Source organism: Roseovarius sp. SK2 (genome assembly GCF_028807495.1).
Taxonomy (GTDB): domain Bacteria; phylum Pseudomonadota; class Alphaproteobacteria; order Rhodobacterales; family Rhodobacteraceae; genus Roseovarius; species Roseovarius confluentis.
Genome location: NZ_JARAMK010000004.1, coordinates 1 through 111,367, shown reverse-complemented (window position 1 = coordinate 111,367; position 111,367 = coordinate 1). Strand labels below are relative to the sequence as shown.

The following is a 111,367-nucleotide window of genomic DNA, read 5'->3' as shown; positions in this document are numbered from 1 at the left end:
CGGCGGGAGAGGTGGCGGCGAAAGAACCGTCTTCGACCGAGTTCATCGTCAATGCCTCGGGGATCGAGCAGCGCTACGTCATGGACAAGTCAGGCGTTCTGGACCCCGAGATCATGCATCCAAGGCTGCGGGCACGGTCCAATGACGAGCCGGGGGTCATGGCGGAGATGGCGCTGGATGCCTGCGGCAAGGCGCTGGCGCAGGCGGGGCGGGACGCGGGTGAGGTTGACCTGATCATCTGTGCGGCCAGCAACCATGAGCGGCCCTATCCGGCGGTGGCGATCGAAATCCAGCAGTTGCTGGGCGCGAACGGGTTCGCCTTTGACATGAACGTGGCGTGCTCCTCGGCCACGTTCGGCATTCAGGCGGCGGCCGACATGGTGCGTGCGGGCAGCGTGCGCTGTGCGATGGTGGTGAGCCCCGAGATCTGTTCAGGCCACCTGGAGTGGCGCGACCGGGATTGTCATTTCATTTTCGGGGACGTGTGCACGGCGCTGGTGATCGAGCGGGCGGAGGATGCCAAGGGTGCGCATTTCCTGGTGCATTCGACGCGCTGTGCCACGCAGTTTTCCAACAACATTCGCAACAACAACGGCTTTCTGCGGCGCACGCGGGACCCGGAACTGCAAGACCGGCGCGACATGCAGTTCGTGCAGGAGGGCCGGAAAGTGTTCAAGGAAGTGCTGCCGCTGGTCAGTTCGCATATCGCGCAGCACATGGCGGATGAGGGTGTAAACGCGGATCAGCTAAAGCGTTTGTGGCTGCATCAGGCCAACAAGACGATGAATGATTTCATCGGGCGCAAGGTGATGGGGCGGGTGCCCGAGGCGGCCGAGCAGCCGAATATCCTGCAGGATTATGCCAACACGTCGTCGGCAGGGTCGATCATTGCCTTCTCGAAATATTCCGACGACTTGCAGCCGGGCGATACCGGGCTGATCTGTTCGTTCGGGGCAGGCTACTCCGTCGGCTCGGTACTGATGGAGCGCGCCTAGACTTCGGGCGCGTTAGGCCGCGGGATCGCGGGCTGCTCGTCGGGATCGGCCTCGGGCGTCCACTCGGGATCCTGCCGCTTGATCCGCTGCGAGATCATGTAGCTGGTGGGCCAGGCCAGCAGGAAGCCTGCGACGGCGCCGGTCACGATGGTCCAAACGGTATAATAGCCCAGAGAAAACCCGGCGATCACGATGGCGCCGGTGATGAAGCTGCCGCTGAGAAGCGTGAGGTAGAGAGATAGGCGGTCCATGTCGGTCTCCTTTCAATTACGCAAGGGAAACGCAGGAGCGGAGGGCCGGGTTCCTTGAGCGAACCGCTGTGCGCGTCACTCGGCGCAGGTGGAGCCGGGGCCGGAGGCGTAGGACCAGTCGACGGCGCAGCTGGCCATGTCGACGGAAAAGTCGACGGTGTTGATGGCGTAGAGGGAGACCGCGACAATCGCGGCCACGCACAGAAAGAGGCCGAGAACGGTGTATTTCAGCGCCTTAGGCAAAGGGGCTTTCCGTGGGCACGGCATCGCCCGTGACCTCTCGCCAGTGGCGGCGGCAGAGGCTTTCGTAGGTCTCGTTCCCGCCGACCTGGATCTGGGCGCCGTCGGTCACCACGTTTCCCTGCGCGTCGCGGCGGATGACCATGGTGGCCTTCTTGCCGCAATGGCAGATGGTGCGGACCTCGCGCATCTCGTCGGCCAGCGCCAGAAGGGTGGCGGAACCTGGGAAGAGGTGGCCCTGGAAATCGACGCGCAGTCCGTAGCACATGACCGGCACGCCCAGGTCGTCGACCACACGGGCCAGTTGCCAGACCTGCGCCTCGGTCAGGAACTGCGCCTCGTCGACGAAGATGCAGGCCAGCGGACCTGTGGCCAGAACCGCTTCGAGGCGGGCAAACAGATCATCGTCGGCGGTGAAGGTGTCCGCTTCGGCCCCGATGCCGATACGCGAGCCGATGCGCGCGGGTCCGGCGCGATCATCGAGTGCGGCGGTCAGCAGGTGGGTGTTCATGCCACGTTCGCGGTAGTTGTGGCTGGCCTGCAACAGCAGGGTCGACTTGCCGGCGTTCATCGTGGAGTAGTGGAAGTAGAGCTTGGCCATGGGCGGAGTTATCCGCATGACAGGCGTGGGATCAAGCCTGCCGCCGGGCAAGCGACGCCCGGAGTCGTAAGGTTTTCCACTATTGCGGCACCGGGGGGCAACCCGGATGACGGTGCGACCAAGGAAATGCGTGCGATGTCGAAAGCTGGATCATACCTCAAGAAACACACCGAGGCGCTGGTCAAGGATGTGGGCGTTGAGCCTGCGTGCGAGCTGACCGGCAAGTCCAAGGCGACGCTGGGGCGGTATTATTCGGACCACGAAGAACATGCCGACCGGTTCATGCCGGTCGACGCGGTGGCGGCTCTGGAGGCGGCGGCGTCCTATCCGCACGTGACGGCCGCGCTGGCGGAGCTGAACGGCACGCAGTTGAATTTCGACGACCGGCGACAGAATGACGGCGGATCGGGCGGGGTGAACTCGGACGTGATCGCTTTGTCGCAACGGTTCGCCATGCTGATGACAGAGTATCACCAGTCGATCCAGGACGGGGTGATCACGGTGAACGAGGCCAAGCGCCTGCTGAAGGAAACCACAGCGTTGCAGCAGGTTCTGATCGATATGAAGCTGCATCTGGAAGACGGTAATATCTGAGCCGGTCTGTCAACCGGCGCGGGCGGCGGCGTGACCACGGAAGGTTTCGGCGGCGGTGACGCGCTTTGGACCCTCGTCAAGTCGAAACCGAAACCAACGGCCGCCCCGCGCAGCGAACCGGTGTGGATGTCGAAGCACATCGCGTATCTGGTGCTGTAGGGCGGGCCGCGTTATGACAGGGTAAACACGTCGGAAGGGAGCCCCGTCATGACCGATATCACCCGCCATCACACCGCCGCCCGCATGAGCCAGATCGTGATCCACGGCGACACGATCTATCTGGCCGGGCAGGTGGGCAACCGCGGCGACAGCGTGGCCGACCAGACCCGCACCTGCCTTGAAAAGGTCGAGGCGCTTCTGGGCGAGGCCGGGTCGGATGCGACGCGCATGTTGCAATGCACGATCTGGCTGGCCGACATGGCCGATTTCGCCGAGATGAACGACGTGTGGGACAGCTGGGTTCCGGAAGGCCACGCCCCCGCCCGGGCCTGTGGCGAGGCGAAGCTTGCGCATCCTGAGTTGAAGGTGGAACTGCTGGTGACGGCGGCGGTCCGCAAGCGCGACGGCAAGTGACCTGACGGAGTGGCTACGCCACGCAGGTTTGATTGATTGGCGCAGTTTCGAAACGCGCTTCCAAATTGAGGGCCAGCCCCAACACAGGTTTAATTGGGGGCCAGCCCCCCCCCGGATATTCATGGCCAGAGGAAAGGCGTGATGGACGCTGACCGGGGGCTGCGCTATCAGCGGGACAAGTGTTGAAAGAAGGATGTCCGATGTCTGGTCATGGCGCGCCCGTTCCGATGCAATCCAGCCTGTCCTCTGGCTTGAAAGGCGAGGCGCATGTGCCCGGCGACAAGTCGATCTCGCATCGCAGCCTGATCCTTGGGGCGCTCAGCGTGGGCGAGACCGTGGTGACCGGCCTGCTGGAGGGTGAGGACGTGCTGGACACGGCCAAGGCCATGCGGGCGATGGGCGCGGATGTGGAGCGAGACGCGGACGGCGTCTGGCACGTGCACGGGGTGGGGGTCGGCGGCTTTGCCGAACCGGGCCACGTGATCGACTGTGGCAATTCGGGGACCGGCGTGCGGCTGATCATGGGGGCGATGGCGACCTCGCCCATCACCGCGACGTTCACCGGGGATGCCAGTCTGAACGGCCGGCCCATGGCACGGGTGACCGACCCGCTGGCGCTGTTCGGTGCGCGCGCCGTCGGACGCGAGGGCGGGCGGCTGCCGATGACGATTGTGGGCGCGCGGGAGCCGGTGCCGGTGCGCTACGCGGTGCCGGTGCCGTCGGCGCAGGTGAAATCGGCCGTGCTGCTGGCGGGGTTGAACGCGCCGGGGCAGACCGTGGTGATCGAGGCGGAGGCGACGCGCGATCATACCGAGCGGATGCTGGCCGGGTTCGGGGCCGAGATCTCGACCGAGGTCACCGAGGAGGGCCGCGTCATCACACTGACCGGGCAGCCCGAGTTGACGCCTCAGACCATTGTCGTGCCGCGCGACCCGTCGAGCGCGGCTTTCCCGGTCTGTGCGGCGTTGATCACCGAAGGGTCGGACGTGCTGGTGCCCAATATCGGGCTGAACCCGACGCGCGCCGGCCTGTTCACCACGCTGCGCGAGATGGGCGCGGACCTGACCTATGAGAATGAGCGCGAGGAAGGCGGCGAGCCGGTGGCGGACCTGCGGGCGCGCTTTTCGCCTGGCATGCAGGGCATCGAGGTGCCGCCCGAGCGCGCGGCGAGCATGATCGACGAATACCCGGTGTTGTCGGTCGTTGCGGCCTGCGCGACGGGGCGGACGGTGATGCGCGGGGTCAAGGAACTGCGCGTCAAGGAAAGCGACCGGATCGACGCGATGGCCGCGGGGCTGCGCGCCTGTGGCGTGACGGTCGAGGAGGGCGAGGACTGGTGGATCGTCGAAGGCATGGGCGCGGGTGGCGTGCCGGGCGGTGCGACCTGTGCCAGCCACCTGGATCACCGGATCGCCATGTCTTTCCTGGTATTGGGGCTGGCGTCCAAAGCGCCCGTAAGCGTTGATGATGGCGGGCCGATCGCCACGTCCTTTCCGGTATTCGAGACGCTGATGACCGCGCTGGGGGCAAAGATCAGGCGCGTCTGAGCCAGAAGCCGGAGATTATTCGTACGAATAATCTTTGGCGGCGAAAATTCGTATGAATTTTCGGGGTCGCGGGCGTGCCAGATTCTGCCGGTCGCAGGCTTTCGGCGGCGCGGGAAAGCGGTATGGTGCCGCTGGGACGTGCTTTGGCCAAAGGCGATGCAAGATGAACGAAACCGATCCACTGGTGGTATTCACGCCCTCGGGCAAGCGCGGGCGGTTCCCGAAAGGCACGCCGGTGCTGACCGCGGCGCGGCAATTGGGTGTCGACCTCGACTCGGTCTGTGGCGGGCGGGGGATATGCTCCAAGTGCCAGATCACGCCCGGCTATGGCGAGTTTTCCAAGCATGGCGTGACCGTGCATCAGGGCGCGCTGTCGGAGTGGAACGCGGTCGAGGAGCGCTATGATCAGAAGCGCGGGCTGAAGGCGGGGCGGCGGCTGGGCTGCCAGGCGCAGGTGATGGGCGACATCGTGATCGACGTGCCGCCGGAAAGCCAGGTGCACAAGCAGGTGGTGCGCAAGGCGGCCTCGGCCCGCGTGATCCAGATGGACCCGGCGACGCGGCTGTATTTCGTCGAGGTGGATGAGCCGGACATGCACGAGCCCACGGGCGACCTGGAGCGGCTGGAACGGGCGCTGCGCGAACAGTGGGAGATCCCCGAGATCACCGCCGACCTGACTCTGCTGTCGAAGTTGCAGCCGGTGCTGCGCAAGGGCAAGTTCCAGGTGACCGTGGCGCTGCACCAGTCGCATCTGGACAGCGTGCCGCGGGTGATCGAGATCTGGCCGGGCCTGCACGAAAGCGGGCTCTACGGGCTGGCGATCGACCTTGGATCGACCACGGTGGCGGCGCATCTGACCGATCTGGAAAGCGGCGAGGTGAAGGCCAGTTCCGGCATCATGAACCCGCAGATCCGGTTCGGCGAGGACCTGATGAGCCGGGTGAGCTATGCGATGATGAACCCCGGCGGCGACCAGGAGATGACCCGCGCGGTGCGTGAGGCGATCAACACGCTGGCCGAGGAAATCGCCAAGGAAGCCGAGATCGATCCGAGCCTGATCGTGGAGACGGTGTTTGTCTGCAACCCGGTGATGCATCACCTTCTGCTGGGGATCGACCCGGTGGAGTTGGGGCAGGCACCGTTTGCGCTGGCCACGTCGGACAGCATGGCGCTGGAGGCACGGGAACTGGAGTTGAGCGCGATCAATACGCGGGCGCGGGTCTACGTACTGCCCTGCATTGCGGGGCACGTGGGCGCGGATTGTGCCGCCGTGGCGCTGAGCGAGGAGCCGGGGAAATCCGAGGATCTGGCGCTGATCGTGGATGTGGGCACCAATGCCGAGATCCTTTTGGGCGACAAGAGCCGGGTTCTGGCCTGTTCCTCGCCCACCGGCCCGGCCTTTGAAGGGGCGCAGATTTCCAGCGGGCAGCGGGCGGCGCCCGGCGCGATCGAGGCGATCCGGATCGACCCGGAGACAAAAGAGCCGCGGTTCCGCGTGATCGGCTCGGAGATATGGTCGGACGAAGACGGCTTTGCCGAGGAAGTGGGCGCTGGCGGGATCACCGGCATCTGTGGGTCGGGCATCATCGAGGCAGTGGCCGAGCTGCGCATGGCGGGGCTGATGGATGAAAGCGGGCTGATCGGATCCGCCGAGGCGACCGGAACCGCGCGGATGGTGGCCGAGGGGCGGACGCATTCGTATCTCATCCATGACGCCACGGCCGAGGGTGGCCCGCGCATCACCGTGACGCAGGGTGACATAAGGGCGATCCAGCTGGCCAAATCGGCGCTCTATGCCGGGGCGCGGTTGCTTATGGACGAGCGTGGCGTGGACAAGGTGGACCGCGTGGTGCTGGCCGGGGCCTTTGGTGCGCATATCAGCGCCAAGCACGCGATGGTGCTGGGGATGATCCCCGATGTGCCGCTGGACAAGGTGACCAGTGCGGGCAACGCGGCAGGCACGGGCGCACGGATCGCGCTGTGCAACGTGGGCGCGCGGCGCGAGATCGAGCGGGTCGTGCGCGAGATCACCAAGGTCGAGACCGCCATCGAACCCAAGTTCCAGGAGCATTTCGTGGCCGCGAACGCCATTCCGCACAAGACCGACCCGTTCCCGGAACTGGCCAAGGTCGCGCCTTTGCCGAACCCGTCGTTCAATACCGGCGGCGGGGAAGAGGGCGGACGGCGCCGGCGGCGGCGCGGCTGAGCCGACGGCAGACAAGGGATTGCGCGGCGGCGGGTGATTGCGCAGAGTAGGGCCATGGCCCCCGCGCGTCCGCTGCGGCGGCGTGTTTCTCATTTTCCTGCCCGACGTGGCGCAACTGATTGATCTGGCCGATATGACACCGAAATCCCTTTTGCTGCCCCTTTTCCTTGCAACCGCAGCGACGGCCCTGCCCGCGATGGCATGCCCGGGCGCCGAGGCGCTAGAAACCGGCGTGGTGTTCGAGACCCGCGACGGGATGACCGAGACGCACCGGCGCTTTGCCCCGGAACAAATCCTGATCCAGACCGAGTTTCCCGACGGCTCGGGGTCGGTCCTGGAGACGCGGCACGGGCTTTACCTGGCCAGTTCGACACCGATCGAGGACGGGGTCGTGAGGGTCGGACAGAAGGATGTCTTCGCCAGTTACGCCGATCTGGAGGAGTGGGACGAACCCCGTCCCGACGCGGAATGGCGCAACGACAGCAGCGGCGGGGGAACAGCGACATCGGGGCCGATGACGACGATCGAGCTGGGAGCTTGCGCCTATCCGGCCTTCGAGATCGACCTGACCTTCAACGACGACCCGACCTATACCGAGCGCTATCATTACCTGCCGGAAATGGGGGTCGGCCTGTTGGTGGCCAGCACGTTGGACGGGGACGTGGAAACCTATACCTACACAGGGGTGCGGGCGGCCGAATGAGGCGGTGCTGCGCCGAATCCGTCTTGACCGGGGACAACCGGCGTCATACCTAGCGGTCGCGCAGGCGGGTATGATGTAATGGTAGCCTGTCAGCTTCCCAAGCTGAACGCGCGGGTTCGATTCCCGCTACCCGCTCCAAGCCTCATCACCACACGATCAGCGAATGACCGGCGCGCGGATTAGCGCGTATGGGCGTCCGGCCGGGCATCACCGGCTTCAGTGGTGGCAGGTTCGTGGTCGATGGTCAGGAACATGCCCGCGGACATCAGGAACCCCGCCAGCAGGACCACCTCGGCGAAGGGCAGGCCGGACAAGAGCCCCTGGCCCCAGGCGCGGCGCACGAACGGGCGCGAGCGTCGCCTCGGTGCGGGAGGTCCAAGCTGGATTGCGGGTGTATCCGTTGATTGATCGTTACTCATGGTTTTGGCAGCATCACTTTTCATAGGCTCGATGTGGGCTTGAAAGACGCCAGGAATAGGGAGGATTTGCCTTTTTCTTGCCGTACTGGGGTGTTTTGACCCATAAAGCCGGGCGGAATACGGAAACAGAGTGTTCGCGGGCGTATCGTGCGCGCGGCGGGCTGAACAAGGCAGGGCAGAAGATGGGTTTCACGGTTGCGATCGACGGGCCGGCGGCGGCGGGCAAGGGCACGGTCGCGCGTGCGGTGGCCAAGCGGTTCGGGTTCGCGCACCTGGACACAGGGCTGCTGTACCGCGCGACGGGACGGCGGACGCTGGACGGGACCGAGCCGGTGGATGCCGCGCGCGCGTTGACGGCCGAGGACCTTGAAGCGGACGACCTGCGCTCTGCCGAGGTGGGACAGGCCGCCAGCCGGGTGGCCGCGGTGCCCGAAGTGCGCGCCGCGCTGGTGGAGTTTCAGCGCGCCTTCGCGGCCCGGGCGGGCGGCGCGGTCTTGGACGGGCGCGATATCGGGACGGTGATCTGCCCCGACGCCAACGTGAAGCTGTTCGTGACGGCAAGCGACGACGTGCGCGCACAACGGCGGCTGGAAGAACTGGTGAGCAAGGGGGCCGAGACGACCTATGACGAGGTTCTGGCCGACCTGCGCCAGCGCGACGAACGCGACTCGGCGCGGGCCACGGCGCCGCTGAAGCCCGCATCTGACGCGATATTGCTGGACACGACGGCATTGTCGATCGAAGGCGCGGTCGAAGCGGCCTGTGCCGAGGTCGCGCGGGTGCGTGCGGTGCTGTGACGGCGACCATCACCTTTCACCGCGGTGGCGGATGGATGGACAGGTTCCGGGCCTACCGGCTGATCGTGACCGGCGAGGAGATCGGGCACATCAAGGGCAACAGCCAGTTGAGTGTCGAGGTGGCGGCGACCCAGCATACGCTGAGAGCCACGATTGACTGGTGTGCCAGCAACATCCTTTACGTCGACCTGTCGGCGGGCGGCGAGGTGCATGTGGAGGTGTCTAACCCCAACGGGCCGTTCAAAGGCCAAAGCGTGATGCGCCGGACGCCGGGCGCGTACCTGCAGCTGCGGCTGCTGGAGAAGGCCGAAGGGCACGAAACCACTTGATTGTCATGGCCGAGCGGGCTATAGCGCCCCTCGTCGACAAGGCGGAACCGCCGCAGAGCATTGAGAGCGAGCAGGGTCGGGAATACCGGCCCTCTTTGTTTTGCGTATATGAGGCGGCCCGTCTGACCAACGAAACCCTGAAGACCGGCGGAGACAACCGCGCGGCCGGACACAACGAAACGTTAGGATTGAAACGCCACATGGCTCAAAACGCATCGATGGAGGAATTCGAGGCCCTCCTTAATGAAAGCCTCGAAATGGACACGCCCCAAGAGGGATCGGTTGTCAAAGGCAAGGTCATCGCGGTTGAAGCGGGACAAGCCATCATCGACGTCGGCTACAAGATGGAAGGCCGCGTCGAACTCAAGGAATTCGCAAATCCCGGTGAAGCGCCCGAAATCGAAGTGGGCGACGAGGTCGAAGTGTTCCTGCGCTCGGCAGAGAACGCCCGTGGCGAAGCCGTCATTTCCCGTGAAATGGCCCGCCGCGAGGAAGCCTGGGACCGCCTGGAAAAAGCATACGCAGACGACGCGCGCGTCGAAGGCGCGATCTTTGGCCGGGTCAAGGGCGGTTTCACCGTCGATCTGGGCGGCGCCGTGGCGTTCCTGCCCGGTTCTCAGGTCGATGTGCGCCCCGTGCGCGATGCCGGCCCGCTGATGGGTCTCAAGCAGCCCTTCCAGATCCTGAAAATGGACCGCCGCCGCGGCAACATCGTTGTGTCGCGCCGTGCCATCCTGGAAGAGAGCCGCGCCGAGCAGCGTGCGGAAGTCATCGGCAACCTGACCGAAGGCCAGGCCGTGGACGGCGTGGTCAAGAACATCACCGAATACGGGGCCTTCGTGGACCTGGGCGGTGTCGACGGCCTGCTGCACGTGACCGACATGGCATGGCGCCGTGTGAACCACCCCTCCGAGATCCTGAACATCGGCGAGACCGTCAAGGTCCAGGTGATCAAGATCAACAAGGAAACCCACCGCATCAGCCTGGGCATGAAACAGCTGCAGGACGATCCGTGGGATCTGGTGGCTGCCAAGTACCCGCTGGAATCGGTGCATACCGGCCGTGTCACGAACATCACCGACTACGGTGCGTTTGTTGAGCTGGAACCCGGTGTCGAAGGCCTGGTGCACGTCTCGGAAATGTCCTGGACCAAAAAGAACGTGCATCCCGGCAAGATCGTGTCCACCTCCCAGGAGGTCGAGGTCATGGTGCTGGAGATCGACCAGGCCAAGCGCCGCGTGTCGCTGGGCCTCAAGCAGACCATGCGCAACCCGTGGGAAGTGTTCGCGGAAACCCATCCCGAGGGCACCGAGGTCGAGGGCGAGGTCAAGAACATCACCGAGTTCGGCCTGTTCATCGGGCTGGAAGGCGACATCGACGGCATGGTCCACCTCAGCGACCTCAGCTGGGACGAACGCGGCGAAGACGCGATCCAGAGCTACAAGAAGGGCGACGTCGTGCAGGCGGTCGTTTCCGAAGTGGACGTGGAGAAAGAGCGTATCTCGCTGTCGATCAAGAACCTGGGCGGCGACAAGTTCGCCGAGGCCGTGGGCGGCGTGAAGCGCGGCTCGATCATCACCGTCGAGGTCACCTCGATCGAGGATGGCGGCATCGAGGTGGAATACGAAGGCATGAAATCCTTCATCCGCCGCTCCGACCTGTCGCGTGACCGTTCCGAACAGCGCCCCGAGCGTTTCTCGGTCGGTGACAAGGTCGACGTGCGCGTGACCAACGTCGACAGCAAGACCCGCCGTCTGGGCCTGTCGATCAAGGCACGCGAGATCGCCGAAGAGAAAGAAGCCGTGCAACAGTATGGCAGCTCGGATTCGGGCGCCTCGCTGGGCGACATCCTTGGCGCCGCGCTGAAAGGCGACGACGACAAGTAAGCCGGCTACGGATTGGAAATTGGAAGGGCCCCGCAAATGCGCGGGGCCTTTTTTCGTCTTGTTCCGGTCTGCCGGCGGGTCCTTGATCCGAGGCGGTTTTCGCGCACCGCGCACCGTATTCGAGCCGATGGCACGCCCGAGCGACAAGAGGCCTCCGGGCGCGCCCGAATCATGGCCATATGCGCCGGACCCTGCCGCCAGGGGGCCACGATGCCGGTCTTTCGGGTAGGCAAAGAACTGCACGCGGCAGCGTCGCGCGCTTTTTCCCGGCGAATTTCCGAGTTTATCCGGTAGGTTGCAGTTCCTAATTGCGCTTTTTCTATCTATAGTCGTTAAAGTCGATACGCTGCGCGAACCAAGAACAACGCCCGGGGGGAACCGATGATAAGGTCGGAATTAATCCAGAAGATCGCCGACGAGAATCCACATTTGTATCAGCGTGACGTCGAGCGCATCGTGAACACGATTTTCAATGAAATCACCAATGCCATGGCCGAAGGCAACCGTGTCGAACTGCGCGGCTTCGGTGCGTTCTCGGTCAAGAAGCGCGATGCCCGGACCGGGCGCAACCCGCGCACCGGCGAGTCGGTGCAGGTCGAGGAAAAACATGTGCCGTTCTTCAAGGCCGGCAAGCTGTTGCGTGAACGGCTGAACGGAAAATCCTGATGCGTTATATCCGTTACCTTTCGATCGCCATCTTCGGACTGGCGCTTATCCTGATCGCGCTGGCCAACCGGCAGTTTGTCGAGGTGCAGATCCTGCCCGAGGAACTGGGCGGCATGGCGGCGCTGAACCCGTCCTACGAGCTTCCGCTGTTCATCGTGATGTTCGGCGGCATTCTTGCGGGTCTGGTAATCGGGTTCATCTGGGAATGGATCCGCGAGGCCAAGGAGCGCGCGGCAGCCGCGCGGCAGGCGCGGGAGATGGCGCGTCTGCGGGCCGAGGTGCGGCGGCTGAAAGGCGAGAAGCACAAGGACCAGGACGAGGTGCTTGCGCTTCTGGACGAGGCCAGCTAACCCGCTGCGTCATGGCGGAGGACATTCGGATCAAGATGTGCGGGCTGACCCGGCCCGAGGATATCCCTGCCGCGGTGGCGGCGGGGGCAGCCTATGTAGGGTTCGTGTTTTTCCCGAAATCGCCGCGATACGTGACGCCCCAGCTCGCGCGCGAGATGGCGCTGGCGGTGCCGCCCGGCGTGGCCAAGGTGGCGCTGGTGGTGGATGCGGACGACACGTTGCTGGACGAGCTGACGGACGTCGTACCGCTGGACATGTTGCAATTGCATGGGCAGGAGAGCCCCGAACGCGTGGCCGAGATCAAGGCCCGCTATGGCCTGCCGGTGATGAAAGCCGTGGGCGTGCGCGAGGCGGGGGATCTGGAGGCGATCGACCGGTACGCGGCGGTGGCGGACCAGATCCTGCTGGATGCCAAGCCGCCGAAGGACGCCACCCGCCCGGGCGGCAATGCCGAGAGCTTTGACTGGAGCCTGATCGCGGGGCGGGAGTGGTCCGTGCCGTGGATGCTGGCCGGGGGGCTGACCGTGGACAACGTGGCCGAGGCGATTCGGGTGACGGGGGCGCGGCAGCTTGATCTTTCGTCGGCGCTGGAAAGCGGGCCGGGGGTCAAGGACCACGGCAAGATGCGCGCCTTCGCCGACGCGGCGCGGGCATGATCCGGTTCCGTGAGGCGGGACAGGCGGATGTCGCTGCCGTGGTGGCGCTTTTGACCGATGACATGCTGGGGCAGGGGCGCGAGGGTGCCGAGCCCGCGCTTTACGAGGCCGCCTTTGCGCGGATGCGAAACGAGGGCAACAACCATCTGATCGTGGGCGAGGACGAAGCGGGCCGGATCGTCGCCACCTACCAGATCACCTTTATCAGCGGGCTGTCGCTGCGCGCCGCGCGGCGGGCGCAGGTGGAAAGCGTGCGCGTGGCGGGCGATAAGCGTGGGCAGGGCGTGGGCGAGGCGATGTTCGAGGACGTCAAGGCGCGGGCGAGGGCCGCGGGCTGCACGTTGGTGCAGCTGACGATGAACGCCACCCGGAACGATGCCAACCGATTTTACGAGCGCATTGGCTTCGTGGCGTCGCATACCGGGTTCAAGCTGGCACTGGATTGACGCTTCGGTTCGCTTTGCCCAAGTTGAAGCAAAGGAGAGACGCATGGACAAGCAGGATCTGGACGATGTTTACGGAGCCAAGACGCCCGAGGAATCGCGGGCGATTTATGACAATTGGTCGACCGGCTATGATGCCGATTGCCTGAGCCAGGGCTTCCGCCTGCCCGGGTTGGGCGCGGCGCTGTTGGGCCGGTATCTGGGCGAGACGGACGCGCCGGTGCTGGACGCGTGTTGTGGCACCGGGCTGGTGGGCGAGACGCTGCGGCTGATGGGATATGGCCGGGTCGTCGGCTGCGACCTGTCTCCGGATATGCTGACGTTTGCCGACAGGACCGGCGCCTACGAGCAACTGGAGGTGGCCGATACCGGCGTCGGGTTGCCCTTTGACGATGATGCCTTTGCAGGGTTCGTCTGCGTCGGGGCGTTCGGGCCGGGCCATGCGCCGCCGGTGACGCTGGAACATCTGGCGCGGGTGACGCGGCCCGGGGGCATTGGCGTGTTCAACCTGCTGGATGCGACGTACGAGGAGCAGGGCTTTCCGCCGGTTCTGGACAAGCTTGCGGCCTCGGGCGCGTGGGACGTGATTTACACCACGCCGTCGTTCCGGCCCTTCCTGCTGGCCGAGCCGGAATTGCTGAGCACTGGTTATGTCGTGCGGGTGAGGTGAACGCTCGAGAATATTCGTACGAATATTCTCGGGGCCGCGTGTCGCACAGGAATGCGCTGGAAAACGGTGGGCCCGTGCCATATTGAGGCGCAAGCAAACAGGGATGATGACCATGAACGATCTCTTCAACTCCTTCATGACCGGCCCGGACGAGAAGGGCCGTTTCGGAGATTTCGGCGGGCGCTTCGTGTCCGAGACGCTGATGCCGCTGATCCTGGAACTGGAAGAGCAGTACGAGAACGCCAAGACCGACCAGAGCTTCTGGGACGAGATGGATTTCCTGTGGAAGCATTACGTCGGCCGGCCGAGCCCGATGTACCATGCCGAAGGTCTGACCGAGCGGCTGGGCGGCGCAAAGATCTACATGAAGCGCGACGAGTTGAACCACACCGGCGCACACAAGATCAACAACGTGCTGGGGCAGATCCTGCTGGCGCGGCGCATGGGCAAGACCCGGATCATCGCAGAGACGGGCGCGGGCCAGCATGGGGTCGCCACCGCCACGGTCTGTGCCAAGTTCGGGCTGAAATGCGTTGTCTACATGGGCGCGCATGACGTGGAACGCCAGCGACCCAACGTGTTCCGCATGAAGCTGCTTGGTGCAGAGGTGATCCCGGTGACCAGCGGTCGCGGCACGCTGAAGGACGCGATGAACGACGCGCTGCGCGACTGGGTGACCAACGTGCGCGACACGTTCTATTGCATCGGCACGGTGGCGGGGCCGCATCCCTATCCGGCGATGGTGCGCGACTTCCAGTCGATCATCGGCAAGGAAGCCAAGGAACAATTGCAGGAGGCCGAGGGCCGTCTGCCCAACACGATCATCGCGGCCATCGGCGGCGGGTCGAACGCGATGGGGCTGTTTTACCCGTTCCTTGACGACAAAGAGGTCAACATCATCGGCGTCGAGGCCGGCGGCAAGGGCGTGAACGAGAAGATGGAACACTGCGCGTCACTGACCGGCGGGCGTCCCGGGGTGCTGCATGGCAACCGGACCTACCTGCTGCAGGACGATGACGGGCAGATCCTGGAGGGATACTCGATTTCGGCGGGCCTCGATTACCCGGGGATCGGGCCAGAGCATTCGTGGCTGCACGAGATCGGGCGCGCAAAATACGTGTCGATCACCGACAAGGAAGCGCTGGAGGCGTTCAAGCTGTGCTGCGAGGCCGAAGGGATCATCCCGGCGCTGGAGCCGTGCCACGCGCTGGCCCACGTGATGAAGATCGCGCCTGACCTGCCGAAGGATCACATCCTGTGCATGAACATGTGCGGACGGGGCGACAAGGACATCTTTACCGTCGCGCGGCACCTGGGCTTCGAGATGGGTGAAGGCGACTAGGGCGCCACACCCCCGGGCAAGGCGTGAGGACGGTCAGTCGTCGTCTTTTTCATCCTCGGTTTCCTGGTCTTTGTCGTCCGAGCTGTCTTCATCGTTGCCGCGATCGCCGTCTGCGGCTTCGTCGCCGTCTGGATCGGCCTCGCCGTCTTCGCGAATCGAGTCGTCGAAAAGAAAACCAGCCGCGTTGAGTTCCAGCTGTTCCGGCGTGGTCCCGGAACTGGAGTCAGCGACAGTGTCGTCGGCCATGGCCGCACTGGAAAGCAGGATAGCGGTAGCGGAGAAAGCAATAATGCGTTGCATGCGGGATTCCTTCGCTTACTGGTACGAACGCGCCGACTGGCGCAGTACATGCGGTAGAGGTAGCGCCGTGAGGATGCAGAGCAAGTCAGCACCAACGGGGCACGCGATTCTGGCGATAGGTTGCCATGGGCGAAACCACATCACACAGGTCCTCTCGACGACGCTTGGCGCCGCGAGATAGAAAACGCGCCGGACGGTGAGGTCCGGCGCGCCGTTCCATCGTCATTCGGATCGCAGATCTTCGTCAGCCTAAACGAGCGAGTAGTAGTAGATCACGACCGGAACGGTGGTTTCGTCGCTGGCGTTTCGCGTTTCACTCGCGCTGGTGTTACTGCTGTCCGAGGCATCGGCGCTGTCGCCGCTGTCCATGTTTTTGCTTTCGGACGTGCCTGCGGTCATGTCGAGCGCCTTGGTCCCGGCACCGCGGTATTCCTGTGGCGACAGCGAGTCGGAGCCGTCGGCATCCATCGCGTCAAAGCGCTTTTGCAGGGCCTTCTCGCTCCAGTCCTTGTCGATTTCGCCTTCATATTCAGCCTGCGTGATGATGCCGTCGCCGTCGCTGTCATACATCTTGAAGCGGTCGACGGCGGTTTTTGCGAATTCCTCGGCATTGTCGGTGTCGGTGGACACGGCCGATTTCATGTCGCTGTCATCGGTGCGCCAAGCCTTGTTGGTCAGGTCCTGGTATTCCTCGACGCTGAGTTCGGTCTTGTCGCCGGCGTCGAGATCAGCCCAGTCGGGTTTGTCGTTGCCCGCCTGCGTCATGGCTTCGCGGTTGTTCTGCTCGGCCTTGCCGATGCAGTTGACCATTTCCTCGCGGTCGACCGACCCATCCTTGTTGAGATCGAGCGCAGCGAATTCGGCGTCGCGCGCGTCCTTGATTTCCTGTTCGCTCATGAAGCCGTCCTTGTTCTGGTCGGCCGGCATGAAGGCGGTTTCGCAGAAGGCGGACATGTCGGTCTCGCCGTCGCTCTGTCGCGCCAGCGCGGGGGCGGCTGTGGCCAGCGCGGCGGAAGTCAGGATCGTTGTTGTCAGGGTTTTCATCGTCATGTCTCCTTTCGTTTTTTCAAACGGTCGGGAGGACGGGTGTGGCGTCACTCCTCCGGTATTGACGTCCCGGAGAAAGAACGTGTCGTTGCGATGCGAGTTCCTGAATTTCTGCCGAATGCCGTGCAGGCTTTCGCAGCATTCGATCACCGTGTGGATCGCAGGCGGACACCTGAAAGCGCATCTGAAGTGGCGCGAGAGGGCCTTACGAAGTCTCGCCGGAGGCGTGCTGTTTCAGCACGTCGATGGGCACGATGTCGAGCGCGCGGGCGTGGGTCGCCTCGAGCCGCACCTTGGGCGCGCAGCCTTCGTCATGGGCTTGCAGGAAGCGGCCGGCGCAGAGGCACCAGTGGTCGCCGGGCTTGAGACCGTCAAAGCCGAATTCGGGGCGCGGCGTGGAGAGATCGTTGCCGACGTATTTCGAATAGGCGAGGAACTCGGCGGTCATCAGGGCGCAGACCGTGTGGCTGCCCTGATCTTCGGAACATGTGTTGCAATGCCCGTCGCGGAAAAAGCCGGTCATCGGCGCGGTGGAGCAGCTTTCGAGCTTGCCGCCCAGCACGTTGACGGAGGTGTCCATTTCGATTGCCATGCGATGCTCCCTGATCCGGTTGGCCACATCCTGCACGCCCGGCGGAAGCGGGGCAAGGGAGGCGGTGTGTCGCGGCGTCAGAGCGCGCCCGCGATGCGGCGGAACATGTCGATGTTGGCATCGTTCACGCCCGGCTCGCGAAAGGCGCGGTCGGCGGCGGTGGTGACGATGACCACGTCGCGCGCCTGGTCGATATAGATATACTGCCCGTAGATGCCGCGCGCCATGAACTGGCCCGGCTCCGAGCCTTCGGGGATCCACCATTGGTAGCCGTAGCCGATCTGGCCCGGCTCGGTCGGGGCGCTTGGTTCCGTGGACGCGGCGATCCAGTCGGCGGGCACCACCTGCTGGCCGCCCAACTGTCCGTTCTGTTCGATCATCAGGCCGAAGCGGGCATAGTCGCGCGTGGTCAGGTTGAGGCCGCCGAGCACGAAGGCGACGCCTTTGCCGTCGGTGATATAGTAGGGCGCGGATTCGAGCCCGAGCGGCGCGATGATCTTTTCCGACAGAAGCGAGGGGATGTCGCGGCCCGTGGCGCCGCGGATGATCATGCCAAGGACATGCGTGTCGATGGAGACGTATTGCCAGCGCTGCCCCGGGGGCGTGTCGCGGGCCTCCAGCCCGGCGGCGAAACCGTCCATCGTGCCGCCCAGAGCAAGCACGCGGCCCATGCGGTTTATGTCGGAATCGTAATCAAGGTAATCCTCGTCGAAGCGCACGCCGCTGGTCATTTGCAGGACATTGCGGATCGTGGCCCCGTCATAGGCGCTGTCTTTCAGCGCGGGCGCGTATTGCGTGACCGGGTCCTCGAGGGAGGCGATCTGGCCCTCGTCCACCACGACGCCCATCAGCGCGGACAGGAAGGACTTGGCCACTGACCAGCTTATGCGGCGATCATCCGGTGCGGTGCCGAGGTGATAGCTTTCGTGGACGACTTCGCCCTGGTGCAGGACCAGCAGCGAGGTGACGGCGCGATCTTCGATCCAATCCTGTGTGCCTTGGGTCAGGGTGATGGGATTCCCCGGGGGCAAGGGCATGACAGGCGCGTCGCCGCGCGGCACGGGCGTGTGCAGGAAGGCGCTGTCCATGTTCGAGAAGTTCTGGACGATATGCTCGGACTCGAAAAGCGTGTTGACCGCCATGAGCCGCGCGATTTCCTCGCGTTTCCAAAGGCCGATACCGATGGCGACGATCGCCAGGACGCCGATTATCCGGAGCGTCCATTTCAGGATGCCGCGCATGTTGAAATCCTCCCTTTGGCGCAGGAAAGCACCCGGTGCGCCGGGCGGCAAGAAGAACGCGGCGTTACCGGAACTTGTCCATCAGCTTTTGCAGCGGGCTGCGGTCTTCGGTGTCGGAGGGATCGGGGGGCGCGTCCGGCTTTGCAGCCGGTTTTGCGTCGGCTTGTGTTTTCGGCGTGGATTTCGAGGAGCGGGCGGGCGCGGTGCGCAGGGAAACGGCGTTGAGAAACTTGTCGTTATGGCCTGCGGCCAGTTCGGGTGCGCCGTCGGAGAGGCCGCGCAGAAGGTCGTCGAGCCAGTCGGCATCGGCCTTGGCGAAATCCTGAAGCACGTAATGCGACACCAGATCCTTGCGGCCCGGGTGGCCGATGCCGAGGCGGACGCGGCCGTAATCCTCGCCGATATGGGCGTGGATCGAGCGCAGGCCGTTGTGGCCCGCGTGGCCGCCGCCCTGTTTGACGCGGCATTTGCCGGGGGCAAGGTCCAACTCGTCGTGGAAGACAATGACGTCCGAAGGCTCCAGCTTGTAAAAACGCATGGCCTCGCCGACCGACTGGCCGGACTTGTTCATGAAGGTTTCGGGCTTTAGCAGCAGGACTTTTTCAGAGCCGAGCTTGCCTTCGGTCAGCTGGCCCTGAAATTTCGACCGCCAGGGCGCGAAGCCGTGATCGGAGGCGATGCGATCGAGCGCCATGAAGCCGATATTGTGGCGGTTCTTCTCATATTTGCCGCCCGGATTTCCCAGGCCCACGAAAAGCAGCATTGCCGATCACCCGTTCTTTGGTGAGGATGGTCTACGCGGCGGGGCGCGTTGAATCAACACGAGAGCGGCAAGGACGGGCAGGGGACATGGGCGAATACGCGGTGAACGGTGTCACGCTGGTGGTGCCCGACGAGATGCTGAACGAGCGGGTCGCGGGCAAGCTGGCAAGCGGCACCTACGAGGCGCACGAGGCCCATGCGGCGCAGATGCGCCTGCGCGAGGGGATGCGCGTGCTGGAGCTGGGCGCGGGTGTGGGGTACATCGCGTCGATCTGTGCGGGCGTGGCCGGCGCTGCGAACGTGGTCACGGTTGAGGCCAACCCGGCAATGCTGCCGGTGATCCGCGACAACCTTGATCGGAACGGGCATCAGGCGACGCGACTTGTCCACGGGGCGGTGACCGGGGATGGCGATGCGGACGAGATCGCGTTCGATCCCAAGAAAGTGTTCTGGGCGGGGCGGATCGCCGACGAGGAGACCGACCCCGACAAGCTGGTGTCGGTGCCGATGCTGCCGTTGGCGGGGTTGCTGAAGGAGTATCGCCCGCATCTGGTGATCATGGACGTGGAAGGCGCCGAGCGGCATCTGTTCGGTGCGCCCTGGCCCGCGCATGTGCGGGCGGTGATGATGGAGTTGCACCCCAACCAGTATCCTGACGCGGTGATCAAGCAGATCGTGGATTGCATGTCGGATTCGAACCTGACCTACGATCCGGGGCCGTCGCGGGGACGGATCCTGTGCTTCCGACGCTTGCGGCACGCATAAAAAAACGCGAGGGCCGGAGCCCTCGCGCTGGTTTTTTCGTAAGTGGGGGAAGAGCTTAGTCTTCGCCGCCTTCCGCCTCTTCGACGCTGTCCGGGCCGGCCTCTTGCTCGGTTGCCGGGACCTCATCGGCTGCGACGTCTTCGTCTTCCTCTTCATCGCTGTCGGATTTCAGCGCCGACGGAGCCGCGATGTTGCAGATCACGAAGTCACGGTCGATGGTGGGTTTCGCGCCTTCGGGCAGTTCGACCTGGCTGATAGTGATCGTGTCGCCGATGTTTTCCATCAGGCTGAGGTCGACAGTGATGCTTTCGGGGATGTCGCCGGCGGTGACGACAAGCTCGATCTCGTTGCGGATCACGGTCAGAACACCGGTTTTCAGTGCCTCGCACTCTTCCTCGTTGATGAACTCGACGGGGATGAAGAGGTTGATCTTGGTGGTGCGGCGCAGGCGCATCAGGTCGAAGTGGGTCGGAAGATCCTTGACCACGTCGCGCTGAACGTCGCGGCAGATCACGCGGACGTCGTCGTGCCCGTCAACCTTGAGGTTGAAGAGGGTGGACTTGAACCGGCCCTGTTTCAGCCGTTTCAACAGGACGTTGAACGGAATGTTGACGGGCAGCGGATCGACGTCGCCCCCGAATACGATCCCCGGAACCATGCCGTCGCGGCGTGCAGCACGAGCGGCGCCCTTGCCCGTCCCCGTGCGTTCCTGGGCGTGAAGATCAGGAATTTCTCCAGCCATGTGTGTTCTCCATATGCAAAGGCGGGGCTCCTCCAAGGCTGTAGCCCCGCGTGAAGCCGTCGCTTTAGAGGAATAAGGGCGGCTTGAAAAGCCCAAATATGCAAGGTTTTGCGGGATTCAGCGGGTCAGGTGCGCACGGTCTGGGCGGGCGGCGTCACACGGCCCCAGGAAACGCCTTCGAGCAGGGACGGGTCGAGCCGGTCGCCGTGCAGGACGCTGACGTCGCCGGTGGCTTCCATCACAACGGCGCGAACCTGATCGGGCTCAAGCGCGTTGGCCTCGCGCAGCTTGGCGCGGATGTCGGCACGGGTGACGCGGGCAAGGCTGAGGTTCTCGTCGAGTATGCGGCCCTCGTGCATCAGGATGATGGGCCGGGTGTCCACAAGATGTTCAACCGCGCGGAACCGCACGCGCAGGGCCGAGATGGCGAAGCGCAGGGCAAAGAGCGCGGCGAGCGCGAGGATGCCCGGCAGGAATCGGTTGGATGTGGTCATCAGCGTGGCGACGACCGAGCCGCTGGCGAGCGTCAGGGCGAAGTCGAAGCTGGACATCTTGGAGAAGGAGCGCAGACCATTGACCCGTGCCAGCAGGATGATGACGGCGACCGCCACGACGGTCTGAAGGACGGTATCGGGCATGTCCGGACTCCTACGTTTGCATGACAGGCGAACGCAGGGGATGGGACGATGTTCCGGGGTTACTGCCAGTCGCCCGAGAAGTTCCGGGGCACCATCAGGATATCACGGTCGACCTGGTTGATGTCGGTGTGCCCACAAAAGGCCATCGAGACATCCAGTTCCTTGTGGATGCACTGGAGCGCCTTGGTGACGCCTTCCTGCCCCATGGCGCCAAGGCCGTAGACATAGGCGCGGCCGATATAGGTGCCTTTCGCCCCGAGGGCGAGCGCCTTGAGCACGTCCTGCCCCGAGCGGATGCCGCTGTCGAGGTGGACTTCGATCTTGTCGCCCACGGCGTCCAAGATCTGGGGCAGGGCGCGGATGGCGGAAAGCGCACCGTCCAGTTGCCGGCCGCCGTGATTGGACACGACGATGGCATCGGCGCCGACATTCAGCGCCTCCTTGGCATCACGCGGGTCGATGATGCCCTTGATGATCAGCGGGCCGTCCCACATCTTGCGGAACTCGCGGATGCGGTCCCAGTTGAGTGCCTCGTCGAACGCCTCGGCCGTCCAGGAACTGAGCGAGGACGGATCGGTCACGCCCTTGGCGTGCCCGACGATATTGCCGAAAAACCGCCGCTTGGTGCCGAGCATACCGAGGCCCCATTGCACCTTGGTCATCATGTCGGCAATGGACTTAACAGTTAGTTTAGGCGGCGCGCTGAGGCCGTTCTTGAGGTCCTTGTGGCGCTGGCCCAGCACTTGCAGATCGACGGTGATGACCGCCGCCGAGCAGTTGGCGGCCTTGGCGCGGTCGAAAAGCCGTTGCATGAAATCATGGTCTTTCAGGGTGTAAACCTGCATCCAGAAAGGCTTTTCCGTGTGGGCCGCCACGTCCTCGATCGAGCAGATCGACATGGTGGACAGCGTGTAGGGCACGCCGAATTTCTCGGCGGCGCGGGCGGCTTTTATCTCGCCATCGGCGTGCTGCATGCCCGTCAGGCCCACGGGGGCAAGCGCCACGGGCATCGAGACGTCCTGGCCGATCATCTGGGTCGCCGTCGAGCGGTTGGACATGTCCACGGCGATGCGCTGGCGCAGGTAGATGTCACTGAAATCGCTAGTGTTCTCGCGGAAGGTCTGTTCCGTCCAGCTGCCCGATTCCGCGTAGTCGTAGAACATCTTGGGCACGCGGCGGCGGTAGATCTTTTTCAGGTCGTCGATATTGGTGATGACGGGCATGGCGGACGTCTCGGACATTGGTCAGGTCTGCTGACCACTAGCCCGGATCGGGTGCGCTTGTCCATGCGGCGGACAGTCCTGCGGGGGAGGGGTTAATGCCGCAAGGGAGGGTGGCAGACGGGGGGTGACATGCGTGCACCCCGCATGCACCGGGCGTGCACCGCCGCGGCGCGGCAATCGTGTTGCGCGAAAGGCTTAACGCGCCGCGCGGGCGGCGTGGATCTCAGGCGGAATGCGCGCCGTCGGCGAGGCCCTTGACGAAGTCGAGCACCTGCGCCGGGCTTTCGCCGTCGGCCAGCTTGCCCACGATGGCCGAGCCCACGACGCAGCCATCGGCGACCGAGGCGATCTCGCGGCTGCTTTCCGGGGTGCGGATGCCGAAGCCGACCACGATGGGCAGGTCGGTCTGCGACTTTATGCGTTTCACCTCGGGGCCGACATCGGCCGCCTCGGCCGCCGCCGCCCCGGTGATGCCGGTGATCGAGACATAGTAGACGAAGCCCGAGGTGTTGGTCAGCACCTTGGGCAGGCGCTTGTCGTCTGTGGTGGGGGTGGCGAGGCGGATGAAGTTCAGCCCGGCCTTCTGCGCGGGGACGCAAAGCTCTTCATCTTCCTCGGGCGGCAGGTCGACCACGATGAGACCGTCGATGCCGGCCTCTTTGGCGTCCTTCAGAAACGTCTCGACCCCGCGATTGTAGATCGGGTTGTAGTAGCCCATCAGCACGATGGGCGTGGTGTCGTCGCCTTTGCGGAACTCGGCGGCCATGTCGAGCGTGCGCTGCAGGGTCATCCCGCCTTCGAGCGCGCGCTGGCCGGCGAGCTGGATCGTCGGGCCATCGGCCATGGGATCGGTGAAGGGCAGGCCCAGTTCGATGATGTCGACACCGGCGCCGGGCAGGCCCTTGACCATCTCGAGCGAGGTGTCGAAATCGGGGTCGCCGGCCATGACGTAGGCCACGAAAGCCTTCTTGCCTGCCTTGCGAAGCTCTTCGAATTTGGCGTCGATGCGTGTCATGTCGCGTTCCCGTCGTGATGTTCCGGCATGGTTTGGCGAATGCGGCGCGGAAATGCAATGGCATGTGCATACGGCAGACGCCGGAAATGAGTATTTGAAGCAAGAAAAAGCAGGGGCGTTGCGCTGGGCGCGGCTTGGGCATAGAAGGCGCCGGAACGAGAGCAAAGAGGTGCATCATGGGCTTCAAGATGGGAATCGTGGGGCTGCCCAACGTGGGCAAGTCGACGCTGTTCAACGCGCTGACCCGGACGGCGGCGGCGCAGGCGGCGAATTTTCCGTTCTGCACGATCGAACCCAATGTGGGCGAGGTGGCGGTGCCCGATGCGCGGCTGGACAAGCTGGCGGCGATCGCGCAGTCGAAATCCATCATCCCGACGCGCATGACCTTTGTCGATATCGCGGGCCTCGTGAAAGGCGCCAGCAAGGGCGAGGGGCTGGGCAACCAGTTCCTGGCCAATATCCGTGAGGTCGATGCGATCGCCCATGTGCTGCGCTGTTTCGAGGATGGAGACGTGACCCACGTCGAGGGCCGCGTGAACCCGGTGGAAGATGCCGAGGTGATCGAGACCGAGCTGATGCTGGCCGACCTGGAAAGCATCGAGAAGCGCCGCGCGGGGCTGGTGCGCAAGCTTAAGGGCAATGACAAGGAGGCGGTGCAGGCCGACCGTCTTCTGGCCGCGGCGCAGGCGATGCTGGACGAGGGCAAGCCCGCGCGGCTGGTCGAGGTGGATGCCGAGGACGCCAAGGCCTGGAAGAACCTGCAGCTGCTGACCTCGAAGCCGATCCTGTATGTCTGCAACGTCGACGAGGCCAACGCGGCGGATGGCAACGATCATTCGGCGGCGGTGGCGCAGATGGCCGAGGCGCAGGGGGCGGCGCACGTGATCATCTCGGCCCAGATCGAGGAGGAGATCAGCCAGCTGGATGCCGAGGAAGCCGAGATGTTCCTCGAGGAGATGGGGCTGGAGGAGGCCGGGTTGGACCGGCTGATCCGGGCAGGCTATGACCTTCTGCACCTCGAGACCTATTTCACCGTGGGCCCCAAGGAAGCGCGCGCCTGGACGATCCGCACCGGCACGGCGGCACCGCAGGCCGCGGGCGTCATCCACGGGGATTTCGAGAAGGGTTTCATCCGGGCCGAGACGATTGCCTACGATGATTTCGTCGGGCTGGGCGGCGAGCAGGCGGCGAAGGAAGCGGGCAAGATGCGGGCCGAGGGCAAGAGCTATGTCGTCAAGGATGGCGACGTGCTGCACTTTCTGTTCAACACCTGAGGCGCCGAACGCGGCGGGGCGCTGTCAGCCGTTCCAGCGCACCTTGCCCGGCTACACGCATCGGCGGAGACGTGGCCGAGTGGTCGAAGGCGCTCCCTTGCCAAGGGGATAAAAGCATCTGAAATAAAATGACTTTTCTTCCTTCGGCGCCAATTTGACAAATCCTTGCCAATTCTGTCGGCCGTTTGCGATTTCGATTTTCCGCTTAAGGGCGGTCATGCTACCGTCGGCTTGACCGCTTTGGCTGCAGGTTTCCGGCCGAGAATGCCGGGTGGTTGGTTTCAGCCCTCAGGCCTGGCTTTCGATCCGTTGGTTTTTGTGCCCTGTGGAAAATGATCAGGTCAAAGGCAGCATGGCCGATCGCAAAATGGGATTCTTGGTAGCGCACTTGATCCAAGGACCGGCAAACCACTGAATTGCAATATGCTTAGGCCCGGTCCCTGGCCACGGGTGCCCGCGAATGGCCGAAGAACCGGACCTGTCTTGCCTGGGTGTGGTCAGTGCGGAAGGCGCTTGAGGAATTGGCCTTGACCCTCGGTGTTCGCGACGAGTTCGCTATCGCGGACGATCGCGTTTCCGCGCAGGAAGGTGTCGTTCACAGCGCCTTTCAGGGTCCAACCGTCATAGATCGTGTAACCCGCCGAAGAGGCTGTCGTTGCGTTGGACGGACTCCATTCCCTGTCGAGGTCTATCAAGGCAATATCCGCATCAAGCCCGATCGAGATCGCGCCCTTTCGGTGCGCAAGGCCCATCGCCCTGGCGGAGTTGGCAGAAGTAAGCTCGGCAATCCGTTCCAGACCGAGGCCGCGTTTGTGGTGGCCCTCGCTCAGTAGAATTGGCAGCATCGTTTCCATACCGGGGCAACCCGGTGATGCCTTCCAGATGCCGCCATCCTTGGACGAGAGCGGGCGGTGGACATGGTCAGTGCCGATCGTGTCGATCTCGCCTCGCGCGAGGGCTTGCCACAGCCGTTCCCGATCGGCGGCCTTGCGGACCGGCGGGTTGATTTTTGCAATCTCACCGCCCTCCCATTCGACGTCGTGAGTCAAGTAATGCGGACAGGTTTCCATCGTCAGTGCCGCACCGGCCCCGCGTTGCAGGAGACCGGCCTCAAGTGCCTTTGCCGAAGAGATATGGACAGCATAGACACGCGAACCTGTCTGTTGGCCAAGATATGCGACACGGCTCACCGCTTCGGCCTCGATGAAGTCGGGACGGCTGTCGTCCCAACTGGCCAGTCCACCAGTGCCCTCGGGGTCAGCCTTCATCGCACGGTCCCTGAGGACCCAGGCAATTTCGATATTCTCGGGATGCGGGTTCACGACCGCCCCCTTGCTCGCCGCAAGTTCACACAGTCGGAACAGGAAGCCATCGTCAATGTCCGGAAGACCCAGTCGGGATCCTTCGCCACCTCGGTTGTTGAGAAAAATCTTGAAACTGGAAACACCGAAATCGGTCACATACGAAGGGACCTCGGTCAATTGATCCTCAGTCGAAATGATGAAATGATACCCGAAATCGATACGTGCGCCTTTTTGCGTGACGTCGATGATGTCCTGCGCGACCCCGCTGTATGGCTTGGTCGACAGCAGGTATGGAATAAATGTCGTGATGCCGCCAAGAGCGGCGGCGGCGGTTTCGGCCGCCGCGTCCGCAGGTTCTTCGGGAGCGGCGATGCTATTGCCGTGGCCGAGGTGCAGATGCGGGTCAATGGCCCCGGGAAAGGCGTGGAGCCCCTTGCCTTCGATCGTTTCAGCCGCCGCGTCCGTGGCGTCGGGCGCCAGTAAGGCGGAAATTTTCCCGCCGCTGGCCGCGATGGAGCATTGCGTGGGCCCTCGTCCCGGCAAAATTGCGGTCACGTTGCGAATCAGCAGATCATACATTTTCGATATCCTTCAGAGTTCCCAGCACCTCGTCAGTGGTGCCGACGTTGGCGTATTTCTCGGACATATCGAACAGGTTGACGGCGTGAGAGACCTGCGAGCGGTCGTAAACAGCGTCATGAGGCACCAGTACGGAGAAGTTGTTGGCAAAGGCATCGACAACGGAGCCTCGGACACACCCCGAAGTGGTGCAGCCCGTGACGACCAAAGTGTCGATGCCGCGCTCGATCAGGTAGCTGGTCAGCGGTGTTCCGAAAAAGGCGGAAGGGTGCTTCTTGGGAAGCAAGACGTCGTTTGGCTGCGGAGCAATCTCTTCCGGGAAATCATAACCTTTGGCCGCGACCTTCATCAGGGCGGGATTCTTTTCGGCCAAGCGTCCCTGGTCGAACTTTTCCTTGGGTGCGACATGCGGATACAGCACAGGCCATTCATTGTCGCGGAAGACTTTCAGAAGCCGCTGGATGTTTGCCATCGCGTCCCAGCCGACCTGTCCGCACGACGTCGCGAATTCCTCGACCGCTTCCCAAAAGGGTTTCGGCTCCGTGCCGATGGTTCGGTACTGAACGTCGATGATGAGCAGGCCCGGCCGTTTTCCCGGGCGCGCCTTGCGTCCGAAGCCCGCGGCCTCATAGCGGCGGATTTCCTCTTCTGGAATAAGTCCTTCCCATGGCACACTCATTTTTGAGCCCCTTCCGATTTAGTTGCATAGAGCGCTTCACGCGCGTCCCATTCCGGCTTCTTCACCGCATCCTGCCGCTGCTTGAAGCCTGCGAGAAGCTTTGAGACTTCTTGGAGTGATCCGTGATCCTTTAGCGAGCCGAGGACTGTCTGCGTCGCCAAGAGTGACGCCTGCAGCGCGGCATTGGCGTAGAGCGTGAAGGCGAACCCCATTTCCGCCAGAGCGGCCTGTCCCGGATCGGGTGTATGACCGCCGAATACGATATTTGCCACCTGAGGCGCTTTGAGCTCGCGTGCAATGCGGCCGAGTTCATCCACATTGCGTGGTGCTTCGACGAACGTCATGTCGGCACCCGCCTCCTGGTACATCTGTGCCCGTTCGATGGCTGCGTCGAGTCCCTCGACGGCGCGGGCATCCGTACGCGCGATGATTTGGAGGTTCTCGTCCTGCCGCGCGTCGAGCGCGGCCTTGATCTTCTCGATCATCTCGGCGGCTGGAATGGTGGCCTTACCTTCGAAATGGCCGCATTTCTTGGGAAAGACCTGATCCTCGATCTGCAGCGCCGAGGCTCCGGCACGTTCCAGTTGGCGTACCGTGCGGTACATGTTCATGGCATTGCCGAACCCAGTGTCGGCATCCACGATCAGCGGCCGGTCCACGGTATCGGCGATGGCGGAAACGGTCTGCACCAGTTCGGTCACTGTTCCGAGGCCGATGTCGGGTAGACCGAGTTGCATATTGGCGACACCGGCGCCGCTTACGTAGATGACCGGGAACCCGGCGTCCTCGATTGCGCGGGCGAACAGCGCGTTGGGTGCCCCGGGTACAACGATGGCGCGCCGTTCCGAGGCGAGCTGTTTGAGGGCCTTGCGTGTAGTCATTGAATTGTCCCTTGCTGTCGGGCACAGAACGACTGGCCCGCAAAATTTTCCCAAACTGTCTACAGAATTACATTACTGTCAACAGTTTTGACAAAATTCTATGGAATGCCGCGTCGTCGTCGCTTAATGTGAGGGCTGTTGGAGCAGGAAAGTCAGGGAGTTGATTTATGTCGGAAGGTAAGCGAGACACAGATAGCGCGACGGGGCAGTCACCGGATGGATTGCTGCCGCGCCTGCTCGAGACGATTTCGTCAGGGCATTTCGCGCCCGGCCAGAGGATTAGCGAGTCGGAGCTCGCGCGTCAGCTCGGTGTCAGCCGCGGACCGATTCGCGAGGCGCTCGGGAGGCTGGAGGGTCGCGTGGTCGAGCGTCGTCCAAACCTCGGTGTGAGGCTGATCGAGATGGATCGGGAGAAGCTGGAAGAGTTGTTCCGCGTGCGCGAGGCCTTGGAGGGTATGGCGGCAAGGCTGGCTGCAGAGAACTCCACAAACACAGATCTTCAGCGACTTACAGGGTTGCTCGAGCAGCATGAGCGGGTGATCCAGGGGGATGCGCAGGGAGGCTATCTTCAGGGAATTGGGGATGAAGATTTTCACGTATCCATCGTGAGTGCGTCGGGCTGCGGAACGCTCAAGCGTATCCTCATGGACGAGGTCTATTTTCAGCTTCGCCTTCATCGCAGGCGATCAGGCACCCAGCCGGGGCGTGCGCGCGCAGCCTTGAGTGAGCACCGCGCCATCGTGGATGCCTTGTATGCACGCAACCCGGAGCGCGCCGAGATCGCCATGCGGGAGCACTTGCGCAGCGCCCGATTCAGTGCGCTCGGGGCGCTGGAAGAGTGACGACAGTTCTAAAATTTAAGCAAGTGCTCCGGTGATTTTGGATAGATTAGAGTGCAAAGATTAATTTTTTGGACCTTTAAGGGAGAAGATTTATCAAAAGTGTTGACAGTTTGTGATTTGCATGTGTGTTTTGTGCACATGTCAGCGCATGGCGCGACCAAGAAACCAGGAGAGGTTAATCATGAATAAGAAATTCGCATTTTTAGCGGCGCTCTTTCTGTCTACACTAATGCCCACGGTAGGATCCGCTCAGGCCCCCGGTGTGACCGAAGACACGATCAAGATCGGGACCTACGGCCCGATTACGGGCCCCTATTTCGCCTTCGGCCGCCTTACGATGAACGGCATGGAGGCCCTGTTTGCTGACGTGAATGAAGCTGGCGGCATCAACGGCCGTCAAATCGAACTGGTGCGCGTCGATGACCAGTGCGACCCGGCTGGGGCCATTTCCGCCGTGCGGCGGTTGATATTCAACGAAGAAGTCTTCGCCATTGTCGGCGGATCGTGCTCCAACGGCGTGCTTGCAGCGAAAGAGGACATTGTCGAGTCTGGGATTCCCTACATCAACTTCGCGGCCGCTTCGAACAAGATTTCGGCGCCGAAAGAAGACAACATCTTCACGTCGATGCTGACCTCGAATCTCGAAAGCGCGCTGCAGGCCCAATACCTGGCTGATGTCGGCGCGACCTCTGTCGCGGTCGTCGCCCAGCATGATGCATGGGGTCGTGACCGTCATGAGACGCTGATCCCTGCTCTTGAGGAGAAGGGTATCGAGGTCGTCGCTGACGAGGAATTGTCGATGGAAAGCAACGACGCAACAGCTCAGGTCCTGCGCATTCAGAGTGCCCAGCCCGATGCGGTCGTGCTCCTCAGCTATCCCAAACCGGCATCGATCTTCCTTCGGGATTCGGCGCGCCTTGGGTTCAGTAGCACATTCATTGGAACCTCGGTGATTCCCGACCCGGTCGCCTTCTACGAGCAAGTTGCAGTGCCTGGCGCCACGGACAACTTCGTAACCATCTCCCCGAGCCGCCATCCGGTAGACAGCGAGGAGGCCGCGGAGTGGCGTGAAAAGCTCGTTTCGGCTTTCCCGGACGACACTCCGCATTCCTATAACCTTTACGGAATTACCGCCGGTGAACTGACCGTGGCCGCGCTGGAGGCCGCCGGCGAAGACCTGACCCGCGAAAGCTTTATCGCGGCGCTCGACCAAGTGAACGCGCTTGAAACAACATTTGGGCCGGGGGCGCTTGACTGCTCCACGCACCAGTGCCTGCAATCAGCAGCCTGGATCAAGCGCAACAGTGATGGCGTCGCTGAGGTCGTAGGTACGTCCGAACTGGACTGACCCGCGGTGCGACCCGAACAATAAGGAAAAGGAACTCCAATGCTGTCCGTCCTACTCACCAGCGGAATCGCAAACGGTCTGCTCTATGGTTTGATCGCGCTCGGCGTAGTCGTGCTGTCAAAGGCAGCCAATGCCGTCAACTTTTCGCAGGGAGACCTTATGGCTGTAGGCGGCTTTGTCTCCTATTCCGTAATAAGCGCGGCGGGTCTTGGCCCCGCCGCTGCAATCGTCGCCGTGCTCGTGGTATCCGTGGTCGCCGGGATTGCGAGCTTCCTAATTCTGCGTCCCTTGATGAAGACCGAGCACGTGATGAGCCTGCTGATCGCTACCATCGGCCTGTCTTTTCTGGTCAAGGGGCTGATCCGCCTGATCTGGGGCGGGCAGGGTGACTATCTCGCCGTGCCACCCCTGGTGCAGGGGCCGCCGCTCATCCTTTTCGGTGGGAATGTGATCATTCCGCTGCAGTATCTCGTGATGATGGCCGGTGCCGCAGTCATCATTCTGTTGTTCGCAGCTTTCTTCCGCTTTACCCGCCTTGGCTTGTTCATGCGGTCCGTTGCGGATAATCCGCGTGCCGCGCAGATAGTCGGTATCCCCACGCAGTTGGTGCTATGTTCCGCAATGGTGCTGAGCATCACGGTGACCGCAATCGCGGGCTTCCTTCTCGCACCGGCCACACTTATCTTCCCGGATATGGGCTTCGCGCTGTTCCTGAAAGGGTTCGCAGCTGCCATCATTGGCGGGATCAACAGCCTGCCGGGCGCAATCGTTGGAGGCATCCTTCTGGGCGTCTGCGAGGTGATGGTGTCCGGTTACGTGTCGTCGAGCGCGCAAGAGCTGTCGGCTTTCGTCCTGATTTTCGTCGCACTCATCTTCTTCCCGCGCGGTATCTTCGGCGCGCGCAAGACGCGGAGCGTATAATGCCGGAAAAAATAATGAAACACGCCAAGGGCTGGCTGAACTCGCCAGTCCTGCCAATCCTGATCGCGGTGCTGGTGGGGGCGTTCGGTCTCACATTGAACCCCTACACGCTGTTCCTGCTGACACGGATCGTCATATTCGTGATGCTCATTGTCGGTCTGAACATCATGCTTGGTTACTCCGGCCAGTTCACCTTCGCCCATGCGGCGCTCTTCGGGGTCGGCGCCTATACCACAGGCCTTCTCCAGGTTCACCTTGGCCTGCCCTTCGTGCCGTCGATCATGCTCGCTGTGGTGCTGGTAACCGCGGCGGGGACGCTGCTGGCTCTACCTGCGCTGCGGATCTCGGGCATTCACTTGGCTATCGCGACACTCGCCGTGGCACAGGCCGTTACCTGGGTGCTCGTCAACTGGACCGACGTCACCTTCGGCGCTGGCGGTTTTCGGGCCCCTTCGCTTCGCATGTTCGGAATGGACAAGACGCAAACCATCTTTGTCGTCTCGCTTGTCCTGACGACGGCCGTGTACCTGCTGGTCCGCCAGCTTTTGACAACCAGTTTCGGCCGCCGGTTCATTGCGATCCGGGATAACCAGGTCGCTGCGGCAGCCAACGGCGTACACGTCACGCGCGTCAAGGCCCAGGCGTTCGCAATCAGCGCGGCTATCGCAGGGCTTTCGGGCGGGCTCTACTCGTCGTTGCTCGGGTTCGTGGCGCCGGAGAGTTTCAATCTCGAACAAATGATCCTGATGAAGATCATGGTGGTGGTCGGCGGCATCGGCACGATGCTTGGTTCTGTCATCGGCCCGATCGTGGTGCTGACGCTTCAGGAATGGCTGCGGGACAGTGAGGGCTGGCTCGAGATAATATTCGGGGGAATGCTTGTGGCTTTCGTGCTTTTCCTGCCGCGCGGGCTTGCACCGCTAATCCTGAACGCGATCACCGGCAAGTTCCGCTCACAGAGTGTCGACGACGCGCCCCAGACGGGTCAGTCGCTCAACGCGGCGCCCAGCGAAAATCGAAAAGACGAGGAGGCGGTCTGACATGCTCGATGTTAAGGATGTATCACTTAGTTTCGCGGGCAATCAGGTGCTCAATGGAGTGGACTTCTCTGTTCAGCGCGGTGAGGTTCTTGGCCTGATCGGCCCGAACGGCGCTGGCAAAACGTCGATCATGAATGTCATAACCGGCATTCACCGGCCCAAGGAAGGTGGGGTCCGGTTCGGAGATACCAGCATTTCCCGCCTGCCGCCCCACCAGATCGCTTCCATGGGCTTGCGGCGGACTTTCCAGACCAGTCTGCTTTGCAATGGTCTGAGTGTTGTCGAGAACGTCATGCTGGGGCTCGAGCCGCAGAATTCTTACAATATATGGTCGGCCTTGGTCGCCGGAAAGACGGCCCGGGCTTGGGAAAACGAGGCGCGCGAACGGTCTATGGAGATGCTGGAGTGGATGGGTATGGCACGGTTCGCGGACCGACCCGGTCAGAGCTTGTCTTTCGGCCAACAGCGTCTGGTCGAAATCTCGCGTGCCATGGTGAGTCATCCGGATGTCCTGCTGCTTGACGAACCCGCCGTCGGCCTTACTGCTCCGCGGGTCGAGGAACTGGCCGAAAAAATAAAAAGCATTCGGGACAATTTCGGCACCTCCATCCTGCTGATTGAGCACGTGATGCAACTGGTGCTCTCCGCCTGCGACAGGGTGGTCGTCATGGCGACCGGTACGGTAATCGCCGACGGCCCACCGGAAGAGGTGACGCGTGATCCGGCAGTCATCGAAAGTTACTTGGGGCGAGGGTACTATGTTGAAAGCTGAATCCATAGAAGTCTGGCGTGGTCAGACTCAAGTTCTCAAAGACCTGAGCCTGGAATTGACATCCGGCGCCATTACCGCGCTTCTGGGCGGCAACGGATCGGGGAAATCCACAACCCTTTACGCTTTGTCGGGGCTTGTACCGCTGAAGTCGGGGCGGATCTGGTCGGGTGACACGCAACTTACGGGCGTTGGCCCGCGCCGCGCCGTTGCTGCCGGCATTGCCCATGTGCCCCAGGGCCGCGAGGTTTTTCCCACCATGAGCGTACGAGACAACCTTTTGGCCGGTGCCGCGACGGTCAAGAGCCGCAAGCTCCGGGCTGAACGGATGGATCGCGTGATGGAGACCTATCCAATGCTGCGCGACAAGCTTCATGTCGCGGCTTCCTCGCTGTCTGGCGGAGAGCAGCAGCAGGTCGCGATTGGCCGCGCCCTGATGACCGATCCCAAAGTGATAATGATGGACGAACCCTCGGCCGGATTGTCGCCTTCCATGGTCGACACTTTGATCGACACGATCCGCCGCCTCGGAGATCAGGGGCTGACCGTTCTGTTGGTCGAACAGAATGTGGGCGTTGCGGTGAATGTGGCGGCCGAGGCCATCGTCCTGCAGGCTGGCAAGATCGCCATGCACCGGCCGGCGGCCGAACTGTTGCGCGATAAATCGGTGCTTGCCGCCTACTTGGGGCACTGAGATGGAGGCGAACTATTCAGGCATGCGTGTCGCGATCAGCGGGGCCGGAGGCGATCTCGGTCAGGCATCGGCGGAAGCGTTTGCCGCGGCCGGGGCTGAACTTGTTCTCGTCGACCGGGATCCGCGTCGCCTCAAGGCGACGGCAGAGAGGTTCGGAGCGGTTCATCACGTGTGCGACCAGTCGGACCGGTCTGCCGTGGCTCGAACCTGTGAGGCCATCGGAGCGGTTGATGTTTTCGTGAACAACGCGGGCATAATGGTGCGGAAAAACCTTCTCGATCACACCGATGACGAGATCGATGCCGTTCTCAACGTCAATCTTCGCGGGTCGATCCTTATGGCGCTTGGCATGGCCCGGCAGATGCGCTCAAACAAGGGCCGCCGCGGGGGAGTTATCTGCAACCTCGCCACGCAGCATGCGTTTGCTGGCGGAGGCGGGCGCGGCATTTACGCCGCCTCGAAAGCTGGCATCGTTCAATTCACGAAAGCGGCCGGAGCAGAACTCGCGCTTGAGGGTATTCGCGTCTTCGCCATCGCGCCGGGGCCGGTTGCCAATGCGATGACCGCACAAGCGCGGGAAAGCGCCAGCTATCGCGATGCCGTGATTTCGCGGATGCCGATCGCGCGGTTCCTTGAAAGCGGGGAAATCGCGGATTTGATCGTACAACTCTCACACCCCGACATGACCGCCGTGGTCGGCACCACGGTGCTTGCTGATGGCGGGGGAATTCTGACCTGACCGAGGAAAGCTGAGCCATGGCACTCGAAAACCGATACCCGAACGTGTTTCAGCCGATCGCAATCGGCGGCGTCGAAATTCGCAATCGGATCTTCCTGCCTGCGCATACGACCAATTTCGCCGAGAACTTCCTGCCGACCGACCGCCATGTAAACTACTTGCGCGAACGGGCGGAAGGCGGTGTCGGGCTGCTGTTCATGGACCCGCTGCGAGTACACCCTACCGCACTTGGCAGGGCCGCCGGGCTCGCCGGGGCTTCGCAGGAAAGCCTACCCAAGCTCCGGGACATCACCGCGATGATCCGGGGTCTCGGGGCCCGCATGTTTACCCAGATCACCCATACCGGGCGTCACAGCGACAATTTCACCGACCGTTTGCCTGCATGGGGGCCGTCACCCACGCCCTGGACCACTTCGGGTGAACTGCCTCACCAAATGACTGAACGCGAAATGGCCGAGGTCAGGGATTGCTACGCCACGACTGCGCTGTTTTCGATCGATGCCGGGTTCGAGGGAATGGAAATCCACTTCGGACACGGCCACCTCCTGCACCAGTTCCTATCTCCCGCCTGCAATTCGCGCTACGACGGTTATGGTGGCAGCTTCGAGAACCGCTGCCGGTATCCCTTCGAGGTGCTCGACCACGTGCTGAAGGCGGTGGACGGCCAAGTGCCTGTTGGTGTTCGAGTCTCCGTCGAGGATCTGATGGCGGGGGGCTGCAGCAACGAAGAGGTGACGCGGATCATCGAGCGCGTTGCGAGAACGCCGGGTGTGGCCTTCATTCATGCCTCTGTCGCGGCATATCATTGGCCAAGTATCGGCCACCACGTGTCCGACATGAGCTATCCGCCCCACCCGTTCTTGGCGCGCACACTGGAGATCGCTCAGTTCACCGGTGATGTTCCTTTGCTTGCGGTCAATCGCTATCGCACATTGTCGCATGCGGAAACGGCCCTTCAGACCGGCGCAATCCATATGGTGGGCATGAACCGTGCACACATGGCGGATCCGTATCTTATCTCCAAGACGGCAGCGGGGGATGAAGCCTCGGTACGGCCTTGTATTTCCTCCAATCATTGTATCGGGCAGATCGCTCTGCATCGTCCCATCTCCTGCATGATGAACCCGCGCGTGGGCAAGGAAGGCCAATGGCACGAAACCATCGAGCCTTCGCGCGACCCCCGGCGTGTCCTTGTCATCGGGGGAGGGCCGGGTGGCATGGAGGCTGCCCGGGTGGCGGCCTCGCGCGGTCACGACACGACACTATGGGAGGCATCGGACAAGCTGGGCGGAAAGCTCCTGCTTGGCGCAAAGGGTCATCGCAGGGGCGACCTGAACGAGATGCGGACTTATCTTTTGAACCAGGTTGAAGCAGCCGGAGTCCACATCGAAACTGGCCGGACTGCCACGGCCAAGGATGTTGCGGCTTTCGGACCGGACCATGTCGTTCTGGCCTCCGGAGCGGTGCCGTCGACCCACCCCCCTGGGCTGGACCGGAGTATCGAGGATGCGATGGAAGACGAAGCCGGGAACTGGACCGGACGCAAGATCTTGATTGTCGATGTCTCGGGTTCCTGGGCCTCGCTATCGGCGGCCGAAACACTTGCCGCACGTGGCGCCGAGGTCATGGTGTCATGCTCGCCAGACAGCCCTTTCTGGGACGTGAATATTTACTCGCGCATGATAGCGATGGAGCGGTTGTCCGAACTGGGCGTCCGCCTGCGTCCAGGGCTTTCTCTGAAGGGGCACGACAACCAGAGCCTTGTCTTTACCAACAAGTTTACCGGGGAAACGGAGACTTATCCTTACGACGAGGCGCTTTTCGCTTCTCGGGGGAAATCCGCCTTCACACTGCAATCCAACATCGAGGCGCTCGAATTGCCGCTCTCGGTGGTGGGCGATGCGCTTGCGCCGCATTCGCTTTTCGAAGCGATGCACGATGCGCAAGCGGCCGCCCGAATGATCTGATCTGAACTTAGGAAGGAGTTAAGATGTCCACTCTCTACACCACCAAGGCAACTGCGTTTAACGGACGTGACGGCCGAGTTACGACTGAAGATGGCGCTGTCGACCTGGCGCTGGTGCGTCCTCCGGAACTTGGAGGCAAGGGCGACGCCGGCACCAACCCTGAACAGCTCTTTGCCTGCGGTTACGCGGCCTGCTTCGGTGCCACTTTGCAAGCGCTCTCCCGACCTCGCAAACTGTCCCCCAGCCGCAATGAGGTGAAGGCCGAAATTGGATTGGTGAAACGAACCGAGGGAGGTTTTGTTCTGTCTGCAAAGCTTCAGGTGATATTGGCCGGCATATCACAGAATGAGGCGGAGGAACTTGTTGAGGAAGCGCATCGGACCTGCCCTTACTCGAACTCGATCCGCCAAACGATCGATGTTGAAATCGAGACCATTGTAGCCTGATTGGCGGGGTTCGTGCGAGATTGTTCAAATGCCTCTGGTATGTTTGGGGTATCCGTCTGGCCGGAACATCCAGTCCTCAAAAAGAATTGATCCGAGCAAGATTTTATCTTTCACTTGTCCCGGTTCGGTGTCCTCGCCGGAATGCATCGGATAGCAGTGGCTGTTCCACATAAAATTCAAAGCATGCCCGGGACATATCTCTCCCGGGCATGCTTTATTTCCGGACGGTGACCAATGCGCCGAATTTTACCGGCTCGCCAACATCTTCGCGGAAGTTCCATCCATGTTGGAGAAGGCGGTTTCGACAGAATACGTGCGCGTGATCGCGTCATCTCGACTTCGGACAATGGTGAAGGAAACCTTGCCTGCACTGCCGGAGAGGTGCGGCAGTCGGACGTAGTCAACAGCTGATAGACCGCCGTCTGCTGATGAAAGTGTTTGGGATGAGGGGAGCGAGTGTTTCATCGCAAGGAACTGGTTCCCTGCGAGCCAGCCCGGAAATTCGCGCCCGCACGAATTGACCGGTCGTCACTTCGTTCAGGCTACCAGAGCCTTACGCCTGCGTAGGAATTTCCGCTTGAGATGGTGGGCACCTAAATTCTTCGATGGCCGTGGAATGTTTGAGGCCGGTCCGATGTCCGTTGACAAATCGTTGCCGAGCGGCGGGGAATTTTATGGCGACGCCGGGAAACATATTCAGCTTCCGGCATGTTTTGTTGGCAATCAAGAATTGGCGTTTTTCGCCTTGTTTCTCGGTTCCTGTCCCTCTAAACGGGTCGGCGGAGACGTGGCCGAGTGGTCGAAGGCGCTCCCCTGCTAAGGGAGTAGGCCCGGAAGGGTCTCGAGGGTTCGAATCCCTTCGTCTCCGCCATTTGCCATAAGCCATTGAAGAGTAAGGGTGTACCCGCATGTGGCACACCCTACCGCGTGGTGCATGTCGTACCACAAGGAGCAATCGGCCAACGTGTCAGGCAGCGAGGCGTCTGGCATGCAGTACCTCTTCAAGCCGAGAGATAAGGGCTACTCGCTCCGTATGCCTACGCCGAGTGTCCTTGTCGGGACCGAGAACCCATGAACCGGGACGCCGTTCGGGATCGAGATTAAGCTCGGACTGGACACGCGCCACCACGCGGAAATGGTTCGGATACGAGATGTTCGTGTTGGTCGGATACGGCAACTCGAGGCGGATGCGCGGCCAGTAAAGGGCAACGCAGTGTGGGCAGAATCATCGACTTGCCTTTTCAGCAAGCTGTTGAGGCGACAATGCTCCAATGCACCTTTAGCGAAGACGGTTTTCTTCACTGAACAGCTCATGCAAGACCCGCTCGTAAAAGCGTTTCTCTGACGGCTGGTGCGCGCCTTGTGACTGCCCGACGCTTGCTTTGCCGGGACGTTCGTCGCAGCTTTGAAGTTCCTCTTCGAGTTGCTGAACTGCCGTCACGGATTTTTCAATTGCGCCTTTGGTTCCCGTCCGAGACAACAGACGCGTCGATACAGGGTTGCTGAGCAGCACCTCTATGCGATCGTCGTCGATGTAGCTACGGATCCGGGCCCCGAATAGTTCTCCGAGGTTCTTTGCTCTCAACAAGTTGGCGGAAGATTTGGTGCTATGGACCAGGATCACGAATATCCCGCTGCCACGATAGGAAAAGACGCATTCAAATTCCTCTGTGGCGCGATGGATGGAATAGGCCATGCTTTGGATCGCTTCACGAAACTTTGTGCTGCCAGCAAGATCGTAGAACAGCCTCGCGTCGTGCAACATCACCGAAACGGCGTAGGATCCGAAGATCTTCGCGCGCGCCAAATGGGACACGTAATTTTCAAACTCGATGTAGCGCAAGAAGGAGTCCACGTCGCCAATCGAAATAGGGTCATCGAAACTGAACTGATGAACCTTGGCGGTCTTGAGCTTCAGCTTACTCAGGGTTTCCGTGCTTTTCTCGGCCGCTCGTCGCGCCTGGACAAGCTCGTGCGCGCATTTGATGCGGCTGCGCAGTTCATGGAAATCGAATGGCTTATTGATGAAATCGGACGCGCCAGCGCGAAATGCGGCGTCAATGTATTCTCGATCCCTCATGGCCGTCAGCATTAACACGGGCGTTTCCGCGTATTCCGGCAAGGCACGCAAATCGGCGAGCAGTTCGATGCCGTCGATGTCGGGCATTTGGATGTCCAGAAGCACGCAATCGAAGGGCACGTCTTCATCCAGGATGATCTCGAATGCGTCCGCGGCAGAGCTTGCGGTCAGAACGTCATAGTCTTCCAGCGTCTCGAGCGCGGTTTTGACCAATTCCAGAATGCTGGGTTCGTCGTCGACGACGAGGACGCGAAATGCTGGCTCTTCATCGGCCATCTTGTGCAGCCGTCGCTGAAAAGCGTCTTTGTCGTGATCTGAGATTGACATGTTCCATGCTCGCTGGGTTGGGATCTGCACGACCACCTTCCTCAATCAATTTGATCAATTTGAGGCATAAACACCAAAAAATATAGACTATTGTGCCAGAATTATGATGCCAGACTGGCCCGTATCTGATGCCGGGTCGGCAATTATGACAAGGCGTGGTGCCCAACGCGCCTATACCGCGGGACCTTTTGCAGAGGATGTGTGTGGCGTATTTGTGGCTGATATTTTAAAGCTTTGATCTTTACGCAGCAAGCTTGGGATCTGGCTTGCGCAACCTCAGGTTTCGTTGCGGCGGATTGCAACGGATGCTTAGCGTTCTGACGCTTGGAAAACCTGACGCCATGCGCTGATGGCCTTGAAAACGCCGGAGTTCGAAAACGCTGCGAAAACCCGGTCGTTGCCGTCCTCTGCAACCAAGACCTGGACGTCCTGCGTGATCGCGAAAGCCGAGCAGGATGGGCACGCCGTATCAATGCGGCAGGCAATTTTTCGACTTTCGGCTTTCGACAAGACGATGTCTCGAAGCGACTGCAGCCGTTTCGTGAGCTCGCCGTCAGACCCATGTGTCAATATCCGACCATTGCTTTCCTGGTAGATCCACCCCAAGCACTGCGAGTGTGACAACTTGAGAAAGGTCTTCAGCCGGTTTTCGAAACCTGGTTGATGGCCGAATTGGCTCATGTGCGTTGCGGTACAGGTCGTGCCTTGTGTCATTATGGCTGGCGCCCGTCCGGCAAGGCGCAAGCGCATCGGGCCGGATCGAAGGAACAAGGCTTTGATCGCCTTTGCGTATTCTCGCGCGACGGCGTCCGCGTCGCGATATCGCTCATTGTCGGGTTCGAACTTATTCTCGCCGATTTTCAATTCGATCAAGCGTCGATTGGAGACCACGATTGTTGCTTCCGTCCCCTTATCGGAACACAGGGCAAACGTGCGCGGCAACACCGTTTCATCGATTTCCTGCGTAAGACGGCTGATCAACCCGGCAAAGTCCCTCGCAGGCATATCTTCGCTTCCGCTTAATGCTTCGCTCGGTGCCATCACACGGTCAAGCATGCCGCGCAGTAGGTGCGCGGTCGCATTGTCATTCATCGTAGACGCGGTTTTCGAATGTCTTTTCACGTCGCCCCCGCCATGTCAGCCAGGATTTTCTGAGCTGACCGAGTGGCAAGCGGAACATCCGACAGGTCATCGCAAATGCAACACACAACATCCGGATTGCCCGCTTGGTATCGCACGAATACCCGGAGTTCATCCGGCATGGCCAGAACCACGAGATCATTGTCGCCTGACATAAGGTCAGACATTTCGAAATTCGCCGATGCCTGGCGCAGCACTTCGTCCAGGTACTCTTGCTTGTACAGGTCGGACGCACTTGTGCGCAGGGCGAGTCCCGTCGAGATGTCGCCGAACGAGGCAAGGGTGCAGCTTGGCACCGTCTGCCTCAGTTCATCGAGGCGCTCCGAAAGGGACATCGAGGGATCCATGGGACGCAGGTCTGCTAGCCGTTTGCCATCCGGGCCTTGACCGGCCTTTCGGTCCGACCGCGCATCTGGGTCAGGACACGCACACGCTTGGGAACAATACTTGCCGTCTGGTCTGCGGCGGCCGGGAAAGCGGCTGCTTCTTTGCCATCGTCATCAGACGGTGTCTCTGCAGCTTTTTCATCGGATGCGAAAGCTTCAGCAGGCATGTCGTCCGAGTGAAGTGACGCCGGTTCGGCAAATGACACCGCGGAGGTCTTCATCAGGTTTTCGACCAGATCATTGATGAAATCCGCGGCCCCGCTGGCGCGCCACTTCGCCTCGTCCTCTCCGGCGGCAATAGCCTCGGTGATTGAGATGGGGAACGTTCCGCGGAACAGCCCCTGCGTTTCCTTGCGCACGCGGGTCATCACGCGATTGAGGTCCCTTTCGGAATGGAACTTGTCGACCTGGGTCACCAGAAGATAGTTCTCTCCGTTGGTGCGTTCCGAAATCTGTTGCCACGTGGCGGCTTCCGATTGCCGCCAGGCTTGCGTCGCTTGCGTGCACCACACGACACTATCAACCTCGTCCATGACAGACATCCAGACATCCGACGACATGCTCGGATCCGAGATCCCGGGCATGTCGATCAGGTCGCAGATTTCCAGCGTATCGCAGGGCTTGTAGAGCCGGATCAGGCGCGTCTCTTCCAGTCTAACCTGTTCGATCTCGTCGATGTCGATACGCGTCTCGACCCCATCGTGCCCCACCGCATAGGCGGCCTCTTCGCCATGGCTGATAAGAACGGGGGGCAGACGCGTCGCCGTGATCTTGATCGGCAGGGGGTTCTCGCCGAGAAAGAGCTTGATCAAGGTGCTCTTGCCGGCGCTGAACTCGCCCATCAGGGCCAGACGGGTTTTGCGGGGCGTCCCGCCAGATGCATCATGGGTCACCGGTGTCTCCTTCGTCATGTCGCGTAGCGCCGGAACGTCTCGAGCGTGTCCTCGAGCTGTCGTTCGCGGTTTTCATTTTCGGATGCGTCGAACAGGCTTTTGGCATTGCCTTGGCGTTCTGCGTCAGAGGTCAGGCTGATCAGGATGCTTCTCTGCTCTTCCAGGAAATGCTCCAACTCTCCGAGCAATTCCGCCTGAATATCAGCGGTTTGCACGTCCTTCATCTGGACCATGAAGTCTTCGGTTTCGGCGCTGATGAGATCGCCGAACTTCTTTGCGAAGGCCTTGTAACCACGCATCCTGCGCCACCAAAGCGACCACCAGCTATCGTTGAAATCCAGCGCGATCGTCTGGCTGAGCGAGACGGGTGCGGGCACCTGGGGGACGTCCGGCACGGCAAGCTGGATGCCTTCCACGGCCGGGCCAAAGCCACGGAACAAGAGCTCCGCGGTCTCGGTCACGGCTTGTTCGTAAATTGCCTTTGCGGATTTGCGTGCCTGGTTGCCCACGGCGGAATAGGCCGATCGCAGCAGCACGCGAAGTCCGGTTGGATCGTATTCCCAGACATGTTCGTCGCCGTAATTTTCAAGGTGGCCAAGCAAGGAGTGTGTTGCGCGTTCAACGAAATTCGCATGGGCACGATCGGCGCGGATCCTGTAATCGTCGAAGATGCGTGACAGCTGCGACTCAAGCGTTGCGACAGTGTCTTCTGCCATGCGCTCGAACGCTGCCAGTATCTGTTCCGAGCTCAGGTCGCTGGCGACGCGCTCACCTTCGACCCGGACCGTCCGGACCGCCTGTTGCGACGTTGCGATCGTGGTTGCGGAGGAGGCAACGCGTTTGAGGAACGGCGCGCCGAGACTGGTTACGATCTGGTCGGACACCGCTTCCATCAGTTGCGGCAGGCCCGACATTTCCCAGATCACGCCCACGGGTGTGTTGCGGGTGAACTTTTCGCCCAGCACAGCCCTGCAGAACGAGACGAGAGCATCTGCACTGGCCTTGTGCATGGACTGCAACTCGCCCGTAAGAACCATGTTTGCCCAGTAGGCGCTTCCGAACACAAGCTGCGCGTCCTCAGGACCGCCATTGAGCTTGAGCGTTGCGCGGATACTGTCCTCGATCTCGGACATCTGGTTCGCCGGATCCGAAAGCTCGTCGATCCGGTTGACGAAAATTATCACGTCGCGCGATTTCAGGTTCGAGATCATGCGCAGAAGCGCCATGTCCACCGACGTCAGGGCTTGCGTGGCCGACAGGACAACGATGCAGACACGGCTGTCGCGCAACGCCTGGATCGTGACCAGCTCGCGGACCATGAATGTATCGTTCACGCCGGGCGTGTCCCGAAGACACATGCGGAACGGAACGCTCTGACAATTCAGAAAGAGCTCGGCAGAACGCGTGATATCGGCAAATCGCCCTTGGTCGTCAGAAATCGCGTCTTGCGCATCCACGTCGAAATCGTCGCCGAGGCAGATGTAGCGTTCGAGCAAGTTCTTGTCGAAATAGCTGTATTCGTGCTCCTGCCCCATGAGCAGCTCGAAATTCCGACCAAGACGCGCCTTCGACATCGCGCGCATCCGCTCGATTTGCTCCTGAATCTTTGCGAGTTCGCTGTCTGCTCCGGCACGGTCTGCCAATTCACCGATGCGCCCGCCCTTGGTGGTCAGTCGTGCCCATTCGTCTTCGGTCATGAAGCGGAACCGGGCGCCTTTCTCGGCGCGTTCTTTTGCCGGGGTCAGATGCAGGGATGTCACCACGGACGTCCACGGGTTGACGTCGGATGGCAAGAGGTCGGACCAACCGGCAATCGCGTTGATCAATGCTGTCTTGCCGGCCTTGACCTGTCCGAGAACGGTCACGCGAGGCTCGAACGTGGCCAGTTCGTTCTTCAGGCGATCAATCGGTTTCCGGCTTTCCTCGCCCACGAGTTCGCCAAGCGCGTCGATGGCGTCTTCAAGTGCCTCGGTGTCCTGGGCGAAATCCGCGAGTTTTTCCATGCCAGCCCGCAGGTTGGACGGGCCTGACGAGGCCCGAATTTCTGTCGCAGTATCAAACTTCGCTTCGATGTTCATAAAGGCACCTGTTGTTCGCGCAGTCGCGGCATGGTCTATGTGTTGTCCTGCTCGGCGCTCGCGCTTGGGTAAAAACTGCCCAAGAATTGTGGTCATAGTTGGACGTGTGTGCGAGAAAACATTGGCTCTCGCTAACTTCCGGCAGCCATTTTTCCCGCCAGTTCCTTGCGCAGTTGAAGCACCAGCGCGACGGCATCGACGGCTGCGTCTTCGCCCCGTTCAAGTTGAAAGAGCATCAGCATTTCCTCGCCATCCTGCAGATCACCCTGCAGCGCATCCGTCGCGGCGTTACCTGTTCCCGATCCCATGAGGTTGCTTACGGAACGGATCGCGTCGCTGCAGCAGTCGATTATTTTCGTGCTGTCAACATCTTCGCTTTCATCGAGCGCATCGAACATCTTGCCCGCGTGGCGCTGCAGCACATCCACGGCCTCGGACAAAAGACCGATCGTTGTTTCATCACGCGCCTCGTCATCACGAGGTGCTTCACTCCGGAGATCCTGCGAAACGTCTGTCTCGGTCTCGCCCACAGGCGTTGGCGTTGCTTTAGGGGCCACGGGACGTTGTTCTGCGTCCGGCGGCATTTTGAGCGCGAGACGATCGAGGAAGACCCGCGCCTGGTCGATGTCGGCGGTCCTGCCGTGTCGGATGTGCCGAGAGACCAGTTGCATCAGGCTCTTGCCCCCACTGGCCGCCCACAACGGGTCATTGACGTGTTCTGCGCCGGTCTGCGCGGTGACGCCCTGAATGGTTGCAACCGGGAACATCCCGAGGAACTCGTTGCTGACGATGGGCTCCAGCCGCGCGATGTTGTCGTTCAACACATCGCGCATCAGCAGCTGATCCGCCTTTGTCAGGGCAAGAACACTGTGATCCTTGATGTGATCCGGAACCGCGGACCAGAGCCTCTGTTCTTCCTGGGTGAAATCCTGACTGCACCAGATAACGAGGTCAGCGCGCGAAATCACGGCTTCAAGCGCGCTCTGACGTTCCTCCTCCGTGCCGTCCAGACCGATTTCAATGTAGTCCTGCTGAATAAGGTTCGGATCGGGCAGTTCCTGGCGGACGCGCAAGGCGTCCGTGGGTATCTCGCACTGCTTCAGGAACCCCCGCACCATCGACACCGAGCCGTCCGCGCGTTCGATCAGGGCCTGTTCTGTGTCGCCGTACGAAAGTTCGAAGACCGGGACCGTTTGATCGTGTCCGACATCGGGATGTGCCGACATCATTTCAAGCAGCTTGGTTTTTCCGCTTCCCGCGAAACCGGTTACGACAACCTGCACCGGCCTGGTCAGGAGCGACAGAAGCCGCGCACCGCACCGCGCATAGGGTGGTGGCAGATTGCCACGGTCAAGCACGCGTCCAAGACGATCAATGACGGGGTCCAACTGCTCGGCGGTGTTCATTTTTTCTCCGATCTGCCTTACCCGGCCGCGGACTTGGATCGCCTTACGCGAGCCAAGATCGTAAGCGTTTCCGTTCTGCCGTTATCGAGGCGTTCGACGGTTTCATGCACGTCCGCAGGTTCTGCGAAGGCACCTTTCTTCAGCACTTTCACGACGCAGATTGCCAGATTGTCCTGTGCGGGATCATCCAGGTTCTTGATCTCTTCGGCCAATACGGCGCTGATCCTTTCGGCAGAGTTCTTGTGCTGGAACCTCAGCAAGCTTTCGATCTGTTCTTCCGAGATGAACTGGAGCCCATCACTCGCCGAGATCAGGATATCATCCTCGAAGAGCGTGAAAGCTACGTCGGGGCAGTCTATCTGATTGATGTCCTTGCCAATCAGAACCGACGTCAGACAGCTTTGGTCAGGGTGCTGCAGCGCGTCCTCGCGGTTCATGAGCCCGGACCCGACAAGATATTCGACCTGCGATGATAGCGCGTGGTTGTCGTTCAGGCGCGTCAGAGTTCCGTTGCGGAAAAGAAACAACGGAGAGTCTCCGACGGACACCCAGTACAAACGATCCTCTATGAAGATGGTCGCGAGCAGCGTTGCCCCCATGCCATGAGCCTCGGGATGGGATCGCGCGTAGAGCCCCACGCATTCATTGGCATTCAAGGCAGCCCCCTTGAGCGCGTCGCATACCCGCGACTCGAGAAGCTCCGGATCGCCGGATTGTAATTTCAGGCCGCTGAAGACCTCGGTGACGACGATCTTGCTGGCAATGTCACCAGCCTTGTGTCCGCCCATGCCATCCGCCAGAACGACAAAGCCGAATGGTTGGCCCGATAGAAAATCCGAAGCGAGTGCATCCTCTTGACGCTCGCGGCGCCCAAGCTCGGTGACCATCGCGGAGTCGTAGGTGAAATCAGCCTTGGTTTGCATAGGCCCGGCCCGCGTCTGTTTCCTGATCCCAGGAAAAGTCCTGGCAGCAGAGAGGCACAAACCGCAGCGACGTTTCGCCGATCATGATCGTGTCACCCGCCGCCAGTTCCTCGGTGCTCAAGACAGGTCTGTCATTCCGGCGAACGATGTTCGCCTTGCCGCCGTGTCCGATGAAAAAGCCTTTGTGCCGGGCGTCGTATGCAATCGAGGCATGGCCTGCGCGGGAAATGCTGTTGTCACCAAAGTCGAGACGCACGGTCTGATCTTCGCCCCGGCCGATCGTGCTGACACCCTGAAACAAGGTGAACGCCGATCCACGCCCGGGCCCGTCGACGACGATGAGCCAGCCGACGGGGAATGACGTGTAGGGCGCCTCACTCGCCTTGTCGTTATCCGACATTGGGTCCGTTTCCGTCTCCATTGCCGTGTTGAACCCGAGTAGCCTTGTCTTGACGCGTCCGTGACGGCTGGCACCGCGACCAACGGCCGGTTGCGGGACCTCGACGGCCGCGCGCGGCTCGGCGGCGAGTTGCGGGGCGGGACCGGCCTGCGCCATTGGCTCGGACGGGCCGGCAGGGCGCATGGACTGTTGTGGCATCCCGGCCCTTTGATGCGGTGCCGCGTCACTGGTCTCCATGGGGCCAGGTTCTTCCGTGAATTGCCCCGCGCCGACACTGGGTTCGGCAGGAAATGACGCTTGAGTTTTCGTACCGTCATTCACGCCGATGACGTCCGACGGGTCCAGATCTTCCTTCAACAACTCATCGAGTTGATCCGACGTGGCCTGCATGAAAGACGCGTCTGCCGTCTCTTCCACCTGAACGGACATCGTCGGATCCGCGTCTGCACCATGGTCCTGTGCGGCCGTTTGGCCGGAACGCGCCTCTGCGGCAGGTGTAGTGACCCCGGAACCGAAAACGTCATCCTCGACGTCCTCATAGGTCTCGAAGGAGTCGTCGTATTCGTCGAGAAAGAGGTTCGGCTCATCGGAGTTGGCGAAGAACTTTGCGACCTCCTCGCTCATGCCTGGATCCGCATCCGTCTCGTCTTGCAGCTGCGCCGGAGTTTCAATCTGGGTGTCGGACCCGGATGCGTCGTAGCCGGTATCAGAGCGGCGACCCAAAACAGCGGCGGAAGCGGCGGAAGACATATCTGGGACGCGCGCCTCGGGTGCAGCTGTGGTTGCCATCGGCATTGCGGAAGTCGAGAGGTCCGCCTGCCGTTTCTCGCCAATGATGTCGCGAATGAATTTCATGTTTTATCCTTTCTTTTATCTACTCACGCCAACCTGCCGTTGCGTTTTTTGGCGAGTCGTCTCAAAGCGCGCAGAAGCCCGCTGCCTGTTTTCCGTCGCGTGTCCGTATCCTCGGGTAAGGCCGATTGAGCGAGTAGCGAATCCTCGCCTGACTCGGCACGAGCCTGCTTGCGGATTTTTTTGCCGTCGTTTTCTTCAAGCCAACCTTCCAGATCTTCGATCGGCTGGCCGAATATATCGACCAGCTGCGAGGCTTCTTCAGTGGCTTCTTCCACCGGTTCCACGTCTTTCTTCGAGGTCTTCGGTTTGACCTTGGTGTTGGTGTCTTGAACCAGCGACGAGATCGTCGAAGCCAGTTCGTGGTCATCTTCCAATGCGTCCTGACAGGGTGCTGCGGCCATCGTGACAGGCCGTGCGGGCGCCTCGGTTGGCTGCAAGCCGGCATTGATGTTGGTGGAGAGGTCCGGCTGTGGCTCGGTAGCCGTGCCTATTTCCAAGCTGTCCAGCCATTCCTTCGCAGACTGAAAGCGATCCTTCTGCGCCACGGAAAGCGCCTTGTCGATCGCGGACAGAAAGCCCCTGTCGAACGCCCAGTTTCCAGTCGCGAGGGGTGTGTAGGGATCCGGCAATTCCGATGTCAGCGCGGCGATCCGCTTTTGACAATCGGGCGGCGCGTTTCCGGTGATCAGGTGATAGAATGTGGCGCCGACAGAGTAGATGTCGCTTGACGGTTTCTGGTCTCCGTCCGTGTAATAGAACTCGTGCGGCGAGTACCCGTCCTTCACGGCCATCATGTGTGACAGGGCCCGGGTTTGTCGTGCTTTCTCTTCGCTTGCGGCGCCGAAATCAATCATGGTCAACTTGTTGCTCGTGTCGACCAACAGGTTGTCCGGTGATATGTCGCGATGCAGCATACCCGTCCCATGCAGGTATTCCAGCGCACTGAGCGTTTCGCGAAGAAGGCTCTCGATAAGCTCGTCGGTCATGCGTTCGGGCTCGATTTCGAGCATCGTCAGAAGGTCCATGCCGTCGACGAAATCCATCGCGATGTAGGCGGTGTTGTTCTCCTGGAAGACCTGATGAATCTTCACGATATTGGGATGTTCGAACTTGGCCATGCGCAGTGCCTCACGCAGGAAGCTGCGAATGACCTTCTGGAACTGTTGCTGAAACTCGGGCTTGTGAGGTCGCACCTCGCCGTTCACACGGCGACAGATCGTGCTGGGAAAACACTCCTTGACCACGACCACCCGATCGAGGCTGTCGCGGGCAAGATAAGTCATTCCGAATCCGCCGCCGATCAGGTGCCGCTCTATCTTGTATTGGCCGTGAAGCAAGGTCTGACCCGGCGAAAGATCATCGGATTCGCAGTGACTCAGATTGGTCGCGTTGCTTTGCACGTCAGGGCTTTCCCGGGGCTTTCGAAGACTTTGAAGAAACTCAAAACACTCGGACAGACCCGCCGAAGTTGAGCGGACATTGTGATGAAAACATGGCGGTAGTCGTCCAAAGACTTGGCATTACGAAGAAATACGTTCGATATTTGGTTCCACATCTCCGCGTAGACCCCAAAGTTTGCGGATGAATGTCCGGTTCATTCGGTCTGTCGATCATTCCGCGCACGCGCAGCGTAGGTCGGCTTCCCGCCCTGACTGTCGGACCGTCGCGAAGGGCCCGAAGCGGCCGTGCGCACGTGTGTGGCGCTGAGCCGCATTGGCTGGCACCTTAAGACATGCGCCGCACGTGCGCGTTTTGGGCGAACCGAGATACGCATGTGTGGGACCTATGCGATTGGGTGTACGGCCCAGAATGTCGCGGAAGGCGACCGTAGATCAAAACTGGCTGGACGTTATATATGCAAGGAGGCCCAAAGTGTCTCTCAACTCTTTGCGTGATATTTGGCCGCCAAGGCACACGCGAAGGCTCTCGGACGGCTCGCCTGACACTGTAAAAGCATCCGACGGCATTATTCCAAGGCCGGTCCCGGCCATGCGTCCTATCACCTCGGCGCGACCGAGGCCCGTGGGCAAGCGTAGCCAGATATTGAACGCGTGTGGAAGGGACTCGTAATTCGAGGCTGAAAGAACCTGCGCCGCGATGGCCTGACGGGCCACGGTTTCTTCCCGGATGAAACGTCGTATCCGGTCGGCGGTGCCGTCGGTGATCCACCGTGTCGCCAGCGCCATCATGAGGGGCGAGGGCATTACCGAGATGAGCTTCAAGTTATGGGCCAGTTCGCGCGACGCGTGACTGTTGGGCGCGACCGTATAGGCCAACCGCAGCCCGGCACCGATGCATTTCGCCAAACCGCCGATATGCCAGACCAGATCGGGCGCGAAACTCGCCAGCGGCGCTGGCGGGTTGGGCGGGATAAAGCCATAGGCGTCATCCTCTATCAGGGGCAGCTTGCAGGAGGTTATGACTTCGGCAATCCGTTCGCGGCGGGCCAGGGAAATCGTCCGCGTTGTCGGATTCTGCAAGGTCGGATTCAGATAGAGCGCCTTCGGAGCGTGCTGCCTGATCGCGGCATCGAGCGCGTCAGTGTCGATCCCCTCCGCGTCTCCGGGCAGGCCGACGAGGCGCAGGCCAAGTCGTCCGGCGATGCTGCGCAGGCCCGGATAGGTAACATCCTCGCACAGGACCGTATCGCCGGGGCGCGCGATGCTCATCAGAATCGCCAGCATCGTCGGATGCGCACCCGGTGTGACGGCGATCCGATCCAGCGACGGCACCAGCCCGCGCAGAGACAACCACGTCGAGGCGGCATCCTTGTCGACCTGTCCGCCGGTTGCGGACTGATAGCGCAGCAGGTCGATCAGGTTTGCCGAGACCGTCTGCAAGCCCTCCTGCATCCGCTCGAGCAAGTCGGCGTCCTGAGGTTCGGGCGGCAGGTTCATGGTCAGGTCCGCGTCGGACTGTCTCCGCAACTCCGGCCGCTCGGCCTCTGCCGGGGCGCGGGCGACAAAGGTGCCGCGTCCGACATGGCTGTTGATCAGGCCCCGTCTGCGCGCCTCGGCATAGCCACGGGACACGGTGGTAAAGTCGATGCCAAGCCGATCCGCCAGCCGCCGCTGCGGCGGCAACCGGTCGCCCAGGCTGAGCGTGCCGTTCGCAACGCCCTCCGCTATGGCATCGGCAAGCTGAATATACCGGGCGGCGCCGTCAGGGCGTAATGTCGGGGTCCAAGATTGCATACAATATCCATACATTGATTCGTTGTGAATTGAAGCCCTTTGTATGGAAAAAAATGCGCCGCGAATTGTAGGTGTGCGGAAGTAGCTTTTTAATTGAGCATCTGCGCCTCAGAACTCAACGTATTGCGCTGCCAGTAGGGCCATTGTGAGCTTTATTGTATGGAAAATTGTATTTCCTATTGATTGCATTCTGTTTCGCTGGGCAGGTTGAGGGCATTCAACGCAACCGGCAAACGGCCAATCGGAGGATACGCATGCCCGCAGTCACAATGGACAAGCACAAGGACGGAGATTTCTTCGTCGACTATGAAGACAAGGTTTTCGAGGATGTTCAGGCGGAGGAAGGCCAGAAGGCGCTGGTCACCTTTCATACCGTCGCCTTCGAGGGTTCGATCGGTCTGGTCAACATCCTCAACGCCATCCGGCTCAACCGGAAAGGCTTCGAGACGTCGATCCTGCTTTATGGGCCCGGCGTGACCTTGGGCATCCAGCGCGGCTTTCCCACCCTTGGGGACGCGGCCTTTCCCGGGCATCAGAATTTCGCCGACAACCTCAAGAAGTTCATGGGCGAGGGCGGCAAGGTCTATGCCTGCCGCTTCGCGCTTCAGGCGCTTTACGGCCACGGCGAGCCGTCGCTGCTGGAGGGAATCATCCCGATCGCACCGCAGGACGTGCTGGACCTGAAGCTGCTCCATGTCCGCGACAATGCCGTGATCGTCGACACCTGGACGGTGTGAACGCCGTCAGCCGGGGCCGACGCTGGTCCCGGCGCAATTCACAAGAGTATCGGAGCCGTCATGCCCCGCCACGTCAAAGCCGCCGCCGTCCAGATCGCCCCTGACCTGACCAGCCGGGAAAAGACACTGGCGCGCGTGCTGGACGCCATTGATGAAGCCGCCGGACACGGGGCCGATCTGGTGGTGTTTCCAGAAACCTTTGTGCCGTTCTATCCCTACTTTTCCTTTGTCCTGCCGCCGGTGCAGCAGGGCAAACCGCACCTGCATCTCTATGAGCAGGCCGTCGCGGTGCCCTCGGATGACACGCGCCGCGTGGCCGAACGCTGTGCGCATCATGGCGTCGTCGTGGTGCTGGGCATAAACGAGCGCGACCACGGCTCGCTGTACAATGCGCAGCTGATCTTCGACGCCAACGGCACCCTTGTGCTCAAGCGGCGCAAGATCACGCCGACCTATCATGAGCGCATGGTCTGGGGGCAGGGCGACGGCTCTGGTCTTCAGGTCGTGGAGACGCGCGCGGGCCGCATCGGCGCGCTCGCCTGTTGGGAACACTACAATCCGCTCGCCCGCTACGCACTGATGACCCAGCACGAGGACATCCATGTCGCCCAGTTCCCCGGCAGCCTTGTCGGCGATATCTTCGCCGATCAGATCGAGGTCACGATGCGGCATCACGCGCTGGAATCCGGCTGTTTCGTGGTGAATGCCACCGGCTGGCTGACCGAGGAGCAGATCGCGTCCGTCACGCCCGATGAAGCCCTGCAAAAGGGCCTGCGCGGTGGATGCATGACCTGCATCATCACGCCCGAAGGCCGCCACGCGGTGCCGCCCCTGACCGAGGGGGAAGGCATCCTATATGCCGATCTCGACATGGCGCTCGTGACCAAACGCAAACGCATGATGGACAGCGTCGGGCACTATGCCCGGCCCGAGCTTTTGTCACTGCGCCACGACCCGACGCCGGTCGCCACACGCCATCTGGCCGCGCCCGAAACGCCATTTGAGCCCATACCGCTGGAGGATTGACCCCATGGCACAGACAGGTTCCCTGATCACCGATCTTCAGACCCGCGGCATGCGGATGGTCGACCCGCATGCCGGCGCCGACAGCCGCCGTGGCGGGGCGGGTCCGACCGATCACAAGGCGGTCACCATCGACGGGATGACCGTCATGATCCCGGTCCATACGCACTCCGCTTTCGATAGCCCCTATGTGGTCGATGCGCCCGACGCCGATGGACAGGCCAGGGTCACCAAGGACGGTGCGTTCTTTGCCGAGGTCAGCTTTCCCAAGCGGGCCAGTTTCCTCGATCTGGAGACGGCCGACGGCATTCCCTACGGTCACATCGCGCAGCTGCATTCCAAGGATGTGCTGGCCACGACCGTGCTGCAGACCTGCATCCGCTATGAAAGCCGCAAGAAGACCTGCAAGTTCTGCGCCATCGGCCAAAGCCTCGCCGCCGGGCGCACCGTCGCGCACAAGACGCCGGCGCAACTGGCCGAGGTGGCAGCCGCCGCCGTCCGGCTGGACGGTGTCAGGCACATGGTCATGACCACCGGCACGCCGGCGGGCAAGGATCGTGGCGCCAAGGTTCTGGCCGAGAGCGCAGAGGCCATCCGCGCCGCCGTCGACCTGCCGCTGCAAGGGCAATGCGAGCCGCCAGACGACGACGCGTGGCACCGCCGGATGAAGGATGCGGGCATCGACAGCCTGGGCATGCATCTGGAGGTCGTCACGCCAGAGCTGCGCGCGGAGATCATGCCGGGCAAGGCGACGGTGCCGCTGGAGAAGTATTTCGACAGTTTCGAAGCCGCTGTGGAGGTGTTCGGCTGGGGGCAGGTTTCGACCTATATCCTTGCGGGGCTGGGCGATACGAGCGAGGCCATTTTGGACATGTCCGAGCGTCTGACGGCAATGGGGGTCTACCCGTTCGTGGTGCCCTTCGTGCCGGTTTCGGGCACGCCGCTTGAAAGCCATCCGTCGCCCACGGCCGAGTTCATGCACAGCGTCCTGCCGCCGCTGGCCCGGATGATCCACGAGAACGGGATGCGGGCGGAGGATATCAAGGCCGGCTGCGGACGCTGCGGCGCGTGCTCGGCCCTGTCGGCCTTCGAAAAGTTTGCACCGCGCGAGAGGGTTCCGGCATGATCATCGAAAAGCCCGAGGTCTTTGTCACACCAGAATTCCTGATCCGTCAGGCCACGTTGCCGTGGGAGATCGGCGGTGCGGCGTCGCTGCGGCATCGCACCTTCGTGACCGAGCAGGGCATTTTCCCGGACCACGACCGCGACGAGGTCGACAAGGTCGCCTTGCCGCTGGTGGCGATCTCGACCATGGCGTCCGAGGCGGACGAGGTCGTGGGCACGGTTCGCATTCACGAGACCGATCCCCGGGTCTGGTGGGGCTCGCGCCTTGCCGTGGCGCCGGGCTATCGCCGGGTTGGGCGCTTGGGCGCAGAACTTATCCGGCTGGCGGTCGGCACGGCGCATGGGCGCGGGTGCAAGCTCTTCCTTGCCTATGTGCAGATGCAGAACGTGCCGTTATTTGAGAAGCTTAACTGGACCTCACTCGGTGAACGAGACCTGCATGGCCACCCGCATATGAAGATGCGCGCGGATCTGGCCGCCTATCCGCCGATCGAGGATCCGGCCCGCGGCTGGATGGCGCTTACGAAACGGCGGGCGGCGTGACGGATCTGGCGACCCTCACCGCCACGCTGGCCGCGCATCCGCACGTGACGGGCAAGCGCGATATCGAAATGGTCTGCCGCGCGCTCTGCCTCGGGCAGGAGAGCCCCGGACGCCCCGGCGACGACGCTGCCGCCCTGCGCGCTGGCGACGGCTGGCAGCTTTTGGCGACCGAAGGTTTCATGAACGAGTTCGTGGCCGACGCGCCGTGGTTCGCGGGCTGGTGCGCGGTCATGGTCAATGCCTCGGATATCGCCGCCATGGGCGGACGCGCTACGGCGCTGACCAATGCGCTTTGGGCGCCTGATGCCGAGGCCGCCGCCGAGATTCTGAAAGGCATGGCCGAGGCAAGCGCCGCCTATGGCATTCCGATCGTCGGCGGACATTCCAACCTGCGCACCGACCGGCCCCAGCTTGCCGCCAGCATGTTCGGCCACGCCAAGGCTCTGATCACCAGCTTTGATGCTGAACCCGGAGACCTGCTGATCGCGGCCATCGACCTGCGCGGCGCATACGCGGGAGAGAGTGACAACTTCCCGGCGTTCCTAGGCGTCGAGCCAGAGCGGCTGCGCGGCGATCTGACCCTGCTGCCTGACCTCGCCGAGGCCGGTCTGGTGCGCGCTGGAAAGGACATCAGCCAGGGCGGCATCGCCGGCACGTCCGTGATGCTGGCCGAATGTTCGGGCGTGGGCATCGAGATCGACATCAACGCAATCCCCAGACCCGCAGACACAGATCTGTCGCGCTGGATGACCACATTTCCCAGCTTCGGCTTTTTGCTCGCGGCCAAGCCGGCCGATGTGCCGACAATCTTGGATCGGTTCGGCGCGCGCGACATCGCCGCCGCCGCCATCGGGCGCATCACCGAAGGCAGCAAGGTCACTCTGCACGATGACACCGAACGTGCGACGCTCTGGGATCACGCCGTAGATCCCTATCTCGGCCTTGCACCAGAAAAGGAGCCCGCTCATGCCTGAAGTCACTTTTCGCATCCGCTGGCCCGATGGCAGGGAAGACACCTGTTATTCCCCGTCCACCACGATCCACGAGCATCTGACAGCCGGAAAGAGCTATCCGCTGTCCGAGTTCCTGAAGCGCAGTGAGACCGGGCTCGAACACGCCGCGCGCCGCGTCGAGGCCAAGTTCGGCTTCCGCTGCTCGTCGGCAGACGCACAGGCCGCCTCGATAAAGGCCCGCGCCGCCGATTTTTCCCCCGAGGAGACCGTCACATGCCTGTCGATAACGTAAGACCTATCCCCCAATCTCGCACACAGATCCCGGTGGTCATCATCGGTGCAGGCCAGGCGGGGCTTTCGGCCTCGTGGTACCTTTGTCGCGATGGCGTCGAGCACGTTGTGCTGGAGCGCAACACCCGCTTTCACGCCTGGAAGAACCAGCGCTGGGACAGCTTCTGCCTTGTCACGCCCAACTGGCAATGTCGTCTGCCGGGATTCCCCTACAAGGGCGACGACCCGGAAGGCTTCATGCTCAAGGACGAAATCGTCGACTATGTCGAAGCCTTCGCCGACAGCTTCGACGCCCCGCTGCAAGAGGGCGTCGCCGTCACCCGCGTCGCACAGACCGACGAGGGACGGTTCGAGGTGGACACCGACGACGGGCTTTGGCTGGCCGAGCATGTGATCGTGGCCTCCGGCGGGTATGATCGACCGATAATGCCACCCTTTGCCGCTGATCTCGACCGATCCATCACGCAATTGCATACACGCGACTATCAGCGCCCCGAGAATATTCCCGAGGGCAAGTGCCTTGTGGTTGGCACCGGTCAGTCGGGTGTGCAACTGATGGAGGATTTGCGCATCGCCGGGCGCGATGTGGCGCTGGCCGTGGGGCCGGCCCCGCGCAGCCCCCGCATGTACCGGGGGCGCGATGCCACGGACTGGCTGCATGAGATGGGTTATTATGAGCGAACTATCGACCAGCAGCCCGACCCAAGGGCGACCGAGGCCAAGACCAACCATTACATGTCCGGCCGCGATGGCGGCCACGAGATCGACCTGCGCCAATTCGCGTTGGATGGATTGCAGCTTTATGGGTCTGTGACAGGCATGGAGGGCACGTCGATCACGTTTGCCTCCAACCTGGAAAAGAACCTCGATGATGCGGACGAAAGCTATGTCGGCATCCGCAAGATGATCGACGCGTATATCGACGAGACCGGGATCGACGCACCCGAAGAACCGCCGTTCGAAAAAGTCTGGCGCCCGGAGACAGAGATCACCCGGATAGATGCCGCGGAGGAGGGCATCACGTCGATCCTGTGGTGTATCGGGTTCCGCCCGGATTATGGCTGGTTGCAGGTCGACTGCTTGGATGACACCGGTCGGCCCATCCATCAGCGCGGGGTCTGTGACCTGGATGGCGTCTATTTTCTCGGGTTGGGTTGGTTGCACACTTGGGGTTCTGGCCGGTTCCTCAGCGTGGGCGAAGACGCGGCTCATGTGGCCAGCTGCATCATCCGCCGACTGAGCGAAGGCTCGAAAGGCCGAAGATTCGGATGACAAGGCTTGTGGCGCCTTGCGGTGTCGGCGTGGACAAGCCCGCCGCAGATACTGACCCTGGGTGCATGGAATACTCAGTAAGAGCCATGAAAGGTCTTCAAGAGATCCTTCGATGGGGCAATGCCCTCGACGCATGAAACCAGCGTTCCCGCCATCATCTCGATCAGCGTGACTCTGCACAGATAGTCCGGTTTCCGCGCGGCCTTGTCACGTTCGCGCACCAATTCTCCTCGCGAGCTGCACACTGGACAGCGTTGGCCCGAGGGCGCGACCGCTACAGAAACTCCGATGACTTCGCCCCGAGCGACTTCATTGTTGGTCAGCTCAGGCGCTCCTTCACCAGGGTGGGGCAGGCTCATGGGGCGAGAGACGTCTTGCTTGCTTTAGTATCTGCCTAAATACTTGGCGTTGACCGTTCCAAAGCGCTTACGCATCGGTCAAAGTCCGATCAATTGCCGTTTGAGACGTTTTTACGCCGCGCTCTGCTGCAGTCTGCGCAGCGCTCGGGTAGCCTGACCCCAGCACCGTCGACGAAGACTTGACCGGCGCTGACCTAAGAGCGGTCGTGGCGAAACGGAAGATCGCCGTCGACGCGCCAAAGACAAAGACCGGGGTTCTAAAAAGGAGCGATACGCCTGAGCACGTGTTCAGGTCGGATAGTCGCCGCCCCAAAGACAGAAATCCACCTGCCCCTATGAGGGGAGCATGTCGGAACGCGTTATTCGTTTTCCGTCTCACCCGTGTAGGGCAAAGGAGCAAGACGATTTATGGACACACTCTTGGAGACCGCGGAGCTGCGAAACGAGCTGGACTTGCCGGAGAAAGATGCCCGACACGTGCTGCATCCCTGGGCGGATTTGCAGGCGCTCGGCAAGCAACAGGCTCTTGTCATGAATTCCGCCAAGGGCGTGCGCGTGCGCGATACCGAAGGCAAGAGCTATCTTGATGCGATCGGTGGCATGTGGTGCATGACGGTGGGCTATGGCTGCGAGGAACTGGCAGATGCCATAGGCGAGCAGGCGCGAAAGATGGCCTATTACACCGCCTTTGGAGACGTATCGAGCGAACCGGCCGCGATGCTGGCAGAGACCTTGGCGGAGCTGTCGCCCGGGGACCTGAACAGGGTGCATTTCACGACCGGCGGATCCACGGCCGTGGAATCGGCTGTGCGGACCGCGCATTACTATTTCTCAGCTCAGGGCAGGCCCGAGAAGCGGCATGTCTTGTCTCGCGTCAACGCCTATCACGGCGGCACCTACCTGACCCAGTCACTGTCGGGCAAGGCGGCGGACAGAACGCATTTCCACTACGAAACGGAATTTGTACACCATCTGTCCAGCCCCGGTCACGACCCGGACCGGGATTCAATAAGTGCCGAAGGTCGCCTGAAGGAACTGCTGGAAGAGATGGAGGCCGAGATCCGGCGGCTCGGGCCGGAAAACGTGGCCTGCTTCGTTGCTGAGCCGATCCTCGCCTCGGGCGGCGTGCTGACGCCGCCTGACGGATACCAGAAGGCCACTTTCGATCTGTGCCGCAAGTACGATATTCTTTACGTTTCAGACGAGGTCGTCACCGGTTTCGGTCGCTTGGGCCATTTCTTCGCGTCCGAGGCGCGGTTTGGAATAATCCCGGACATGATCGTGACGGCAAAAGGCATAACATCGGGATATCAGCCGCTTGGTGCACTGCTTGTGTCTGATCGGATCGCCGAAGCCGTTTCTGATGCCGCCCCGGAAGATAAGCCCGTGTTCTCCAATGGTTTCACCTATTCCGGGCATCCGGTCGCGTGCGCTGCGGCACTGACGAACATCAAAATCATGAAGCGCGACGATATCTGTGGCCACGTTCAGGATGTCGGTCCCTACTTCATAAGTCGGCTGCGAGAGTTGCTTTCGTCGTCCATCGTCTACACCGTGCGCGGCGATCACCTCATGGCTTGCGTAGAATGCTGGACCGGAGAAGAAGCGGGTCCGAATGCGCAGAATATGGCGCTCGCTGCGCGCGTCGATGCCTATTGCCAGGAAGCCGGGCTTCTTGTGCGGCCCTACGAGAACCTCTGCATCCTGTCGCCACCGCTTGTCATTTCGCGCAGCGAAATCGATGAGATCGTCGCCATTCTGGAGAACGCTCTGACGCGCGCAGCCGAAGATCTGGCTGCCGGAAAGATATGAGGTTTCCCTCACCATCAACACTCGTTCGCATTCTTTCATAAACAAAAAAGGACAGACCATGCCCCAACCGACCACTTTTCTCGATTGCCGAGGCCTCTCAAACGCGTTGACCGTTCTGCGGATCAAACAGGCAATGATCGGCAGAGCAGATTGCGGGTTGCCGATTGATGTTCTGGTAGACGGATCCTGCTGCGATGCTGAGCGGGTCTCCGCGAGCCTGACTGGCGAAAGCACCGATGTGCAGCTTTTGTATTGTGCCGAAAGCAATCCTGAAGTGGTGCAGGGTGAGACCAGGAACGGAGGCGTTGCGGCGCATGTCTGAAGCCGCGACCGTCCCGCAATCCGATACCCCGAAGGAAGAAAAGGGTGATGGCGAACCGCCGGAAATTTCAACTGCTTGGTGGACGCGCGAAGATCTTTGCTACCGGACGGGACGCCTGCATCTGGGACGTTCTGACCTGGAAACGGTCGCGGAGAAAGTGGGAACGCCTGCCTATGTCATTCGAGCTCCGAGAGTTCTGGAGAATGCCCAACGACTAACAAAGGCGCTTGATGCGGTCGGCGTGCGGCACAGGCTTTATTACGCGATCAAAGCCAACCGGACACCGCAATTGCTGTCCTACCTTGCCGCGCAACGAGCGATCGGCGCAGATATCTGTTCGCCGGCGGAGCTTCTTCATGCTTTGGCCTGCGGTTTCGAGGAAGAACACATATCTTTCACGGCCACGTCCTTGGCCCCGTCCGATCTGGAAACCATCTCACGATTTGATCGCCTGAACATCAACCTGGACTCGCTCTCGGCGCTGCAAAGCTTCGGAGAACGCTGTCCCGGTCGCGACATTGGGATCAGGATCAATCCGGACCGGGGCATAGGCTACGGTGGCAATGACATGCTGCAATACAGCGGAGTCGAGGCGACCAAGTTCGGCATCTACATAGACCGGCTGCCTGAGGCGATTGACATCGCTCGCAAACACGACCTCCGTATCACGCGCGTGCATTTCCATGCCGGATCCGGATACCTTGACCGCGAGTTGTCGCAATTATCCGAGGTGCTGGCGGCCAGCCGAGAGTTTCTGTCCAGACTGCACGACGTGACAGAGGTCAACATTGGCGGTGGCCTGGGGGTGCCACACAAGTCTGACGACAAGCCGCTTGACCTCGAAAGGTGGGCATCCACGATCGCGGACGCATTCGCCGGGACCGGCCTCACAGTAGCGGTAGAGCCGGGGGACTACCTGGTCAAGGATGCGGGCGTGCTTCTGACACGCGTGACCTATGCCGAACGCCGCCGAGAGGTGGAGTTTCTGGGTCTCGATGCAGGTTTCAACCTCGCTATGGAGCCCGCCTTTTACGGCCTTCCTTGCGAACCGGTCCCGGTCACGCAGCGCAATGCGCCAATGGTCCGTTACACCGTGGTCGGCAACGTCAATGAGGCTTTGGACAAATGGGCAGAGAACCATGCCATGCCTGCACCGGAGCCGGGGGACGTCGTCGCGTTGATCAATGCTGGAGGATATGCCGCTGCAATGCGGTCGGATCACTGTATGCGCGGTACTGCGCAAGAAGTGTTGCTGCTCGACTGACTGCACTTGCACGAGAGCCAAAAGAATACCGCCGATACGAGGGACAGAACAAATGACCGACTTCAAAACGCCCGATAGCGTTTCCGCCACTCGAGAAACGGCCGTGACGCCGCACGCTCCGGGGTTCGCGTTCGATCCGACCGACCCCTGGACCGAAACGTTTCAAAGGGGAATCGAAAAGGCCGGGTTGGCTGGCAAGCGGGTCTACGAGGTGGGCATCGGAACGGGGATCAATGTCGCATTCATGCTTCAGATCTGTGACGCAATTTCCGTGGCGGGCAGCGATCTGGACCCCCGGCTTGCCGATCTCGCGGCGCGCAATGTTCGGGATCTTGCGCCAAAAAAGGCGGACCGGTTCCATGCCGTTCCCGGTGCGGTCAGCCTTATTGACAGCCCGGAGGCCCAAGAGCAGATCGCGAAAACCGATATTGTCGTCGGCTGTCTGCCGCAAGTGGGCACTCCCGACGATTTGCGACTCGAGGCATTTCGCAAGGCCCAGAAGGCAAAACTGGCAGACGGAGCCAACACGCGCGATGAAGATCACATTGCGCATTATTATCCTTGGGGGGAGTTCGATTCCTTTCCCTTCAACTCCGTCGGGCTTGGTCTGAACGAAGCGCTCTTGCGCCGCGTCAAGGCGGCGGCGCCCACGGCCGATGTGATCTTGAATTTCGGGGCGCGGGTCGGATGCTCCGTGTTGTTCGAACTTTTCGAGGCCAATGGCTATGAGCCCGAGAAACTTCATTCTCAGATCGTCTTGCAGCACGCCGGTACGGATATTTCGTTCTTTGTCGCCTTGGAGAATGCTCTGGCGAAGACCGGTCTGGAACGCGAATTCACATGCGAGTTCTACGCCGACCCCGAAGGCAGGACCCGCTTAAGCGCCAGAGAGGTCCAGGCGCGCATCGATGCCGATCCCAAGGTAGAAGTCTATCATGAGGTTTGTGTCATCCGCGGTCGATCCGTTTCGAATTAAGCCAATACTGGGCAGGCATCCGGTGACAGCACCTCCCACCGGCCGAACCTGACACCAGCGACGGCCTTTACGGCGAAATGGCTGATTTGTTCACCCCGAACATGGCCCGTGGACAATTGTTCGAGGGCCGCGTTCCGCCTGGCACACCGCTCCATCCCTTGGGACTGGGTTTTGAATACGACCTCGTACAATGGCGCATGGCTGAACCGACCATGGCCTTCCGCCGTCAGGTGATTGCGCAGGCTTTCGCCCGGGGCATTCTAAGGCCAGGAGACCTACGTTAGGGGCAGGATTGATCGACTTTGTAACCGCCTGATTGATTGATCGAAAACCGGGCGGTGACATATTTGATGTTTGGCAAAAGCGCCAACGTGAACGCGGAAGTGCAATAGCTAAGTGAACAACTGAAGTGGTCGATCTAACAGTGCCGGTACCGAAGTGTGGTTCTTTAGCTTTGATGCGACGGACTTCGGCGTTTGGGCGGTTGGGACGAACACCTCGTGCCGTCTGTTTGTTCTACAGGCTCACCTAACGCCTGAAGCTACGGATATCGTCCGCCGAAAGGGCATAGCCGATCTCGGCCAGTTGGGTGGATCGCGACGCCGTGCCGAACATGCCGGTGACCGTCACGGGCTCGAACATTCCGGAGCTTTCATAAGGTGTGCCGGTGGTCACGAAGACAAGCTGGTTCGCTGGAGGCGGAGGCACGTGGATGCAGGCGCCGACATACGGCACCAATATGAACGCGGTGACGCCGGTACCGTCGTGGTCGAGCGGCACGATAAAGCCTGAAAGTTGAACGATCTTGCCGGTCCAGTCGGTGCGGATGCCCTTCGATGGCGGCTGGCGTGCGGCCATGCTGCTTTCGTCGTGCGGCAGGATGCCTTGCAGGTTGCCGGGCAGAGACGTGTCATTCTCGGGCAGAAGGTCGCGCCATTCCAACGCGATCACCGTGTCGGCCAGCGCCTGTCCGGCAATTCCTGACGCCGCGAGGGACAGAAGCAGCGCCCGACGAGTCGGGCCTTTCACTGCCATTCGTAGACTTCGATCTGTTCGGCGGTCATCTGGTATCCGACATCCGCGATCTGCGTCTTCATGGACTTCGCCGACAGACGCCCCGAAACCCAGACCGGATCCCACAGCGAGTCGCTGGGCCAAGGAGTCTTGGTGGTGACAAAAACCAGCTGGTTGGGCGGCGGCGGGGGCGTGTGGATGCAGGCGCCCACGTAAGGCACGAGCATGAAGCTGGTCACGCCTTGCGCAGTGACGTCGAACGGGATGATGTAGCCGGGCAGCTTGACCGCCTTGCCGTTCAGACGGGTGTTCATCCGCCACGCGTTGCGGTCGTATTCAGGCACCCAGGTGTCATTGGCCTCGTCGATCTTGCCGGGGCCGATGATCTCGCCATAGGGCACGCCCTTGGGGATCAGGTCTTCCCACATGATTTCCCGGAACGGGTTGGCCATGGCCCGGCCCGGAAGCAGGGTTGCCGAGAGCATGGCCAGGACGGCCCGGCGAGAGGGATGCGCGTGTCTCATATCCTGACCATCATGCCATCAGACAGCGACAGGCGGTAGGCCCTGATGGCCGGAAACAGGCTGACAAGCGCCGCCGCGACAATCACACCGGCGAGAGTGGCCAGCTCCCGCCCGGTCGGCGGCGCGATCGGCAGCCAGAGGCCAAAGGCGCTGTCCACCACCGGCTGCGCCAGCGCCAGCCCGGCGTAAAGCAGTGCCAGGCCCAGCAGTGCGCCCAGGGCGGCCATCAGCGCCGCTTCCAACACGAGCAGGCCGAGGATGGTAGACGGGCGCGCGCCCATGGCCCGCCAGATCGCCATTTCCCGACGGCGTTCGTTGAGCGAGGAGAAGATCATTGCCATCATCCCCAAGAGGGCCGTCACCACCACCATCGCCGACACGCCGATCAGCGCGGTCTCGGCCACCCCGACGATCTGCCACAGTTCCTGCAAGGCGACGCCGGGCAGGACCGCCAGCAGCGGCTCTTCGGGATAGGTGTTGATCCAGCGTTGCAGGCCGAAGATCTGCAGCCGCGACTTGACCCCGACCAGCGCGGCCGTGACCGTCGACGGCGACAGGTCCATCTGACGTATCTGCTCGACCGGTGTGCTTTGGCCGGGAATTTGTGCACCGGATTGCCAGTCGACATGGATCGCCTCGATGGCCTCCAGGCTGACGATGACGGTGCGGTCCACCGGGGTGCCGGTGCGGTCGATGATGCCGGCCACGCGAAAGGGCTGATCGTCGTGATGGGTAAAGGACGCGAGCCCGTGTGACACGACGATCGGGCCGCCCACCGCATAGCCCAAAGTTGCCGCGACCTCGGCACCGATGACCGCGTCGTAAAGATCGTCCAAACCGTGGCCATTGCCGATCTCCAAAGACCGGCCACCGCGATACTTGTAGTGCTCGAAAAACGCCTGCGTGGTGCCCATCACCCGGAACTGGCGGTGGCTGTCACCAAGCGATATGGGCACGATCCAGTCCACCTCGGGCCAGTTGGCGATATCCTGGTAGCTTTCCCAGGTCACGTTGTTGGTGGCGTTGCCAATCCGGAACACCGAATACAGCAACAGCTGAACCGGGCCCGAGCGCGCCCCGAGGATCAGGTCGGTGCCCGAGATCGTGTCGGCGAAACTGGCCTTGGCACCCGTGCGCACCTTCTCAACCCCGAGAAACAGCGCGACCGACAGGGCGATGGCCAGCACCGTCATGCCGACGGTCAGGGCGCGCGCCATGAGGGAGCCGAAGGCAAGGCGCAGGATCATGCGGCCAGCCTTTCGACAGAGGCGATGTCAGCGAGGCGTACCACCCGGTCGAACCGCGCGCCCAGCCGTTCGTCATGGCTGACCATCAACAGCGACGATCCGGCCGCCGCGATCTGATCGAACAAAAGGCCCAGAAACGCATCCTGTGTCGCCGCATCCAGCGCCGAGGTCGGCTCGTCCGCGACGATCAGGGGCGGCTGGCCGATCAGGGCGCGGGCCACGGCGACCCGCTGTTGCTGACCGACGGAAAGGCGCCCCGCCTTGGCCTCGACAATATCCGAAGACAGACCAAGCGCCGCGCAAAGCTTTGCCGCATCGCCTGCCTCGGATCGCTTGCGCCGCTCCGGCGCGAACTTCAAAGGCAACAGGATGTTGTCCGACACGCTGGCATAGGGCAGCAGGTTGAACTGCTGGAAGATGATGCCGACCCGCTCGGCCCGGAACCTGTCGCGCGCGCCGGCCCGCAGGCTGGCAAGGTCGGTGCCGGCCAGATCCACCCGGCCTGCATCGGCAGTCACGATCCCGCAGACCAGCGACAGGAGCGTGGACTTCCCAGATCCGCTTTCGCCCAGCAGAAGAACGCTTTCCCCGCGGTCCAGCCGGAACTCCGGCACCGACACCCCGAAGGACGCCCGCCCCGGCCAGCGGAACCGGACGTCTTGCAGGGTCAGGGCCGGGTCCGCCATCGCTACTCGAACGAGACTTCGGCGGCACCGGGAGTCAGTTCCGCCGTGCCCGCGCCGGTCTCGGTCACGTATTGCACCTCGATTTCCTCGGCATTGGCGAACCGCTCGAAGAACGGGAAGCCCACGCTGGTCAGCGCGTCCTCGTCGTCGCAGGCAAAGCCGTAGGTCACGTGGAACGCGCTGTGCCGCACTTCGTCTGCGTGCTCTTCGTGGTCGTGATCATGCCCTTCGCCTTCGGCGTGGTCGTCATCATGCGCGTGGTCATCCCCCTCGTGCATGTGCTCGTCATCATGATCACCGGTGTGCAAGTGGGCCAGAACCTCGGTCAGGCGACATCCCGCGTCTTCGGGCAGCGTCACGATCTCTTCCGGTGTCAGGAATTGCCGGATCGCAGTTGCTACCGCCTCCTTGTCCTCGGCAGAACTCGCCTCGTGCTCGAAGCCGACGATGTCCATGCCCGGCGACAGGATGTTGATCTCGATCGCACCGTGTTCGACCGCGATTTCGACGGTCGAGACGCCGTGCACATGCGCGTCCAACTCGCGTGTGTCCTGCGCCAGTACGGGCGCGGCAAGAGTGGTGGCGGCCAAGGCCAGGTAGATCGGTCTCATGACAGGTCCTTTCAGGTTTCATTGATGAAGTCAGATGCGCGTCGTTGCAACGTCGTCAAAGCGGTATGGTCGTTCAAATCCGCGTGGTTTCTGAAGATTTCAGCGACCGGATCTCGATCTGCACGTCGAGATCAAGCGTGCCACACGCCAGCGCGGGCGGAAACACGGGGCGTTTCATGTATGTCGGTCCTCGCGGCCTCGTGACATCTCTATAGTGCTGACCGGACAGGTCAGCCTGTCGCGGGCCAGCGTGATCCGCTCGGCCCGGTCGAGCCGAGCCAGGATCGCGTCGGGCGCCGCGCCCTCGGCCCGCGCCTTTTGCCAGATGCGGCGGCATGAGGCGGGCGACCACGCCAGCGCCGCTTGTCTCATCCAGTTGCGCAGCGGCGGCGGCAAAGCGTCGAAATCGCGCATCGGGTCGCTGCGACGGCGACGGCGCAGGCTTGTGGCGATGTTGCGGCTCATGACTCGGCGTCCGGATCGGTGACCGGGTCCAGCGCCAGCATCAGGCGGGTTTCGCCGGTGCCCTCTATCGGCGGAGATCGGTGCATTAGATGCGGATCGGGTTGCGCCGGCCAGAGCGTGCCGCGCATGACGAAGGGCGATCCGGTCGGAACCGTATGGATGGTGGCCGGCACATCGTTGCGCGCCACACCGTATTGCGTGCCGGTGCCGCGATAGGTGCAGACCAGCCGGGCCGTGACCCTGTCGATGTGGAACCGGCGGCAGGCATTGGTCGTCACCACGTCCAGCCGCAGCCTCAGCCACTTGGCACGAGTCATCTCACCAAAGGTGGCCGCCAGCGCCGCGATATCGTCGATAAGGATCCGGCGCTCGGGCGCGTCGGGCAGTCCCGTCTCGTCGCAGGCCAGAGTGACGGCCGAGGCAATTTCGCCCGGTCGCACGAGGACGCGGGCTGCGGGAAGCATTTCGGCGGGAAGGGTCTCCAGCCAATGCAGCACGGTTTCGGGAAGCCTGCGCTGGCAGATCACGCCACCGACACCCGGCAGCCTGATCGCGCCCATGTCCTCGGGGCCGTTGACGCTCAGCACGCCCGACCCGGCGCCTTTTGGAACAATCGGATGCAGGGTCATGACGCCCTCCGCCACGCGGGGAACGGATCAGGCAGATCGGGCAGGCTGTCCGGCCCCGGTGCCACGTTCGCGGGCACCAGTGCCGAATCCAGCCGTGCCTTCAGCGCGGGCCAGTCGATACCTGCGCCGATGAACACGATTTCCTGCCGGCGGTCGCCCCATGGCGCTTGCCAGTGCGCCCGCAGGTACTCCTGCGCGCCGGCGTGATCGGGGTGCCGCTCCTTCGGGACCGTGGCCCACCATTGGCCCAGCGGCGTGACCGATGACAGCGCCCCGGCGAGTGAGAACTCCGCCACCCAGTCGGGCCGGGTGGCGATCCAGAAATGCCCCTTGGCCCGAATCACGCCGGGCAAATTGCCATTGAGGATTTCAAGAACCTTTTCGGGGTGGAAGGGCTGCCGCGCGCGATAGACGAAGGAGGCGACGCCGTATTCCTCGGTCTCCGGCACGTGGTCGGCAAAGCCGTAAAGCTCCTTGGCCCACATCGGGTGCTCATGCGCTTTCTCGAAATCGAAAAGTCCGGTGTCGAGGATGGCGTCCGCGGCAACGTCGGAATGATCGGTCTCGATGATCCGGGCGTCGGCGTTCAGGCTGCGGATGATCTTGCGTGCTGCATCGGTGCGCTCGGGCCCTGCGTCGGAGACTTTGTTGAGCACCACGACATCGGCGAACTCGATCTGGTCGGTCAGCAGGTGGACCAGCGTGCGCTCGTCCTCCTCGCCCATCGTCTCGCCACGGTCGCTGAGGAAATCGTGGCTGGAATAGTCGTTCAGCAGGTTTACCGCGTCGACCACCGTGACCATCGTATCGAGGCGCGAGACGTCCGACAGGCTTTCGCCCGCCTCGTCGCGGAAGTCAAAGGTCGCGGCCACGGGCAGCGGCTCTGAAATGCCGGTCGATTCGATCAGCAGATAGTCGAAGCGTCCTTCGCCGGCGAGCCTGCGAACCTCGTCCAGAAGGTCGTCGCGCAGAGTGCAGCAGATGCAACCGTTGGACATCTCGACCAGCGTCTCGTCGGTGTGGCTGAGGTTGGCGCCGCCTTCGCGCACAAGGTCGGCGTCGATGTTCACCTCGGACATGTCGTTGACGATGACCGCAACACGCCGGCCCTCGCGATTGTTGAGGACGCGGTTCAGGAGCGTCGTCTTCCCGGCGCCAAGAAAGCCGGAAAGCACGGTGACGGGGAGGCGGGGGTGTGGATCTGCGTTCATGTAGGCTCCTGTTTGGGATTGGAATCGCTGGTCGGTTGGGAATGCTGTGCTGGCACCCGGACAGACCCAGGCGGCGAAACCCGCGCTCCGGCGACCCGGCCAGCGCCAATCGACCAACTCGTTTCTGGAGTAATATCTAGAATGATACTATATAACATAACAATGTTATCTTATAGCATTTCGGGAAACACAAGGGGTTGAATGCTTGGTCATGGCTCGAATCGTCGTTCAGAGCAAAAAGCGGTCATTCGAAATGTCCCCAGCGAACGACCTCTTTCCGCCCTTCAGAACTCAAAACGCTTTGTCAGGACGAAGCAGACACTGATTGAGAGGCATTTTTGCCGAAACCAGAAACGCTGAAAGGTGATCAGATTTAGGTGCACAGCTTATGATGGCCTGTGCCTTTGAAATGCGTATCGGGGCCCCGTGTTGCGGCCCCGATTGCCTTGTATGGTTCAGAGGAACTTTACCGCTGTTATGAGAAGTTGCCCGATTATCCAGAGAGTGGCGCTTTTGTACGTGGTACGCCAACGAAGCCGATATGGATCCATGGGACGACAGCCGACGTGTTTGGCTACCGCATCAAGGTCCTCAATATGGGCCTGACGCAGAACGCACTTGCGCATTATCCTGCATGCGGCCACTCGAGCCGGGTCGGTTGCCGCAGGATCGAGCTTATCGTGGTAGTGTGACATGCTTGGCGACAAAGTCGGAGCCGAGGCGTGTGCCCGGAACTTCATGAGTTCCATCCACTGTGCGGCAAACCGGATGAGGGTGCGCGCAGTATCGAGCGCGTTTTGCCCATTCACTGACATTTGGTCTAAGTGGCGATCCCGCGAGGACTCGAACCCCGAACCTGCTGATTAGAAGTCAGCTGCTCTATCCAGTTGAGCTACGGGACCGCTTGGCAAAAAGCCTTACCCAAGCGCGCATGCGAATTCAAAGGCGAAATGACGCGAAAGGGTCGTCGGGATACCCCACGCCGGCAAGATATAGCCCCTGAGGCGGGCAGACCGGGCCGCAGGCGGTGCGGTCGCGGGCGTCGAGCGCGGTTTTGACCTGATGCGGTGACCAGGCTCCGGCGCCGACGCGTTCCAAAGTACCGACTATGCTGCGCACTTGGTTGTGCAGGAATGACCGGGCGCGCAGGCGGAACTGGATTTCCGGACCGGAGAGGCCGTCGACCTGCGAAATGACGATGTCGTCCAGTGTTTTCACCGGGCTTTTCGCCTGGCAGATGGTCGAGCGGAAGGTGGTGAAGTCGTGATGCCCCACAAGATGCGCCGCGCCTTCGCGCATGGCCTCGACATCCAGAGGGTTCTGCACCCGCCAGACCAGCCCCTTGTCATGGGTGGCCGGGGCGCGGCGGATCAGCAGACGAAAGAGGTAGCGGCGCTCGACCGCCGAGAACCGGGCGTGCCAGTCGTCGGTGACCTGCGCGCAATCGAGGATCGCGACGGGCAGGGGTTTCAGGTGATAATTCAATGCCTCTGACAGGCGAAAGGGGTCCCAGTCCTTGACCATGTCGCACTGGGCGACCTGCGCCAACCCGTGCACGCCCGCATCCGTCCGGCCCGCCGCCGCAATCGTGTGCGGGCCCGGTTCCAGCCGCGCCAGCGCGTCCTCGATCGTGCCTTGCACCGAAGGCTGATCGGCCTGTCGCTGCCAGCCGGCGAAGGGCGCGCCGTGATATTCGACTTTCAATGCATAGCGGGGCATGAAAAGCCCTTAGCGTGACCGGCGGCGGGGAACAATCCCCCAACGCTCCCCACTGGCACATGCCGGGTGTGCGGCCTATCTTGAGGGCAAAGAGAAGGGGCAGTTTGGTGCTTTCGGATATCGCAGATGGGCTGACACGCGGCGTGGAGCGCGTGGGCGACACGCTGTCGGGCGCGTTCATGGAGCCGGTGATCCGGCTGGGCGTCACGGGGCTGAGCCGCGCGGGCAAGACGGTGTTCATCACGTCACTGGTCGCCAACCTGATGGATCGCGGGCGGATGCCGGGGCTGGTGGCCGCCGCCGAGGGGCGCATTTCGGCCGCCTACTTGCAGCCGCAGCCAGACGATACGCTGCCCCGGTTCGAGTATGAAAAACACCTTGGGGCGCTGACCGCCGAGACGCCGCATTGGCCCGACAGCACGCGTTCGGTTTCGGAGCTGCGCCTGTCGCTGAGGGTGCGCCCGTCGGGGTTGCTGGCGGGGCTGCAGGGGCCGCGGACCGTGCATCTGGATATCGTGGATTATCCCGGCGAATGGCTGTTGGACTTGGGCCTGATGGACAAGAGCTATGCCGAATGGTCCGCGGAAACGTTGGGCCGGTTGGCGCCGCGTGAACAGGCGCAAGGTTTTCTGGCAAAGGCCCGCGAGGTCGATGCGACGGCCAAGCTGGAGGAGCCCGTGGCGCAGTCGCTGGCCGAGGCGTTCACCGCGTACCTGAACGCGGCGCGCGCGGCGGGGTTGTCGGATTGCACGCCGGGGCGGTTCCTTCTGCCGGGGGATCTGGCCGGCTCTCCGGTGCTGACATTCGCGCCACTGCCTGCGCCCGACAGCCCGCCGCGCCGGTCGCTGTGGCGCGAGATGGAGCGGCGGTTCGAGGCGTATAAATCCAAGGTCGTCAAACCCTTCTTCCGCGATCACTTCTCGAGGATCGACCGGCAGGTCGTGCTGGTCGATGCGTTGGGTGCCATTCACAACGGCCCGCAGGCGGTCGAGGATATGCGCCGCGCGATGGCCGATATCCTTGGAGCGTTCCGGCCGGGACGGAACGCCTTTCTGTCCAGGCTTCTGATCGGGCAGCGGGTGGAGAAAATCCTGTTCGCGGCGACCAAAGCCGACCATTTGCACCATACGCAGCATGGACGTCTGACCGGCATCATCGAGGCGTTGATGCGGGACGCGCGGAACCGGGCGGATTTCGCCGGGGCCGAGACGGCGGGGATGGCGATTGCCGCGTTAAGGGCCACGACCGAGGAAACGCGTGAGCATGGCGGGCAAACCCTGGACTGTGTGCGCGGCACGCTGATGGGGCCAGAGGGCGGGCGCGGCAAGCAGGCGGCGTTCTATCCCGGGGCGTTGCCGGAGGACCCGGCGCACCTGTTGGGGCCTGCACGGGACGGGGCCGAGGCGTGGCTGGACGCCGAGTACGAGGTGATGAATTTCGCCCCCGCGCGTTTGACGCTGAAGCGCGGGGAGGGGCCGCCGCATATCCGGCTGGATCGGGCGGCGCAGTTTCTGATCGGGGATCGGTTATGACCCCTTTCGACGCACGTCTGAAGCATGTGCCGGGCCTTTTGGGCGTCTTGTGGCAGCATCGAAGCGGGCATTGGTGGGATGACCTGAAAATCATGGTCCGGATGACTCGACGCGGCTGTGTCCGGGCGGTGTGTGACGATACGCGACTGGCCGGTTTCATCCTTTGCACCGGGCCCGAACTGCACGCGCTTTACGTGCACCCAAGGGCGCAGGGCCAAGGGGTGGGCCGCCTGTTGTTGCAGGATGCCAAGCGAGAGCGGGATCGGCTAAACCTCTGGGTTGCCGAGGAAAACACCGGAGGACGGCGGTTCTATTACCGGCATGGCTTTGCCGAAAAGACACGTGCTGACGGTGCGGAAAATGACGAGGGGCGGCCCGAGATCCTGATGGTCTGGCCGCCGGAACGCAGGGTGGAGCCCAGGGTAGACTCATGAGCAAGCGACCGGTTCTGATCGACATCGAAGAGGGCGATGACAGCCCCCGCCCGGACACGGCGCCGCCGGTGCCGGATCCCGTGGTGGAGGGGCACCCAGAGGGCAGGGCGATGCAGACCGTGGCGACGTTGGCGGCGAAGAAACCGTCGCGCCTGGCGCGGTGGTTCTGGGGGTTGCTGCTGTCGATCCTGGGGGCGGTGATTTCCTTTGCAGCGTGGGATTTCGTGATGGCGCTGCTGGCCCGCAACGTGGTGTTGGGCTATGCCGTCACGGCGCTGATCGCGGCGTTTGCCCTTGTTTGCCTGATCATTGTCATCCGCGAGATGGCGGCGTTTTCCCGGCTGGCGCGGATCGACAAGCTGCACCGGGCGGCGGATGCGGCATTGGCGGGGGCGGACCTGAAACAGGCGCGGGGTGTGGTGCAGGATCTGACGCAGCTTTATGCGGGGCGCGAGGATACGAGCTGGGGGCGGGATCGTTTGCGGGACTATGGCCCCGAGCAGATGGATGCGGGCAGCCTGCTGGGGCTGGCGGAAACCGAGCTGCTGGCGCCGCTGGACCGGGCCGCGGCGAAGGAGATCGAGGCGGCCGCACGGCAGGTGGCGACGGTGACGGCGGTGGTGCCGCTGGCCTTTGCCGACGTGATCGCGGCGCTGACGTCGAACCTGCGGATGATCCGCCGCATCGCGGAGATCTATGGCGGTCGGTCGGGTACGCTGGGCAGCTGGCGGCTGGCGCGGGCGGTGATGACGCATCTGGTCGCCACGGGCGCCGTGGCGGTGGGTGACGACCTGATTGGCTCGGTCGCCGGGGGGAGCCTTTTGTCCAAGGTTTCCCGCCGGTTCGGCGAGGGGATCGTCAATGGCGCGCTGACCGCGCGGGTGGGCGTGGCGGCAATGGAAGTGTGTCGGCCCTTGCCGTTCCGGGCGGGCAAGCGCCCCTCGGTGACGCGGATGGTGCAGCGCGCGCTGACCGGTCTCTTTGGCGGAGTTAACAAAGCGTAAACGACCAACGAATTTCGGCCGGTGTGTCGGTATTTCTGCCGGAGGTCCGGATTGACCTCGCGACCTTGTCCAATCTGACAGCAAAACCTTAACGTCCGGTCGCCCTTGCGTGCGTCAGAACGGGTTGCCCAGTTTCGGCACGCCGCCGGGATGTGTCTCGCGGTTCACGACGCCCGCGCGCAGGGTCTGGCCGATGCGGTGGGCAAGGGCGGACCAGGCGGCGGCCTTGGCCGGGGGCAGCTCGGACTGCAGGGTGCTGTCGAAGAGGTCGAGCCACATCGAGAACATGCCCGGTTTGACATTGCCCGCCTGCACATGGGCCTGCATGGCATTGCCCACGTAACACCGCTCGTGCAGGATCGTGTTGGCCCAGAAATCGCTGACGCGGGCCTCGTGCGCGGGCCAGTCGGTGACATGCGCGGCAAAGACCGGCGCCAGGCCGGGATGCGCGCGGCAGGATGCATAGAAGGCAGCCACGACGCGCTCGATCTCGGCGCGGGTGATGTCGAAACGGGGGGGCAGGGCCGGTGTCATGGCCTCGAATCTGGCCGTTGAATGGGCCGGATGCAATGGGAAACGCGATTCGGGAAACATGGTTAACGCCGTCGGATCGTGGGAAATCGGAACGTCGGTATTGCGTCGGTATCCGGGTGGTGTGCCGACGGTGCAAAATTTCGCGATCCGGCGCGTTAACAGGGCGGGCGTTGCAAAAGCCTTGAGAAGGCTTTTGCCAAGACTTTTCTGAAAAATCTTGGGCGCTGGCGGTGAGCCCGGGTTCTACGGCTTGCTCCTTGGAACGCGCGCACCTATAACGCCCCCCATCATGACCCGCTTTGCGATCATCATTCGAATTACATGCCCGGCGCTCTGAAACAGACGAGCCGCCGGGAAAAGGCGTATGGACCACCGCGCCGCCCCCACCCAGAGATTGAAATGCCAGTGACAAAGGACGTCACAGATGTGTTCTGACACACCCGATTACAAAGACACGCTGAACCTGCCCCAGACCGATTTCCCTATGCGCGCGGGCCTGCCCAAGCGCGAGCCCGAGTGGCTGGAGCGGTGGAACGGACTGAAGGTCTATGACCGCCTGCGCGAGAAGGCGACAGCCGAGACGCGGCAGCCGTTTACGCTGCATGACGGACCGCCCTATGCCAACGGGCACCTGCATATCGGCCACGCGCTGAACAAGATCCTGAAGGACATGGTTGTTCGCAGCCAGCAGATGATGGGGCGCGATGCGCGCTACATCCCCGGCTGGGACTGTCACGGCCTGCCGATCGAGTGGAAGATCGAGGAGCAGTACCGCAAGAAGGGCCAGAACAAGGACGCGGTGGATATCGTCGATTTCCGCGCCGAGTGCCGCAAGTTCGCGGAAGGCTGGATCGACATCCAGCGGGATGAGTTCAAGCGGCTGGGCGTGACCGGCAAGTGGGAGAAGCCCTACCTCACGATGGATTTCCGCGCCGAGCGGATCATCGCGGAGGAATTCCAGAAGTTCCTGATGAACGGGACGCTCTATCAGGGTTCCAAGCCTGTGATGTGGTCGCCGGTGGAGAAGACGGCGCTGGCCGAGGCGGAGGTGGAGTACCACGACAAGGAGAGCTTTACCGTGTGGGTGAAGTTCGAGGTTGCCGAAGGCGACCTGGAAGGTGCGCATGTGGTGATCTGGACCACCACGCCCTGGACCATGCCGTCGAACAAGGCGGTCGTTTACGGCGAGGACATCGCCTATGGCCTTTACGAGGTCACGGGCACGCCGGACGAGTGCTGGGCCAATGTGGGCGACAGGTTCATCCTTGCCGACAAGCTGGCCGGGGATGTGATGGGCCGCGCGCGGCTGAACGACGATCAGTGGACGCGCGTGCGGGACGTGACCGCCGACGAATTGGCTGGCCTGAGCCTCAAGCACCCGCTGCATGGCGCGGAAGGGTCGAACGGCGAGTGGGACGACCTGCGCGATTTCCGGGCGGCCGATTTCGTGACCGACGAGGAAGGCACCGGGTTCGTGCATTGCGCGCCGTCCCACGGGATGGAGGAATACGAGCTTTATCGTGGCCTCGGGATGCTGGACCAGGTCATCACCTATAACGTGATGGACGATGGTGGTTTCCGCGCCGACCTACCATTCTTTGGCGGCACCTATATCCTTGATCGCAAGGGCAAGGAGGGCAACGCCAACAAGACGATCATCGACAAGCTGGTCGAGGTCGGCGGGTTGCTGGCGCGGGGCAAGATCAAGCACAGCTATCCCCATAGCTGGCGGTCGAAAGCGCCGGTGATCTATCGCAACACGCCGCAGTGGTTCGCCGCGATCGATCGCGAGGTGGGCGACGGGCAGGACGAGAGCGGCACCACGATCCGCCAGCGGGCGCTGACCGAGATCGACAAGGTGCAGTGGACGCCCAAGACCGGGCGCAACCGTCTGTATTCCATGATGGAAGCGCGGCCAGACTGGGTTCTGTCGCGGCAGAGGGCGTGGGGCGTGCCGCTGACCTGTTTCGTCAGGAAAGGGGCGATGCCCACGGATGAGGGCTTTCTGCTGCGGGATGAAAAGGTCAATGCGCGCATCCTTGAGGCGTTCGAGGCCGAAGGCGCGGATGCGTGGTACAAGGACGGTGCCAAGGAGCGGTTCCTGGGGAACGACTATGACCCGAACGAGTGGGAGAAGGTCGACGACATTCTCGACGTCTGGTTTGACAGTGGCTCGACCCATGCGTTCGTTCTGCGCGACCGCGAGGACGGGTCCGAGGACGGGATGGCGGATCTGTACCTAGAAGGCACGGACCAGCACCGGGGGTGGTTCCATTCCTCGATGCTGCAATCCTGCGGCACCACGGGGCATGCGCCGTACCGGGGCGTGCTGACCCACGGGTTCACGCTGGACGAGAAGGGCAACAAGATGTCCAAGTCGCTCGGCAATACGATCGTGCCCGAGGAAGTGGTCAAGCAGTATGGCGCGGATATCCTGCGGCTTTGGGTGGCGCAGACGGATTACACCAACGATCAGCGGATCGGGCCGGAGATCCTGAAAGGGACCGCCGACGGCTATCGCCGGCTGCGCAACACGATGCGGTTCCTGCTGGGGGCGCTGAGCCATTTCAGCGAGGACGACCGGGTTGAGCCGGAGGATATGCCGGAGCTGGAGCGCTGGGTGCTGCACCGGCTGGCGGAACTGGATCACCGGGTGCGCACGGGGTATGCCGCCTATGATTTCCAGGGGGTGTTCCAGGCGCTGTTCAACTTCGCCACGGTGGAGCTCTCCGCGTTCTACTTCGATATCCGCAAGGATGCGCTGTATTGCGATGGCGACACGCCCCGGCGGCGGGCGGCGCGGACGGTGATGGATATCCTGTTCCATCGCCTGACCACGTGGCTGGCGCCCGTGCTGGTGTTCACCATGGAAGAGGTCTGGCTGGAGCGGTTCCCGGGGGACGACAGCTCGGTGCATCTGACGGATATCCCGGAGACGCCGAAGGAATGGCTGAACGAGCCGCTGGCGGCGAAATGGGCCACGGTGCGGCAGGCGCGGCGCGTGGTGACTGCGGCGCTGGAGGTGCAGCGGACCGACAAGGTGATCGGGGCGAGCCTGGAAGCTGCGCCGGTGGTGCATGTGCGCGATGCCGAGGCGCTGGAGGTGCTGAAATCGGTCAATTTCGACGATATCTGCATCACGTCCGATATCCGGCTGACCGACGATCCCAGCCCGGCGGAGGCGTACCGGCTGCCCGAGGTGGACGGTGTGACCGTGGTCTTCGAGCGTGCGGCGGGCGAGAAGTGCCAGCGGTGCTGGAAGATCCTGCCGGACGTGGGCACGCACAAGCATCCGGGGACCTGTGCGCGGTGTGATGCGGCGTTGGGGTGACGGTGGGGTGAAACCCCACCCTACGACATGACGGATGACGAGATTTCCGATGTGCTGATGCGGCTGGCGCGGGCGCGGGAGGCGGGCAGGACCTTTTGCCCGTCCGAGGCGGCGCGGGCGTTGTCGGGCGACTGGCGGAAATTGATGCCGCGTGTGCGCGAGGTGGCGGCAGGGCTGCCGCTGGTGGCGACACAGAAAGGCGTGGCGGTCGATCCGGTTGCGGCCAAGGGACCGATCCGGTTGGGTTTGGCCGAAGGAGAGACGTGATGCCGCCCATGCAGACAATTTCGACCGGGTTCGTGGTGGCCATGGTCGGGTTTTTCAGTTCCTTTCCCATCGTGTTGCAGGGGCTGGCCGCCGTGGGGGCGAGCGACGCGCAGGCCGCGTCGGGCCTGATGGCGGCGGCGCTGGCGATGGGGCTGGCGGGGATCGTGCTGAGCCTGTGGACGAAGATGCCCGCCTCGGTCGCGTGGTCGACGCCGGGGGCGGCGCTGTTGGCGGTGACAGCGCCCGTGGAGGCCGGCTTCGCCGGTGCGGTGGCCGGGTTCCTGGTGGCGGGGGCCTTGACGGTGATTTCGGGCCTTTGGCGACCCCTTGGACGGCTGGCGGCGGCGATACCGGCGCCGCTGGCGCAGGCGATGCTGGGCGGGGTGCTTTTGCCGCTGGTGATCAGGCCGGTTCTGGCGGTGGCCGAGACGCCGGTGGTGATTGGCCCGATCCTGGCGGCGTGGTTCGTGCTGGGCCGGATCAACAAGCTGTTGGCGGTGCCGGGGGCGGTCGTGGCGGCGGGGATCACGGTGCTGGCCTATGGCGATCTTGGCGCATTCGATGCCCGGGGCTGGGTGACGGCGCCGGTCTTCGTGATGCCGGAGTTCTCGCTGGCCGCCGTGGTGGGGATTGGCCTGCCCCTTTACGTGGTGACGATGGCGACGCAGAACGTGCCGGGGCTGGCAGTGATGCGGGCGCATGGGTATGCGCCGGAGCCGGGGCCGCTGTTGAGCGTGGTCGGCGGCTTCAGCGTGCTGTCGGCCCCGGGCGGCGCGCCGCAGACCTGCCTCGCGGCGATCACGGCGGCGATGTGCGCGGACGAGGACAGCCACCCGGATGCCGGGATGCGCTATTGGTCGGCGGTGATGGCGGGGATCTTTTACTGCGTGCTCGGGGTGTTTGCCGGGGTCATCACGGCGTTTGCGGGGCTGGCGCCGCCAATGGTGATGGCCAGCGTGGCCGGTGTGGCGCTGTTGAGCGTGTTTGCCAATTCGACGGCTGCCGCGCTGGGCGATGCGGACTATCGCGAGGCGGCGGTAATCACCTTTGTCGTCACGGCCTCGGGCGTGACGGTGTTCGGGCTGGGGGGCGCCGTCTGGGGGCTTTTGGCCGGGGGGTTGGTGCAGGTGGTCAGGCACGCGAGCAATGGCAATCGCGGAGTGTCAAAGTAGCCTGATGCAGGCACGGTCAAACCTGATGTCAGAAAACAAGACGTTCCGGATTGAGACCCGCCGATAGGAGTTTTTCGCAACCAGTATCTTTTTATGGCTGTGTTCAAGTCTGTCCGCTGTATTCTTGCGCGTCGGCATGCCACTCGATATCGCGTCCGAAAGGCTCGGATATGAAACGAAACAGGAAACCACCAATTGTTTCGCTGGGATGAAGTCGCCAAGAACTTCAGGTTGCCTCATGCAATATGGAACAAGAGCAAGCAGGACGAGAACCCTGCCTTCGCATGCAACCGCATTTTCGACGGCGAAACGAAGATTACCGTGCGCCCGAAATTCACCGTGCCGTCGGACACCAGCTTTTTCACAATCGGATCCTGTTTTGCGCGCAATATCGAGATGGCGCTGATCGATCGTGGGTTGCAGGTCAACAATGCGCTCTACAATTCCAGGGATTTTGCGCAGCGTGAAAACAAATATGGAGATGCCGCGTTACTTCACCGCTTCAACGTGCCGTCAATGAAGCTGGAGATCGACAACTACTCGGGTGGGGATGAAAGGCTTGGTGAGCATCTGATTTATCCTCTGCCGGAGGAAGGCATGTTCTGGGACAGCAACTATGCCAACAACCAGATGCCGCGGCCTTTTGAAAAAATCGTCGAGGATCGGGCGCATCTGCGGCATTTGATGCGTGAATCCTTGTCGCAAGCGGGTTGCATGATCATCACCCTTGGCCTCTCAGAAGCCTTGTTTGACAACGAGACATCGCTTCCGCTGAACAGCGCTCCACCTGCGCGGTACGCCCGGAAGTCAAACAGGTTCTCGGGCGTCTGGGTGTCCATGGAAGAAGCGCTTGAAGGGCTGGAGGCCATCCGTACCAAAGCAAAGGCGACTGCCGGGGATCAGCTCAAGATTATTGTCACTGTCTCACCCGTGGGGCTGCAACGCAGCTTTACCGGACAGGATGTCGTCGTGGCGAACACGTTGTCGAAGGCGCAGCTTCGAGTGGCGGCGTCGAAGTTTTCAGACGCACACGACGATGTCGACTATTTCCCTTCCTACGAGTTCGTGACGCTGTCCCATCCCAAAACCGCCTGGCAAAACGACAGGCGCCATGTGAAGCTGGCGCTGGTAGAGAAGATCACAAGCCTGTTTTGCGAAACTTACATTGATAAGTAGGCCAGCCCGCCTTTTGGAATGGTGCAAAGAGTTCAGTATTGCCGGTCCTGCGCATACAGGATCGGGCCGATCTCGCGAAACAAGCGGTGCACCTTCTCGGGGAAGTCCGGGTGCACAAGCACGATTCAAGATAGGTAGCCGCGGCACTTGCCGCGGAAGTCCATCGACGCCGTCGCGGCGTCGGCCTCGCCTAGTCCTTCCAGGTCGGGTGGAAGCGGTTGCCGGGGGACAGGGTAAAGATCTCGCACCCGTCGGCAGTTACGCCGATGGAATGCTCGAACTGGGCCGAGAGTGAGCGGTCGCGGGTGACGGCGGTCCAGTCGTCGGACAGTACTTTGGTTTCGGGGCGGCCGAGGTTCACCATCGGCTCGATCGTGAAGAACATGCCTTCCTCGAGCGTGGGACCTGTCCCGGCGCGACCATAGTGCAGGACGTTGGGGGGCGCGTGGAACACCCGGCCCAGGCCGTGGCCGCAGAAGTCGCGCACCACGCTCATGCGTTGGCCTTCGACGAAGTTCTGGATGGCGTGGCCGATATCGCCGAAGGTGTTGCCGGGCTTCACCGCCTCGATCCCCTTCAACAGGCTGTCATGGGTGATCTGGATCAGGCGTTCGATCTTGCGGTTGCGTTTTCCCGCGACATACATCCGCGAGGTATCGCCGTACCAGCCGTCGACGATGACGGTGACGTCGATGTTCAGGATATCGCCATCCTTAAGCTTCTTGTCGCCGGGGATGCCGTGGCAGACCACGTGGTTGACGCTGATGCAACTGGCGTGCTGATACCCCTTGTAGCCGATGGTGGCGGATTTCGCGCCGGCCTCGGTCACCTTGTCCTCGATGAACTTGTCCAGAACGGCGGTGGTCTGGCCCACTTCGACAAGGTCGGCGACCTGATCCAATATCTCGGCGGCCAGCGCACCGGCCTTGTGCATGCCGGCGAAATCCGCCCTCTCGTGGATGCGGATGCCGTCGCGGGTCAGTCTGCCTCGGTGTTGTTCGTTCACGTCTGGGTCCATGCGAGTCAATTCTTTGAGGTGTATGTAGGCTGAATTCGGCCCGAGAACCAGAGGGGCAGGTCATCGCAGGGGCAATGTGCGCCGAATTTCGACCTCATTGGGGGTGATTGCACAATCATAGGCCAGAACCTCGACACCGGCGAGGCGGGCCATGACCAACGCCTCGGCATAGGTGGGGTCTATGTCGGCGGCCACGGTCAGGCGCGTGCAGTCGGTGCGCTGGACGAGGTAGAAGAGCACGGCGCGGTGGCCTGCGCGGGCCATTTCCGCCAGTTCGCGCAGGTGCTTGGCGCCGCGGGCGGTGACGCTGTCGGGAAACTCGGCAAGCCCCTGTTCGCGCGACAGGGTGACGGATTTGACCTCGACATAGGCGTCGGGCAGGTCCGCGCCGCGCAGAAGAAAGTCGATCCGGCTGTTTTCCCCGTATTTCTGCTCGGGCAGGACGGTGTCGTAGGCCGCCAGTTCGGGGATGTCGCCGGCCATCAACGCGGCCTTGAGAGCCTTGTTCGGCAGGCTGGTGTCGACGCCGGTGAAATGCCCGTGCCCATGATCGACCAGCCGCCAGCCGTATTTCAGCTTTTTCTTCGGGTCGTCGTTGGGTTCGACCCAGATGCGCATTCCTTCGTCCGCCAGCCCCATCATCGAGCCGGGATTGGCGCAATGGGCCGTCACCTCGCGCCCGTCCGCCAGCCTTATATCGGCGAGGAAGCGCTTGTAGCGGCGGATCAGGGTGGCCGGTTCAAGAGGGGTTTGAAAGCGCATGACCTTAAAGAATTTCCGATTTTAGATCTGTGGCGCGACAGATACACTCAACTTCATAATGAATTGAAGCAACGACTTCGGGATTTATTGGCATGTTGAAAAGGATATTCGGCTTGTTTCGTAGTGCCGCCTTCCTATCGAGCGTCCTAATATTTCTTGTTGTGACGAATTTGTCGGCAATGGTTTGGGCCATCAGCACCAGCTTCCAAGTTGCAAAACTTACGTCTTCAGCTGCGACCGCCGCGATTGAACACGGCAAGAAGATCAAGAGCCTTAAAGCTGCACACGCTACGAAAACGGCTAGTTTGAAGGCAAAAAACAGAGCAAAGATCTCGAAGCTAAAGACACAGCACCGGGTTAAGGTGTTTGCATTACGGCAAAAAGAACGCGCGAAGCGGACCGTGCAATGGGCCTTGCAACAAGGGGCCCTAACGACCGCAAGTGTACTGCATAGCCTGAGACTCTCCGACTTGCGAATTCGTAATAGAGCAAGGGTCAATGATGCTGTTCTCAAGGCCAAAGCCAAGGCGCGGCTGCAGCGTTATATATTGGCCGTGCCAGTCGCCGGAGCGATCGCCTTGCTCTACTTTGAGGATCAAGACTATGCGGAATGGAAAGAAGCTAATCCTGAGGGCACTCTGGAGGAATATGGTTGCCTGATTTACGCGGCAGGAAAGGGCATGGTTTCTGAACTTCAGAATGATGCCAACAGGCTAGTTGATGCGGCATACGAGAAAGCCCCGGGCTGGGTTCCTGATTGGCTAAGAGTCAACGTGCCTGATCTGGCGAATGCTCTGCCACCATGTGCCGACCCCCAAGACGCCCTTGCTATGAACGAATAGTCTGATCTACGAGTTACTTTCGGTCTTTCGAAACTCCACTGCTGAAAAAATGTGAAGTCTGTAGTGCTTCCTTGAGGAGAGCCGCCATGCCCAACCCAACCGCCGCGATGCTGGTGATCGGTGACGAGATCCTGTCGGGCCGCACGCGCGATGCCAACATGCATCACCTCGCGGGCCGTCTGACCGAGCATGGGATCGACCTGTTGGAGGTGCGCGTGGTGGCGGATGACCCGGGCGCCATCCAGGCGGCGGTCAAGGCGTTGGCGGGGGCGTATGACCACCTGTTCACCTCGGGCGGGATCGGGCCCACCCATGACGACATCACCGCCGAGAACGTGGCGGCGGCCTTTGGCCTGCCCATCGGGGTGCGTGACGATGCGCGGGCCATCCTGGAGACGCATTACGAGAAGCAGGGGCTGGAGATCAACGAGGCGCGGCTGCGCATGGCGCGGGTGCCGGAGGGTGCCACGCTGATCGACAACCCGGTGAGCGGGGCGCCGGGATTCACCCTCGAGAACGTGCATGTGATGGCAGGCGTGCCCAAGATCTTCGAGGCGATGGTCGAGGGGCTGTTGCCGACGCTGACGGGCGGGCAGCCGGTGGTGTCACAGACCTTGCGCGTCGAACGCGGCGAAGGCGACATCGCGGGGCCGCTGGGCGCATTGGCGGAGCGGTATGACGCACTGTCCTTCGGGTCGTACCCGTTTATCGTGAACGGCAGGTTCGGGGTGAACGTGGTGATCCGGGGACAGGACGAGGCGGAGGTGACACGCGCGATGCAAGAGTTGGAAAAGGCGTTTCCGGCATGAGCGGGCTGCCCGATGCCAGGACGCTTTATGCCGTGACGGAGGCCACCTGGCCCGCCGCCGAGATGTTTGACGCGGGGCCGTGGACCCTGCGCGAGGGCAGGGGCGGCGGCAAACGCGTCTCGGCATCGACGCTGCGCGAGCCGGGCACGCCCGTGACACGCGACGCGCTGCCCGAGGCCGAGGAGAAGATGCGCGAGATGGGGCAGGACCTGCTGTTCATGATCCGGCATGGCGACGAGTCGCTGGATGCGATGCTGCGGGCCGCCGGGTACGACGTGATCGACCCGGTGAACATGTATGTCTGCCCGGTCGCCACGCTGACCGCCGAGGACCCGCCGCCGGTGACGACCTTTGACCTGTGGGAGCCGATGGCGATCCAGAAGGATATCTGGAAGGAAGGCGGCATCGGGCCGGCGCGGGTTGACGTGATGCGCCGGGTGGAGGGGCCCAAGACCTCGCTTTTCGGGCGGACCGAGAACCGGCCCGCCGCCACCGGGTTTGTCGCGATCTCGGACGGGGTGGCGATGATCCACGCGCTGGAAGTGCGCAAGGGCGAGCGGCGTGGCGGGCTGGGGCGGCACCTGACGCATCATGCGGCGCATTGGGCCGCCGGGCAGGGGGCCACGCATGTGAGCGTGCTGTGCACCATCGCCAACGATGCGGCCAACGCGCTCTACTCTTCCCTAGGGATGACGCTTGTGGGACAGTACCATTACCGTACCAAGAAGGATGCCCGCACCACATGAGCCAGGATGATCTGCCCACCGCCCTGAACCTGCCGATGGCGGACCCGCTGCCCGAGGACACGCGGAAGTATTTCGATGTCTGCCAGGACAAGCTGGGCATGATCCCGAACGTGCTGCGGGCCTATGCGTTCGATATCGAGAAGCTGAACGCCTTCACGGCGATGTATAACGAGCTGATGCTGGGTGACAGTGGCCTGAGCAAGCTGGAGCGGGAGATGATCGCGGTGGTGGTCAGTTCGATCAACCGCTGCTGGTATTGCCAGGTGGCGCATGGGGCGGCGGTGCGCGCGCTGTCAGGTGACCCGGCCCTGGGCGAGGCGATGGTGATGAACTGGCGGGCCGCCGATCTGGACGCGCGGCAGACGGCGATGCTGGAGTTCGCCGAGAAGGTCACCAAGGCCAGTGCCGAGACGGTGGAGGCCGACCGGCAGGCGTTGCGCGATGCGGGCTTTTCCGAGCGCGATATCTGGGACATCGCCGCCGTCGTGGGATTCTTCAGCATGTCGAACCGGATGGCCAGCGCGGTGGGCATGAAGCCCAATCCCGACTATCACGGACAGGCCCGCTAGACAGTGGGGCCGCGGGCGACAACTTTTGGAATTGCGCTGGGCCTTTGGGCTGCTGGTGGCGCCGGGGCGCTGGAGCTGACCTTGCCGCAGGGCGCCACGATGACCCGGGAAGTGCGCCGCGCCGCCGAAGCCTATCTTGTGCCGACGGATGTCTATGCCGACGGGCAGATCCCGGCGATCGATGCCGAAGGGTTTTTCCTGCAACAGGCGTGGCGGCTGGATGCGCCGGGGCTGACCAGCCTGCAATTGCAGCGGCCCCTGCGGCGGCAGATCGTCGAGGCGGGATATTCCATCATGCTGGACTGCGCGGCGCGGGAATGCGGCGGCTTCGATTTCCGGTTCAACACGCCTGTTCTGCCCGCGCCGGACATGTTCGTGGACCTGCGCGACTATCGCTTCCTGTCGGCCCGCAAGGAGGGCGATGACGGGGTGTCGGACTACGTGACCGTGGTGGTCAGCCAGGTGTCGGGCAGCGGCTATATCCAGGTGATCCGGCTGGCGCAGTCCGAGGCCGCGACCGGTAGCCTGTCTGCCGAGGACGGTGCGGCAGGGCCGGAGACGGTGACAACCGGCGCCGTGCCGGACGCGGCCACAGGGCCCCTGGCAGAGCGGCTGACGCAGACCGGGCACGCGGTTTTGTCGGACCTCGATTTCGAGACCGGTACGGTGTCCTTGGGGCCCGGCCCGCACCCGTCCTTGCAGGCGTTGGCGGCGTTTCTGCGAGAAGACCCCGAGCGGCGCGTGGCGCTGGTGGGCCATACCGACACGGTCGGCACGCTGGAGAACAATACCGCGTTGTCGCGGCGAAGGGCGGCGGCGGTGCTGGAGCGGCTGGTGTCGGAGTATGACATCCCGCGTATCCAGCTGGAGGCAGAGGGGATGGGATATCTTGCGCCCGTCGCCTCGAACCTGACGGATGCGGGGCGTGAGGCCAACCGGCGGGTGGAGGCGGTGCTGCTCAATACCGAGTGAGGCAAGGGGCCGAGAGGGCGGGATTTGAGTATTTTTGGCAAGAAAAAGCCGGGAGCGGTCTTCGAGGCCGGGATGGAGAGCCCGGTGGGACCTTTACGGGTGACGAGCGACGGGGCGTCGATTGTCGGTTTGGGCTGGGGGCAGGCCGGGGCGTCGGAGGCGCGGCCTGAACTGGAAGCGGCCTGCGCGCAGCTGGCGGCCTATTTCGAGGGCCGCTTGAAGACGTTCGATTTGCCGCTGGCCCCCGCAGGATCGGACTTTCAGCGCGAGGTCTGCGCCGCGATGCTGGCGATACCGTGGGGCGAGACCCGCGAGTACGGCGATATCGCCAAGGTGCTGGGCGTGCCGGCGCAGGCGGTGGGCGGGGCGTGCGGGGGCAATTCGATCCCGGTGATCATTCCCTGCCACAGGGTCCTAGGCGCCGGAGGGCTGGGCGGCTATTCCGGGGCGGACGGGATCGAGACCAAGGTCTGGCTGCTGCGCCATGAGGGCGCGGCGGGGCTGTTGCTCTAGCCGTTGCGCTCGGGGATCAGCTGTTGCGCGACGCCTGCGAGTGTCAGGTAGACCGTGGTCACCACGAGACCCCAATGCGCCCAGCTTTCGGGATGGAAATCGACCCAGGCGGCCCATCCGGCGAAGAAGGTCCAGGCGACGATCATCGGCAGGGAAATCCAGCGCCAGCGCTTGGTGCGCACCGGGTGGACGAATTTGAGCGGCAGGAACATCGAGACCGCCAGCAGCGTCACGATGGTGAGAGAGACCCAGAAGTTGGGCTCGATCGCGAAGAGCACGAGCGCCAGCATGTTCCAGCAGCCGGGGAAGCCCGAAAACGAGTTGTCCTTGGTCTTCATCCGCGTGTCGGCGAAATAGAGCGCCGAGGAGTAGGTGATGATGATGATCGCGACCCAGCCGGTCCAGCCGGGCAGCAGGCCGAATTCAAAGAGCGCGAAGGCGGGGATGAACACGTAGGTCAGGTAGTCGATGATGAGATCCAGGAGCACGCCGTCGAAGAGCGGGAAGTTGGTCTTTACATCGTATTTGCGCGCCAGAGGCCCGTCGATGCCGTCCACAGCGAAGGCCACCACCAGCCAGAGGAACATCAGCGACCATTTCTCCTGGATGGCGGCCAGCATCGCCAGCATGGCAAAGACCGCACCCGTGGCGGTCAGCAGGTGCACGAGAAGGGCTTTCATACGCAGGCTCATGGCACCCGTGATGGGGGATCGGGCGCAGGGATGCAATTGCAAATACATGCGTGCGGCGTCTGGTGGAGGCTTTGTGACTTTGGGCTGACAGGGTCAGGCCTTGCCGGGCGTGCGCGCCTTGGGGTGGGTCTGGTTGTAGACTTCCATCAGGCGGGCGGTGTCGACCGCCGTGTAGGCCTGGGTGGTCGAGAGGGAGGCGTGTCCCAGGAGTTCCTGGATCGCGCGCAGGTCGCCGCCGGCGTTCAGCAGGTGCGTGGCAAAGCTGTGGCGCATGGCGTGGGGCGTGGCGGTGGCGGGCAGGCCAAGCTGCATCCGGACGCTGGCCATGAGTTTCTGCACCGCACGGGGCGAGAGCGCCCCGCCGCGCGCGCCGCGGAAAAGCGGCGTGTCGGGCTCGGTTGGGTAGGGGCAGAGGTCGAGGTAGCGGGCGAGGGCCGTGCGAGCGGGGGCGATGACCGGCACGATGCGTTCCTTGCCGCCCTTGCCGACGATCCGCAGGCTGTCGCCCACGGGCAGGGCGCGGCCCGTCAGGCCAAGCGCCTCGGAGATGCGCAGCCCGCAGCCGTAGAGCAGGGTCACGACCGCCTGGTCGCGGGCGGCGATCCAGGTGGTGGGGTGCTGGGTCTCGGTGGTCTCGATCACGTCGCGCGCGGCGTCGGGCGACAGGGGCCGGGGCAGTTTGCGCTGGAACTTGGGCGCGCGGGCGGCGAGGACCGCCGCCGGGTCAACCCCTTCGCGCTCGGCCAGCCAGCGAAAGAAGCTTTTGACCGCAGAAAGCTTGCGCGCGAGGCTGCGGGCGCCCACGTCGCGGCCCCGTGTGAAGGCCATCCAGGCGCGCATGTCCGACACGGTGAGCTTGGCCAGCGCGCCGAGGCCCTGGGACGCGCCCTTGTGTTCGGTCATGAAGGCGAGGAAATCCGCGACGTCGCGGGAATAGGCGTCGAGCGTATGGGGGGAGGCGCCGCGCAGGGATTTGTGATGATCGAGCCAGGCCTGAAGCGCGTCGCGGGCCGCGGCCGAGATCATGACAGCCAGCGGCGCATCGCCCGTTCGAAGATACCCGCGAAGAAGGACAGGAGGTCGGTGCCCTGTTGCGGGCTGAACTGGTGCGGGTCCTCGGAGCCCAGGACCAGCAGGCCGGGCAGGCGGTTTTCGCCGAAATCGAGCAGCAGGCACGCCTCGGAGCGCATGAACTCGGCCTCGCGGCCATAAATGCGGTCGTCGCCCTCGTGAACCTGGCGCAGGGTGACCTGACGCACGGGTCCGGAGTGGCGGGTGCCGAGATAGTGTTCGATGAAGCCGGGTTCGGCCACGGACAGTACGTCGCCCAGTCGCTTGACGGCGGGGTCGTCGTCATTCTGGACGGATTCCAGCACCAGCTTGACGCAGTCGACCCGCAGGATGGTGGCGACGTCGCCCCCGAGATCCTTGAGGAAATCCTCGAACTCGACCGGGTCGAGCATGCGCAGGATGGCGCGGTGCACCTGGTTGGTGCCGGCGAGGTTTTCATAGGCGGCGGCGATGACCGAGCGGTGGGTGTCCTCCAGCCGTTCCAGCCGCGCTTCGAGCCGGTCCATGGCGATGCCGCGCAGGTCGACGATATTGTTGCCCATCGCGCGTTCGTTGGCGGCGATGAGGGCGCGCATAAGGTCCTGATCTTCAAGGATAACATCGGGTTGCGCGATGATGTGGTCGCGCATCTGGTCGTTGATCTCGGGCTTGCTGCTCATGTGTGCCTCTGATTATTTTTAGGAAGCTTATCAGATGCGGCGGGGTGGTGCCGCAATAAATTTCTTGGAAATGGTCGGATTTTTACCCATCGCGTGGCGCTTGGGTGCAGGACCCCAAGACAATTCGGCTCTTGAAATTCGAATGCCTCTTTCAAAAAATCTGCAAGGGCGTCTGTGTTTGAAGCGTCGGTTTTGCAGGACGGAGCGGCCGTTCGTGACGGAGGCGAGCGCCAGCCCCAGGGGTGGCGATCCGACGACAATTCTGAAGCGCTTCATGCCTGCCAAGCACATCCTCGGAAGGATTGTTGCGCCCAGCCTCGGCCAAATCGCCAGCCCAGGGGAGGGGCTGACGATAGCCGGGCCGCTTCGCGGCTGTTAACCGGCTGGGGGCTCGAAATCGACGACACCTCCAAGGCCTCGAAGCTGCCGTAACCGTACACTGGGTCGCATGCGGTGACGCGCAACCTTCCGCATGACCGACAGTAGGCCTGCCCGTCGCAGGCCGCCGATTACAGGATCTTCTGCCCGGTTTTTTCCCAATCCGCCAGGAAGGCCTCCAGCCCCTTGTCGGTCAGCGGGTGCGCGGCCATTTTCTTGATCACGTCCGGCGGCGCGGTCATCACGTCGGCGCCGATCAGGGCCGATTGGGTGGCGTGGTTGACCGTGCGAATCGAGGCGGCGAGGATCTGGGTCTCGTAGCCGTAATTGTCATAGATCGTGCGGATGTCGCCAATGAGGTCCATGCCGTCGAGGTTGATGTCATCCAGACGCCCGATGAAGGGCGAGATGAACGTGGCCCCCGCCTTGGCCGCCAGCAGTGCCTGGTTGGCCGAAAAGCACAGCGTGACGTTGACCATGTTGCCCTCGCCCGCCAGCACCTTGCAGGCCTTCAGCCCGTCCCAGGTGAGGGGGACCTTCACCGCGATGTTGTCGGCGATCTTGGCGAGCTTGCGGCCTTCCTCGATCATCTGGTCGGCCTCGACGGCGACGACCTCGGCCGAGACCGGGCCTTCGACGATGTCGCAGATTTCCTTGGTCACTTCGAGGATGTCGCGGCCCGATTTGAGGATCAGCGAGGGGTTGGTGGTGACGCCGTCGACCATGCCAAGCTCGTTCAGTTCCTTGATGGCGTCGACGTCGGCGGTGTCTACGAAGAATTTCATCTCGAAAGGCCCTCTCTTGGCCGCGTTGGGGTTTCCTGTCGGATGCTTTACCTCATAAGGTATGCGCCCGAAACCCCTGTCCCGGACCTGACCCGGGACCTCGTGACGAAGGTCGCCGTTTTTGACGTATTCCGGTGCAAGTTTTTTCGAGACCGGCCAGTTGGTGGGCGTTCTGACGACGCAGCCGCTGGGCCGTGTGCTGGATTACAAGGCGCCGGAAGGCGGGTGTCATCTTGGCGCGTTCGTCGAGGTGCCGCTGGGGCCGCGCAAGGTGCTGGGCGTGGTCTGGGGCGCAGGGGCGGGGGATTATGACATCAGCAAGGTGCGGTCGGTCATTCGCGTGCTGGACGCGGCGCCGATGCGCGAGGAATTGCAGGCGTTCATACGGAAGGCCGCCGATTATACGCTGACGCCGCTGCCCGCGATGCTGCGGCTGGCGACGCGCGCGCCGGGGCTGGGCGATCCGCCGTCGATGCAGAAGATCTATCGCCTGGGCGAGGGGCGGCCAGACCGCGAGACCGAGGCCCGGCGCAAGGTGATCGCCGTGCTGGAGGAGTATGGCGGGCTGGGGTTCACCCTGAAGGAAGTGAGCGACATGGCCGGGGTGACATCCTCGGTCGTGAAGGGGTTGGTGAAACAGGGGGTTGTCCGGGAAGAGGACACGCCGCGGGATGCGCCGTTCCCGAGGCTCGATCCGGCGCGACCGGGGGCGGACCTGACCGAGGATCAGGCGGTGGCGGCGGAGGCATTGAGGGCCGGGCTGCGCGAGGGGGTGTTCGGCACAACGCTGCTGCGCGGCGTGACCGGATCGGGCAAGACGGAAGTGTACCTGGAAGCCGTGGCGGAGTGCATCGCGCACGGCCGCCAGGCGCTGGTACTGTTGCCGGAGATCGCGCTGACCTCGGAGTTTCTGACGCGGGTGCAGGCGCGGTTCGGGGTGAAGCCGGCCGAGTGGCATTCGGGCGTCACCATGACCGAGCGGCGGCGCATCTGGAAGATGGTGGGGCAGGGGCAGTGCCAGCTGGTCGTGGGCGCGCGGTCGGCGCTGTTCCTGCCGTTTCAGGATCTTGGCCTGATCGTCGTCGATGAAGAGCACGACACCTCCTACAAGCAGGAGGACGGGGTTCTTTATAATGCCCGCGACATGGCGGTGCTGCGTGGCAGCCTGTGTGCGGCGCAGGTGGTGCTGGCCTCGGCCACGCCGAGCCTCGAGACATGGGCCAATGCGGAGGCCGGCAAGTACCGGCGGCTGGACCTGACGGCGCGGTTCGGGCCGGCGGTGATGCCGGAGCTGCGCGCGGTGGACATGCGCGACGAGCGGCTGGCCAGCAATGCGTGGGTTTCACCCACCCTACGGGCGGCCGTCGACGCGCGACTGGCAAAGGGCGAGCAGTCGCTGTTGTTCCTCAATCGGCGGGGCTATGCGCCGGTGACGATCTGCCGGGCCTGCGGGCACCAGGTGGGGTGCGATCATTGCGACGCGCGGATGGTGGAGCACCGGTTCCTGAAGCGGCTGGTCTGTCACCAGTGCGGCGAGACCAAGCCGATGCCCGAAGCCTGCCCCGCCTGCGAGGTGGAGGGCAAGCTGGCCGCCGTGGGCCCCGGCGTGGAGCGGATGACGGAAGAGGCGGTGGCGCTGTTCCCCGAAGCGCGGGTGGCGACGCTGTCGTCGGACATGTTCGGGTCTGCCCGGGCGCTGAAGGCGCAGATCGAGGAGATCGCGGCGGGGGGCGCGGATATCATCGTCGGCACGCAACTTGTGGCGAAGGGGCACAATTTCCCGAACCTTACGCTGGTCGGCGTGATCGACGCCGATCTGGGCCTGCAGGGATCGGATCTGCGGGCCGCCGAGCGGACGTTCCAGCTGATGCGGCAGGTGGCGGGGCGCGCGGGGCGGGCCGAGAAGGCGGGGGTGGCGCTGTTGCAGACCTTCCAGCCCGAGCATCCGGTGATCTGGGCGATCCTGACGGGGGATGAGGAAGGGTTCTGGCGGGCCGAGGCCGGGGAGCGGCAGCACGCGGGCGTGCCGCCATTCGGTCGCATGGCCGGGATCATCCTGTCCTCGACCGACATGCAGGAGGCGTTCGATATCGGTAATGCGCTGGCGCGGAACGATGGCCCGATCCGGGCTGTGGGGGCGCAGGTGTTCGGGCCGGCGCCGGCGCCGATTGCCCGCGTGCGGGGGCGGCATCGGGTGCGGCTGCTGGTGAAGGCGCCGAAGGGCGTGGCGTTGCAAGGCGCGCTGGCGCAGTGGATTGCGCCGGTGAAGGGGTCGACCCAGTTCCGGCTGGCGGTGGATATCGATCCGCAGAGTTTCATGTGAGCGTATCGCGGGAGGTCCCGGATCAAGTCCGGGACGGGGTGGGGGCGTTGCGTGGTCCGCGTGGGTTTTCACCCACCCTACGCGGGTTGTGCGCCCACGCCCCGCTGGTCCACCAGGAAATCGGTCATCATCGCACCGATCCACATAGAGAAGAGCGCCAGCCACGCGGTGCCGGCGAAGATCGAGGCCCCCGTGACGCCGTTTCCGATCGAGCAGCCCCCGGCCAGCATCGCGCCGAAGCCCATCATCAGCGCGCCGGTCATCATGCGGCGCATGTTGGCGGCGTCCTCGAACCCCTGGAAGCTGAATTCGCGGTTGACGTACGATGCGAGGAAGGCGCCGAGGAACACGCCCGGCACCAGGCCGATGTCGAAGTTCAGCACCGGGTTGGAGACCAGGAAGAACATCAGCGTATTGGCCGAGGGGCCGCTGAACGTGGCGCTTTCCACCGAGACGGGATCGAAGCTGACCTGCGCCAGCGCGAAGGTCGACACCCACCCCACCGCGACGGCGAAGCCCACGCCGGAGGCGAAGACCAGGCGCGCGGCCCCGATGCGGTTGCGGCGCGAGACAACGAGGGCGAGCAGGGCAAAGGCAAGGCCGATCAGCAGGCCGCTGTAGGCCGGCAGGCCGAGTGTGCTGAGCAGGTCCATGTTGTGGCCGCCCTGGGTGGTCCAGAGCGCGGCCAGTTGCGTGCGCAGGTCCGAGAGCATTCCCGACAGGCTCATTTGCGCCGCGACGGCAAAGACGAGGCCGGTGGTGATGGCCCGCAGGTTGCCGGTGGCCGCGAGCACGAGAAGGCGACCGGGACAGCCGCGCGCCAGCACCATGCCCGCGCCGAAGATCAGCCCGCCGATCACCGCGCCGGACCAGCTGCCGGGGATGGCCATCATGCGGGCGTCCGACGCGCGGAAGAGACCGAGCAGCTGCGCGCCCTGCACCCAGACGACGGCGGTCGAGAAGGTCAGGAACCACACCGCGATGCGGTCGCCCATGCGGCCCCGGGCGAATTCCACCGACGCCGCGCGCAGGCAGAAGCGAGAGCGTTGTGCCGCGACGCCGAAGATCACGCCGGTGAGCAGGCCCAGGAGCGCCGCTGCCTGGGCTTCGCCGATCCATTCCACGAGGGCGAGAACGTCCATGACCCGTGCCTTTCGATTTCAGGCGGTCGTGCCACAGGGGCGGGCCCGCTGCCTTGATCCAGATCAGGCCGCGTATTTTTGCACAGTCGCCTTGCAGTCGAAGCAATGGTCAAAGCGGAAAGATGGGCGTAAAGCATGAGGATGGCGAGGACATACCCCCTTGAACTGGCGCGGGAGCTGCCGATCTGGCGACGGCCCGTGGCGCTGCTGTTCCTGATGGCTGCGGCGATGCCGCTGGCCTTTGCGACGTGGTCGGCGCTGCTCAACAACTTCGTCATCGAGGCGGCGGAGTTCGACGGCTCGGATATCGGTTGGTTGCACACAGTGCGGGAGATCCCCGGATTCCTGGCCATCGGGGTCATCGCCATCATCATTTTCATGCGCGAGCAGACGCTGGCGCTGGTGTCGCTGATCCTGCTGGGCGTGGCGACGGCGATCACCGCGTGGTTTCCCAGCCTTGGCGGTATCCTGACGATCACGATGTTGAGTTCGATCGGGTTTCATTATTTCGAGACGGTGAACCAGTCGTTGCAGTTGCAATGGCTGAAGAAGGAGCGCGCGCCGCAGATGCTGGGCTGGCTGCTGGCCGCCGGGTCGGGCACGACGCTGGTGGCTTACGTGCTGATCGTGATGACGTGGGAGACGCTGGATCTGAGCTACAACACCGTCTACATGATCGCGGGCGGGGCGACGGTACTGATCGCGCTCTATTGTGTCTTCGCGTTTCCGCAATTCGAGGCACCCAACCCGCAGATCAAGAAGATGGTGCTGCGGCGGCGGTACTGGCTGTATTACGCGTTGCAGTTCATGTCGGGGGCGCGGCGGCAGATCTTCATCGTCTTCGCGGGCTTCATGATGGTCGAGAAGTTCGGATTCGAGGTGCACGAGGTTACCGCGCTCTACCTGATCAACCTTGTGGCCAACATGGTGTTCGCGCCGCTGATGGGCCGCGCGGTGCATGTGTTCGGGGAACGGGCGACGCTGCTCTTTGAGTATGCGGGGCTGGCGATCGTGTTCCTGCTCTATGGCGGGCTCTACTTCTTTAGCTGGGGCGTGGTGCTGGCGGCGACGCTTTACGTGGTGGACCACATGCTGTTTGCGCTGGCGCTGGCGCTGAAGACCTATTTCCAGAAGATCGCCGATCCGGGGGATATCGCGCCCACCGCGGCGGTGGCGTTCACGATCAACCATATCGCCGCCGTCTTCCTGCCCGCCGCGCTGGGCTACCTCTGGCTGGTGTCGCCGGTGGCGGTGTTCGTGATGGCCGCCGCGATGGCCGGCGTGTCATTTATCCTTGCGATGCTTATTCCCCGTCACCCCGAACCGGGGTATGAGACGATCCTGACCGCCCGGGCGCCCGCCCCGGCGGAGTGATCTGATCGACAAGGGAGGCTTCATGCCCACATTCACCGCTTTGACGACCCTGCCCGGCAAATCCGAGGCTGAAGCCCTGGGCGAGGCGCTGGAACGTCTGACACCGGAGCCCACGGGCGTCGGCGTGTTCGAGCTGGAGGACGGCTCTGGCCTGTGGGAAGTGGGCGGCTATTTCGAGGCGGAACCGGATGCGGCGGGGCTGGCGCTGCTGGCGTCGATGCACGGTGCCAAGGATTTCATCGTGTCCGAACTGCCGGAAACGGACTGGGTCGCCAAGGTGAAGCGGGAACTGACGCCGGTGGTGGCGGGGCGGTTCTTTGTCTATGGCAGTCACGATGCCGACAAGGTGCCCGAGGATGCGCTGCCGCTTCTGATCGAGGCGTCGATGGCGTTCGGCACCGGGCATCACGGCACGACGCTGGGCTGTCTGAAGGCGCTGGACCGGTTGAACGCGGATCAAGGCCCGCTGGACAGCGTGCTGGATCTGGGCTGCGGCACCGCCGTGCTGGCGATGGCGGCGGCGCGGGTCTGGCCCGACGCGACGATCCTTGCCAGTGACATCGACGCGGTCGCGGTCGAGGTGGCGGAGATCAACGTGGCGGCCAACGATCTTGTGGGCCGGGTGACTTGCCTGGAGGCCGAAGGGCTGGAGCATCCGGGCATTGCCGGGGCGGCGCCGTTCGATCTGGTCTTCGCGAATATCCTGAAAGCGCCCCTGATCGCGCTGGCGCCGGGAATCACCCATGCGCTGAAGCCCGGGGGGTACGTGATTCTATCCGGCATTCTGAATGAACAGGCCGACGAGGTCGCGGCGGTTTATAGCGAGGCCGGAAACAGTGTCGTATCGCGCGAACAGATTGGTGAGTGGACGACGATAATAACCCGCAAAAGTGTTTGAAAACGCTTGTAAAAAAAGTTTTTTAAAGGCAGCTGCCCCACAATTGCCACATTTCAAACCTAGTTTCATCAACAAGGGAACGGGGATGAACAGAGTTTGGGAACGCTGCCATGACCAATGCGACCGACAACTATCAGGGCTTCGATGCCCGTCTGAAAAAGATCGACCGCAACCGGGCTCGACTGGCCAACGGCTATTCCGCCAAGGTGACGCGCGAAGGCCTGATCGTTTTCCGCCCCAAGCCCCGCGCGCGGGGCTTTTCGGTCCGCGGTCTGGCGTTCCTGGTTCTGGGCGTGTTCCTGTTCAAGGCGATGATCCTGGCGCATCTGGGCAGCACGATCTACGACCAGCGCGTTGACGCGCTGAAATCCGGCACCGTGGTCGAACAGGCCGGCGCCTTCGTGATGCAGAAGGACCAGGTGTCCAGCGTGATCGCGCAGTACCTGCGCCCCTTCGTGAAGTAACGTTCCTTTACGTCTGGCCTCTCTGCCCTCCAAAGACGCTTCTCGGAACACGAAAAGCCCTGCACGTTGATCACGTGCAGGGCTTTTTGCTGTCCGGCGCAGGGAGGGGACGCCGGGCGGGGGCGATCCGGGATTAGCGGATCGCGCGTTCGATGTCGCCGCGCGACAGGCCGATATCGTCCAGCTCGCGGTCGGAAAGGCGGCTGAGCGCGTTGCGGGTGACGCGGGCGTCGTTCCAGGCAGAGACGGTTGCGAGGATGCGCGCGAAGATGGAGCCGAAATGGGCGCCGTGGTGCACGCTGCGGGTTGTGTCGATTGCAGCCATTGTCATGGTCCTTGATATAAGTCGGTTCGTTTCTTGTTCTGTGGCTGGAGTTAGGAGGTTCGGCGGAGTCGGACAACACGCATTTTCCGCATAGTCAGTATGCAGGCATTGCATGGGTTGATTTATCTTAACGTCATGTTAATGCTTTATTTTTCCTGTTCATATATTGTGCGGGGAGGGGGCGAGGCGGTGTGATCCGCGCGCGGCGCAGGGCGCGGAAGGGTGGTTTTGCGCGTGGAAGTGCTTGGCGTTTGTTCTTGTTTCGTGCTAGGGCGTTGAAAAACAAGCAAGGGCGGGCAGTGCAGATGCGGGTCATCGGGATCGATCCGGGCCTACGCAACCTCGGGTGGGGCGTGATCGACATGGAAGGCAGCCGCCTGACCCATGTGGCGAACGGGATTTGCCACGGGGACGGGGGCACGCTGGCGGCGCGGCTGTTGTCGCTGCACGGTCAACTTACGGATATCATTGAAAAATATGCGCCCGGCGCGGCGGCGGTGGAGCAGACCTTCGTCAACAAGGACGGGGCCGGCACGCTGAAGCTGGGACAGGCGCGGGGCATCGCGCTGCTGGTGCCGGCGCAGTTCGGGCTGGATGTGGGCGAATACGCCCCCAACACGGTGAAGAAGACGGTGGTGGGCGTGGGCCATGCCGGCAAGGACCAGGTGGCGCACATGGTGCGCGTGCAACTGCCGGGGGTCGAGCTGGCCGGGGCGGACGCCGCCGACGCGCTGGCCATCGCCATCTGTCATGCGCATCACGGGCCTGCACGAGTGCTGAAAGAGAAGGTGCGCGCATGATCGGGCGGATCGCGGGACGCATCGATTACCGCGCCGCCGATCACGTGCTGATTGACGTGAAGGGGGTCGGGTATCTCGTCTATTGCTCGGACCGGACGCTGGCGGCGCTGCCGGGGGCGGGCGAGCATGTGGCGCTATATACCGACCTTCTGGTGCGCGAGGACCTGTTGCAGCTTTATGGCTTCACCTCGCTGGTCGAGAAGGAATGGCACCGCCTGCTGATGAGCGTGCAGGGGATCGGGGCGAAGGCGTCGCTGGCGATCCTGGGCACGCTGGGACCGGATGGCGTGGGCCGGGCGATTGCCTTGGGCGACGTGAACGCGGTGAAGGCGGCTAAGGGGATCGGCCCCAAGACGGCGCAGCGCGTGGTGATCGAACTGAAGGACAAGGCGCCGGAAGTGATGGCGATGGGCGCGAGCGCGTCGGTCGCCGCGCCGGAGGTGGTCGCGGACGAGGGTGAGGTGATCGAGGCGCCGGTGGCAAAGCCCGCGCCCGCCAAGGCCCCGGACGGCGCGGCGCAGGCCGAGGCGCTGTCGGCGCTGACGAACCTCGGATACGGCCCCGGCGAGGCGGCGGGCGCGGTGGCGCAGGCGGCGGGCGAGATGCCCGAGGCGGCGACGGCGGACCTCATTCGCGCCGCGCTGAAGCTGTTGGCGCCGAAGGGATGACAGGCCATGCGCTCATCAGGCCTTGCGGCCTGCCGCGCGGACGTGGGACGATTAATTCATGACCGAGCCTGACCCCACCCTGCGCCCCGAGGCCTTGCCCGAGGATGTGGACCGCGCCTTGCGACCGCAGGCGCTGGCCGATTTCATCGGGCAGGCCGAGGCGCGGGCCAACCTGAAAGTGTTCATCCAGTCGGCCCGGCAGCGCGGCGAGGCGATGGACCACACGCTGTTTCACGGCCCCCCCGGCCTTGGCAAGACGACGCTGGCGCAGATCATGGCGCGCGAACTGGGCGTGGGGTTTCGGATGACCAGCGGCCCAGTTCTGGCCAAGGCGGGCGACCTTGCGGCGATCCTGACGAACCTCGAGGCCAATGACGTTCTGTTCATCGACGAGATCCACCGCCTGAACCCGGCGGTGGAAGAGGTGCTCTACCCCGCGATGGAGGATTTCGAACTGGACCTGGTGATCGGCGAGGGACCGGCGGCGCGGACGGTGCGGATCGAGTTGCAGCCCTTCACGCTGGTGGGGGCGACGACGCGGCTGGGGCTGCTGACGACGCCCTTGCGGGACCGGTTCGGGATACCCACGCGGTTGCAATTCTACACCGAGGAGGAGTTGCACGAGATCGTCACGCGCAACGCGCAGAAGCTGGGTGTGCCCGCCGAGGCGCAGGGCGCGCGGGAGATTGCGCGGCGGGCGCGGGGCACGCCACGGGTGGCGGGTCGGCTCTTGCGGCGCGTGGTGGATTTCGCCGTGGTCGAGGGCGACGGGCGGATCACGCAAGGGTTGGCCGACAATGCGCTGACCCGGCTGGGCGTGGATGGGCTGGGCCTCGATGGGGCCGACCGGCGCTACCTGCGCCTCATTGCCGAGGCCTATCAAGGCGGGCCTGTCGGGATCGAAACGCTGAGTGCCGCGCTGAGCGAGAGTCGCGATGCGCTGGAAGAGGTGATCGAGCCGTTCCTGTTGCAGCAGGGGCTGATCCAGCGCACGCCGCGGGGGCGGATGCTGGCGGCGCGGGCCTGGGCGCATCTGGGGATGGCCGCGCCCAAGGCGGCGGGGTCGGGGGATCTATTCGAACGGTGACACGGGCTGCGCCGTCGGGATTCGAGTATTTTGGGAACAGTTAAAGCCGGGGGCTTTGCCAGGCAGTCGGGCTTTGATAAAGGCGGGCCATGGCTGATCTGATTTCACCCGAAGATGTCGAGGCGCTCTTTACCCGCGCAGATGGCTCATACCTCTTTGCCCGCTGGGGGCGGCCCATCGTGCCGGTGGTGTTCGGCACCGACGACAAGACGCTGGAAACCGTCAAGGGCGCGGTCGAGGCCGTGGTGATGATGGCAGGTCACCAGATGGCCGAGACCGACCCGGAACTGGGCGTGAACCTGATGTTCTTTTTCTTCCGGGAGTGGGACGAGTTGCTGGAGGTGCCGGACATGGACCGGATGATCCCCGACCTTGGCCCGCTGGTGGCGCGGCTGAAGGCGGCGGATGCCAACCAGTACCGGATTTTCCGCTTTGACGAGGCCGGCGCGATTAAGGCCAGCTTCGTCTTCCTGCGCATGGATGAACAATTGTCGAAAGTGCCCGCCGACACGCTGGCGCTGGCGCAGGTGGCGCAGACGATCCTGCTTTGGTCCGACACCGCATACACCGACCGCTCGGTGCTGGCGCAGGCGGGCGAGGGGCAGGTGATCCTGCGGCCCGATATCGGCGCGGTGATCCGGGCGGGGTACGATCCGGTCATGCCCGCCGTGGCGAAGGATGCGAGCCATGCGCTGCGTCTGTGTGCGCGGCTGGGGCAGATGTAGCCGTTGCGGGTCTTTGTTGGTGTCCCGCTGGACGACGCGGCCATCGAGGCGCTCTTGCCGATTCAGGAGGCGCTGCGGCAGGGGCGTCTGGTGGACGAGGAGAACCTTCACCTGACGCTCGCCTTTCTCGACGATCAGCCGGAGGCCGCGCTGGCGGAATTGGACGCGGCGCTGCAAGACATCCGCGTGTCGCCATGGGAGATGGAGTTCACCGGAATCGAGGCGCAGGGCGGGCGGCGTCCGGCGCTCGTCTGGGCCGAAGTGGCCAAGGCGGAGCCGCTGCGGCAGTTGCACGACAAGGTGCGCGGCGCGGCGCGGCTGGCGGGGATCGACCTGCCGCGTGAACGGTTTCGCCCGCATGTCACGCTGGCGCGGTTCCCAAGGTCACGGCCGGTGGACATGGGGCGGCTGACCGCGTTCCTTGGCGCCTATGGCGGGTTCCGCGCGGGGCCGTTCGCGGTGGATCGGTTCTGTCTTTACGGCTCGACCCTGACGCCGGATGGCCCGGTCTACGACGTGCTGGCCGACTACCCGCTGTAGCCGCCGGATCCTCCTCTGGCCAGAAATATCCCGGGGAGCGGTGAGCCGCAGGGTCGCGGTGGGGCAGAGCCCCCTCTTGGGGATTGCCGCCGCCGCCGCCGCGCCGTAGAAGGCTGGCATGGCACACACGTTTCCGATCCGCGTTTATTACGAAGATACCGACATGGCCGGGATCGTCTATTATGCCAATTACCTCAGGTATATAGAGCGCGCGCGCAGCGACTGGGTTCGGGGGCTTGGCATCGACCAGAACGCGATGCGGCGCGACGATGGCGTGGTGTTCGCCGTGCGGCGGGTCGAGGCGGACTATCATCACCCCGCGAAGTTCGACGATGAACTGGAGGTCAGGACGACCGTGACCACGGTCACGGGCGCGCGGCTGGTCATGGACCAGCGGGTCCTGCGCGGCGAGGAACTGGTGTTTTCCGCGCAAGTGACCATCGTCTGCATCAATGACACCGGACATCCGGCGCGGCTACCGGCAAATATCCGCCTGATGCTGCACTGATCACCTGCAATTGACCGCGCGAATGCGGTTGAGGTTGGCTTTCCCCTTGGAAATCGTCTAGTTTCACTCTCAATACGGCCAGACAACAAGGCCCGGACAAGCAAAAGAGCAGGCAGATGGAAGCAGAAACCCTGGCAATGGCACAGGAGATGGATTTCTCGCTGTGGGCGCTATTCGCACGCGCGACGCTGATCGTGAAACTGGTGATGCTGATGCTGATCGTGGCGTCCTTCTGGGCGTGGTCGATCATCATCCAGAAGACGATCACCTATCGCAAGGCGCGCGCCGAGGCGGAACGGTTCGACCGCCGCTTCTGGTCGGGCGAGCCACTGGACGAGCTGTTCGACGAGATCGGGCCGGACCCGGCCGGGCAGTCCGAGCGGGTGTTTGCCGCAGGAATGAGCGAATGGCGGCGGTCGCATCGCACCGACGGCGCGCTGATCGCGGGGGCCACGGCGCGGATCGACCGCAGCATGGACGTGGCGATCGTCAAGGAAAGCGAGAAACTGCAGAGCGGGCTGACCATTTTGGCCTCGATCGGGTCGGTGTCGCCTTTCGTGGGCTTGTTCGGGACGGTCTGGGGGATCATGAACGCCTTCATCGAGATCGCCGAGCAGCAGAATACCAACCTCGCTGTTGTCGCGCCGGGGATCGCCGAGGCGCTCTTGGCGACGGGGCTGGGCCTGCTGGCGGCCATTCCGGCGGTGGTGTTCTACAACAAGCTGAGTGCCGATGCCGACCGCATCGTGGCGAGCTACGAGGCGTTTGCCGACGAGTTCGCAACCATCCTGAGCCGGCAGTTGGACAGCTGACATGGGAGCCGGTGTCGTCCAGAAATCCGGAGATTCAGGCCGCAGGCGCAGAGGGCGCGGGCGGTCGCGCCCGATGGCCGAGATCAACGTCACGCCCTTCGTTGACGTGATGCTGGTGCTTCTGATCATCTTCATGGTGGCCGCGCCGCTGATGACCGTGGGCGTGCCGGTGCAACTGCCCGAGACCGCGGCCAATGCGCTGCCCGGCGAGGAGGAAGAGCCGCTGACCGTGACGCTGACCGCCGAAGGGGTCGTGATGATCCAGACCACAGAGGTGCAGCGCGGCGAGCTGGTGAACCGGCTGCGCGCCATCGCGACGGAGCGTGACAGCACGCGGGTTTTCCTGCGGGCGGACGGGGCGGTGCCCTATTCGGACGTGATGCAGGTGATGGGCGCGCTGAACCGGGGCGGTTTCGCCAATATCGGGCTGGTGACGGATACCGGCGGCCCCACGCTTGACGAGCAGGGCGGCTGAGATGCGGCTGGACACCGGGCAGATCATTTCCGGTGTGGCCCATACGGGCCTGATCGTCTTTGCCATCTTCGGTGGGGCGTTCAAGTCCGAGCCCCTGCCGTTCGAGATCACCGAGGTGACGGCGGTCTCGGAAGAGGAATACGCGGCGATGATCGCCGAGCCGTCGCCGGATGCGGTGGCCAATGTCGACACGCCCGAGCCGCCCGAGGAGGGTCAGACGCCGGAGCTTTCCAGCGAGGCTGACACGGCCCCCGAGCAGGACCAGCCCGAAGTGACCGAAAGCGTCGAGCCGGACCCGGTGCCCGAGGCCGTCGAGCCCGAGCCGATCCCGGTGCCCGAGGCCGAAATCGCAGACGCGCCGCAGGAACCGACGCCGCCTCAGGAAGATACAGCCGTCCTGGCGCCTGAACAGTCGGACCGCCCACAGCCCCGGCCGGCGCCGCGCGTGGCCCCCGAGGCGGTGGAACAGCCTGACCCGGATGTCGAGATCGCAGATGTGGACCAGGAGGCGCCGGAGCCATCCGAGCAGGCCGAGGAGCCGACTCCCGAGCAGGAGGAAACCGCCCGGCAGGAGGCCACGACCGAGATCGTGACCGAGGCCGAAGAGGTGGCGTCCGCCGCGCCGCCGCGCTCGGTACGGCCGCGCACGCGGCCGGAACAGGCGACCCCGGCGGCACAGCCCGACCCGGACCCCGAACCGCGCGACGAGCCCGCACAGCAAGCTGACCCGGAACCGGCGGCGGAGCCCGAAACGGAGCAGGCCACCAGCCCGGACAGCTCGGCCGTGAATGACGCGCTGGCCGAGGCGCTGGGCGCCGACCCCGAACCGCAGGGCAATCCGCAAGGCCCGCCGCTGACGGCCGGAGAAAAGGACGGGTTGCGGGTGGCGGTGCAGGAATGCTGGAACGTGGGCTCGCTGAGTTCCGACGCTCTGGCCACCACGGTAACGGTGGCGGTGTCGATGTCCGAGGATGGCCGCCCGATCACCAACTCGATCCGCATGATCGGCAGCGAGGGGGGTAGCAACTCCTCGGCGCAGCAGGCGTTCGAGGCCGCGCGGCGGGCGATCATCCGCTGCGGCGCGCGGGGATATGACCTGCCGGTCGAGAAGTTCGCGACATGGCGCGAGATCGAGATGACCTTCAACCCGGAGAACATGCGGATCCGATGAAACGGCATGGTATCATTGGTGGGGCGGTGCTGGCGGGTCTTTTCGCCCCGGCGGCGGTGTTCGGGACGCAGGCATCCGACTGGATCGACGGGTTTCGCGAGGACGTACAGCGTTGCTGGAACCCGGCCGAGGGCGGCGCGGTTGTCACCGTAGCGTTCGAGATGAACCGGGATGGCACCGTGGTTGACGACAGCCTGCGCTCAATTCCCCGTGAAATGTCCGACACGGGCTCTTTCATGGCGGCGCGACGTGCCATCCTGAGATGCGGGCGCGACGGGTATGACCTGCCAGCCGAGCAGCATGAGGCGTGGCGCGAGATAGAAATGACATTCGACCCGGTGGTCGAAGGGGAGCAGTGACATGAGAGTATTTCTGGCCCTTGTGGCGATCCTTGCAGGCCTTGCGGCGCCGGTGGTGGCGCAGGAAGAGCGCAGCGGGCCGCTGAGGATCGAGATCACCGAGGGCGTGATCGAGCCGTTGCCCTTTGCCGTACCGAACTTCGTGGCCGAGAGCGCCCAGGCGCAGGAGATGGCGGCCAATATCACGCGGGTGATCGCCGCCGACCTGACCGGCACGGGCCTTTTCCGCGAAATTCCGCAGGATGCGCATATCGCGCGGGTCACCGCGTTTTCCAGCCCGGTGCAATTCGCGGACTGGAAGGCGATCAACGCGCAGGCGCTGATCGTGGGCGGCGTCAATGTGGATGACACCGGAAAGGTCGTCGTGAAGTTCCGGCTGTACGACGTTTTCGCGGGGCAGCAGATGGGCGACGGCCTGCAATTCGTGGGGACCGTGGATGGCTGGCGGCGTATCGCGCACAAGGTGTCGGACCAAGTGTATTCACGGCTGACGGGCGAGGACCCGTATTTCGACAGCCGCGTCGTGTTCGTGTCCGAGACCGGGCCAAAGGATGCGCGGCAGAAGCGGCTGGCGATCATGGATTACGACGGCGCCAATGTGACCTACCTGACGGACAGCGCGTCGATCGTCCTGGCACCACGGTTTTCGCCGGGTGGCGACCGGGTGCTTTACACCAGCTACGAAAGCGGATTTCCCAAGATCTACGTGCTGGACGTGGCGACGGCGGGGCGCAACGTGCTGAATGCCGCCGATGGCGAGATGAGTTTCGCGCCGCGTTTTGCGCCCAACGGTCAGACCATCGTCTACAGCCTGACCACGGGCGGCAACACCGACCTTTATCAGTTGAACATCGGGAGCGGGCAGACTTCGCGCCTGACCACCACGCCGTCGATCGAGACCGCGCCCAGCTTCAGCCCCGATGGCAGCAGGATCGTGTTCGAATCCGACCGCTCGGGCACGCCGCAGCTTTATGTCATGCCGGCGGGCGGCGGCGAGGCGACGCGGATCAGTTTCGGCCAGGGCCGCTATGGCACGCCGGTCTGGTCGCCGCGCGGGGACCTGATTGCCTTTACCAAGCAGTCCAAAGGCCGGTTCCATATCGGCGTGATGCGCACCGATGGCAGCGAGGAGCGCCTGCTGACCGCGTCCTTCCTGGACGAGGGGCCGACATGGGCGCCCAATGGCCGGGTCATCATGTTCACCCGCGAGACCCAGGGCGCCCAGGGGGCGTCGAGCCTGTGGTCGGTGGACATAACCGGGCGCAACCTCAAGCAGGTTCGGACAGAGACCGGGGCGTCGGACCCGTCATGGGGACCGCTGCAGAACTGAGGCCGCAAAAGGGACATGCATCCGTTGCGGGCCTATGATATTAACCAATTCAAGAGCAGCAAAGCATCGAGTGGGGCACTGATATGAAACATCTGAGCAAAGCACTGATCGTGGTGGCGGGGCTGGCGGTAAGCGCCTGCAGCAACCCCGACCGGTTCGGCGACCAATACAACAACGGCGCGGGCAGCAGCGGCACGGCTGGCGGGGTCGCGGGCACCGCGCAGGACCCGCAATCGCCGCTCTATTTCCAGCAGACGATCGGAGACCGCGTGTTGTTCGCGGTGGACCAGTCCACCCTGTCGCCCACGGCGACGGCGACGCTGGACGGTCAGGCGCAATGGCTGGCCACGAACACGGCATACAACGCCATCATCGAAGGTCACGCCGACGAGCAGGGCACGCGGCAATACAACATCGCGCTGGGCGCACGCCGCGCCAACGCGGTGCAGGAATATCTGATTTCGAAAGGCGTCAGCCCGGCGCGTCTGAAGGTTATCAGCTACGGCAAGGAACGCCCGCTGGAGATCTGCAGCGAGGAAGCGTGCTATGCCAAGAACCGCCGGGCCGTGACGGTGATCTCGGCGGTGCCGACAAGCTAGGACGAATGGTGGGGTGAACATGCGTCGTGTGATACTGGGCCTTGTGGTGGCCGCGTTCGGGATGGGGCCGGTTTCGGCCTCGGCCCAGGCCAATACCGAAACCCTGGCGGATATCCGGCAGGAATTGTCGGTGCTGTATGTCGAGTTGCAGAAGCTGAAGCGTGAGCTGAACACCACCGGCGCCAGCGGCAATGCGACCGTGGGCGGCAGCGTGCTCGACCGCGTGAACACAATCGAGTCCGAGTTGCAGCGCCTGACCTCGAAGACCGAGGAGCTGGAGTTTCGCATCGACAGCGTGGTGACCGACGGCACCAACCGCGTGGGCGACCTGGAATTCCGGATCTGCGAGTTGGAGCCGTCCTGCGATATCGGCAGCATCGAGCCCGGCGACACGCTGGGCGGGGTGGCGCCCTCGACCGGCGGCAACGCAGGCAGCACCGGCACGGCTCCGGACCCGGCCCCGGCCCCGGCCACGGACACGACCGGCACCGCCACCACCGGCGGCACCACGGGCACCGAGGGTGGCGTGCAGATGGCCGCTGCCGAGCAGGCCGATTTCGACACGGCCATGGCGGCCTTCGAGGCGGGCGAGTATGCCGCCGCGGCCGAGCAGTTCGAGCGGTTCACGACCAACTATCCCGGCAGCCCGATGGAGGCGCAGGCCGGTCTGAAGCGTGGCGAGGCGCTGGAGCAGGCGAATGACATGACAGGTGCTGCGCGCGCCTATCTGAATACGTTCAGCACGGCGCCGGACGGCCCGCAGGCGCCGCAGGCGCTGTTCCTGCTGGGCCGGTCGCTGGGGGCGCTGGGCCAGACCAACGAGGCTTGCCTGACCTTGGGGGAGGTGGCGCAACGCTTTCCGCAATCGCCCGCGGTGGGGCAGGCGGCCTCGGCGATGCAGAACCTTGGGTGTTCGTGAACGGCCCGACGGCGCATATTCTTGATCAGTTCGTGGCGACATTCGGGAATGCCCGGCCCAAGCGGCTGGGCATTGCCGTTTCGGGGGGCAGCGATTCGCTTGGGCTGCTACTGCTGGCCCGGCAATGGGCCGCGCAGGGCGGGCCAGAACCTTACGCGGTGACGGTGGACCACGGTCTGCGCGCAGCGTCGCGCGACGAAGCGGCGGGCGTGGCAGCGCTGTGTGCCCGACTGGGCGTTGCGCACAAGACGCTGGAATGGCGGGGCTGGGACGGTGCGGGAAACCTGCCCGACCAGGCGCGGCGCGCGCGGTACGGCCTGATCGCGGACTGGGCCGAGGCGGGACAGATCACCGACGTGGCGCTGGGGCATACGTTGAACGACGTGGCCGAGACATTCGTCATGCGACTGATGCGCGAGGCGGGTGTCGACGGGCTGGCGGCAATGGCGCCAAGCTGGCGGCAGGGTACGGTGGAGTTCCGCCGCCCGCTGTTGCAGGTGTCGCGGGCCGAGATGCGCAGGGTGGTGGAGCGCGAGGGGCTGGCTTGGGTCGACGACCCGACCAACGAGGACGAGGCCTTTGAACGGGCGCGGGTGCGCAAGGCGCTGGCGGCGCTGGAAGACCTTGGCGTGACCGCGCGGGGACTGGGCAACGTTGCCGGACATCTGGGCGAGGTGCGCAGCACGCTGTATTGGTATGTTTTCCTGGCGGCGCGCAACCATGTGAGTTTCGACCGGGGCGACGTGATGGTCGACCGCAAGGGGTTCCGGACGCTGCCGCGCGACATCTGCCGCCGCATGGTGCAGGAGATCCTGCGTTGGATCAGCGGCGCGGACTACGTTCCGCGCGGCAAGGCGGTCGCCCTGATGCTGGAGGCGATCCGTGGTGGCAACGGCATGACGTTGCACGGCGTCATGATGAGCGTGGAAACGGATCATCTGCGGTTCGCGCGCGAGCCAAAGGCGGTGGCGCAGACGCGGGCCGCGCCCGGCGAGGCGTGGGACGGACGTTGGCAGCTGGACGGTCCGTGGCCCGATGGGGCAGAGGTGGCCACGCTGGGCGAGGCAGGTCTGGCGCACTGCCAAGAGCGGCTGCAGCCAGGTTTGCCACGGTCGTCGCTCCTGGCCAGTCCGGCGGTCTGGCGGGGCGGTCATTTGGTCGCGGCGCCGCTTGCGGGGTTTGCAGAGGGCTGGACGGCAACACTTTTGCGGGATGAAGACATGTTCTTTGCCAGCATCCTTGCGCATTGAACATCGCTTAACGATCTCTATTTATCATACACGGGCCCTGTGGTAGGTCAGGCCCGGCATCACGTGAGGAGAAAGCCCTTGGGCAACGCGAGAAACTTCGCCTTTTGGTTGGTCCTGTTCCTGTTGATTATGGCGCTGTTCAGCCTGTTCAACGGATCCGGTAACACATTGCAGAGCCAGGCAATTCCCTATTCGGAATTCGTCGCGGCGGTCGAGGACGGCGAGGTGTCCGAGGTCACGCTGGATGGCGAAAACGTGCGTTTCCGGGGCGAGGACGGCAACAATTACTCGACCATCAAGCCCGAAGATGCCGAGGTGACGTCCCTGCTTTTGGAGCGGGATATCCCGATCAAGGCGGAATCGCAGGAGCAATCCGGGTTTCAGACCTTCCTGATCTCGCTTCTGCCTTTCGTGCTGCTGATCGGTGTGTGGATCTATTTCATGAACCGCATGCAGGGCGGCGGCAAGGGCGGCGCCATGGGCTTTGGCAAGTCCAAGGCCAAGATGTTGACCGAAAAGCATGGCCGCGTGACGTTTGACGACGTGGCCGGCATCGACGAGGCCAAGGAAGAGTTGGAAGAGATCGTCGAGTTCCTGCGCAACCCGCAGAAATTCAGCCGCCTCGGCGGCAAGATCCCCAAAGGCGCGCTGCTGGTCGGCCCTCCGGGCACCGGTAAGACGCTGCTGGCCCGCGCCATTGCGGGCGAGGCGGGCGTGCCGTTCTTCACCATTTCGGGTTCGGACTTCGTCGAGATGTTCGTGGGTGTCGGCGCGTCCCGCGTGCGCGACATGTTCGAACAGGCGAAGAAGAACGCGCCCTGCATCGTCTTCATCGACGAGATCGACGCGGTGGGCCGGCATCGTGGCGCCGGCTATGGCGGCGGCAATGACGAGCGGGAACAGACCCTCAACCAGCTGCTGGTCGAGATGGACGGGTTCGAGGCCAATGAAGGCGTCATCATCGTCGCGGCCACCAACCGCAAGGACGTGCTGGACCCCGCGCTGCTGCGACCGGGCCGGTTCGACCGGCAGGTGACGGTGCCCAATCCCGACATCAAGGGCCGCGAGAAGATTCTGGGCGTTCACGCCCGCAAGACTCCGCTGGGCCCCGACGTGGACCTGCGCATCATCGCGCGCGGCACGCCCGGTTTCTCGGGGGCGGACCTCGCCAACCTGGTGAATGAGGCGGCGCTGATGGCCGCGCGTGTGGGTCGGCGGTTCGTGTCGATGGTGGATTTCGAACAGGCCAAGGACAAGGTCATGATGGGCGCCGAGCGGCGATCCATGGTGCTGACGCCCGAGCAGAAGGAAAAGACCGCCTATCACGAGGCCGGTCACGCCATCGTGGGCCTTGCCCTGCCGCAATGCGATCCGGTCTACAAGGCGACGATCATCCCGCGCGGCGGTGCCTTGGGCATGGTGGTCAGCCTGCCCGAGATCGACCGGCTGAACTGGCACAAGTCTGAATGCGAGGAAAAGCTGGCCATGACCATGGCCGGCAAGGCAGCCGAGATCATCAAGTACGGCCCCGACGCGGTGTCGAACGGCCCTGCCGGCGACATCCAGCAGGCATCTTCGCTGGCCCGCGCGATGGTCCTGCGCTGGGGCATGTCGGACAAGGTCGGCAATGTCGATTACGAGCAGGCGCATGAAGGCTACATGGGCAACAGCGCCGGCGGCTTCTCGATCTCGGCTCACACGAAAGAGCTGATCGAGGACGAGGTCAAGCGCATGATCGACGACGCCTACCAGCGGGCCCATGACATCCTGACTGACAAGCATGACGAATGGGAGCGTCTGGCGCAGGGTCTGCTGGAATACGAGACCCTGACCGGCGAAGAGATCGAGCGCGTGATCAACGGCGATCCGCCCGAGGCGGATGACGACCAGGGCGGCACGCCTCAGAAGGATGACAAACCGTCCCTGACGGCCATTCCGAAGACCAAGCCGAAGTCGACACCGCCGGACGGCGGCATGGAGCCGGAACCGACAGCGTGACGATGACGACCAACGCGAAGACCGACTGGAACCCGGGCGCCTATGCCCGGTTCCACGACCTCCGCCAGCGCCCGGGCCTGGACCTGGTGAACACGATCAGCAGCATGGGCGCGGGCGACATCTATGACCTTGGCTGTGGCAACGGTGCCTTGGGCGATGCGCTGCGGGCGCGGGCCGGCAACCGCAAGGTAATCGGGGTCGATGCCAGCCCCGCGATGCTTGAAAAAGCCCGCGCCGCCAAGGGATATGACAGTTTCAGCCAGGCCGACATCGCGGAGTGGACGCCGTCGCGGACGCCCGGACTGATCTTTTCCAACGCCGCGCTGCACTGGGTGGGCAATCACGAGCAATTGCTGCCCCGGCTGGTGCGGATGCTGTCCAAAGGCGGTACGCTGGCGGTACAGATGCCGCACCAGAACAAGGCACCGTCGCACCGCGTGTGGCTGAGCCTGGTCGAGGAAATGTTCCCGGGCCGTGTCGAGAAGATGGGCACCCCCGGCGTCATGGCCCCGGTGAAATACGACGAGCTTTTGTCCGGCATGGGCCAGTTCCGGCTGTGGGAAACCGAGTATTACCAGCGCCTGATGGCCGAACCGGGCAGCCACCCGGTGCGCCGCTTCACTGAAAGCACCTATGCCCGCCCCGTGCTGGAGGCGTTGGCCGAGGACGAGAAGGCGGCGCTGATCAAGCGCTACGAGGAAGCGATGCACGCGGCGTACCCGGTGCGCGCGGATGGCTCTGTCCTGTTCCCGTTCCGCCGGATTTTCTTTACTTTATCGGTCTGAGCGCGGGCGTTTTCTTTCAAAAGAAAACGGGACGGAATTTTGAAAAATTCCGGGCCGCGCGTGGCACTGTCAGACATCGTTTCGCGCGGCGTAATAGCGCATGGCCGCGTCCAGCAGGCGAAGTCCGGTGTCGAACGCGGTAAGCTGCATATCGTGGACGGAATCGGGTCGTCCCGTGGGCAGGTCCGCCGTGACGCTGTCGGCCAGGGCCAGCCGCGTGGCGCCATTGTGAAACATCTTGATGCACTCCATGACCACGTCACCGTTGGGCGGTTCTTCAAGCACCTCGTTCATCAGGTCCAGCACGTCGTCGGATATGCAGAGCGTCCGATACATCAGGCCGACCGCGTTGCGTTCCGCCATGTGCAGGTTTTTGAATGCGGGAGCGTTGCGCCAGACACACGGGATTTGCGCGCCGAGCGCCTGCAGTCTTTGCACCGCGTAAGGCAACAGGAAAAGCTGCGTGTCGTTGTCGATGAACCGACCCGAGATCAGGGTCTCGCGGCCGCGATTGTAAGCCTCGTCCAGTGTCAGGCCGCGGTTGAACCGGGCCAGCATCTCTGCGGCGGATTCCCCCGGCAGTGCGCGGGGCGCGGGCATCGACCGGGCCCACGCCCAGCCGTCGCGCAGGCCGCGCATATGCTCGGACATCACCGACCTGTCGTGCTTGAGCGCGCTGTCGAACTCCGCCTGCGTGCCCTTGGCCGCCAGCGTGGCCATCAGCAGGATGTGCCGGTGCTCGGGGCCGAGCGCGTCGAGGTCTTGTGCCCCGGCCTTCTCGCGCACGTCCTCGAACAGCTCGTAGACCTGCACCGCCATCCAGTCTGTCTCGCTGACACCTGGATAGTGCCGGCGGTTCGTGGCAGTGGTCGGGATCGTGCCGTGCTTGACCAGCGCGATGGTCCGGATCTCGGCATGGAATGTCTTGACCGACTGCCAGGCCGTATCGGACATCGCGTGCCGTTTCTTCCTAAAGAGAGTAAAGCCCATGACTGTCTTTCCCACTGTGAGTCTGGCCAAGTCTACGCATCGACCTTGACCGGTTTCAGGCGAAAGGGTGACATGATAGGAAAGCCGCGTGGGCCATTTTGTCACCACGCATCTTCCCAAGTCCGTCTTCGCCGCGGGACAAGAGCCAAGAAGGGATGACATGCCTGCCTTGATACCCACCGCCCATTATGCCGACATCACCTGGATCGGGTGCGTTACCGACCAGGAGAGCGACATCCGCTCGGCCCCGCTTGGCCAAGTGGATCTGACTTGGGACGGCGTGCCCGGCGAGTTTCACGGCGGGCGCACGCGTCCGTCTTGTGTTCGGGTAAAGGACCAGCACGCGGAAGGCACCGAGATTGCCAATGTGCGGCAACTGTCCGTCGTGTCGGCCGAGGAGATGGCGGCGATCGCCGAGGAGATCGGGATCGACGCCTTGCGCCCCGAATGGCTGGGCGCGTCGCTGGTGCTGAAAGGCATCGACGACTTCAGCCGCCTGCCGCCCTCGTCGCGCTTGCAGACCGACAGTGGCACGGCGCTGATCGTCGACATGGAGAACCGGCCCTGCATCTGGCCGGCCAAGGAGTTGGAGAAGGATCATCCGGGTCTTGGCAAGCTGTTCAAGCCCGCGGCGGCGCACCGGCGGGGGGTCACGGCCTGGGTCGAACGGCCCGGACCATTGCGCGTGGGAGACCGGATGCGCCTGCACGTGCCGGACCAGCGGCCCTGGTTGCATCTGGAGGGATGCCTGAGCGGCAAGTCCTTCTGAGCGCGAGATGTTTCCGATGTGAAACGCGGGCGCGACAGGCTGCCGCATCAGCCCCCGGAAATGTCGGATTCCTGACCGGTTGACGGCGCCCGACTTTGTATGGCTGTCCCGGAAGCATCATCGCTTATGTCCAAAGGGAAGACACAATGAGCCACAAATCAGACATCGAGATTGCGCGTGCGGCGTCGAAGAAGCCGATCCAGGAGATTGGCGACAAGCTTGGGATCCCGGGCGAACATCTGCTGCCCT

General features: G+C 63.1%; 117 protein-coding genes and 3 tRNA genes (1 of these 120 cut by a window edge). 73 read left to right on the top strand and 47 right to left on the bottom strand.

Annotated elements, in window-relative coordinates; all coding sequences use genetic code 11:
* Positions 1–995, top strand: partial view of a beta-ketoacyl-ACP synthase III gene (locus PVV74_RS09755; protein WP_274593032.1) — the 3' portion only. 127 nt of this gene lie to the left of the window's left edge; the window shows 995 of its 1,122 coding nt (coding positions 128–1,122); the start codon falls outside the window, past its left edge; it ends in the stop codon at positions 993–995.
* Here PVV74_RS09755 and PVV74_RS09750 read toward each other — a convergent pair.
* The 3 genes from PVV74_RS09750 to PVV74_RS09740 all read right to left on the bottom strand — a co-directional run bounded on the left by PVV74_RS09750 (position 992) and on the right by PVV74_RS09740 (position 2,087).
* Complete coding sequence (locus PVV74_RS09750; RefSeq protein WP_103763323.1) at positions 992–1,246, bottom strand: hypothetical protein; 255 nt, start codon at positions 1,244–1,246, stop codon at positions 992–994. The two genes, PVV74_RS09755 and PVV74_RS09750, sit on opposite strands and share 4 nt — an antisense overlap.
* 75 nt (positions 1,247–1,321) lie before the next feature.
* Positions 1,322–1,489 (bottom strand): hypothetical protein, encoded by a 168-nt coding sequence (locus PVV74_RS09745; RefSeq protein WP_274593031.1) that lies wholly within the window; start codon positions 1,487–1,489, stop codon positions 1,322–1,324.
* The gene (locus PVV74_RS09740) at positions 1,482–2,087 is read right to left on the bottom strand and encodes a thymidine kinase (RefSeq protein WP_103763324.1); all 606 of its coding nucleotides are present in this window, start codon (positions 2,085–2,087) and stop codon (positions 1,482–1,484) included. Before PVV74_RS09740 ends, PVV74_RS09745 begins: the two co-directional genes overlap by 8 nt.
* Before the next feature lie 135 nt (positions 2,088–2,222).
* Between PVV74_RS09740 and PVV74_RS09735 the strand changes: the two genes are divergently transcribed.
* The 6 genes from PVV74_RS09735 (at position 2,223) to PVV74_RS09710 (ending at position 7,848) form a co-directional block, all read left to right on the top strand.
* On the top strand, positions 2,223–2,681 hold the full coding sequence (locus PVV74_RS09735) for a hypothetical protein (protein WP_103763325.1): 459 nt from the start codon (positions 2,223–2,225) through the stop codon (positions 2,679–2,681).
* Positions 2,682–2,888: 207 nt separating this feature from the next.
* Complete coding sequence (locus PVV74_RS09730; protein WP_274593030.1) at positions 2,889–3,254, top strand: RidA family protein; 366 nt, start codon at positions 2,889–2,891, stop codon at positions 3,252–3,254.
* A gap of 200 nt (positions 3,255–3,454) precedes the next feature.
* Complete coding sequence (gene aroA, locus PVV74_RS09725) at positions 3,455–4,801, top strand: 3-phosphoshikimate 1-carboxyvinyltransferase (protein WP_274593029.1); 1,347 nt, start codon at positions 3,455–3,457, stop codon at positions 4,799–4,801.
* 163 nt (positions 4,802–4,964) lie between these two features.
* Positions 4,965–7,007, top strand: coding sequence for an ASKHA domain-containing protein (locus PVV74_RS09720; protein ID WP_274593028.1), 2,043 nt, complete (start codon positions 4,965–4,967; stop codon positions 7,005–7,007).
* An 82-nt stretch (positions 7,008–7,089) separates the two neighbouring features.
* Positions 7,090–7,710: a hypothetical protein gene (locus tag PVV74_RS09715; protein WP_103763329.1), complete on the top strand. Its 621-nt coding sequence runs from the start codon at positions 7,090–7,092 to the stop codon at positions 7,708–7,710.
* 64 nt (positions 7,711–7,774) lie between these two features.
* Positions 7,775–7,848 (top strand) — tRNA-Gly (locus tag PVV74_RS09710).
* Between the two features lie 41 nt (positions 7,849–7,889).
* On the opposite strand, the gene PVV74_RS09705 is transcribed toward PVV74_RS09710, so the two are convergent.
* The gene (locus tag PVV74_RS09705; RefSeq protein ID WP_274593027.1) at positions 7,890–8,129 is read right to left on the bottom strand and encodes a hypothetical protein; all 240 of its coding nucleotides are present in this window, start codon (positions 8,127–8,129) and stop codon (positions 7,890–7,892) included.
* 182 nt (positions 8,130–8,311) lie between these two features.
* On the opposite strand from PVV74_RS09705, the gene cmk reads away from it, so the two are divergent.
* From cmk to trpB, 9 genes are all read left to right on the top strand, one after another.
* Positions 8,312–8,926: a (d)CMP kinase gene (gene cmk, locus PVV74_RS09700; RefSeq protein ID WP_103763454.1), complete on the top strand. Its 615-nt coding sequence runs from the start codon at positions 8,312–8,314 to the stop codon at positions 8,924–8,926.
* Positions 8,923–9,255: a hypothetical protein gene (locus tag PVV74_RS09695; protein ID WP_274593026.1), complete on the top strand. Its 333-nt coding sequence runs from the start codon at positions 8,923–8,925 to the stop codon at positions 9,253–9,255. The genes cmk and PVV74_RS09695 overlap by 4 nt, the downstream gene beginning before the upstream one ends.
* A gap of 200 nt (positions 9,256–9,455) precedes the next feature.
* Entirely contained in the window at positions 9,456–11,141 is a 1,686-nt protein-coding gene (gene rpsA, locus PVV74_RS09690; RefSeq protein ID WP_103763455.1) for a 30S ribosomal protein S1, read from the top strand.
* 381 nt (positions 11,142–11,522) lie between these two features.
* Positions 11,523–11,807: an integration host factor subunit beta gene (gene ihfB / locus PVV74_RS09685; protein ID WP_057792171.1), complete on the top strand. Its 285-nt coding sequence runs from the start codon at positions 11,523–11,525 to the stop codon at positions 11,805–11,807.
* Positions 11,807–12,157 carry a lipopolysaccharide assembly protein LapA domain-containing protein gene (locus PVV74_RS09680; RefSeq protein WP_103763331.1) on the top strand — a complete coding sequence of 117 codons (351 nt, stop codon included), beginning with the start codon at positions 11,807–11,809 and terminating at the stop codon, positions 12,155–12,157. Before ihfB ends, PVV74_RS09680 begins: the two co-directional genes overlap by 1 nt.
* An 11-nt stretch (positions 12,158–12,168) precedes the next feature.
* Positions 12,169–12,813 (top strand): phosphoribosylanthranilate isomerase, encoded by a 645-nt coding sequence (locus tag PVV74_RS09675; protein ID WP_274593025.1) that lies wholly within the window; start codon positions 12,169–12,171, stop codon positions 12,811–12,813.
* Positions 12,810–13,259: a GNAT family N-acetyltransferase gene (locus tag PVV74_RS09670; protein WP_274593024.1), complete on the top strand. Its 450-nt coding sequence runs from the start codon at positions 12,810–12,812 to the stop codon at positions 13,257–13,259. The genes PVV74_RS09675 and PVV74_RS09670 overlap by 4 nt, the downstream gene beginning before the upstream one ends.
* Before the next feature lie 43 nt (positions 13,260–13,302).
* On the top strand, positions 13,303–13,926 hold the full coding sequence (locus PVV74_RS09665; RefSeq protein WP_274593023.1) for a class I SAM-dependent DNA methyltransferase: 624 nt from the start codon (positions 13,303–13,305) through the stop codon (positions 13,924–13,926).
* A 112-nt stretch (positions 13,927–14,038) separates the two neighbouring features.
* The gene (gene trpB, locus PVV74_RS09660) at positions 14,039–15,268 is read left to right on the top strand and encodes a tryptophan synthase subunit beta (RefSeq protein ID WP_274593022.1); all 1,230 of its coding nucleotides are present in this window, start codon (positions 14,039–14,041) and stop codon (positions 15,266–15,268) included.
* Between the two features lie 33 nt (positions 15,269–15,301).
* Here trpB and PVV74_RS09655 read toward each other — a convergent pair whose 3' ends face one another.
* The 5 genes from PVV74_RS09655 to pth form a co-directional block, all read right to left on the bottom strand.
* Positions 15,302–15,568, bottom strand: coding sequence for a hypothetical protein (locus PVV74_RS09655; protein ID WP_146050028.1), 267 nt, complete (start codon positions 15,566–15,568; stop codon positions 15,302–15,304).
* A 249-nt stretch (positions 15,569–15,817) separates the two neighbouring features.
* On the bottom strand, positions 15,818–16,612 hold the full coding sequence (locus PVV74_RS09650) for a hypothetical protein (protein WP_274593021.1): 795 nt from the start codon (positions 16,610–16,612) through the stop codon (positions 15,818–15,820).
* Between the two features lie 208 nt (positions 16,613–16,820).
* The gene (locus PVV74_RS09645; RefSeq protein WP_103763457.1) at positions 16,821–17,207 is read right to left on the bottom strand and encodes a DUF2237 family protein; all 387 of its coding nucleotides are present in this window, start codon (positions 17,205–17,207) and stop codon (positions 16,821–16,823) included.
* 77 nt (positions 17,208–17,284) lie between these two features.
* Positions 17,285–18,448: a serine hydrolase domain-containing protein gene (locus PVV74_RS09640; RefSeq protein WP_103763337.1), complete on the bottom strand. Its 1,164-nt coding sequence runs from the start codon at positions 18,446–18,448 to the stop codon at positions 17,285–17,287.
* Positions 18,449–18,512: 64 nt separating this feature from the next.
* A complete protein-coding gene (pth, locus tag PVV74_RS09635; RefSeq protein ID WP_274593020.1) occupies positions 18,513–19,211 on the bottom strand; it encodes an aminoacyl-tRNA hydrolase in 699 nt (232 codons plus the stop codon).
* An 86-nt stretch (positions 19,212–19,297) separates the two neighbouring features.
* On the opposite strand from pth, the gene PVV74_RS09630 reads away from it, so the two are divergent.
* Positions 19,298–19,975, top strand: coding sequence for an FkbM family methyltransferase (locus tag PVV74_RS09630; protein ID WP_274593019.1), 678 nt, complete (start codon positions 19,298–19,300; stop codon positions 19,973–19,975).
* A gap of 55 nt (positions 19,976–20,030) precedes the next feature.
* On the opposite strand, the gene PVV74_RS09625 is transcribed toward PVV74_RS09630, so the two are convergent.
* From PVV74_RS09625 to trpA, 4 genes are all read right to left on the bottom strand, one after another.
* Entirely contained in the window at positions 20,031–20,717 is a 687-nt protein-coding gene (locus tag PVV74_RS09625) for a 50S ribosomal protein L25/general stress protein Ctc (protein ID WP_103763340.1), read from the bottom strand.
* Positions 20,718–20,842: 125 nt separating this feature from the next.
* Positions 20,843–21,355, bottom strand: a complete 513-nt coding sequence (locus PVV74_RS09620; RefSeq protein WP_274593018.1) for a DUF421 domain-containing protein — start codon at positions 21,353–21,355, stop codon at positions 20,843–20,845.
* A gap of 59 nt (positions 21,356–21,414) precedes the next feature.
* Positions 21,415–22,578, bottom strand: a complete 1,164-nt coding sequence (locus tag PVV74_RS09615; protein ID WP_274593212.1) for an alpha-hydroxy acid oxidase — start codon at positions 22,576–22,578, stop codon at positions 21,415–21,417.
* Positions 22,579–22,801: 223 nt separating this feature from the next.
* Complete coding sequence (trpA, locus tag PVV74_RS09610; RefSeq protein WP_274593017.1) at positions 22,802–23,593, bottom strand: tryptophan synthase subunit alpha; 792 nt, start codon at positions 23,591–23,593, stop codon at positions 22,802–22,804.
* A gap of 176 nt (positions 23,594–23,769) precedes the next feature.
* Here trpA and ychF point away from each other — a divergent pair, with 176 nt between their 5' ends.
* Positions 23,770–24,867, top strand: a complete 1,098-nt coding sequence (gene ychF / locus PVV74_RS09605; protein WP_103763343.1) for a redox-regulated ATPase YchF — start codon at positions 23,770–23,772, stop codon at positions 24,865–24,867.
* Positions 24,868–25,364: 497 nt separating this feature from the next.
* On the opposite strand, the gene PVV74_RS09600 is transcribed toward ychF, so the two are convergent.
* Genes PVV74_RS09600 through PVV74_RS09590 form a run of 3 tightly spaced genes read right to left on the bottom strand, consistent with a single transcriptional unit; the run spans position 25,365 to position 28,310 of the window.
* Positions 25,365–26,750: a dihydroorotase gene (locus PVV74_RS09600; protein ID WP_211286138.1), complete on the bottom strand. Its 1,386-nt coding sequence runs from the start codon at positions 26,748–26,750 to the stop codon at positions 25,365–25,367.
* Positions 26,743–27,429 carry an isochorismatase family protein gene (locus tag PVV74_RS09595; RefSeq protein ID WP_274593016.1) on the bottom strand — a complete coding sequence of 229 codons (687 nt, stop codon included), beginning with the start codon at positions 27,427–27,429 and terminating at the stop codon, positions 26,743–26,745. The genes PVV74_RS09600 and PVV74_RS09595 overlap by 8 nt, the downstream gene beginning before the upstream one ends.
* Positions 27,426–28,310, bottom strand: coding sequence for an isocitrate lyase/PEP mutase family protein (locus tag PVV74_RS09590; protein ID WP_274593015.1), 885 nt, complete (start codon positions 28,308–28,310; stop codon positions 27,426–27,428). The genes PVV74_RS09595 and PVV74_RS09590 overlap by 4 nt, the downstream gene beginning before the upstream one ends.
* Positions 28,311–28,477: 167 nt before the next feature.
* Between PVV74_RS09590 and PVV74_RS09585 the strand changes: the two genes are divergently transcribed.
* From PVV74_RS09585 to PVV74_RS09540, 10 genes are all read left to right on the top strand, one after another.
* Complete coding sequence (locus PVV74_RS09585) at positions 28,478–29,152, top strand: GntR family transcriptional regulator (RefSeq protein WP_103763347.1); 675 nt, start codon at positions 28,478–28,480, stop codon at positions 29,150–29,152.
* A gap of 181 nt (positions 29,153–29,333) precedes the next feature.
* Positions 29,334–30,500, top strand: a complete 1,167-nt coding sequence (locus tag PVV74_RS09580) for an ABC transporter substrate-binding protein (RefSeq protein WP_274593014.1) — start codon at positions 29,334–29,336, stop codon at positions 30,498–30,500.
* 39 nt (positions 30,501–30,539) lie between these two features.
* The gene (locus PVV74_RS09575; protein WP_103763349.1) at positions 30,540–31,421 is read left to right on the top strand and encodes a branched-chain amino acid ABC transporter permease; all 882 of its coding nucleotides are present in this window, start codon (positions 30,540–30,542) and stop codon (positions 31,419–31,421) included.
* 14 nt (positions 31,422–31,435) lie between these two features.
* Positions 31,436–32,461, top strand: a complete 1,026-nt coding sequence (locus PVV74_RS09570) for a branched-chain amino acid ABC transporter permease (RefSeq protein WP_274593013.1) — start codon at positions 31,436–31,438, stop codon at positions 32,459–32,461.
* A 1-nt stretch (position 32,462) separates the two neighbouring features.
* Positions 32,463–33,233, top strand: a complete 771-nt coding sequence (locus PVV74_RS09565; protein ID WP_274593012.1) for an ABC transporter ATP-binding protein — start codon at positions 32,463–32,465, stop codon at positions 33,231–33,233.
* Positions 33,178–33,924: an ABC transporter ATP-binding protein gene (locus PVV74_RS09560; RefSeq protein WP_146050029.1), complete on the top strand. Its 747-nt coding sequence runs from the start codon at positions 33,178–33,180 to the stop codon at positions 33,922–33,924. The genes PVV74_RS09565 and PVV74_RS09560 overlap by 56 nt, the downstream gene beginning before the upstream one ends.
* Before the next feature lie 22 nt (positions 33,925–33,946).
* Positions 33,947–34,663: an SDR family NAD(P)-dependent oxidoreductase gene (locus PVV74_RS09555; RefSeq protein ID WP_274593011.1), complete on the top strand. Its 717-nt coding sequence runs from the start codon at positions 33,947–33,949 to the stop codon at positions 34,661–34,663.
* 17 nt (positions 34,664–34,680) lie between these two features.
* Complete coding sequence (locus PVV74_RS09550; protein ID WP_274593010.1) at positions 34,681–36,630, top strand: oxidoreductase; 1,950 nt, start codon at positions 34,681–34,683, stop codon at positions 36,628–36,630.
* A 23-nt stretch (positions 36,631–36,653) separates the two neighbouring features.
* Complete coding sequence (locus tag PVV74_RS09545; protein ID WP_103763355.1) at positions 36,654–37,076, top strand: organic hydroperoxide resistance protein; 423 nt, start codon at positions 36,654–36,656, stop codon at positions 37,074–37,076.
* Positions 37,077–37,857: 781 nt separating this feature from the next.
* Positions 37,858–37,947 (top strand) — tRNA-Ser (locus PVV74_RS09540).
* Between the two features lie 408 nt (positions 37,948–38,355).
* Here PVV74_RS09540 and PVV74_RS09535 read toward each other — a convergent pair.
* From PVV74_RS09535 to PVV74_RS09490, 10 genes are all read right to left on the bottom strand, one after another.
* The gene (locus PVV74_RS09535) at positions 38,356–39,432 is read right to left on the bottom strand and encodes a response regulator (protein WP_274593009.1); all 1,077 of its coding nucleotides are present in this window, start codon (positions 39,430–39,432) and stop codon (positions 38,356–38,358) included.
* Between the two features lie 360 nt (positions 39,433–39,792).
* Positions 39,793–40,575: a hypothetical protein gene (locus PVV74_RS09530; RefSeq protein WP_103763358.1), complete on the bottom strand. Its 783-nt coding sequence runs from the start codon at positions 40,573–40,575 to the stop codon at positions 39,793–39,795.
* 26 nt (positions 40,576–40,601) lie between these two features.
* Positions 40,602–40,958, bottom strand: a complete 357-nt coding sequence (locus tag PVV74_RS09525) for a hypothetical protein (protein ID WP_146050031.1) — start codon at positions 40,956–40,958, stop codon at positions 40,602–40,604.
* A 26-nt stretch (positions 40,959–40,984) separates the two neighbouring features.
* Entirely contained in the window at positions 40,985–41,902 is a 918-nt protein-coding gene (locus PVV74_RS09520) for a dynamin family protein (RefSeq protein ID WP_245890479.1), read from the bottom strand.
* 14 nt (positions 41,903–41,916) lie between these two features.
* On the bottom strand, positions 41,917–43,980 hold the full coding sequence (locus tag PVV74_RS09515) for a dynamin family protein (protein WP_274593008.1): 2,064 nt from the start codon (positions 43,978–43,980) through the stop codon (positions 41,917–41,919).
* A 131-nt stretch (positions 43,981–44,111) separates the two neighbouring features.
* Complete coding sequence (locus PVV74_RS09510; protein ID WP_274593007.1) at positions 44,112–45,386, bottom strand: hypothetical protein; 1,275 nt, start codon at positions 45,384–45,386, stop codon at positions 44,112–44,114.
* A gap of 17 nt (positions 45,387–45,403) precedes the next feature.
* On the bottom strand, positions 45,404–46,309 hold the full coding sequence (locus PVV74_RS09505; protein ID WP_274593006.1) for a PP2C family protein-serine/threonine phosphatase: 906 nt from the start codon (positions 46,307–46,309) through the stop codon (positions 45,404–45,406).
* Complete coding sequence (locus PVV74_RS09500; protein WP_274593005.1) at positions 46,293–47,564, bottom strand: FHA domain-containing protein; 1,272 nt, start codon at positions 47,562–47,564, stop codon at positions 46,293–46,295. Before PVV74_RS09500 ends, PVV74_RS09505 begins: the two co-directional genes overlap by 17 nt.
* Before the next feature lie 23 nt (positions 47,565–47,587).
* Entirely contained in the window at positions 47,588–48,964 is a 1,377-nt protein-coding gene (locus PVV74_RS09495) for a serine/threonine protein kinase (protein ID WP_274593004.1), read from the bottom strand.
* 432 nt (positions 48,965–49,396) lie between these two features.
* Positions 49,397–50,758, bottom strand: coding sequence for an aminotransferase-like domain-containing protein (locus PVV74_RS09490; RefSeq protein ID WP_274593003.1), 1,362 nt, complete (start codon positions 50,756–50,758; stop codon positions 49,397–49,399).
* A gap of 254 nt (positions 50,759–51,012) precedes the next feature.
* Here PVV74_RS09490 and PVV74_RS09485 point away from each other — a divergent pair, with 254 nt between their 5' ends.
* Genes PVV74_RS09485 through PVV74_RS09455 form a run of 7 tightly spaced genes read left to right on the top strand, consistent with a single transcriptional unit; the run spans position 51,013 to position 56,702 of the window.
* Positions 51,013–51,495 carry an MSMEG_0572/Sll0783 family nitrogen starvation response protein gene (locus PVV74_RS09485; RefSeq protein ID WP_103763367.1) on the top strand — a complete coding sequence of 161 codons (483 nt, stop codon included), beginning with the start codon at positions 51,013–51,015 and terminating at the stop codon, positions 51,493–51,495.
* A 60-nt stretch (positions 51,496–51,555) separates the two neighbouring features.
* Entirely contained in the window at positions 51,556–52,521 is a 966-nt protein-coding gene (locus tag PVV74_RS09480; protein ID WP_274593002.1) for a Nit6803 family nitrilase, read from the top strand.
* Positions 52,522–52,525: 4 nt separating this feature from the next.
* Positions 52,526–53,644 (top strand): MSMEG_0568 family radical SAM protein, encoded by a 1,119-nt coding sequence (locus PVV74_RS09475; protein WP_103763369.1) that lies wholly within the window; start codon positions 52,526–52,528, stop codon positions 53,642–53,644.
* Positions 53,641–54,186, top strand: a complete 546-nt coding sequence (locus PVV74_RS09470) for an MSMEG_0567/Sll0786 family nitrogen starvation N-acetyltransferase (protein WP_103763370.1) — start codon at positions 53,641–53,643, stop codon at positions 54,184–54,186. Before PVV74_RS09475 ends, PVV74_RS09470 begins: the two co-directional genes overlap by 4 nt.
* Positions 54,183–55,160: a sll0787 family AIR synthase-like protein gene (locus PVV74_RS09465; protein ID WP_245890481.1), complete on the top strand. Its 978-nt coding sequence runs from the start codon at positions 54,183–54,185 to the stop codon at positions 55,158–55,160. The genes PVV74_RS09470 and PVV74_RS09465 overlap by 4 nt, the downstream gene beginning before the upstream one ends.
* Positions 55,153–55,431 carry an MSMEG_0570 family nitrogen starvation response protein gene (locus PVV74_RS09460; protein WP_103763459.1) on the top strand — a complete coding sequence of 93 codons (279 nt, stop codon included), beginning with the start codon at positions 55,153–55,155 and terminating at the stop codon, positions 55,429–55,431. The genes PVV74_RS09465 and PVV74_RS09460 overlap by 8 nt, the downstream gene beginning before the upstream one ends.
* Entirely contained in the window at positions 55,413–56,702 is a 1,290-nt protein-coding gene (locus PVV74_RS09455; RefSeq protein WP_274593001.1) for an MSMEG_0569 family flavin-dependent oxidoreductase, read from the top strand. Before PVV74_RS09460 ends, PVV74_RS09455 begins: the two co-directional genes overlap by 19 nt.
* 74 nt (positions 56,703–56,776) lie before the next feature.
* Here the strand turns inward: PVV74_RS09455 and PVV74_RS09450 are convergent, their stop codons facing one another.
* Positions 56,777–56,923 carry a hypothetical protein gene (locus tag PVV74_RS09450; protein WP_274593000.1) on the bottom strand — a complete coding sequence of 49 codons (147 nt, stop codon included), beginning with the start codon at positions 56,921–56,923 and terminating at the stop codon, positions 56,777–56,779.
* Positions 56,924–57,469: 546 nt separating this feature from the next.
* Between PVV74_RS09450 and PVV74_RS09445 the strand changes: the two genes are divergently transcribed.
* Genes PVV74_RS09445 through PVV74_RS09430 form a run of 4 tightly spaced genes read left to right on the top strand, consistent with a single transcriptional unit; the run spans position 57,470 to position 61,435 of the window.
* Entirely contained in the window at positions 57,470–58,873 is a 1,404-nt protein-coding gene (locus PVV74_RS09445) for an aminotransferase (protein WP_274592999.1), read from the top strand.
* A gap of 58 nt (positions 58,874–58,931) precedes the next feature.
* Positions 58,932–59,195, top strand: coding sequence for a hypothetical protein (locus PVV74_RS09440; protein WP_146050032.1), 264 nt, complete (start codon positions 58,932–58,934; stop codon positions 59,193–59,195).
* A complete protein-coding gene (locus PVV74_RS09435) occupies positions 59,188–60,459 on the top strand; it encodes a diaminopimelate decarboxylase (RefSeq protein ID WP_274592998.1) in 1,272 nt (423 codons plus the stop codon). The genes PVV74_RS09440 and PVV74_RS09435 overlap by 8 nt, the downstream gene beginning before the upstream one ends.
* A 52-nt stretch (positions 60,460–60,511) precedes the next feature.
* Complete coding sequence (locus PVV74_RS09430; RefSeq protein WP_274592997.1) at positions 60,512–61,435, top strand: hypothetical protein; 924 nt, start codon at positions 60,512–60,514, stop codon at positions 61,433–61,435.
* Between the two features lie 528 nt (positions 61,436–61,963).
* On the opposite strand, the gene PVV74_RS09425 is transcribed toward PVV74_RS09430, so the two are convergent.
* The 10 genes from PVV74_RS09425 to truA form a co-directional block, all read right to left on the bottom strand.
* Positions 61,964–62,470 (bottom strand): DUF3299 domain-containing protein, encoded by a 507-nt coding sequence (locus tag PVV74_RS09425; RefSeq protein WP_103763375.1) that lies wholly within the window; start codon positions 62,468–62,470, stop codon positions 61,964–61,966.
* Complete coding sequence (locus tag PVV74_RS09420; protein WP_274592996.1) at positions 62,461–62,973, bottom strand: DUF3299 domain-containing protein; 513 nt, start codon at positions 62,971–62,973, stop codon at positions 62,461–62,463. The genes PVV74_RS09425 and PVV74_RS09420 overlap by 10 nt, the downstream gene beginning before the upstream one ends.
* Positions 62,970–64,220, bottom strand: coding sequence for an ABC transporter permease (locus tag PVV74_RS09415; protein WP_274592995.1), 1,251 nt, complete (start codon positions 64,218–64,220; stop codon positions 62,970–62,972). Before PVV74_RS09415 ends, PVV74_RS09420 begins: the two co-directional genes overlap by 4 nt.
* A complete protein-coding gene (locus PVV74_RS09410) occupies positions 64,217–64,906 on the bottom strand; it encodes an ABC transporter ATP-binding protein (RefSeq protein ID WP_274592994.1) in 690 nt (229 codons plus the stop codon). The genes PVV74_RS09415 and PVV74_RS09410 overlap by 4 nt, the downstream gene beginning before the upstream one ends.
* A gap of 2 nt (positions 64,907–64,908) precedes the next feature.
* Positions 64,909–65,517, bottom strand: a complete 609-nt coding sequence (zrgA, locus tag PVV74_RS09405) for a zinc uptake protein ZrgA (RefSeq protein ID WP_274592993.1) — start codon at positions 65,515–65,517, stop codon at positions 64,909–64,911.
* Positions 65,518–65,691: 174 nt separating this feature from the next.
* On the bottom strand, positions 65,692–65,982 hold the full coding sequence (locus tag PVV74_RS09400) for a DUF6525 family protein (protein ID WP_274592992.1): 291 nt from the start codon (positions 65,980–65,982) through the stop codon (positions 65,692–65,694).
* Positions 65,979–66,611 carry a DUF1826 domain-containing protein gene (locus PVV74_RS09395; RefSeq protein WP_103763462.1) on the bottom strand — a complete coding sequence of 211 codons (633 nt, stop codon included), beginning with the start codon at positions 66,609–66,611 and terminating at the stop codon, positions 65,979–65,981. Before PVV74_RS09395 ends, PVV74_RS09400 begins: the two co-directional genes overlap by 4 nt.
* Positions 66,608–67,822 (bottom strand): GTP-binding protein, encoded by a 1,215-nt coding sequence (locus PVV74_RS09390; RefSeq protein WP_274592991.1) that lies wholly within the window; start codon positions 67,820–67,822, stop codon positions 66,608–66,610. Before PVV74_RS09390 ends, PVV74_RS09395 begins: the two co-directional genes overlap by 4 nt.
* An 825-nt stretch (positions 67,823–68,647) precedes the next feature.
* Positions 68,648–68,724 (bottom strand) — tRNA-Arg (locus PVV74_RS09385).
* 37 nt (positions 68,725–68,761) lie between these two features.
* A complete protein-coding gene (gene truA / locus PVV74_RS09380) occupies positions 68,762–69,541 on the bottom strand; it encodes a tRNA pseudouridine(38-40) synthase TruA (RefSeq protein ID WP_274592990.1) in 780 nt (259 codons plus the stop codon).
* A 104-nt stretch (positions 69,542–69,645) separates the two neighbouring features.
* Between truA and PVV74_RS09375 the strand changes: the two genes are divergently transcribed.
* From PVV74_RS09375 to PVV74_RS09365, 3 genes are read left to right on the top strand one after another with little or no spacing between them, the layout of a single operon-like run.
* Positions 69,646–71,073, top strand: a complete 1,428-nt coding sequence (locus tag PVV74_RS09375; RefSeq protein WP_274592989.1) for a YcjX family protein — start codon at positions 69,646–69,648, stop codon at positions 71,071–71,073.
* Entirely contained in the window at positions 71,070–71,507 is a 438-nt protein-coding gene (locus PVV74_RS09370) for a GNAT family N-acetyltransferase (RefSeq protein WP_103763384.1), read from the top strand. Before PVV74_RS09375 ends, PVV74_RS09370 begins: the two co-directional genes overlap by 4 nt.
* Positions 71,504–72,511: a YcjF family protein gene (locus tag PVV74_RS09365; protein ID WP_274592988.1), complete on the top strand. Its 1,008-nt coding sequence runs from the start codon at positions 71,504–71,506 to the stop codon at positions 72,509–72,511. The genes PVV74_RS09370 and PVV74_RS09365 overlap by 4 nt, the downstream gene beginning before the upstream one ends.
* 114 nt (positions 72,512–72,625) lie before the next feature.
* Here PVV74_RS09365 and PVV74_RS09360 read toward each other — a convergent pair whose 3' ends face one another.
* Positions 72,626–73,045 (bottom strand): group III truncated hemoglobin, encoded by a 420-nt coding sequence (locus PVV74_RS09360; RefSeq protein WP_103763463.1) that lies wholly within the window; start codon positions 73,043–73,045, stop codon positions 72,626–72,628.
* A 424-nt stretch (positions 73,046–73,469) separates the two neighbouring features.
* On the opposite strand from PVV74_RS09360, the gene ileS reads away from it, so the two are divergent.
* From ileS to PVV74_RS09340, 4 genes are all read left to right on the top strand, one after another.
* A complete protein-coding gene (gene ileS, locus PVV74_RS09355; RefSeq protein WP_274592987.1) occupies positions 73,470–76,376 on the top strand; it encodes an isoleucine--tRNA ligase in 2,907 nt (968 codons plus the stop codon).
* A 27-nt stretch (positions 76,377–76,403) separates the two neighbouring features.
* A complete protein-coding gene (locus PVV74_RS09350) occupies positions 76,404–76,643 on the top strand; it encodes a DUF3253 domain-containing protein (protein ID WP_274592986.1) in 240 nt (79 codons plus the stop codon).
* Complete coding sequence (locus PVV74_RS09345) at positions 76,643–77,815, top strand: benzoate/H(+) symporter BenE family transporter (RefSeq protein ID WP_274592985.1); 1,173 nt, start codon at positions 76,643–76,645, stop codon at positions 77,813–77,815. Before PVV74_RS09350 ends, PVV74_RS09345 begins: the two co-directional genes overlap by 1 nt.
* Positions 77,816–78,010: 195 nt before the next feature.
* On the top strand, positions 78,011–78,991 hold the full coding sequence (locus tag PVV74_RS09340; RefSeq protein ID WP_274592984.1) for a GSCFA domain-containing protein: 981 nt from the start codon (positions 78,011–78,013) through the stop codon (positions 78,989–78,991).
* A 190-nt stretch (positions 78,992–79,181) separates the two neighbouring features.
* On the opposite strand, the gene map is transcribed toward PVV74_RS09340, so the two are convergent.
* Both map and sfsA read right to left on the bottom strand, forming a co-directional pair.
* A complete protein-coding gene (gene map, locus PVV74_RS09335) occupies positions 79,182–80,009 on the bottom strand; it encodes a type I methionyl aminopeptidase (protein WP_103763389.1) in 828 nt (275 codons plus the stop codon).
* A 60-nt stretch (positions 80,010–80,069) separates the two neighbouring features.
* Positions 80,070–80,771, bottom strand: a complete 702-nt coding sequence (gene sfsA / locus PVV74_RS09330; protein ID WP_274592983.1) for a DNA/RNA nuclease SfsA — start codon at positions 80,769–80,771, stop codon at positions 80,070–80,072.
* A 92-nt stretch (positions 80,772–80,863) separates the two neighbouring features.
* On the opposite strand from sfsA, the gene PVV74_RS09325 reads away from it, so the two are divergent.
* The 6 genes from PVV74_RS09325 to PVV74_RS09300 all read left to right on the top strand — a co-directional run bounded on the left by PVV74_RS09325 (position 80,864) and on the right by PVV74_RS09300 (position 85,222).
* Complete coding sequence (locus PVV74_RS09325; protein ID WP_274592982.1) at positions 80,864–81,613, top strand: hypothetical protein; 750 nt, start codon at positions 80,864–80,866, stop codon at positions 81,611–81,613.
* 86 nt (positions 81,614–81,699) lie between these two features.
* Complete coding sequence (locus PVV74_RS09320) at positions 81,700–82,422, top strand: competence/damage-inducible protein A (RefSeq protein ID WP_103763391.1); 723 nt, start codon at positions 81,700–81,702, stop codon at positions 82,420–82,422.
* Complete coding sequence (locus PVV74_RS09315) at positions 82,419–83,168, top strand: GNAT family N-acetyltransferase (RefSeq protein ID WP_274592981.1); 750 nt, start codon at positions 82,419–82,421, stop codon at positions 83,166–83,168. Before PVV74_RS09320 ends, PVV74_RS09315 begins: the two co-directional genes overlap by 4 nt.
* Positions 83,165–83,737, top strand: a complete 573-nt coding sequence (locus PVV74_RS09310) for a peroxidase-related enzyme (protein WP_274592980.1) — start codon at positions 83,165–83,167, stop codon at positions 83,735–83,737. Before PVV74_RS09315 ends, PVV74_RS09310 begins: the two co-directional genes overlap by 4 nt.
* Before the next feature lie 99 nt (positions 83,738–83,836).
* Complete coding sequence (locus PVV74_RS09305; protein WP_274592979.1) at positions 83,837–84,709, top strand: OmpA family protein; 873 nt, start codon at positions 83,837–83,839, stop codon at positions 84,707–84,709.
* 72 nt (positions 84,710–84,781) lie between these two features.
* Positions 84,782–85,222 carry a methylated-DNA--[protein]-cysteine S-methyltransferase gene (locus PVV74_RS09300; RefSeq protein WP_425061936.1) on the top strand — a complete coding sequence of 147 codons (441 nt, stop codon included), beginning with the start codon at positions 84,782–84,784 and terminating at the stop codon, positions 85,220–85,222.
* Here the strand turns inward: PVV74_RS09300 and PVV74_RS09295 are convergent.
* The 4 genes from PVV74_RS09295 to fsa form a co-directional block, all read right to left on the bottom strand.
* Positions 85,219–85,914, bottom strand: a complete 696-nt coding sequence (locus PVV74_RS09295; RefSeq protein WP_274592977.1) for a CDP-alcohol phosphatidyltransferase family protein — start codon at positions 85,912–85,914, stop codon at positions 85,219–85,221. The genes PVV74_RS09300 and PVV74_RS09295 overlap by 4 nt on opposite strands.
* A gap of 93 nt (positions 85,915–86,007) precedes the next feature.
* On the bottom strand, positions 86,008–86,940 hold the full coding sequence (locus PVV74_RS09290) for a tyrosine recombinase XerC (RefSeq protein WP_274592976.1): 933 nt from the start codon (positions 86,938–86,940) through the stop codon (positions 86,008–86,010).
* On the bottom strand, positions 86,937–87,644 hold the full coding sequence (locus PVV74_RS09285; protein WP_274592975.1) for a DUF484 family protein: 708 nt from the start codon (positions 87,642–87,644) through the stop codon (positions 86,937–86,939). Before PVV74_RS09285 ends, PVV74_RS09290 begins: the two co-directional genes overlap by 4 nt.
* Positions 87,645–88,153: 509 nt before the next feature.
* The gene (fsa, locus tag PVV74_RS09280) at positions 88,154–88,807 is read right to left on the bottom strand and encodes a fructose-6-phosphate aldolase (protein ID WP_274592974.1); all 654 of its coding nucleotides are present in this window, start codon (positions 88,805–88,807) and stop codon (positions 88,154–88,156) included.
* A gap of 121 nt (positions 88,808–88,928) precedes the next feature.
* Here fsa and PVV74_RS09275 point away from each other — a divergent pair, with 121 nt between their 5' ends.
* Positions 88,929–91,130 carry a primosomal protein N' gene (locus PVV74_RS09275; protein ID WP_274592973.1) on the top strand — a complete coding sequence of 734 codons (2,202 nt, stop codon included), beginning with the start codon at positions 88,929–88,931 and terminating at the stop codon, positions 91,128–91,130.
* Positions 91,131–91,207: 77 nt separating this feature from the next.
* On the opposite strand, the gene PVV74_RS09270 is transcribed toward PVV74_RS09275, so the two are convergent.
* The gene (locus PVV74_RS09270) at positions 91,208–92,272 is read right to left on the bottom strand and encodes a YeeE/YedE family protein (RefSeq protein ID WP_274592972.1); all 1,065 of its coding nucleotides are present in this window, start codon (positions 92,270–92,272) and stop codon (positions 91,208–91,210) included.
* Positions 92,273–92,413: 141 nt separating this feature from the next.
* Here PVV74_RS09270 and PVV74_RS09265 point away from each other — a divergent pair, with 141 nt between their 5' ends.
* The 3 genes from PVV74_RS09265 (at position 92,414) to PVV74_RS09255 (ending at position 95,008) form a co-directional block, all read left to right on the top strand.
* Positions 92,414–93,646: an MFS transporter gene (locus PVV74_RS09265; protein WP_103763401.1), complete on the top strand. Its 1,233-nt coding sequence runs from the start codon at positions 92,414–92,416 to the stop codon at positions 93,644–93,646.
* A 22-nt stretch (positions 93,647–93,668) separates the two neighbouring features.
* On the top strand, positions 93,669–94,544 hold the full coding sequence (locus PVV74_RS09260) for a 50S ribosomal protein L11 methyltransferase (RefSeq protein ID WP_103763402.1): 876 nt from the start codon (positions 93,669–93,671) through the stop codon (positions 94,542–94,544).
* A gap of 110 nt (positions 94,545–94,654) precedes the next feature.
* Positions 94,655–95,008: a hypothetical protein gene (locus PVV74_RS09255; RefSeq protein WP_103763403.1), complete on the top strand. Its 354-nt coding sequence runs from the start codon at positions 94,655–94,657 to the stop codon at positions 95,006–95,008.
* Between the two features lie 133 nt (positions 95,009–95,141).
* Here the strand turns inward: PVV74_RS09255 and PVV74_RS09250 are convergent, their stop codons facing one another.
* Positions 95,142–95,333: a DUF1127 domain-containing protein gene (locus PVV74_RS09250; protein WP_103763404.1), complete on the bottom strand. Its 192-nt coding sequence runs from the start codon at positions 95,331–95,333 to the stop codon at positions 95,142–95,144.
* Positions 95,334–95,638: 305 nt separating this feature from the next.
* Here PVV74_RS09250 and ruvC point away from each other — a divergent pair, with 305 nt between their 5' ends.
* The 16 genes from ruvC (at position 95,639) to PVV74_RS09170 (ending at position 109,359) form a co-directional block, all read left to right on the top strand.
* A complete protein-coding gene (ruvC, locus tag PVV74_RS09245; protein WP_103763405.1) occupies positions 95,639–96,133 on the top strand; it encodes a crossover junction endodeoxyribonuclease RuvC in 495 nt (164 codons plus the stop codon).
* Positions 96,130–96,801 carry a Holliday junction branch migration protein RuvA gene (gene ruvA, locus PVV74_RS09240; RefSeq protein WP_103763406.1) on the top strand — a complete coding sequence of 224 codons (672 nt, stop codon included), beginning with the start codon at positions 96,130–96,132 and terminating at the stop codon, positions 96,799–96,801. The genes ruvC and ruvA overlap by 4 nt, the downstream gene beginning before the upstream one ends.
* 58 nt (positions 96,802–96,859) lie before the next feature.
* Positions 96,860–97,888: a Holliday junction branch migration DNA helicase RuvB gene (ruvB, locus tag PVV74_RS09235; protein ID WP_103763407.1), complete on the top strand. Its 1,029-nt coding sequence runs from the start codon at positions 96,860–96,862 to the stop codon at positions 97,886–97,888.
* A gap of 89 nt (positions 97,889–97,977) precedes the next feature.
* Complete coding sequence (locus PVV74_RS09230) at positions 97,978–98,613, top strand: hypothetical protein (protein WP_211286140.1); 636 nt, start codon at positions 97,978–97,980, stop codon at positions 98,611–98,613.
* Between the two features lie 3 nt (positions 98,614–98,616).
* Positions 98,617–99,153: an RNA 2',3'-cyclic phosphodiesterase gene (thpR, locus tag PVV74_RS09225; protein WP_103763408.1), complete on the top strand. Its 537-nt coding sequence runs from the start codon at positions 98,617–98,619 to the stop codon at positions 99,151–99,153.
* 118 nt (positions 99,154–99,271) lie between these two features.
* On the top strand, positions 99,272–99,661 hold the full coding sequence (gene ybgC / locus PVV74_RS09220; protein ID WP_103763409.1) for a tol-pal system-associated acyl-CoA thioesterase: 390 nt from the start codon (positions 99,272–99,274) through the stop codon (positions 99,659–99,661).
* Between the two features lie 116 nt (positions 99,662–99,777).
* Positions 99,778–100,473 (top strand): protein TolQ, encoded by a 696-nt coding sequence (gene tolQ / locus PVV74_RS09215; protein ID WP_103763410.1) that lies wholly within the window; start codon positions 99,778–99,780, stop codon positions 100,471–100,473.
* 1 nt (position 100,474) lies between these two features.
* A complete protein-coding gene (gene tolR / locus PVV74_RS09210; protein WP_222449233.1) occupies positions 100,475–100,948 on the top strand; it encodes a protein TolR in 474 nt (157 codons plus the stop codon).
* A gap of 1 nt (position 100,949) precedes the next feature.
* Positions 100,950–102,119, top strand: coding sequence for an energy transducer TonB (locus PVV74_RS09205; protein ID WP_338020420.1), 1,170 nt, complete (start codon positions 100,950–100,952; stop codon positions 102,117–102,119).
* On the top strand, positions 102,116–102,478 hold the full coding sequence (locus PVV74_RS09200) for a hypothetical protein (protein WP_274592971.1): 363 nt from the start codon (positions 102,116–102,118) through the stop codon (positions 102,476–102,478). The genes PVV74_RS09205 and PVV74_RS09200 overlap by 4 nt, the downstream gene beginning before the upstream one ends.
* Position 102,479: 1 nt before the next feature.
* Positions 102,480–103,808 (top strand): Tol-Pal system beta propeller repeat protein TolB, encoded by a 1,329-nt coding sequence (tolB, locus tag PVV74_RS09195; protein ID WP_103763413.1) that lies wholly within the window; start codon positions 102,480–102,482, stop codon positions 103,806–103,808.
* Between the two features lie 83 nt (positions 103,809–103,891).
* Entirely contained in the window at positions 103,892–104,407 is a 516-nt protein-coding gene (pal, locus tag PVV74_RS09190; RefSeq protein WP_274592970.1) for a peptidoglycan-associated lipoprotein Pal, read from the top strand.
* 19 nt (positions 104,408–104,426) lie between these two features.
* Entirely contained in the window at positions 104,427–105,326 is a 900-nt protein-coding gene (gene ybgF / locus PVV74_RS09185) for a tol-pal system protein YbgF (protein ID WP_274592969.1), read from the top strand.
* A complete protein-coding gene (gene tilS / locus PVV74_RS09180; RefSeq protein ID WP_274592968.1) occupies positions 105,317–106,576 on the top strand; it encodes a tRNA lysidine(34) synthetase TilS in 1,260 nt (419 codons plus the stop codon). The genes ybgF and tilS overlap by 10 nt, the downstream gene beginning before the upstream one ends.
* Positions 106,577–106,654: 78 nt before the next feature.
* The gene (gene ftsH / locus PVV74_RS09175; protein WP_103763415.1) at positions 106,655–108,574 is read left to right on the top strand and encodes an ATP-dependent zinc metalloprotease FtsH; all 1,920 of its coding nucleotides are present in this window, start codon (positions 106,655–106,657) and stop codon (positions 108,572–108,574) included.
* Positions 108,575–108,576: 2 nt separating this feature from the next.
* Positions 108,577–109,359, top strand: coding sequence for a methyltransferase domain-containing protein (locus tag PVV74_RS09170; RefSeq protein WP_103763416.1), 783 nt, complete (start codon positions 108,577–108,579; stop codon positions 109,357–109,359).
* Between the two features lie 69 nt (positions 109,360–109,428).
* Here PVV74_RS09170 and PVV74_RS09165 read toward each other — a convergent pair whose 3' ends face one another.
* Positions 109,429–110,313: a hypothetical protein gene (locus PVV74_RS09165; RefSeq protein WP_274592967.1), complete on the bottom strand. Its 885-nt coding sequence runs from the start codon at positions 110,311–110,313 to the stop codon at positions 109,429–109,431.
* A 196-nt stretch (positions 110,314–110,509) separates the two neighbouring features.
* Between PVV74_RS09165 and PVV74_RS09160 the strand changes: the two genes are divergently transcribed.
* On the top strand, positions 110,510–111,118 hold the full coding sequence (locus PVV74_RS09160) for an MOSC domain-containing protein (RefSeq protein WP_274592966.1): 609 nt from the start codon (positions 110,510–110,512) through the stop codon (positions 111,116–111,118).
* Positions 111,119–111,367: the final 249 nt, after the last annotated feature.

Bases quoted from the DNA above. Each gene is read 5' to 3' on its own strand.
- PVV74_RS09750 (WP_103763323.1), bottom strand. From the start codon at position 1,246: ATGGACCGCCTATCTCTCTACCTCACGCTTCTCAGCGGCAGCTTCATC.
- PVV74_RS09740 (WP_103763324.1), bottom strand. From the start codon at position 2,087: ATGGCCAAGCTCTACTTCCACTACTCCACGATGAACGCCGGCAAGTCG.
- PVV74_RS09735 (WP_103763325.1), top strand. From the start codon at position 2,223: ATGTCGAAAGCTGGATCATACCTCAAGAAACACACCGAGGCGCTGGTC.
- PVV74_RS09730 (WP_274593030.1), top strand. From the start codon at position 2,889: ATGACCGATATCACCCGCCATCACACCGCCGCCCGCATGAGCCAGATC.
- aroA (WP_274593029.1), top strand. From the start codon at position 3,455: ATGTCTGGTCATGGCGCGCCCGTTCCGATGCAATCCAGCCTGTCCTCT.
- PVV74_RS09720 (WP_274593028.1), top strand. From the start codon at position 4,965: ATGAACGAAACCGATCCACTGGTGGTATTCACGCCCTCGGGCAAGCGC.
- PVV74_RS09705 (WP_274593027.1), bottom strand. From the start codon at position 8,129: ATGAGTAACGATCAATCAACGGATACACCCGCAATCCAGCTTGGACCT.
- cmk (WP_103763454.1), top strand. From the start codon at position 8,312: ATGGGTTTCACGGTTGCGATCGACGGGCCGGCGGCGGCGGGCAAGGGC.
- rpsA (WP_103763455.1), top strand. From the start codon at position 9,456: ATGGCTCAAAACGCATCGATGGAGGAATTCGAGGCCCTCCTTAATGAA.
- ihfB (WP_057792171.1), top strand. From the start codon at position 11,523: ATGATAAGGTCGGAATTAATCCAGAAGATCGCCGACGAGAATCCACAT.
- PVV74_RS09680 (WP_103763331.1), top strand. From the start codon at position 11,807: ATGCGTTATATCCGTTACCTTTCGATCGCCATCTTCGGACTGGCGCTT.
- PVV74_RS09675 (WP_274593025.1), top strand. From the start codon at position 12,169: ATGGCGGAGGACATTCGGATCAAGATGTGCGGGCTGACCCGGCCCGAG.
- PVV74_RS09670 (WP_274593024.1), top strand. From the start codon at position 12,810: ATGATCCGGTTCCGTGAGGCGGGACAGGCGGATGTCGCTGCCGTGGTG.
- PVV74_RS09665 (WP_274593023.1), top strand. From the start codon at position 13,303: ATGGACAAGCAGGATCTGGACGATGTTTACGGAGCCAAGACGCCCGAG.
- trpB (WP_274593022.1), top strand. From the start codon at position 14,039: ATGAACGATCTCTTCAACTCCTTCATGACCGGCCCGGACGAGAAGGGC.
- PVV74_RS09655 (WP_146050028.1), bottom strand. From the start codon at position 15,568: ATGCAACGCATTATTGCTTTCTCCGCTACCGCTATCCTGCTTTCCAGT.
- PVV74_RS09650 (WP_274593021.1), bottom strand. From the start codon at position 16,612: ATGAAAACCCTGACAACAACGATCCTGACTTCCGCCGCGCTGGCCACA.
- PVV74_RS09645 (WP_103763457.1), bottom strand. From the start codon at position 17,207: ATGGCAATCGAAATGGACACCTCCGTCAACGTGCTGGGCGGCAAGCTC.
- PVV74_RS09640 (WP_103763337.1), bottom strand. From the start codon at position 18,448: ATGCGCGGCATCCTGAAATGGACGCTCCGGATAATCGGCGTCCTGGCG.
- pth (WP_274593020.1), bottom strand. From the start codon at position 19,211: ATGCTGCTTTTCGTGGGCCTGGGAAATCCGGGCGGCAAATATGAGAAG.
- PVV74_RS09630 (WP_274593019.1), top strand. From the start codon at position 19,298: ATGGGCGAATACGCGGTGAACGGTGTCACGCTGGTGGTGCCCGACGAG.
- PVV74_RS09625 (WP_103763340.1), bottom strand. From the start codon at position 20,717: ATGGCTGGAGAAATTCCTGATCTTCACGCCCAGGAACGCACGGGGACG.
- PVV74_RS09620 (WP_274593018.1), bottom strand. From the start codon at position 21,355: ATGCCCGATACCGTCCTTCAGACCGTCGTGGCGGTCGCCGTCATCATC.
- PVV74_RS09615 (WP_274593212.1), bottom strand. From the start codon at position 22,578: ATGCCCGTCATCACCAATATCGACGACCTGAAAAAGATCTACCGCCGC.
- trpA (WP_274593017.1), bottom strand. From the start codon at position 23,593: ATGACACGCATCGACGCCAAATTCGAAGAGCTTCGCAAGGCAGGCAAG.
- ychF (WP_103763343.1), top strand. From the start codon at position 23,770: ATGGGCTTCAAGATGGGAATCGTGGGGCTGCCCAACGTGGGCAAGTCG.
- PVV74_RS09600 (WP_211286138.1), bottom strand. From the start codon at position 26,750: ATGTATGATCTGCTGATTCGCAACGTGACCGCAATTTTGCCGGGACGA.
- PVV74_RS09595 (WP_274593016.1), bottom strand. From the start codon at position 27,429: ATGAGTGTGCCATGGGAAGGACTTATTCCAGAAGAGGAAATCCGCCGC.
- PVV74_RS09590 (WP_274593015.1), bottom strand. From the start codon at position 28,310: ATGACTACACGCAAGGCCCTCAAACAGCTCGCCTCGGAACGGCGCGCC.
- PVV74_RS09585 (WP_103763347.1), top strand. From the start codon at position 28,478: ATGTCGGAAGGTAAGCGAGACACAGATAGCGCGACGGGGCAGTCACCG.
- PVV74_RS09580 (WP_274593014.1), top strand. From the start codon at position 29,334: ATGAATAAGAAATTCGCATTTTTAGCGGCGCTCTTTCTGTCTACACTA.
- PVV74_RS09575 (WP_103763349.1), top strand. From the start codon at position 30,540: ATGCTGTCCGTCCTACTCACCAGCGGAATCGCAAACGGTCTGCTCTAT.
- PVV74_RS09570 (WP_274593013.1), top strand. From the start codon at position 31,436: ATGAAACACGCCAAGGGCTGGCTGAACTCGCCAGTCCTGCCAATCCTG.
- PVV74_RS09565 (WP_274593012.1), top strand. From the start codon at position 32,463: ATGCTCGATGTTAAGGATGTATCACTTAGTTTCGCGGGCAATCAGGTG.
- PVV74_RS09555 (WP_274593011.1), top strand. From the start codon at position 33,947: ATGCGTGTCGCGATCAGCGGGGCCGGAGGCGATCTCGGTCAGGCATCG.
- PVV74_RS09550 (WP_274593010.1), top strand. From the start codon at position 34,681: ATGGCACTCGAAAACCGATACCCGAACGTGTTTCAGCCGATCGCAATC.
- PVV74_RS09545 (WP_103763355.1), top strand. From the start codon at position 36,654: ATGTCCACTCTCTACACCACCAAGGCAACTGCGTTTAACGGACGTGAC.
- PVV74_RS09535 (WP_274593009.1), bottom strand. From the start codon at position 39,432: ATGGCCGATGAAGAGCCAGCATTTCGCGTCCTCGTCGTCGACGACGAA.
- PVV74_RS09530 (WP_103763358.1), bottom strand. From the start codon at position 40,575: ATGAATGACAATGCGACCGCGCACCTACTGCGCGGCATGCTTGACCGT.
- PVV74_RS09525 (WP_146050031.1), bottom strand. From the start codon at position 40,958: ATGTCCCTTTCGGAGCGCCTCGATGAACTGAGGCAGACGGTGCCAAGC.
- PVV74_RS09515 (WP_274593008.1), bottom strand. From the start codon at position 43,980: ATGAACATCGAAGCGAAGTTTGATACTGCGACAGAAATTCGGGCCTCG.
- PVV74_RS09510 (WP_274593007.1), bottom strand. From the start codon at position 45,386: ATGAACACCGCCGAGCAGTTGGACCCCGTCATTGATCGTCTTGGACGC.
- PVV74_RS09505 (WP_274593006.1), bottom strand. From the start codon at position 46,309: ATGCAAACCAAGGCTGATTTCACCTACGACTCCGCGATGGTCACCGAG.
- PVV74_RS09500 (WP_274593005.1), bottom strand. From the start codon at position 47,564: ATGAAATTCATTCGCGACATCATTGGCGAGAAACGGCAGGCGGACCTC.
- PVV74_RS09490 (WP_274593003.1), bottom strand. From the start codon at position 50,758: ATGCAATCTTGGACCCCGACATTACGCCCTGACGGCGCCGCCCGGTAT.
- PVV74_RS09485 (WP_103763367.1), top strand. From the start codon at position 51,013: ATGCCCGCAGTCACAATGGACAAGCACAAGGACGGAGATTTCTTCGTC.
- PVV74_RS09480 (WP_274593002.1), top strand. From the start codon at position 51,556: ATGCCCCGCCACGTCAAAGCCGCCGCCGTCCAGATCGCCCCTGACCTG.
- PVV74_RS09475 (WP_103763369.1), top strand. From the start codon at position 52,526: ATGGCACAGACAGGTTCCCTGATCACCGATCTTCAGACCCGCGGCATG.
- PVV74_RS09470 (WP_103763370.1), top strand. From the start codon at position 53,641: ATGATCATCGAAAAGCCCGAGGTCTTTGTCACACCAGAATTCCTGATC.
- PVV74_RS09460 (WP_103763459.1), top strand. From the start codon at position 55,153: ATGCCTGAAGTCACTTTTCGCATCCGCTGGCCCGATGGCAGGGAAGAC.
- PVV74_RS09455 (WP_274593001.1), top strand. From the start codon at position 55,413: ATGCCTGTCGATAACGTAAGACCTATCCCCCAATCTCGCACACAGATC.
- PVV74_RS09445 (WP_274592999.1), top strand. From the start codon at position 57,470: ATGGACACACTCTTGGAGACCGCGGAGCTGCGAAACGAGCTGGACTTG.
- PVV74_RS09440 (WP_146050032.1), top strand. From the start codon at position 58,932: ATGCCCCAACCGACCACTTTTCTCGATTGCCGAGGCCTCTCAAACGCG.
- PVV74_RS09435 (WP_274592998.1), top strand. From the start codon at position 59,188: ATGTCTGAAGCCGCGACCGTCCCGCAATCCGATACCCCGAAGGAAGAA.
- PVV74_RS09430 (WP_274592997.1), top strand. From the start codon at position 60,512: ATGACCGACTTCAAAACGCCCGATAGCGTTTCCGCCACTCGAGAAACG.
- PVV74_RS09425 (WP_103763375.1), bottom strand. From the start codon at position 62,470: ATGGCAGTGAAAGGCCCGACTCGTCGGGCGCTGCTTCTGTCCCTCGCG.
- PVV74_RS09420 (WP_274592996.1), bottom strand. From the start codon at position 62,973: ATGAGACACGCGCATCCCTCTCGCCGGGCCGTCCTGGCCATGCTCTCG.
- PVV74_RS09415 (WP_274592995.1), bottom strand. From the start codon at position 64,220: ATGATCCTGCGCCTTGCCTTCGGCTCCCTCATGGCGCGCGCCCTGACC.
- PVV74_RS09410 (WP_274592994.1), bottom strand. From the start codon at position 64,906: ATGGCGGACCCGGCCCTGACCCTGCAAGACGTCCGGTTCCGCTGGCCG.
- zrgA (WP_274592993.1), bottom strand. From the start codon at position 65,517: ATGAGACCGATCTACCTGGCCTTGGCCGCCACCACTCTTGCCGCGCCC.
- PVV74_RS09400 (WP_274592992.1), bottom strand. From the start codon at position 65,982: ATGAGCCGCAACATCGCCACAAGCCTGCGCCGTCGCCGTCGCAGCGAC.
- PVV74_RS09395 (WP_103763462.1), bottom strand. From the start codon at position 66,611: ATGACCCTGCATCCGATTGTTCCAAAAGGCGCCGGGTCGGGCGTGCTG.
- PVV74_RS09390 (WP_274592991.1), bottom strand. From the start codon at position 67,822: ATGAACGCAGATCCACACCCCCGCCTCCCCGTCACCGTGCTTTCCGGC.
- truA (WP_274592990.1), bottom strand. From the start codon at position 69,541: ATGCCCCGCTATGCATTGAAAGTCGAATATCACGGCGCGCCCTTCGCC.
- PVV74_RS09370 (WP_103763384.1), top strand. From the start codon at position 71,070: ATGACCCCTTTCGACGCACGTCTGAAGCATGTGCCGGGCCTTTTGGGC.
- PVV74_RS09365 (WP_274592988.1), top strand. From the start codon at position 71,504: ATGAGCAAGCGACCGGTTCTGATCGACATCGAAGAGGGCGATGACAGC.
- PVV74_RS09360 (WP_103763463.1), bottom strand. From the start codon at position 73,045: ATGACACCGGCCCTGCCCCCCCGTTTCGACATCACCCGCGCCGAGATC.
- ileS (WP_274592987.1), top strand. From the start codon at position 73,470: ATGTGTTCTGACACACCCGATTACAAAGACACGCTGAACCTGCCCCAG.
- PVV74_RS09350 (WP_274592986.1), top strand. From the start codon at position 76,404: ATGACGGATGACGAGATTTCCGATGTGCTGATGCGGCTGGCGCGGGCG.
- PVV74_RS09345 (WP_274592985.1), top strand. From the start codon at position 76,643: ATGCCGCCCATGCAGACAATTTCGACCGGGTTCGTGGTGGCCATGGTC.
- map (WP_103763389.1), bottom strand. From the start codon at position 80,009: ATGGACCCAGACGTGAACGAACAACACCGAGGCAGACTGACCCGCGAC.
- sfsA (WP_274592983.1), bottom strand. From the start codon at position 80,771: ATGCGCTTTCAAACCCCTCTTGAACCGGCCACCCTGATCCGCCGCTAC.
- PVV74_RS09325 (WP_274592982.1), top strand. From the start codon at position 80,864: ATGTTGAAAAGGATATTCGGCTTGTTTCGTAGTGCCGCCTTCCTATCG.
- PVV74_RS09320 (WP_103763391.1), top strand. From the start codon at position 81,700: ATGCCCAACCCAACCGCCGCGATGCTGGTGATCGGTGACGAGATCCTG.
- PVV74_RS09315 (WP_274592981.1), top strand. From the start codon at position 82,419: ATGAGCGGGCTGCCCGATGCCAGGACGCTTTATGCCGTGACGGAGGCC.
- PVV74_RS09310 (WP_274592980.1), top strand. From the start codon at position 83,165: ATGAGCCAGGATGATCTGCCCACCGCCCTGAACCTGCCGATGGCGGAC.
- PVV74_RS09305 (WP_274592979.1), top strand. From the start codon at position 83,837: ATGACCCGGGAAGTGCGCCGCGCCGCCGAAGCCTATCTTGTGCCGACG.
- PVV74_RS09300 (WP_425061936.1), top strand. From the start codon at position 84,782: ATGGAGAGCCCGGTGGGACCTTTACGGGTGACGAGCGACGGGGCGTCG.
- PVV74_RS09295 (WP_274592977.1), bottom strand. From the start codon at position 85,914: ATGAGCCTGCGTATGAAAGCCCTTCTCGTGCACCTGCTGACCGCCACG.
- PVV74_RS09290 (WP_274592976.1), bottom strand. From the start codon at position 86,940: ATGATCTCGGCCGCGGCCCGCGACGCGCTTCAGGCCTGGCTCGATCAT.
- PVV74_RS09285 (WP_274592975.1), bottom strand. From the start codon at position 87,644: ATGAGCAGCAAGCCCGAGATCAACGACCAGATGCGCGACCACATCATC.
- fsa (WP_274592974.1), bottom strand. From the start codon at position 88,807: ATGAAATTCTTCGTAGACACCGCCGACGTCGACGCCATCAAGGAACTG.
- PVV74_RS09270 (WP_274592972.1), bottom strand. From the start codon at position 92,272: ATGGACGTTCTCGCCCTCGTGGAATGGATCGGCGAAGCCCAGGCAGCG.
- PVV74_RS09265 (WP_103763401.1), top strand. From the start codon at position 92,414: ATGGCGAGGACATACCCCCTTGAACTGGCGCGGGAGCTGCCGATCTGG.
- PVV74_RS09260 (WP_103763402.1), top strand. From the start codon at position 93,669: ATGCCCACATTCACCGCTTTGACGACCCTGCCCGGCAAATCCGAGGCT.
- PVV74_RS09255 (WP_103763403.1), top strand. From the start codon at position 94,655: ATGACCAATGCGACCGACAACTATCAGGGCTTCGATGCCCGTCTGAAA.
- PVV74_RS09250 (WP_103763404.1), bottom strand. From the start codon at position 95,333: ATGGCTGCAATCGACACAACCCGCAGCGTGCACCACGGCGCCCATTTC.
- ruvC (WP_103763405.1), top strand. From the start codon at position 95,639: ATGCGGGTCATCGGGATCGATCCGGGCCTACGCAACCTCGGGTGGGGC.
- ruvA (WP_103763406.1), top strand. From the start codon at position 96,130: ATGATCGGGCGGATCGCGGGACGCATCGATTACCGCGCCGCCGATCAC.
- ruvB (WP_103763407.1), top strand. From the start codon at position 96,860: ATGACCGAGCCTGACCCCACCCTGCGCCCCGAGGCCTTGCCCGAGGAT.
- PVV74_RS09230 (WP_211286140.1), top strand. From the start codon at position 97,978: ATGGCTGATCTGATTTCACCCGAAGATGTCGAGGCGCTCTTTACCCGC.
- ybgC (WP_103763409.1), top strand. From the start codon at position 99,272: ATGGCACACACGTTTCCGATCCGCGTTTATTACGAAGATACCGACATG.
- tolQ (WP_103763410.1), top strand. From the start codon at position 99,778: ATGGAAGCAGAAACCCTGGCAATGGCACAGGAGATGGATTTCTCGCTG.
- tolR (WP_222449233.1), top strand. From the start codon at position 100,475: ATGGGAGCCGGTGTCGTCCAGAAATCCGGAGATTCAGGCCGCAGGCGC.
- PVV74_RS09205 (WP_338020420.1), top strand. From the start codon at position 100,950: ATGCGGCTGGACACCGGGCAGATCATTTCCGGTGTGGCCCATACGGGC.
- PVV74_RS09200 (WP_274592971.1), top strand. From the start codon at position 102,116: ATGAAACGGCATGGTATCATTGGTGGGGCGGTGCTGGCGGGTCTTTTC.
- tolB (WP_103763413.1), top strand. From the start codon at position 102,480: ATGAGAGTATTTCTGGCCCTTGTGGCGATCCTTGCAGGCCTTGCGGCG.
- pal (WP_274592970.1), top strand. From the start codon at position 103,892: ATGAAACATCTGAGCAAAGCACTGATCGTGGTGGCGGGGCTGGCGGTA.
- ybgF (WP_274592969.1), top strand. From the start codon at position 104,427: ATGCGTCGTGTGATACTGGGCCTTGTGGTGGCCGCGTTCGGGATGGGG.
- PVV74_RS09170 (WP_103763416.1), top strand. From the start codon at position 108,577: ATGACGACCAACGCGAAGACCGACTGGAACCCGGGCGCCTATGCCCGG.
- PVV74_RS09165 (WP_274592967.1), bottom strand. From the start codon at position 110,313: ATGTCCGATACGGCCTGGCAGTCGGTCAAGACATTCCATGCCGAGATC.
- PVV74_RS09160 (WP_274592966.1), top strand. From the start codon at position 110,510: ATGCCTGCCTTGATACCCACCGCCCATTATGCCGACATCACCTGGATC.